Annotated in this window: 107 protein-coding genes, 3 tRNA genes and 2 pseudogenes (2 of these 112 cut by a window edge); 11 read left to right on the forward strand and 101 right to left on the reverse strand. The window is 47.5% G+C overall.

The window, feature by feature from the left end:
• Both CZ379_RS19885 and CZ379_RS19890 read right to left on the reverse strand, forming a co-directional pair.
• Positions 1 to 310: the beginning of a response regulator transcription factor gene (locus CZ379_RS19885; RefSeq protein ID WP_110933212.1), read on the reverse strand. It extends 395 nt beyond the left edge of the window; only the first 310 of its 705 coding nucleotides appear in the window; the start codon lies at positions 308 to 310; its stop codon lies off the left edge, out of view.
• A 156-nt stretch (positions 311 to 466) separates the two neighbouring features.
• Positions 467 to 919, reverse strand: coding sequence for a RidA family protein (locus tag CZ379_RS19890; RefSeq protein WP_110933213.1), 453 nt, complete (start codon positions 917 to 919; stop codon positions 467 to 469).
• Positions 920 to 1,059: 140 nt separating this feature from the next.
• On the opposite strand from CZ379_RS19890, the gene CZ379_RS19895 reads away from it, so the two are divergent.
• A complete protein-coding gene (locus CZ379_RS19895) occupies positions 1,060 to 1,710 on the forward strand; it encodes a copper amine oxidase N-terminal domain-containing protein (protein WP_110933214.1) in 651 nt (216 codons plus the stop codon).
• On the opposite strand, the gene CZ379_RS19900 is transcribed toward CZ379_RS19895, so the two are convergent.
• A complete protein-coding gene (locus CZ379_RS19900; RefSeq protein ID WP_110933215.1) occupies positions 1,697 to 2,059 on the reverse strand; it encodes a VOC family protein in 363 nt (120 codons plus the stop codon). The genes CZ379_RS19895 and CZ379_RS19900 overlap by 14 nt on opposite strands.
• 540 nt (positions 2,060 to 2,599) lie before the next feature.
• The gene (locus CZ379_RS19910) at positions 2,600 to 3,286 is read right to left on the reverse strand and encodes a phosphoribosylaminoimidazolesuccinocarboxamide synthase (protein WP_110933217.1); all 687 of its coding nucleotides are present in this window, start codon (positions 3,284 to 3,286) and stop codon (positions 2,600 to 2,602) included.
• Positions 3,287 to 4,632: 1,346 nt separating this feature from the next.
• Here CZ379_RS19910 and CZ379_RS19915 point away from each other — a divergent pair.
• Together CZ379_RS19915 and CZ379_RS19920 are read left to right on the forward strand one after the other, a co-directional pair.
• Positions 4,633 to 6,519: a rhamnogalacturonan lyase gene (locus tag CZ379_RS19915; RefSeq protein ID WP_456093804.1), complete on the forward strand. Its 1,887-nt coding sequence runs from the start codon at positions 4,633 to 4,635 to the stop codon at positions 6,517 to 6,519.
• A gap of 108 nt (positions 6,520 to 6,627) precedes the next feature.
• Entirely contained in the window at positions 6,628 to 8,025 is a 1,398-nt protein-coding gene (locus CZ379_RS19920; protein WP_110933218.1) for a M6 family metalloprotease domain-containing protein, read from the forward strand.
• 56 nt (positions 8,026 to 8,081) lie between these two features.
• Here the strand turns inward: CZ379_RS19920 and CZ379_RS19925 are convergent.
• From CZ379_RS19925 to CZ379_RS20010, 18 genes and pseudogenes are all read right to left on the reverse strand, one after another.
• Positions 8,082 to 8,727: pseudogene (locus CZ379_RS19925) on the reverse strand (MerR family transcriptional regulator).
• A 255-nt stretch (positions 8,728 to 8,982) separates the two neighbouring features.
• Positions 8,983 to 9,855 carry an arylamine N-acetyltransferase family protein gene (locus CZ379_RS19930; protein WP_110933219.1) on the reverse strand — a complete coding sequence of 291 codons (873 nt, stop codon included), beginning with the start codon at positions 9,853 to 9,855 and terminating at the stop codon, positions 8,983 to 8,985.
• Positions 9,856 to 9,885: 30 nt separating this feature from the next.
• Complete coding sequence (locus CZ379_RS19935; RefSeq protein WP_110933220.1) at positions 9,886 to 10,413, reverse strand: hypothetical protein; 528 nt, start codon at positions 10,411 to 10,413, stop codon at positions 9,886 to 9,888.
• A 334-nt stretch (positions 10,414 to 10,747) separates the two neighbouring features.
• A complete protein-coding gene (locus CZ379_RS19940; protein ID WP_110933221.1) occupies positions 10,748 to 10,966 on the reverse strand; it encodes an MbtH family protein in 219 nt (72 codons plus the stop codon).
• Between the two features lie 12 nt (positions 10,967 to 10,978).
• On the reverse strand, positions 10,979 to 18,196 hold the full coding sequence (locus tag CZ379_RS19945; RefSeq protein ID WP_110933222.1) for an amino acid adenylation domain-containing protein: 7,218 nt from the start codon (positions 18,194 to 18,196) through the stop codon (positions 10,979 to 10,981).
• 2 nt (positions 18,197 to 18,198) lie between these two features.
• Positions 18,199 to 19,182 (reverse strand): isochorismatase family protein, encoded by a 984-nt coding sequence (locus CZ379_RS19950; RefSeq protein ID WP_110933223.1) that lies wholly within the window; start codon positions 19,180 to 19,182, stop codon positions 18,199 to 18,201.
• A gap of 85 nt (positions 19,183 to 19,267) precedes the next feature.
• Positions 19,268 to 20,998, reverse strand: a complete 1,731-nt coding sequence (locus CZ379_RS19955) for a (2,3-dihydroxybenzoyl)adenylate synthase (protein ID WP_110933224.1) — start codon at positions 20,996 to 20,998, stop codon at positions 19,268 to 19,270.
• Positions 20,998 to 22,341: an isochorismate synthase DhbC gene (gene dhbC / locus CZ379_RS19960; RefSeq protein ID WP_110934474.1), complete on the reverse strand. Its 1,344-nt coding sequence runs from the start codon at positions 22,339 to 22,341 to the stop codon at positions 20,998 to 21,000. The genes CZ379_RS19955 and dhbC overlap by 1 nt, the downstream gene beginning before the upstream one ends.
• A 26-nt stretch (positions 22,342 to 22,367) precedes the next feature.
• Positions 22,368 to 23,153, reverse strand: a complete 786-nt coding sequence (locus tag CZ379_RS19965) for a 2,3-dihydro-2,3-dihydroxybenzoate dehydrogenase (RefSeq protein WP_110933225.1) — start codon at positions 23,151 to 23,153, stop codon at positions 22,368 to 22,370.
• A gap of 175 nt (positions 23,154 to 23,328) precedes the next feature.
• Positions 23,329 to 24,141 (reverse strand): alpha/beta hydrolase, encoded by an 813-nt coding sequence (locus CZ379_RS19970; protein ID WP_110933226.1) that lies wholly within the window; start codon positions 24,139 to 24,141, stop codon positions 23,329 to 23,331.
• A 25-nt stretch (positions 24,142 to 24,166) separates the two neighbouring features.
• Positions 24,167 to 25,189 (reverse strand): ABC transporter substrate-binding protein, encoded by a 1,023-nt coding sequence (locus CZ379_RS19975; protein WP_110933227.1) that lies wholly within the window; start codon positions 25,187 to 25,189, stop codon positions 24,167 to 24,169.
• Positions 25,190 to 25,238: 49 nt separating this feature from the next.
• A complete protein-coding gene (locus CZ379_RS19980) occupies positions 25,239 to 26,465 on the reverse strand; it encodes an ABC transporter substrate-binding protein (protein ID WP_110933228.1) in 1,227 nt (408 codons plus the stop codon).
• Positions 26,466 to 26,705: 240 nt separating this feature from the next.
• Positions 26,706 to 27,683 (reverse strand): GNAT family N-acetyltransferase, encoded by a 978-nt coding sequence (locus tag CZ379_RS19985; protein WP_110933229.1) that lies wholly within the window; start codon positions 27,681 to 27,683, stop codon positions 26,706 to 26,708.
• Positions 27,684 to 27,800: 117 nt separating this feature from the next.
• Positions 27,801 to 28,799, reverse strand: a complete 999-nt coding sequence (locus CZ379_RS19990; protein ID WP_110933230.1) for a serine hydrolase domain-containing protein — start codon at positions 28,797 to 28,799, stop codon at positions 27,801 to 27,803.
• A gap of 34 nt (positions 28,800 to 28,833) precedes the next feature.
• Positions 28,834 to 29,592, reverse strand: coding sequence for a class I SAM-dependent methyltransferase (locus tag CZ379_RS19995; RefSeq protein ID WP_110933231.1), 759 nt, complete (start codon positions 29,590 to 29,592; stop codon positions 28,834 to 28,836).
• 184 nt (positions 29,593 to 29,776) lie between these two features.
• A complete protein-coding gene (ftsW, locus tag CZ379_RS20000) occupies positions 29,777 to 30,940 on the reverse strand; it encodes a putative lipid II flippase FtsW (RefSeq protein WP_199925694.1) in 1,164 nt (387 codons plus the stop codon).
• A gap of 30 nt (positions 30,941 to 30,970) precedes the next feature.
• Entirely contained in the window at positions 30,971 to 31,960 is a 990-nt protein-coding gene (locus CZ379_RS20005; protein WP_110933232.1) for an LCP family protein, read from the reverse strand.
• Positions 31,961 to 32,258: 298 nt separating this feature from the next.
• Positions 32,259 to 32,723 carry a GNAT family N-acetyltransferase gene (locus CZ379_RS20010; protein WP_110933233.1) on the reverse strand — a complete coding sequence of 155 codons (465 nt, stop codon included), beginning with the start codon at positions 32,721 to 32,723 and terminating at the stop codon, positions 32,259 to 32,261.
• Positions 32,724 to 33,087: 364 nt separating this feature from the next.
• On the opposite strand from CZ379_RS20010, the gene CZ379_RS27080 reads away from it, so the two are divergent.
• Positions 33,088 to 38,106 (forward strand): rhamnogalacturonan lyase family protein, encoded by a 5,019-nt coding sequence (locus CZ379_RS27080; protein WP_324616516.1) that lies wholly within the window; start codon positions 33,088 to 33,090, stop codon positions 38,104 to 38,106.
• A 122-nt stretch (positions 38,107 to 38,228) separates the two neighbouring features.
• Here CZ379_RS27080 and CZ379_RS20020 read toward each other — a convergent pair whose 3' ends face one another.
• From CZ379_RS20020 to CZ379_RS20315, 63 genes are all read right to left on the reverse strand, one after another.
• The gene (locus CZ379_RS20020; RefSeq protein WP_110933234.1) at positions 38,229 to 38,909 is read right to left on the reverse strand and encodes a class I SAM-dependent methyltransferase; all 681 of its coding nucleotides are present in this window, start codon (positions 38,907 to 38,909) and stop codon (positions 38,229 to 38,231) included.
• A gap of 228 nt (positions 38,910 to 39,137) precedes the next feature.
• On the reverse strand, positions 39,138 to 40,151 hold the full coding sequence (locus CZ379_RS20025; RefSeq protein WP_199925695.1) for an anti sigma factor C-terminal domain-containing protein: 1,014 nt from the start codon (positions 40,149 to 40,151) through the stop codon (positions 39,138 to 39,140).
• A 1-nt stretch (position 40,152) separates the two neighbouring features.
• The gene (locus CZ379_RS20030; protein ID WP_110933236.1) at positions 40,153 to 40,638 is read right to left on the reverse strand and encodes an RNA polymerase sigma factor; all 486 of its coding nucleotides are present in this window, start codon (positions 40,636 to 40,638) and stop codon (positions 40,153 to 40,155) included.
• Between the two features lie 180 nt (positions 40,639 to 40,818).
• Positions 40,819 to 41,502 (reverse strand): HAD family hydrolase, encoded by a 684-nt coding sequence (locus CZ379_RS20035; RefSeq protein ID WP_110933237.1) that lies wholly within the window; start codon positions 41,500 to 41,502, stop codon positions 40,819 to 40,821.
• Positions 41,503 to 41,661: 159 nt separating this feature from the next.
• Positions 41,662 to 42,192, reverse strand: coding sequence for a DNA topology modulation protein (locus tag CZ379_RS20040; RefSeq protein WP_110933238.1), 531 nt, complete (start codon positions 42,190 to 42,192; stop codon positions 41,662 to 41,664).
• A 267-nt stretch (positions 42,193 to 42,459) separates the two neighbouring features.
• The gene (locus tag CZ379_RS20045; RefSeq protein WP_110933239.1) at positions 42,460 to 43,107 is read right to left on the reverse strand and encodes a pentapeptide repeat-containing protein; all 648 of its coding nucleotides are present in this window, start codon (positions 43,105 to 43,107) and stop codon (positions 42,460 to 42,462) included.
• Positions 43,091 to 45,319: a DEAD/DEAH box helicase gene (locus tag CZ379_RS20050; protein ID WP_110933240.1), complete on the reverse strand. Its 2,229-nt coding sequence runs from the start codon at positions 45,317 to 45,319 to the stop codon at positions 43,091 to 43,093. Before CZ379_RS20050 ends, CZ379_RS20045 begins: the two co-directional genes overlap by 17 nt.
• Positions 45,316 to 46,653 (reverse strand): ATP-binding protein, encoded by a 1,338-nt coding sequence (locus CZ379_RS20055; RefSeq protein WP_110933241.1) that lies wholly within the window; start codon positions 46,651 to 46,653, stop codon positions 45,316 to 45,318. Before CZ379_RS20055 ends, CZ379_RS20050 begins: the two co-directional genes overlap by 4 nt.
• 36 nt (positions 46,654 to 46,689) lie before the next feature.
• Complete coding sequence (locus tag CZ379_RS20060; protein WP_110933242.1) at positions 46,690 to 48,369, reverse strand: TerB N-terminal domain-containing protein; 1,680 nt, start codon at positions 48,367 to 48,369, stop codon at positions 46,690 to 46,692.
• A gap of 89 nt (positions 48,370 to 48,458) precedes the next feature.
• Positions 48,459 to 48,707 carry a hypothetical protein gene (locus CZ379_RS20065; protein ID WP_110933243.1) on the reverse strand — a complete coding sequence of 83 codons (249 nt, stop codon included), beginning with the start codon at positions 48,705 to 48,707 and terminating at the stop codon, positions 48,459 to 48,461.
• Positions 48,708 to 48,822: 115 nt separating this feature from the next.
• Entirely contained in the window at positions 48,823 to 50,541 is a 1,719-nt protein-coding gene (locus CZ379_RS20070) for an ABC transporter ATP-binding protein (protein WP_110933244.1), read from the reverse strand.
• 49 nt (positions 50,542 to 50,590) lie between these two features.
• A complete protein-coding gene (locus CZ379_RS20075) occupies positions 50,591 to 50,962 on the reverse strand; it encodes a DUF5316 family protein (protein WP_199925696.1) in 372 nt (123 codons plus the stop codon).
• 121 nt (positions 50,963 to 51,083) lie between these two features.
• Positions 51,084 to 51,212: a class III lanthipeptide gene (locus CZ379_RS26325; protein WP_199925697.1), complete on the reverse strand. Its 129-nt coding sequence runs from the start codon at positions 51,210 to 51,212 to the stop codon at positions 51,084 to 51,086.
• Positions 51,213 to 51,246: 34 nt separating this feature from the next.
• Positions 51,247 to 53,859 (reverse strand): class III lanthionine synthetase LanKC, encoded by a 2,613-nt coding sequence (gene lanKC / locus CZ379_RS20080; RefSeq protein WP_110933246.1) that lies wholly within the window; start codon positions 53,857 to 53,859, stop codon positions 51,247 to 51,249.
• A 16-nt stretch (positions 53,860 to 53,875) separates the two neighbouring features.
• The gene (locus CZ379_RS20085; protein ID WP_110933247.1) at positions 53,876 to 55,633 is read right to left on the reverse strand and encodes an ABC transporter ATP-binding protein; all 1,758 of its coding nucleotides are present in this window, start codon (positions 55,631 to 55,633) and stop codon (positions 53,876 to 53,878) included.
• A gap of 571 nt (positions 55,634 to 56,204) precedes the next feature.
• Entirely contained in the window at positions 56,205 to 56,912 is a 708-nt protein-coding gene (locus tag CZ379_RS20090) for an N-acetylmuramoyl-L-alanine amidase family protein (RefSeq protein WP_110933248.1), read from the reverse strand.
• Positions 56,909 to 57,367, reverse strand: coding sequence for a phage holin family protein (locus tag CZ379_RS20095; protein WP_110934477.1), 459 nt, complete (start codon positions 57,365 to 57,367; stop codon positions 56,909 to 56,911). Before CZ379_RS20095 ends, CZ379_RS20090 begins: the two co-directional genes overlap by 4 nt.
• Before the next feature lie 55 nt (positions 57,368 to 57,422).
• Complete coding sequence (locus tag CZ379_RS20100) at positions 57,423 to 61,841, reverse strand: LPD38 domain-containing protein (RefSeq protein WP_110933249.1); 4,419 nt, start codon at positions 61,839 to 61,841, stop codon at positions 57,423 to 57,425.
• A gap of 14 nt (positions 61,842 to 61,855) precedes the next feature.
• Entirely contained in the window at positions 61,856 to 62,437 is a 582-nt protein-coding gene (locus tag CZ379_RS20105; RefSeq protein WP_199925698.1) for a VgrG-related protein, read from the reverse strand.
• Between the two features lie 35 nt (positions 62,438 to 62,472).
• On the reverse strand, positions 62,473 to 63,960 hold the full coding sequence (locus tag CZ379_RS20110; RefSeq protein WP_110933251.1) for a hypothetical protein: 1,488 nt from the start codon (positions 63,958 to 63,960) through the stop codon (positions 62,473 to 62,475).
• A 283-nt stretch (positions 63,961 to 64,243) separates the two neighbouring features.
• Positions 64,244 to 64,858: a hypothetical protein gene (locus CZ379_RS20115; protein WP_199925699.1), complete on the reverse strand. Its 615-nt coding sequence runs from the start codon at positions 64,856 to 64,858 to the stop codon at positions 64,244 to 64,246.
• Between the two features lie 51 nt (positions 64,859 to 64,909).
• Positions 64,910 to 65,617, reverse strand: coding sequence for a hypothetical protein (locus tag CZ379_RS20120; protein WP_110933253.1), 708 nt, complete (start codon positions 65,615 to 65,617; stop codon positions 64,910 to 64,912).
• Between the two features lie 12 nt (positions 65,618 to 65,629).
• The gene (locus CZ379_RS20125) at positions 65,630 to 67,027 is read right to left on the reverse strand and encodes a hypothetical protein (RefSeq protein WP_110933254.1); all 1,398 of its coding nucleotides are present in this window, start codon (positions 67,025 to 67,027) and stop codon (positions 65,630 to 65,632) included.
• The gene (locus tag CZ379_RS20130; RefSeq protein WP_110933255.1) at positions 67,027 to 67,581 is read right to left on the reverse strand and encodes a phage adaptor protein; all 555 of its coding nucleotides are present in this window, start codon (positions 67,579 to 67,581) and stop codon (positions 67,027 to 67,029) included. The genes CZ379_RS20125 and CZ379_RS20130 overlap by 1 nt, the downstream gene beginning before the upstream one ends.
• 73 nt (positions 67,582 to 67,654) lie before the next feature.
• Entirely contained in the window at positions 67,655 to 67,879 is a 225-nt protein-coding gene (locus tag CZ379_RS20135) for a hypothetical protein (protein WP_110933256.1), read from the reverse strand.
• 4 nt (positions 67,880 to 67,883) lie between these two features.
• Entirely contained in the window at positions 67,884 to 68,924 is a 1,041-nt protein-coding gene (locus CZ379_RS20140; protein ID WP_110933257.1) for a hypothetical protein, read from the reverse strand.
• 1 nt (position 68,925) lies between these two features.
• Positions 68,926 to 69,492, reverse strand: coding sequence for a phage adaptor protein (locus tag CZ379_RS20145; RefSeq protein WP_110933258.1), 567 nt, complete (start codon positions 69,490 to 69,492; stop codon positions 68,926 to 68,928).
• A 105-nt stretch (positions 69,493 to 69,597) separates the two neighbouring features.
• Entirely contained in the window at positions 69,598 to 69,870 is a 273-nt protein-coding gene (locus CZ379_RS20150; RefSeq protein WP_110933259.1) for a DUF2829 domain-containing protein, read from the reverse strand.
• Positions 69,871 to 69,934: 64 nt separating this feature from the next.
• Positions 69,935 to 70,894, reverse strand: a complete 960-nt coding sequence (locus CZ379_RS20155) for a Mu-like prophage major head subunit gpT family protein (RefSeq protein WP_199925700.1) — start codon at positions 70,892 to 70,894, stop codon at positions 69,935 to 69,937.
• Positions 70,895 to 70,919: 25 nt separating this feature from the next.
• A complete protein-coding gene (locus CZ379_RS20160; protein WP_110933260.1) occupies positions 70,920 to 71,339 on the reverse strand; it encodes a hypothetical protein in 420 nt (139 codons plus the stop codon).
• A 13-nt stretch (positions 71,340 to 71,352) separates the two neighbouring features.
• Positions 71,353 to 72,318, reverse strand: a complete 966-nt coding sequence (locus tag CZ379_RS20165; RefSeq protein WP_110933261.1) for a hypothetical protein — start codon at positions 72,316 to 72,318, stop codon at positions 71,353 to 71,355.
• A gap of 74 nt (positions 72,319 to 72,392) precedes the next feature.
• Positions 72,393 to 72,728 (reverse strand): RyR domain-containing protein, encoded by a 336-nt coding sequence (locus CZ379_RS20170; RefSeq protein WP_110933262.1) that lies wholly within the window; start codon positions 72,726 to 72,728, stop codon positions 72,393 to 72,395.
• Positions 72,725 to 74,818, reverse strand: coding sequence for a portal protein (locus CZ379_RS20175; protein ID WP_234404962.1), 2,094 nt, complete (start codon positions 74,816 to 74,818; stop codon positions 72,725 to 72,727). Before CZ379_RS20175 ends, CZ379_RS20170 begins: the two co-directional genes overlap by 4 nt.
• On the reverse strand, positions 74,815 to 75,057 hold the full coding sequence (locus CZ379_RS20180) for a hypothetical protein (RefSeq protein WP_110933263.1): 243 nt from the start codon (positions 75,055 to 75,057) through the stop codon (positions 74,815 to 74,817). Before CZ379_RS20180 ends, CZ379_RS20175 begins: the two co-directional genes overlap by 4 nt.
• Positions 75,058 to 75,276: 219 nt before the next feature.
• On the reverse strand, positions 75,277 to 77,115 hold the full coding sequence (locus tag CZ379_RS20185) for a terminase large subunit (protein ID WP_110933264.1): 1,839 nt from the start codon (positions 77,113 to 77,115) through the stop codon (positions 75,277 to 75,279).
• A complete protein-coding gene (locus CZ379_RS20190) occupies positions 77,112 to 77,792 on the reverse strand; it encodes a terminase small subunit (protein ID WP_110933265.1) in 681 nt (226 codons plus the stop codon). The genes CZ379_RS20185 and CZ379_RS20190 overlap by 4 nt, the downstream gene beginning before the upstream one ends.
• A gap of 249 nt (positions 77,793 to 78,041) precedes the next feature.
• Positions 78,042 to 78,157, reverse strand: a tRNA-OTHER gene (locus CZ379_RS26330).
• 27 nt (positions 78,158 to 78,184) lie between these two features.
• Positions 78,185 to 78,388: an Acb2/Tad1 domain-containing protein gene (locus tag CZ379_RS20195; RefSeq protein WP_110933266.1), complete on the reverse strand. Its 204-nt coding sequence runs from the start codon at positions 78,386 to 78,388 to the stop codon at positions 78,185 to 78,187.
• Complete coding sequence (locus CZ379_RS20200; RefSeq protein ID WP_110933267.1) at positions 78,385 to 78,630, reverse strand: DUF2829 domain-containing protein; 246 nt, start codon at positions 78,628 to 78,630, stop codon at positions 78,385 to 78,387. The genes CZ379_RS20195 and CZ379_RS20200 overlap by 4 nt, the downstream gene beginning before the upstream one ends.
• Before the next feature lie 22 nt (positions 78,631 to 78,652).
• Complete coding sequence (locus CZ379_RS20205; RefSeq protein ID WP_234404963.1) at positions 78,653 to 78,850, reverse strand: sigma factor-like helix-turn-helix DNA-binding protein; 198 nt, start codon at positions 78,848 to 78,850, stop codon at positions 78,653 to 78,655.
• A gap of 153 nt (positions 78,851 to 79,003) precedes the next feature.
• Positions 79,004 to 79,077 (reverse strand) — tRNA-Pro (locus CZ379_RS20210).
• A 3-nt stretch (positions 79,078 to 79,080) separates the two neighbouring features.
• Positions 79,081 to 79,163, reverse strand: a tRNA-Phe gene (locus CZ379_RS20215).
• Between the two features lie 157 nt (positions 79,164 to 79,320).
• Positions 79,321 to 79,731, reverse strand: coding sequence for a sigma-70 RNA polymerase sigma factor region 4 domain-containing protein (locus CZ379_RS20220; RefSeq protein WP_110933269.1), 411 nt, complete (start codon positions 79,729 to 79,731; stop codon positions 79,321 to 79,323).
• A gap of 136 nt (positions 79,732 to 79,867) precedes the next feature.
• Positions 79,868 to 80,233 (reverse strand): hypothetical protein, encoded by a 366-nt coding sequence (locus tag CZ379_RS20225; RefSeq protein WP_110933270.1) that lies wholly within the window; start codon positions 80,231 to 80,233, stop codon positions 79,868 to 79,870.
• 142 nt (positions 80,234 to 80,375) lie between these two features.
• Complete coding sequence (locus CZ379_RS20230) at positions 80,376 to 81,482, reverse strand: sigma-70 family RNA polymerase sigma factor (protein WP_110933271.1); 1,107 nt, start codon at positions 81,480 to 81,482, stop codon at positions 80,376 to 80,378.
• A 165-nt stretch (positions 81,483 to 81,647) separates the two neighbouring features.
• Positions 81,648 to 81,872 (reverse strand): hypothetical protein, encoded by a 225-nt coding sequence (locus tag CZ379_RS20235; protein ID WP_110933272.1) that lies wholly within the window; start codon positions 81,870 to 81,872, stop codon positions 81,648 to 81,650.
• A gap of 3 nt (positions 81,873 to 81,875) precedes the next feature.
• Positions 81,876 to 82,274, reverse strand: a complete 399-nt coding sequence (locus CZ379_RS20240) for a RusA family crossover junction endodeoxyribonuclease (protein WP_110933273.1) — start codon at positions 82,272 to 82,274, stop codon at positions 81,876 to 81,878.
• 142 nt (positions 82,275 to 82,416) lie between these two features.
• Complete coding sequence (locus CZ379_RS20245) at positions 82,417 to 82,686, reverse strand: hypothetical protein (protein WP_110933274.1); 270 nt, start codon at positions 82,684 to 82,686, stop codon at positions 82,417 to 82,419.
• 321 nt (positions 82,687 to 83,007) lie between these two features.
• Positions 83,008 to 85,266, reverse strand: coding sequence for an AAA family ATPase (locus CZ379_RS20250; protein WP_110933275.1), 2,259 nt, complete (start codon positions 85,264 to 85,266; stop codon positions 83,008 to 83,010).
• Positions 85,267 to 85,890, reverse strand: coding sequence for a hypothetical protein (locus CZ379_RS20255; RefSeq protein ID WP_110933276.1), 624 nt, complete (start codon positions 85,888 to 85,890; stop codon positions 85,267 to 85,269). It abuts the gene before it with no gap.
• An 81-nt stretch (positions 85,891 to 85,971) separates the two neighbouring features.
• Positions 85,972 to 87,486 (reverse strand): DNA cytosine methyltransferase, encoded by a 1,515-nt coding sequence (locus CZ379_RS20260; RefSeq protein WP_110933277.1) that lies wholly within the window; start codon positions 87,484 to 87,486, stop codon positions 85,972 to 85,974.
• A gap of 6 nt (positions 87,487 to 87,492) precedes the next feature.
• Positions 87,493 to 89,073 carry a DEAD/DEAH box helicase gene (locus CZ379_RS20265; protein WP_110933278.1) on the reverse strand — a complete coding sequence of 527 codons (1,581 nt, stop codon included), beginning with the start codon at positions 89,071 to 89,073 and terminating at the stop codon, positions 87,493 to 87,495.
• A gap of 9 nt (positions 89,074 to 89,082) precedes the next feature.
• The gene (locus tag CZ379_RS20270; RefSeq protein WP_110933279.1) at positions 89,083 to 89,658 is read right to left on the reverse strand and encodes a hypothetical protein; all 576 of its coding nucleotides are present in this window, start codon (positions 89,656 to 89,658) and stop codon (positions 89,083 to 89,085) included.
• A 23-nt stretch (positions 89,659 to 89,681) separates the two neighbouring features.
• Entirely contained in the window at positions 89,682 to 90,788 is a 1,107-nt protein-coding gene (locus CZ379_RS20275; RefSeq protein WP_199925704.1) for an ATP-binding protein, read from the reverse strand.
• Positions 90,788 to 92,125 (reverse strand): AAA family ATPase, encoded by a 1,338-nt coding sequence (locus CZ379_RS20280; protein ID WP_110933281.1) that lies wholly within the window; start codon positions 92,123 to 92,125, stop codon positions 90,788 to 90,790. The genes CZ379_RS20275 and CZ379_RS20280 overlap by 1 nt, the downstream gene beginning before the upstream one ends.
• On the reverse strand, positions 92,122 to 92,358 hold the full coding sequence (locus tag CZ379_RS20285) for a hypothetical protein (RefSeq protein ID WP_110933282.1): 237 nt from the start codon (positions 92,356 to 92,358) through the stop codon (positions 92,122 to 92,124). The genes CZ379_RS20280 and CZ379_RS20285 overlap by 4 nt, the downstream gene beginning before the upstream one ends.
• A gap of 1 nt (position 92,359) precedes the next feature.
• Positions 92,360 to 92,551, reverse strand: coding sequence for a hypothetical protein (locus tag CZ379_RS20290; protein WP_110933283.1), 192 nt, complete (start codon positions 92,549 to 92,551; stop codon positions 92,360 to 92,362).
• 61 nt (positions 92,552 to 92,612) lie between these two features.
• Positions 92,613 to 92,768: a hypothetical protein gene (locus tag CZ379_RS26340; RefSeq protein WP_199925705.1), complete on the reverse strand. Its 156-nt coding sequence runs from the start codon at positions 92,766 to 92,768 to the stop codon at positions 92,613 to 92,615.
• Between the two features lie 15 nt (positions 92,769 to 92,783).
• Complete coding sequence (locus tag CZ379_RS27010) at positions 92,784 to 92,915, reverse strand: hypothetical protein (RefSeq protein ID WP_267890502.1); 132 nt, start codon at positions 92,913 to 92,915, stop codon at positions 92,784 to 92,786.
• A complete protein-coding gene (locus CZ379_RS27215) occupies positions 92,905 to 93,111 on the reverse strand; it encodes a zinc-finger domain-containing protein (RefSeq protein ID WP_110933284.1) in 207 nt (68 codons plus the stop codon). The genes CZ379_RS27010 and CZ379_RS27215 overlap by 11 nt, the downstream gene beginning before the upstream one ends.
• A 218-nt stretch (positions 93,112 to 93,329) precedes the next feature.
• Positions 93,330 to 93,548 (reverse strand): hypothetical protein, encoded by a 219-nt coding sequence (locus CZ379_RS20305; protein WP_110933286.1) that lies wholly within the window; start codon positions 93,546 to 93,548, stop codon positions 93,330 to 93,332.
• Between the two features lie 152 nt (positions 93,549 to 93,700).
• Complete coding sequence (locus CZ379_RS20310) at positions 93,701 to 93,889, reverse strand: hypothetical protein (protein WP_110933287.1); 189 nt, start codon at positions 93,887 to 93,889, stop codon at positions 93,701 to 93,703.
• On the reverse strand, positions 93,886 to 94,239 hold the full coding sequence (locus tag CZ379_RS20315; protein WP_110933288.1) for a helix-turn-helix domain-containing protein: 354 nt from the start codon (positions 94,237 to 94,239) through the stop codon (positions 93,886 to 93,888). The genes CZ379_RS20310 and CZ379_RS20315 overlap by 4 nt, the downstream gene beginning before the upstream one ends.
• Positions 94,240 to 94,342: 103 nt before the next feature.
• On the opposite strand from CZ379_RS20315, the gene CZ379_RS20320 reads away from it, so the two are divergent.
• On the forward strand, positions 94,343 to 94,615 hold the full coding sequence (locus CZ379_RS20320; RefSeq protein ID WP_110933289.1) for a hypothetical protein: 273 nt from the start codon (positions 94,343 to 94,345) through the stop codon (positions 94,613 to 94,615).
• 15 nt (positions 94,616 to 94,630) lie between these two features.
• Here the strand turns inward: CZ379_RS20320 and CZ379_RS20325 are convergent, their stop codons facing one another.
• From CZ379_RS20325 to CZ379_RS20335, 3 genes are all read right to left on the reverse strand, one after another.
• Positions 94,631 to 95,053 (reverse strand): helix-turn-helix domain-containing protein, encoded by a 423-nt coding sequence (locus CZ379_RS20325; protein ID WP_110933290.1) that lies wholly within the window; start codon positions 95,051 to 95,053, stop codon positions 94,631 to 94,633.
• Complete coding sequence (locus CZ379_RS20330; RefSeq protein ID WP_110933291.1) at positions 95,041 to 95,244, reverse strand: helix-turn-helix domain-containing protein; 204 nt, start codon at positions 95,242 to 95,244, stop codon at positions 95,041 to 95,043. Before CZ379_RS20330 ends, CZ379_RS20325 begins: the two co-directional genes overlap by 13 nt.
• A 121-nt stretch (positions 95,245 to 95,365) precedes the next feature.
• On the reverse strand, positions 95,366 to 95,566 hold the full coding sequence (locus CZ379_RS20335) for a helix-turn-helix transcriptional regulator (RefSeq protein ID WP_199925707.1): 201 nt from the start codon (positions 95,564 to 95,566) through the stop codon (positions 95,366 to 95,368).
• A gap of 98 nt (positions 95,567 to 95,664) precedes the next feature.
• Here CZ379_RS20335 and CZ379_RS20340 point away from each other — a divergent pair, with 98 nt between their 5' ends.
• From CZ379_RS20340 to CZ379_RS20350, 3 genes are all read left to right on the forward strand, one after another.
• A complete protein-coding gene (locus CZ379_RS20340; protein WP_110933293.1) occupies positions 95,665 to 96,096 on the forward strand; it encodes a helix-turn-helix domain-containing protein in 432 nt (143 codons plus the stop codon).
• Between the two features lie 18 nt (positions 96,097 to 96,114).
• On the forward strand, positions 96,115 to 96,525 hold the full coding sequence (locus tag CZ379_RS20345; protein ID WP_110933294.1) for an ImmA/IrrE family metallo-endopeptidase: 411 nt from the start codon (positions 96,115 to 96,117) through the stop codon (positions 96,523 to 96,525).
• A gap of 74 nt (positions 96,526 to 96,599) precedes the next feature.
• Positions 96,600 to 97,871, forward strand: a complete 1,272-nt coding sequence (locus CZ379_RS20350; protein WP_110933295.1) for a tyrosine-type recombinase/integrase — start codon at positions 96,600 to 96,602, stop codon at positions 97,869 to 97,871.
• A gap of 481 nt (positions 97,872 to 98,352) precedes the next feature.
• On the opposite strand, the gene CZ379_RS20360 is transcribed toward CZ379_RS20350, so the two are convergent.
• From CZ379_RS20360 to CZ379_RS20395, 8 genes are all read right to left on the reverse strand, one after another.
• Positions 98,353 to 99,213, reverse strand: a complete 861-nt coding sequence (locus tag CZ379_RS20360; protein WP_407668688.1) for a copper amine oxidase N-terminal domain-containing protein — start codon at positions 99,211 to 99,213, stop codon at positions 98,353 to 98,355.
• Positions 99,214 to 99,252: 39 nt separating this feature from the next.
• Complete coding sequence (locus tag CZ379_RS20365) at positions 99,253 to 100,059, reverse strand: GNAT family N-acetyltransferase (RefSeq protein WP_110933296.1); 807 nt, start codon at positions 100,057 to 100,059, stop codon at positions 99,253 to 99,255.
• An 84-nt stretch (positions 100,060 to 100,143) separates the two neighbouring features.
• The gene (locus CZ379_RS20370; RefSeq protein WP_110933297.1) at positions 100,144 to 100,833 is read right to left on the reverse strand and encodes a DinB family protein; all 690 of its coding nucleotides are present in this window, start codon (positions 100,831 to 100,833) and stop codon (positions 100,144 to 100,146) included.
• Between the two features lie 277 nt (positions 100,834 to 101,110).
• Positions 101,111 to 101,650: a hypothetical protein gene (locus tag CZ379_RS20375; protein ID WP_110933298.1), complete on the reverse strand. Its 540-nt coding sequence runs from the start codon at positions 101,648 to 101,650 to the stop codon at positions 101,111 to 101,113.
• Complete coding sequence (locus tag CZ379_RS20380; RefSeq protein WP_110933299.1) at positions 101,647 to 102,204, reverse strand: hypothetical protein; 558 nt, start codon at positions 102,202 to 102,204, stop codon at positions 101,647 to 101,649. Before CZ379_RS20380 ends, CZ379_RS20375 begins: the two co-directional genes overlap by 4 nt.
• A gap of 20 nt (positions 102,205 to 102,224) precedes the next feature.
• Complete coding sequence (locus CZ379_RS20385) at positions 102,225 to 102,734, reverse strand: GNAT family N-acetyltransferase (RefSeq protein ID WP_110933300.1); 510 nt, start codon at positions 102,732 to 102,734, stop codon at positions 102,225 to 102,227.
• Positions 102,735 to 102,767: 33 nt separating this feature from the next.
• Positions 102,768 to 103,601: an aminoglycoside phosphotransferase family protein gene (locus tag CZ379_RS20390; RefSeq protein WP_110933301.1), complete on the reverse strand. Its 834-nt coding sequence runs from the start codon at positions 103,599 to 103,601 to the stop codon at positions 102,768 to 102,770.
• Between the two features lie 345 nt (positions 103,602 to 103,946).
• Positions 103,947 to 105,011, reverse strand: coding sequence for a glycoside hydrolase family 11 protein (locus CZ379_RS20395; protein WP_110933302.1), 1,065 nt, complete (start codon positions 105,009 to 105,011; stop codon positions 103,947 to 103,949).
• A 526-nt stretch (positions 105,012 to 105,537) separates the two neighbouring features.
• Here CZ379_RS20395 and asnA point away from each other — a divergent pair.
• The gene (gene asnA / locus CZ379_RS20400) at positions 105,538 to 106,554 is read left to right on the forward strand and encodes an aspartate--ammonia ligase (RefSeq protein ID WP_110934481.1); all 1,017 of its coding nucleotides are present in this window, start codon (positions 105,538 to 105,540) and stop codon (positions 106,552 to 106,554) included.
• Positions 106,555 to 106,843: 289 nt separating this feature from the next.
• Here asnA and CZ379_RS20405 read toward each other — a convergent pair whose 3' ends face one another.
• The 3 genes from CZ379_RS20405 to CZ379_RS20415 all read right to left on the reverse strand — a co-directional run bounded on the left by CZ379_RS20405 (position 106,844) and on the right by CZ379_RS20415 (position 109,040).
• Positions 106,844 to 107,116 carry a DUF695 domain-containing protein gene (locus CZ379_RS20405; protein ID WP_110933303.1) on the reverse strand — a complete coding sequence of 91 codons (273 nt, stop codon included), beginning with the start codon at positions 107,114 to 107,116 and terminating at the stop codon, positions 106,844 to 106,846.
• Positions 107,117 to 107,229: 113 nt separating this feature from the next.
• Positions 107,230 to 108,330 (reverse strand): sensor histidine kinase, encoded by a 1,101-nt coding sequence (locus CZ379_RS20410; protein WP_110933304.1) that lies wholly within the window; start codon positions 108,328 to 108,330, stop codon positions 107,230 to 107,232.
• A complete protein-coding gene (locus tag CZ379_RS20415; protein ID WP_110933305.1) occupies positions 108,321 to 109,040 on the reverse strand; it encodes a response regulator transcription factor in 720 nt (239 codons plus the stop codon). Before CZ379_RS20415 ends, CZ379_RS20410 begins: the two co-directional genes overlap by 10 nt.
• 183 nt (positions 109,041 to 109,223) lie before the next feature.
• On the opposite strand from CZ379_RS20415, the gene CZ379_RS20420 reads away from it, so the two are divergent.
• A complete protein-coding gene (locus tag CZ379_RS20420) occupies positions 109,224 to 109,955 on the forward strand; it encodes an ABC transporter ATP-binding protein (protein ID WP_110933306.1) in 732 nt (243 codons plus the stop codon).
• Entirely contained in the window at positions 109,948 to 110,652 is a 705-nt protein-coding gene (locus CZ379_RS20425; RefSeq protein WP_110933307.1) for an ABC transporter permease, read from the forward strand. Before CZ379_RS20420 ends, CZ379_RS20425 begins: the two co-directional genes overlap by 8 nt.
• Positions 110,653 to 110,734: 82 nt before the next feature.
• Here CZ379_RS20425 and CZ379_RS20430 read toward each other — a convergent pair.
• Together CZ379_RS20430 and CZ379_RS20435 are read right to left on the reverse strand one after the other, a co-directional pair.
• A pseudogene (locus CZ379_RS20430) lies at positions 110,735 to 111,525 on the reverse strand (polysaccharide deacetylase family protein); the annotation flags it as partial.
• 250 nt (positions 111,526 to 111,775) lie between these two features.
• On the reverse strand, positions 111,776 to 115,343 hold the 3' portion of the coding sequence (locus tag CZ379_RS20435) for a polysaccharide lyase family 8 super-sandwich domain-containing protein (RefSeq protein WP_110933308.1). 1,295 nt of this gene lie beyond the right edge of the window; 3,568 of the gene's 4,863 nt are visible here — the last part of the coding sequence; its start codon lies off the right edge, out of view; the stop codon is at positions 111,776 to 111,778.

Here is a 115,343-nt window from a genome sequence, read left to right on the forward strand (position 1 = left end):
AATCGTCCGCCCCCAGCTCCAGTCCTTTGATTTTATCCAAATCCTGCCCCCGTGCCGTTAGAAAGACGATCACGACCTCTGAATCAATCTCTCTTAACCGTCCGCAAATTTCAAAGCCATCAAAATCCGGTAGCATTATGTCGAGAACGACCACATCTGGCCGATTTGCCGTAAAGTTTCTGAGCGCCGCCTCTCCCTCCGCTGCTTCAGAAACTTGAAACCCGCTGTCCTCCAAATTAATCGCGATAAATCGCCGTATATGATCATCGTCCTCCACGATAAGCACGTGGTTACGGTTGTTCAAATCCATCATATCCTCCCAGAAGCGTGTTCGTTCAATGAATCATTCCTATTAAAACACTAAACCAACCATCATGCAAAAAGCTCCCGAACAGCAACTTAAGCATTTTCAATCAAAAATAACCCAATCAGTCCGCTAGAACTGAATGGGTTATGTCTTCATCCTCTATTCCTCCACTTCAAAAATGGAGTCCACAATAATCGGTAAATTATCTCTCACTGAGACGGCGCCAAATACCGATCTCGCATGGCTCCCTCTATCCTCAAACACTTCCATTAACAAATCAGAGAAGCCGTTCAAAACCTTATGGTGCTCCTCAAACTCAGCGCTTGCATTGACGAACCCCTGTACCTTAACCGCCCTTTTCACCCGATCCAAAGATCCTAGAGCTGATTTCAGAACAGCCAGCACCTCGATTCCGGCTTGTCTAGCGAATTCATACCCTTCAGCCGTGGTAAAGTCGAGCCCTAGCTTCCCTTTTGGGTTGCCGCGCGGGCCTTTCCCGGACACGAACATCAGCCCGTTGACGATGACGTAATTTGCATACTTCGCCGCTGGATCGCTGGCGGCAGGCAGCGTAATATTCAGAGCCTTCAATCTTTCCTCGGTAGTGCTCATAAGCATAAATCCTCCAGTTCACTCTCTATTCGATCAAGCCTAATACTCCCTGCATTCTTGATCATTTAATCACTTGACGCGATATTCCGATATAATTTAGTAATACATGTAAATATGATGACTCATAAGGAGGCTGTACGATGAAAAAGATTGTAGTTCTTGTTGTCTGTCTGACTTTGCTGCTCTCCGCTCAAACGGCGGCTCTGGCCCATTCGGGGAGAACCGATGCCAACGGCGGACATAACTGCTCCGAGAAATCGAAGCAAAAAGGTCTTTGCAGCGGCTATCACTACCATAATTCCGGCACGACCAATTCGAGTTCAAAATCAAAATCCACGACGACCACGACGACAAAATCAAGCACTTCCACCAAGAATAACTCCTCGACCAAAACCAACACAAACCATAAAAATACCGCACCTAAAAAAGCTTATACCACGGTAGACATTACATTAATCGTGAATGGCCATGTCGTACCCTTGGATCAAAAAGCAGTTAGCGTCAATGGCACGGTACTCATTCCGTTGAAAAACATGTTCGATGCTCTTGGCGCGACGATAGAGTGGGATCAGGCCACTAAGAAAATCACCGCCGCTAAAGACGACACAATCATTGAACTGACCGTAGACAGCACAATAGCGAGGAAGCAAGACAAGCAGCTTACATTACAGGCCAAGCCAATTGTAATCAATGGATATACGATGGTGCCTGCCCGCTTTGCTGCTGAATCCTTCGATGCCGACGTCGATTGGGATCCGCAATCGAGTACGATTACGATTACAACGCCTTAATGCATTCGACCCGATTGCCGAACGGGTCCCTGAACTCGAATCTTTCATACCCTGGGATCGGAATGGATTCCAGGGTTCTTATGCCGTTGTCCTCTAATTGCTGCCAAATGATTTTCAAATCCTCCACCTCGTACGCCAAGTGAGCTTTGGTAGAATCTCGGTTCACATCATCTTCAGTCCCGACATGCAGTTCCTGATTACCTACTTGAAGCCAGAAGCCGCCTCTTCCCTGCAAGCTTTCCGGCTTCGGTATTTCCTTCAGAAGCAGCACCCCGCAGTAAAACTTCCTCGCTTCTTCCTCCATCCCCTTTGGTATTGTGATTTGTGCATGATGAAAGCCTTTGATCATATTCATCTCCTCCTTCATCTTGTTCCTTCCAAACCATACCCACATATCGGTCAACTGAATAGTGCATTGCTCGGCTTCCGCCCAAAAGCTTACTTCCCAGCTATCTATAGTTCAACTCATAGCCTTGCTAAAGCGACTTTTAAATGTTCTTGTCATGCAGCCGCTGTCATCTCCATTCTCGCTTGCCAATTTTACGGGAGCAGCCGACATTTTCATTACCGGAAGCTTGTAATAATATACCTTCATTTCACTTCTCCATATAAAAATAACCCAGCCCAAGATCGTCATTCTCTTTGGCTGAGTCTCTGCGCTGCGCAAACTTCTTCCATGATTATACATCAAGAACACTTCATTCTGAAATGCTTATATCATGCGGCTTTCTTCATGTTCTAATTCAGAATTCATCATCTATCTGCCTCCTTTCGGATGAACTTCGGAATTTGGATTGCTCAGATAACCATCCTCAAATAATAGAACAAAGACCCGGCCTGAGAAGCCGGATCCTTGCGATATCTAATCGTATTCTTTATATCAGCACAATTAACCTTCGACGATTAACTTTTCCAACTGCAGCGGCTCCACATATTGGCCATTCTTATAGGCTCGCATATTTCCGCCGGAAATTTCATCGATCAACACGATTTGCGCGCCGTCGTCGACTCGACCAAATTCAAACTTGATGTCATACAGTTCAATATCTTTCTTCGCGAGCTCAGCTTTAACCACGTCACCAACCGTTTGAGTCAGCTCTTTTAACACCTTATACTCGGCGGAGGATAGTAATCCCAGCATATCAAGCGCATCCTCAGAAATCGGCGGATCTTGGCGCTCATCGTCTTTAATCGTAACCTCCACGAAAGCGTCCAACACCTGCCCTTCCTGGGCATACATGCCATAACGGCGCAAGAAGCTCCCCACCGCTCGGTAGCGGCAGATGACTTCAAGTCCTTTGCCAAATACGGTAGCCGGTTTTACAGTCATCGTGGCATTGTCAATATCAGCATCTATATAGTGTGTAGGAATTCCTTTTTCCTTCAGTATTTCAAAGAAATATTTTGTCAATCGGAGACCTGCTTTTCCCGCGCCTTCCAACGTGAGTCCAACTGTGTTGGCACCCGGATCGAATACGCCGTTCTCGCCTGTCACATCATCCTTGAATTTCAGCAAATAGTTCCCGTCTTCTAAAGCATATACATCTTTTGTTTTACCTGTGTAGACCAATTTCATTCCTGTTGATCCTTTCTCGTTAAAATATTTTACAATATAGCTCTGGTAGTAACGCTGGCGATCGTTAGTGTACGTTTAGGTTGTAAAAGTCGGCTTTTCTGAGCAATCTATCCTTTCTTATACACCTATATTCGCCTACGCTCGCCGATAATGTGATTTTTCGTGATTTTTTAAGTGGTTTATTCAGCACTTTATGTTTACTTGATAATTGATTATAACATTTTTTCAGCATACCGCTAGTAAGGATTAGGAGGATTAAGGCTTATCACTTCGTCGTGTAATTCTTCATAATGTCCTGACATAGAGCTTCTTAATTTCCACCCTAAGACCTTTTGGCCTGACTGAACTGGCGCGACCGATCAGTCCAGCCAAGTATGGCGCCGCTGATCGCCACTAAGCCCTACAGTTGCCGCAAATCCATTCCTCTCCCCCAATCCAAAATAGCCCCCGGATCGGCTCCGAGGACATGAAAAAAGCACCCGATTGGGTGCCAAGTAACTTGTATTTTAATAAGTGATATTCTTAGTGAGTGTATATGATTTTATATCTCCAAAATCATAGATTGTGTGTCCGACTACTTTAATATAAACGGTAGTTCCGGGACGAACAACTACGGCAGCAAAATCCTCATTTGGCCCAATCTCGTAAGGATTCAAAACAACTTCACTACCGTTAGATTCTGTGTAATAAACATACATATCAAAATTTGCAGGCTGTCCTAGAGAATAAGAATATAAATGTAAATTAAGAACTTCCCTTAATCCTGATGTATTCGAATATTTAAACCAATCGACATCATTATAGTCTAATGAGGAACTATATGGAACTATATGCACCTATGTCATTAATGCTAATTGCTGTTTCCCTTGTATCTGCTATACCCGAGTAAGCAAAAGAGTTTTGGGAGATAGCCAGTATTAATATAACAGCAAAGAGGACTGAAAATAATTTCTTCAAATTCATGTTCATCCACCCTTCTTAGCAATATAGAATCGGCCCGATTCAAATCCTATTATATCGCTAACTAACTTTAAAGGAATCCAACGAAACTACCATATAATGAGACTTTTTGTTTCATTTGGAATTTATACGTAAAAATACGACGTGCTGATCAATTGCCTGAAGAATCCAAGCAGTTGACTAATTCAATAGATTACCTATATAGCTAATACAAGTCTATGAATTACTTTAGACTTTTTATAAATGATATTTGTTTTGCAATATTTTATATTATTTTAATTAAAAACTATTGTAAATAATTACATTTATGTTTATTATTTCATTATGTAAGCCCTTTCCTTTTAAGTAACAAAAATCATTTTAATTAAAATTAAGGAGGTTTGCACATGAACTATTCTACGAGAATCACGGGAAGAAAATCAATGCAATGCTTTTTGGTACTTCTATTAGCGCTGCCTTTATTCCTCTTCGGAGGAAACTCTGCCTCTCATGCAGCATCTGCCAGGCAAATGGAGTCGCTGAAGCGCGGCGTGGTTGCGGTAAAAGTTAATAGTGGAGTTTTTGTAAGCTGGCGTTTGTTCGGCATCGAACCGGATAATATCGCCTTCAATCTTTACCGGGGAAGCACCAAAGTCAATGCCAGTCCCATTACAAACAGCACCAACTATATTGATCCGCAAGGGACTAGCAGCTCCACCTATACGGTAAGAGCAGTTCTGAACGGGCAAGAGCAAGCGGCTTCCGAGACGGCGAGCGTCTGGGGACAAAATTATTTAACCGTCCCGATTCAGCAGCCGCCCGGCGGAACTACACCGGATGGGGTTGCCTATACGTACAGTGCAAATGATGCAAGTGTAGGCGATCTGGATGGGGATGGAATCTATGAAATCGTGCTCAAATGGGATCCTTCCAATTCCAAGGACAATTCCCAATCCGGCTACACGGGTCCGGTAATCATCGATGCCTATCGCCTCGATGGTACTCGCCTATGGCGGATCAATCTTGGCAAGAACATTCGCGCAGGCGCCCATTATACACAATTTCTCGTCTATGACTTCGACGGGGACGGGAAAGCGGAAGTCGTATTCAAGACGGCTGACGGAACGGTGGACGGTGTTGGCAAAACGATCGGCAATGCAAGTGCGGACTACCGCAACTCCAGCGGGTATATCTTGTCTGGGCCCGAATTTTTGACGGTGTTTAAAGGAAGCAACGGCGAAGCTTTAACGACCGTCAACTATGAGCCGCCTAGAGGTACAGTTTCCGACTGGGGAGACAGCTACGGCAACCGGGTGGATCGTTTTCTCGCCGGAGTCGCTTATCTTGACGGGCAGCGTCCAAGCTTCGTGATGGCTCGCGGATACTATACACGAACTGTGCTCGTTGCTTACAATTGGCGGGATGGAAAGCTCACCAAGCTTTGGACGTTCGATTCGAACGCGTCCGGCAACAGTGCTTATGCCGGCCAAGGCAATCACAGCCTTAGCGTCGCCGATGTCGATAACGATGGCAAAGATGAGATCATTTATGGCTCTGCGGTTATTGATGACAACGGCAAGGGGATCTACACGACAGGGCTCGGACATGGCGACGCGCTTCATGTGAGCGACCTGGATCCTGACCGTGCCGGGCTTGAAGTATTCGGCGTTCACGAATCGACCAGCGCAGCATACGGGGCAGAAATTCATAATGCCGCTACAGGTCAGATCTATTGGGGCATTCGTACCGGAGCGGATATCGGCCGAGGTCTTGCAGCGGACATCGATCCGCGGACAAAGGGGACGGAGCTATGGGCTTCCGGCATCGGCCTCCACTCCGTAAAAGGTGTAAAAATCAGCGATGCAACGCCGAACTCCACCAATTTCGCCATTTGGTGGGATGGTGACTTATTGCGAGAGCTGCTGGATCATACTGGCGGAACGGGCAAAATCGACAAATGGAACTACAGTCAAAGCACCACGCAGCGATTGCTGACAGCTACCGGAACGGCGTCTAACAACTCCACTAAAGGCAACCCGAGCCTTCAGGCCGACATCTTCGGCGACTGGCGGGAGGAAGCCATCTGGAGAACTGCTGACAATACTGCACTGCGGATCTACACGACGACTGACGTGACTCCCCACCGCATCTATACTTTAATGCATGATCCCGTTTACCGCTTGAGTGTGGCCTGGCAGAACGTTGCCTACAACCAGCCTCCGCATACGGGATTCTATCTCGGCGACGGGATGAGTTCACCGCCCAAGCCAAATATTTATCTGCCAGGTAATTAATACTCTGCAGTCATGCCGTCAACGCTTAAGAGAGGGAGGGTAGAATCCTCTCTTTTGCATATTCAAATGCTGATTAATCCATTCTAAATCATAGAAAGGAGAATCATCATGAACCAATTACGCCAAGTCCCACCCTCGCCGGAGGTTACTGCTTATTTAGTTAATGAGTTTCAAAGAAACTGGAAACCAGCCGGCTTTACCTATAACCAGTTTCTGATCGCCAGGGGTTACCAGAACCCTGCCCATAACCATCCGGGGATGGATGACCATGTAACAGGCATGCCTCCTGCGGGGGCCGAGCTGATCCATACGCCGCGCAAACCGGTTACCGGGGAGCTGAACGTCAAGGTGCTTCTCGTTGATTTTTCCGACATGCCGGGTACGCTTTCCAAAGAGCATTATGAAGACTTGCTCTTCTCCCGCAGTACCCACACAACCGGCAGTATGGCGGATTATTATGACGAGGTCAGCCGTGGGCTGGTACAAATCCACGGCGAAGTGCATGGCTGGCTCAGAATGCCTCAGGCCTACAGCTACTACACGAACGGCAACTCAGGTCTCACCGATAAGCTCAACCGGGAATACTATCCGCGGGATGCCAGAAAACTCGCTGAGGATGCTGTCGATGCCGCTCTGGCCCACGGTGTTTCTTTTTCTTCCAATCTGGATGCCCTGGACAATGGTACGATTACGGCGTTATTTATCGTCCATGCCGGACGCGGAGCTGAAAAAATCCTTCCGCCGCTGAGTGGAAATCACATTTGGTCCCATAAATGGCAAATGGTCAATCCCAAAGAAGTTGCCTCGGGGCTTACCGCCGTTACTTACTTAATGGTGCCTCAGGAAGCTCTGCTCGGGGTGTGCGCGCATGAGCTTGGGCATCTGGCTTTCCAATGGGATGACTTCTATGATCCGAACTATGGTTCGGACGGTGATCATTGGGACGGCAACGGGATGTGGGATGTGATGGCCAGCGGCTCCTACGCCGGCAGGGAGATGCGTCCGGTTCATCCGGCAGGGCTCCATAAACTGCAGCATGGATGGATTGAAGACGAGAAGATTCATCAAAGCCGGAGCGGGCTGACGCTGCTCCCGGTGACATCGGCCGATGGCAAAGTGGTCAAAATTAAAGGGCCGGGTTACGCGAGCAATCAATATCTTCTGCTGGAGAACAGAATCCGAGAGAAATTCGACGGTGAACTGCCGGGCGAAGGCCTGTTAGTATGGCGAATCGATGAGGATCGTGATCAAACGAGAAGCTCTGCACCCGGCATGTATCTGATTCAGGCGGACGGAAATGAGGACTTGAATGATCCGAATGACCGAAATAGCGGTGATCGGGGCGACCCTTTCCCGGGAAGCAGCAACAAGACGGAGGTTTTGGATCATGGAAATATATCCACATCCTTTCCAGGACAGCCATCGGGTATATCGCTGAAGAATATTGCCTATGACCCGGAAACGAAGGAAATTAAGCTTGATATCGAAATTGAAGAGAGGACATGATAACTAGATAATAAGATCCGGCTTTCAGCGGTTTGCTTGCTAAAGCCGGACTTTTTTTATTTTTCAACCGCAAAAGACTCGGCCGCTGCCGCAAGATAGTACGCCAGCCCTGTCTGCTGCCCTTCAAGCATCTGCAAATGAAACGAATCGCTGAGGAAAAAACGCGTCTGCGCCGCAAAGTCTTGAGCCGATACGGCATGGCCGTGACGGTTCATAAAGTCCAAATGGCTGCGGATCAGCTGCCCAACTTCCGGGCTGCTATGCATGACGCCCGTTTGTAAATTCCGGGTGTGCATTGTGCTCTTCCAGAGCTTCCCGCCATTCTTCCTCGTTGGCAAAGCCTTTAAACAACTCCGAATTATCCATAGGTTCTCCCTTCTCCATACAATGAATGGACTGCCTCAATGTGTCAATGACTGTCCGCAGCCTGTTCTGTTTAGCCAGAAGCAGGTTCTCCTGCTGTTTAAGAACGGATAAGCGTTCAAGCTCTCGTTCGAGAAGCTGCTTGATCTGTTCCAGCGGAAATTCCAATTCGCGGTAGAACAAAATTTGCTGCAATCGTTCCAGCTCCTCTTGTCCATACAAACGGTACCCTGCTTCACTAATCTCTCGCGGCAAGAGCAGGCCGATTTTATGATAATGATGCAGCGTCTTGAGCGTTACGCTGGACAGCGAAGAGACCTCTTTTACCGTGTAGAGCATTCAGCTTCCTCCTTTCAATTCCACTTTACAGCCTCCCCTAACAGGAGAGTCAAGGCCGTATTTACTAGCATGCGTATATCGGCCGTGTTACTGGCATGCGTACCCCATTCATGACCGGTTCATGAGTTTATCCGGCTTGCTGAAGGAGGCGATCTCAATAGGCGTCGTCTACGGACTGGCGGGATTATATTTTATTGCGGGATTAATGATCTTGCTTCTTCCATCCCGCTTAAACAAAAATAAAGGAGCGTCGGCTTACTGATCTTTTTTCCACTCCTCATGGGCTTTTAGGGCTTTCGACCATAATTCGTCCTTCTCAAGCTGGCTGAAGTGATTCAGCGATTCGCCGAATACATCGCTCAATAGTTCAAACCATTCGGAACGGTGGGTAATTTCACTTTTGGCCAGTCCATGCTCATCACGCCTGCTGTATACGCATCCTCTGAGTTCGTTGCTGGCAGCCTTCTCCCTATTGCGAAGCAGCAGCATATCGATCCATGTAGAATCGGGAGACGAGCTTAAATAGAGATGCTTTGGAAGGAATTCATCTAAATTACACACCGGCATAGCATCAATATCGACGCCAAGAAAAGAACCCTCGGGGTCATGATCCAACCGCCAGCCTGAGGTATTGACAGAGGACCGAGCAAGCTGATAGGTATGAAAACCCTGTTTATGCACACCCAATCTAAGCGGAATAGGCTCATACGGCATGTCGCCTAATCCCACATCGACCAGCCATTTTGCTATTCCGGCATGCTCGTTATCGGGTTGCTCTTTAGTCGGAGTACTTACGGATAAAGATAAGTGATAGGAATCGATTCTCGGTTCTTGGCCATGGGACTGCACACCGGCGCGGTGCAAGGACACCTCGTATCCAAGTGCACGCAGCAGAAGACTAAATGCCCCGTTGAGATGGAAACAGTATCCGCCTCCGTGATGGGCAATATGCCGGATCAGCCCTTCAGAACCTATCGGGACTGGCTTGCCGGCAAAGATATCAATCGTTTGCCAAGCAATTCTCTCAACGTGGGCACTATGCAGCGCAAATAAGAATTCTATCGTCGGCTGCTGACGCTTCATGCCTAAACGCCGCAAATACTCATCAGTTTGCTGTAATGTTAACATGCTCTCACTCCGCGTTTCCTAAATGTCAGCCTATTCATCGGCTCTAATATTAATCTCTTTATCTATTTCAAGCGAAATGGTCTCCGTGTGACGCCGTCCTTCGTTGTCCTCCCATGTGATCTCTAACGCTGTATTCTCATAGTTCGTCCTGTCCTTTTCTAGCTCGCTATAAGAATATGGCCCCGTTAGGGACCCAATATCCTTGACATTATCCAAAATCGAAAGCGCTCCGTTATTGGAGTGAAATTCATTGGCATAGACGACTTCCTTCTCGCCCTGACTACTTTTTTCATAAAACTTATATTCGAAAAAAGTACTCTGACTAAGCCCCGATGGATCACCCTTATAACTTAAAGAGGCATGGCCTCTTAAAATCTTGTCCGCAGTTATTATAATTTTATAATCGTGCACATCCCAAGCTTCGCCCGTTCCATGAAGGGAATACAAGCTTACATCTGAATTGACTGCCACCTCGGCATCTCGATCCAGAAACAAGTACAGCCAAAGGAGATTGGAAATAACAATAATGCCAGCTAAGAGAAAAACGGTTTTCTTCATAATCCTTCTCCATCCAATATGAATTCTGTATCAACAACGTATTCTTCACGCATTTAGTTCGTACTCATTAAAGATCAACGTATTTCAGCTTTCGATGTCGAACACACTTAAATCATACCAGGTATATGAGTAAGTGCAATGAATGACGACAAAACCAGTCCGATCTCTGTATATCATTTATCCATTCCCGGATATCGTCAGAAGTCCAATAAATAAGCCCCCAAGCATCATATTAATGAGCCTGGAGGCGTGATATGAAATTATACAATGCTTTGCAGTTGCATCGCGCTCGGAATGCCTCTGAGCCTCTTTCTAAGCTGGCCGAACTGCATCGTTATACAGTATCTACCGCTGCTGCGTTTTGCAAGGAAAGAGGGCGCATATCCTTCCACATCGATTCAATATAATCTACACAGGCTTCGCGCGTACTTTCTCCGAAGACCACCTTCCAGCCCTCCGGCGCTTGAATGAAGGCGGGCCAGAGAGAATGCTGCCCCTCGTCATTTACGAGCACCAAATAATCGCTGTCCGTCTGTTCAAATGGATTTGCCATGTTCCCATCCCCCTAATCCTGTTTTACTTGCGAGTCCCATCCAGCCTGCAGCTTCGCCAGCAGCACCCGGCCAATCTCCTCTAACGGGCCCGGCTGGCAAAGATCCTTATGCCGACAAGCGATGTCATGCCTTTCGATCTGCCCTCCGATATAAGGAGCCCACATCTCCGGCTCGATCGGATCAAACCAGTCCGGAATAATCGTCGAATGAAAAAACAGAAGGTTTCCCTCAAATTTTTCAGGGACGAAGACGCTGAGCAGACGCACCGAGTTTTCATACGTATTTTTTAGATTTAAAATAATTTCTTCATCCAGGCTTGCCAGGGCGCTGCCATCACTGCGCAAAATCTCGATCGCCCGGGCAATATTCAGCGGACCGTCCTTGATTGAATCGGGATCATAGCCGCCTAAGGCGAGCAGCGCGATCAAAGCCTCATCCTCACTGGCTTCGCCGCGCAGCGGCAAATAGTGGCTTGGAAATGCATCCAGCATCGCTAAAAATGCCACTTCCTCACCCTCGCGCTGCAGCTGCACTGCCATGGCTTGGGCGACGTTCCCCCCGAATGACCAGCCTAGCAGCCGGTAAGGGCCCTTCGGCTGAACCGAGCGAATTTGGGCTAAATAATCCGCCGTCATTTCCTCCAGCGTTCTTGGATACTGCTCTGCCTCCGCTATGCCTCGTGCCTGCAGGCCATAGATCGGGTAGTCCATGCCGAGATGCTTCATGAGACCTGCATAGCACCAGCTCAGCCCCCCTGCAGGATGAACGCAAAACAGCGGAATTTCCCCGCCCTCGGCGCGGAGCGGAAGCAGCACCTGCAGTGCGCTTCCTCCCTGATCCGAGTATAGCTTCTCGGCAAGCCCCGCTACAGTCGGAGCCTCGAAGAGCAAGCCGATACCCAGTTCTCTCCCCATCGTTTCGCGAACCCGGCTCATTAAACGTACAGCCAGCAGCGAATGGCCGCCAAGCTCGAAAAATCCATCATCGATGCCGACGCGCGGCAGGCCAAGCACCTCAGCGAACAAATCGCACAGCACCTCCTCCTGAGGGGTTCGCGGGCCCCGGCCGTCCGCCAGCAGGCTGAACTCAGGCGCTGGCAGCGCCTTGCGATCCAGCTTGCCGTTCGGTGTAAGCGGAAGCAAATCGAGTTGAATGAATGCCGACGGCACCATATACTCCGGCAGAAGAGAAGCTGCGTGACGGCGCAATTCGGCCGGGATGATATCGGCCGAGCAGCCTGCCGCCACAATATAGGCTGCAAGGCGACTGTCCCCCGGCTGATCCTCCCGGGCGATGACAGCAACCTGCTCCACACCAGGATAGCTGGACAACACCGCCTCGATCTCTCCCAGCTCGATGCGAAAGCCTCGAATTTTGACCTGCTGATCGCTCCGTCCCAAATAATCGAGCATACCGTCTGGCAGCCGTCTCGCAAGATCCCCGGTGCGATACATCCGGGAACCTGGAGGGCCGTACGGATCTGCGACAAAACGATCCGCCGTTAAATCAGGCCGTCCCCAGTAGCCTTGTGCCAACCCCTCGCCCGCCACGTACATCTCTCCGATAACGCCGGGAGGCACTGGCTGCAAGGAGGAATCCAGCACGTAGACTCGTAGATCGGGGATCGGGCAGCCAATCAGACTGCTTCCACCCTGGGAAATACGATCGTTGTTCAATTCAAGATAACTGACATGAACAGTCGTCTCCGTGATTCCGTACATATTGATCAGCTTCGGTGCTTGATCGGAATGACGCTCATACCAATCCTTCAGACGGCCAAGCTCAAGCGCCTCGCCTCCGAAAATCACATAACGCAGAGCCAAAGCCTGCCCTAACTCGACATTGTCCCGATCCGCCTGCATGAGGCCATAAAATGCTGACGGCGTCTGATTAAGCACCGTAACATGCTCCTGCACCAGCAATTGTAGAAATTGCGCAGGCGATCTGCTGATTTCATGCGGCACGACAACAAGCCGCCCGCCATGAAGCAGCGCTCCCCAGATTTCCCATACAGAGAAATCAAAGGCATAAGAATGGAACAGCGTCCATACATCTTCCGCCCCGAATTGGAACCGGCCATCCGTAGCGCTAAATAACCGGAGAACATTACCGTGCGGTATAACCACGCCCTTTGGCTTGCCTGTCGAACCGGAAGTATATATCATATATGCCGGGCTTAACGGGGTTAAGATGCCTTTCCTTTCCTCCTTGCGCGGATTTAGCGCAGAGCTGGCACGCACGCGTTCCTCCAAATCTGGATCGTCAAGCACAATCTTCGGAACCCGCAGCGTACCCGGCATTCGATCGGCCGCCTGCGTGTTAGTAATCATATAAACCGGATTCGCATCCTCGACCATCCACTCCAGCCTGTCAGCCGGATAATCCGGATCAAGCGGAAGATAGGCCGCCCCAGCCTTCAATACCGCCAGCAGCCCTACGACGAGCTCCAGGGAGCGCGGCAGCGCAAGGGCCACCATCTGCCCTGTGCTTACTCCGCCATCGATAAGCAAATGTGCTAGTCGGTTCGCTTCGGCGTTCAATTGCTCATAGCTTAGCGCCCGGCCTTCGCATACGGCTGCCACCGCCTCCGCATATGTTGCCGCCTTGGTTTCAAATAGCGCAATTAGGCTTGTATCAGCCGCTTCTGGATCTATGCCTTGGCTTGCTTCACTGATCGTTTGCCGCGATCCTGCTGCCTCCATCAAGAAGGCTTGGCGCTCAGCCGGCGTCAAAATATCCACACTGCCCATAGCCTGTTCCGGCTCCTGCGCCAGCGCCTCAAGCATCTGCGCATAGCGATAGGCAAAAGCTTCTACGGTTTGCGGTTCATATAAATCCTTGCTGTACTCCAGCAAACCGCTCAGCCCATGAGGTGCCCCATTTGAGCCTCGCCGTTCAGTAAGCTCAACCGTAAGATCAAACTTCGCCGTTCCTGAACTTACCAGCTCCAGCGACGCAGCCGCATTCGGGAGCCTAAGCGGCGCTTCCGGCGCATTCTGCAAAACGAGCATAATTTGAAACAATGGATGCCTAGCTCGTGAGCGTACCGGATTCAACACCTCCACCAGTCGTTCGAAGGGCAGATCCTGATGCTCATACGCAGCAAGATCCGTATCCCTGGTTCGGGCAATCAATTCGGTAAAGCTGGGATTTCCCGATGTGTCGGTTCGCAGCACTAGTGTATTGATGAACATGCCGACAATTCCGCTAAGCGCATCATCATTACGCCCAGCAATCGGGCTGCCTATCGGTATGTCATTCCCTGCACCAAGTCGGGTAAGCAATGCTGCCAATGCGGCATGGAGCACCATAAACAGGCTCGCTTTGTTGTCCCTCGCCACCTTCAGCAGCCGAGCATGCAGCTCTTCGCCGATTTCAAATGAAACGGCCCCCCCTGCGTAGCTGGAGGAGGACGGTCTAGGGTGATCGGTCGGCAGCTCCAATTGATCCGGCAGTTGATTCAGTGCGGTCTTCCAGAATTCAAGCTGACGCGCATAGAGACTGCCGGAATCGTTCTCAGCGCCAAGCAGCTGCACTTGCCAAAGCACATAGTCCGCATACTGCACGGGCAGCGGAGACCATGATGGATGCTCACCTAAGCACCGGGCATGATAAGCAGCAGACAGATCACGGCTGAGTGGCGTCAGCGACCAGCCGTCGCCCGCAATATGATGAATCAACATGAGCAGCGCGTACTTTTGCGGCCCAAGAACAAACAGCTCCGCCCGGAATGAAGGCTCCTTCGATAGTTCAAAGCTATAGCTAACGCTCTCGGCGATTCTCTCCTGCAGCTCATCCTCGCTCGTCTCCGTCACAAGAAGCCGCGGCCTAGCATGCTCCGCATCCAAAATCAATTGCTGCGGCAGGCCCATTACATCGGGAAAAACGGTTCGCAAGGATTCATGCCTCTCCACCACATCGGCAAGCGCGTTCTCCAAGGCCTCAATGTTCAGCTCGCCGGCAATCCGGGCCACCCAAGGCATGTTATAGGTCGGATTCGGCCCTTCCATCCGGTAGAGGAACCACAAGCGCTGCTGGGCAAATGAGAGCGGCAGTTGTGCCGGGCGCCCGTCCCTGCGAATCGGTGGTCTGGCATGCTGGGCATGATCCAGATGCTTGATCAATCCGGCTACGGTTGGCGTCTCGAATAAATGGCGAATACCGATTTCCGCGCCAAACACGTCACGAATCCGGGACGTCAAGCGGCCGGCAAGCAGCGAATGGCCCCCCAGTTCAAAAAAGTCTTCATCAATGCCAATCCGGGCAAGGCCGAGCACCTCCGCAAACAATTGGCACAACAGCTCTTCCTGAGGTGATCGCGCCTCGCGTCCGTCTGCTGGAGTAAGACCTGCCGGCTCCGGCAGTACCTTGTGATCGATCTTCCGATTCGGCGTCAGGGGCATTTCGCCGAGCTCGACGAATGCCGATGGAATCATGTAATCAGGCAAATGCTCAGCAGCATAGCGGCGAAGCTCGGCTGAGTCCAAAGAACCAGGGAGATCAAGCACCATATAGGCGACCAGCCGCTTCTCTCCCGGCCGATCCTCCCGAGCCATTACCGTGACCTGCTCAACAGCAGGATGCCGGGAGAACACGGAAATAATTTCACCGAGCTCGATGCGGAAGCCCCTGATTTTGATCTGATGATCCGCCCGCCCGATGTAATCCAACGAACCGTCGGCCAGCCAGCGTACAAGATCACCAGTGCGGTACATCCGTGAGCCAGGCGCTCCATACGGATTGGCCACGAAACGCTCCGCTGTCATCCCCGGCCGACCCAAATATCCGCGAGCCAGACCGGCCCCGGCGATATAAAGCTCGCCCGGGACGCCAGGCGGAACAGGCGCCAGCGCGTTATCCAGCACATAGAGCTGCGTATTTTGCACCGGCCTGCCGATCGTTGGCTTAGCTCCTTCTTCCCCCAGCCTTCCAGCAGTGGAATAAATCGTCGTCTCTGTTGGGCCGTATTGATTGTTCACCTGACAGCCCAGCGCGTGCAAACCGAGCTTTAGCCCCTCAGGAAGCGCCTCGCCTCCCGAAATAACCGATAAGCCCTCAAATGGCTCCGGCCTGCTGGACACGAGCTCCTGAAATAAAGTCGGCGTAGCCTGCAGCAGCGTAATCCTCCACTCCCTGAGCCGTTGGGCGAGTGCAGAGGGATCGAGAATCGTCTCCTTCAAGGCGATATCCATGCAAGCCCCCGTCGTCAGCGGCAAATAGACCTCGAGCACCGATATATCAAAAGCGATCGTTGTGACGGACAGCATTCGATCTTGTTCGCTTAACGGGAACCGCACTCGCATATCCTCAATCAGGTTTGACAGGCTTCCATTGGTGACCATGACCCCTTTCGGCTGGCCCGTCGACCCCGACGTATATAAAATATAAGCGGGATGAAGCGACGATAGCCGCTCTGTGCGTCCATCATTATTCGGATTATGAACCGGGTATTCCCGCAGCTTGACCCCATTCCCTGGTGCATCGACAATAAGCCCGGGCTCTGCGAAGAAATCGCCCAACTGCAAGCGGCTCGCCTGGTCAGTAAGAATGAGGCTCGGCTGAGCATCAGCCAGCATATAAGCGATCCGCTCTTTCGGATAATCCGGATCTAACGGCAAATATGCCGCTCCCGCCTTGTGCACCGCTAAAATCGCTGCCACCATCCAAGCTGAGCGTGATAAAGCCAAAGCCACGATGTGGTCGGGGCCGATCCCCTGCGCTATAAGAAAATGGGCCAACTGATTCGCCTGTGCATTCAAGGCCGCATAGCTAAGCGAAGCATCCTCGCAAACAACAGCGACAGCATTTGGTGTCGCTGCCGCCTGCTGCTCGAATAGCTCAGCGGGGCTAATGCTGCACACTTCTTGCGCCGTTTGATTCCAGTCCGCCAATACTTGCTGTCGCTCCGCTGCCAGCAGCCAATCGATTTCCATAATCGGACGCTGGAGATCTGACACCGCAAATTGCTCCAACAGCTGAAGAAAGCGCCGCTGATGGTTCGCGAGTTCGCCCGGAACGTAAATGCCCGGGTTGCCGTCGAAATCAATCCGCAAGCCGCCATCCCCAGATCGATGGCGCACATGAATCAGCAGATCATCGACTGGGCCTGCGGATAAATTGTGGACGGTGCCGCGGGCTCCAGCGAAATTTAGGTCATCGTCAAAAGGCATAATGTTTAAGATCGGGCCAAACAGCCTTTGCTGCTCGCCAAGTAGCTTGAGCTCGCGCCGCAAATCCTGATGCCGATATTTCTGGTGCCGCCTAGCCGCTCTCAGTTCCTGCGACACCTGCGATATTAGCTCCAGCGCGCTCATTTGCTGGTGTACCGTCAAGCGGAGCGGTACTAAATTCATAACCATCCCTGGCACCCGCATCGATGCAGACCCCAGGCGGCACATCATGGGCATACCGAGGATAATATCCGTAGCGCCTGTAGCCCGGTGCATATATATAGCCATCGCAGCGGTAACCAGCTCCGGCCAGCCCGCTCCCGCAGACTCCGCTGCCGTACGCAATGCATTCATATCGCTTGGAGCAAGCTGCGCTGATTGACGCAGGAAGCTGCTTGCTGTTCGCTGCACCCTGTCGCCAAGACCGGCGACATCGGGCTGATCAGCAAAGCGCGAGAGCCAAAATTTGCGATCCTGCTCCGCTTGGCGGGAATCGCGGTACTCCTCCTCCTCGGTGAGCACTTCCTGCCAGGTGCCGAAGCTTCGGCCCACTGCCTCATCCCGCGCCAAGGCGGAGTAAATTTGAGATACCCTTCGGGCCAGCAGCGAGAAACCAAATCCATCAATAGCAATGTGGTGGATCTTCTGATACCAGAAGAAGCGCTCTGGTGAGATTTGCAGCACAGCCTGCCGGAACAGCGGCCCCTGCCTCAAATCCATCGGTACATTCATATCCTCCTTCATCCAAGCTTCTGCAGCGGCCCGCGGCTGCTCCTCCCTGCTCACGTCCAAGACGAACAGACTCCAATCATCCGCTGGAGCTTCCGCCGTCCTCTGCCACGGCCCATCCTGATCCTCTCCAAAGCGAAGCTGCAGTGCCTCTGCCTCCATAACTGTTTGTCTCAAGGCCTGCTCAAAAAGCTCCAGCCGGAGCTCCCCGTGGATTTCAATATATTCACCCGTATTATATATAGGATTGCCTGGGTCTAGCTGCTGGGCGAACCATATTCCCGATTGCGCCCCCGTTAACGGAAAGCGAACCTCTGTATGGACAAGCATCCCTACACCCCTTTCCTCACCAAAAAATAGTCCACATTAGGAATCGATGGGCCCATGCGTGCGGATAGAAGCAGCCACCACGCCTCCAGCGTCGGCCGCTCCGCCAGCTCCGCGAAAGTGATCTCAAGTCCGCAGCGGCTAAACTTTTCAGCCAGACTCATTATACGGATTGAATCCAATCCCCAAAGGGCGACTAAGTCATCCTGCGCACCGATTGCTTCGGCCTCTTCTTGCAATATGCGGGCTACCTGCTTCCGCAGCTGTTCTATTGATAATGGCCCTGACGCCTCCGCAGAGAACTGAACGCTCTCTTCATTCGCCGAAAGGATTGGCTGCTCCGAGGAGGATGCCTCGTTCAGCTCAGTTATAAGGCGGTGCGTAGTGAGCGTCACCGCACAGCGTTCTGCGGCATAGGTCAATGCCATCCTATGCTTTTCAAGCGAGAAGTCTGCGACCGCATCGGCAACGAAGAAGGGCTGGATGTCCTGCATGAATGCTTCGCAGGAGGTCAGCAGACAGCCAATATGGGCATAAATACCGCATACAATAAGCTGATCTCGTCCATGCCCTTGGATAAACTGCAGCAGATCCGTTTTTTGAAACGCGCTGTATCGCCATTTGGTCATGAGTAAATCCTGCTTGCCCGGAGCGACTTCAAATGCAATTTGCGATTGGAACGGCTCCGCTCCAATTCCCGGCCCCCAAAAATCCTGCAAAAGCCCCCGTTCCTCAGGGCTCTGTCCCCCGAGCTGTGCCGAATAGACGACTGGAATGCCCAGCATCTCGCATTCGCTCCGCAGCCGGGAAATATTAGAGAAGAGCTCCACAACAGGTGATTCCTCGGTATTGTAAGCCTTCAGGAAATAGTTCTGCATATCATGAATAAGCAGCACGGCCCGCTGCGGGTCAGGCCGCCAAGCGACCTTATTAGCAGGCAACTCTGCCTCGACAGGCATGGAATAAGGTGATATTGAAGGAATACCCATGTTAATCATCCTTTCGACGGTTATTTATGAAACACCGAAATTATACTGATCCAGAAGCGCTTCTGTCCGATGGAATATCCGTATATTAGCGCTGCTTTACGGCGATAAGCCCGCGCAGCGCTTTTTTGCTGACTTTGCCAACCTTGGTCTTTGGAAAGGAATCTATGAATTCAACACGATCAGGAATTTTGAAAGAAGCTAAGCCCCTTCCTCGCAAGAAGGACTTGACCTGTGCTCCGGACAACATTAAGTTTGAGGTTGGCTTCGGGATGACAAAAGCGCAGGTGCGTTCTCCCAAATAATCGTCTGCCATCGCCACGACAGCGGCATCATGTATCCCTGGATGGGCGAGAAGGTGGTTTTCCACCTCTTCGGCAGCAACCTTTTCTCCCCCACGGTTGATTTGATCCTTATCGCGCCCCTCCACAATGAGATTGCCGACTGAATCGATCCGTACAAGATCACCCGTACGATAAAATCCATCGCTAGTGAAAGCTTTAGCATTGTGCTCTTCCGCCTTGTAGTAGCCGCGAATCGTATACGGCCCGCGTGTAAGCAGATGGCCGACTTCCCCGGGCTGCACCTCGACATCCTCATCATCGACAACGCGAATTTCATCCCACGGCGACATCGGCCGCCCCTGAGTAGACACGATAATCTCATCCGGATCATCCAGCCTCGTATAATTGACAAGTCCCTCTGCCATTCCGAATACTTGTTGCAACTGACAGCCCAGCGTCGATCTCACGCGCGCGGCCGCCTCGGCACTGAACTTAGCGCCCCCGACCTGCAATAACTGGAGATGTGGAAACTCCGGCTGCAGCCTTTCTGCCGCATCCAGCCATATTAGTGCCAATGGCGGTACTAAAGCGGTAATCGTTACCCGTTCGCGAACCATGAGAGGGAAGGCCTCATCTGGACTCGCCCCCCGCGCAAGCACGACGCGGCCGCCAGCATATAACGTCCCCAGCACCCCCGGGGAGCTAAGCGGGTAATTGTGCGCTGCAGGCAGCGCGGTAAAATAGACGCTGTTTTCATCAAGTCTGCAAATTTCCGCACTGAGGCGCAGCGAGTAAATATAATCGTCATGCGTGCGTGGAATTAGCTTCGGCAGTCCTGTCGTTCCTCCTGACAATTGGAGAAAAGCAACATCTTCCGAACTCGGCCCCTCAAGCCTGCTCCCATCTTCCTTGTCGTCCGCTTGACGCTTGACTTGTCGAGCCTTAGATCCGTCCGGCTCATTTAAAGCAACTCCTTCTCCCCTCTCGCGCACGGCATTCGCTTCATTGCCTTCCTGGGGCATCAAGTACAGTTCCCCTAAAGCAGTGAACTCCCCCGGTTCACCGGTGACGAGAACATAGCGCAGGGAAGGAACCTCCCGGATCACTTCTCTTGCCAACTCACGATAGTCGAAGCCTGCATCTTGATCTGCTATAATATAAGCTTTCGCCTCCGAAAACTCGGATATATAGGAGATTTCATTCCTTCGATGCAAGGGTAAAGCGAATACTGGCAATGCGCCAATCCGAAACAATGCAAAAATCACTTCAAAAAATTCCGCAATGTTAGGCAGTTGGACAACTACTCGATCCCGCTGCTGAATTCCAATGCTTAGCAGCCCTTCTGCTAAACGATCAGCCCGGGCATCCAGCTCAGCATAACTGATACGGCGTTCTCCGCTGACAATGGCTATCCGCTCGCCATGCGCCTTCGCGCGTTTACGCAGAAGCTCTCCAAAGGTCTCACCGCTCCAGCAGCCCTCCTTGCGATACTTCTCGGCAAACGCTTCAGGCCATGCAGAACATCCTGCAAGCATCAGTATCCCTCCTTCACACCGTCGGCTACATGCCGGTCATTTATTCCCATCGCTAGAAGCAAGGTACGGAACTTCGCCGCTGTCTCGGCCAGCTCAGCTTCAGGCGTGGAATCTGCGACAACACCTGCGCCTGCGTATAAACGAAGACTCTTTCCTGCCACTTCAGCACAGCGTATCGTAACAATCCACTCCCCATCCCCTTTCGCATCGCACCAGCCAACCATGCCCGTGAAATAGCCGCGCTCAAACGGCTCTAGCTCATGAATGAGCTTCTGTGCCAGCCTCGTGGGCGTACCGCAAATGGCAGGCGTCGGATGCAGTGCTAGCGCCAGATCAAGCACCGTAGCCGTCGAATCGGCTAGCTCTCCATAAATGTCCGTAGACAGATGCCACATCGTCTCGGTTTGCACCAGCGACGGCTCTCCTGGAACAGCCAAGCTTTTGCAATAAGGCCGCAGTGCAGCTTCAACCGCGTCCACAACAAGCTTATGTTCAAAGATATCCTTGGCCGAGGCAAGCAGTGCGGCTGCCCTCCTCTCATCCTCAATGGGATCGTCGCTGCGTGGAGCTGAGCCTGCGAGCGGATTGGCCCGGATGCTGCGGCCCGTCCTGGTGATAAGCAGCTCCGGACTGGCTCCAATCAACGTCCGGACTTCTGCTCCCCCAGTGTCCGGCAAAGCATCGTCGGCCTTCTTTCGACCTGCTGCTTCTGCTATCGCATGGCCCAAATTTACAGCAAACGTATAGCCTTGCTCATTGTGCTCAGCCAGATTCCGGAGCAGTTGATGAATGTCTACCGGCTCGGCAGAGGTTAACCCCAGTGTTCGGGACAGCACGATTTTCTGCAGCGTACCCCCATCCATTCGATTTAATGCCTCTTGCACAGTCTTCTTATAATGCTCAGGTTCCGGATGCATGCTGAGTTTATACTGAGGCTCAAGATAACCGGAAGATGGAGTGCTTCCGCGCTTCGCTTCTACTAATTGTGGCTGTCCTTTACTCTCCTTCACGGCTTGGCTTCGTTCATCACGCTTGAAGCTTAGAGGCCCTGCCCATTGGGTAGACAAAGGAACAACGAGCTCGGCAGGCCTCGTCAAATCAAAAGGAATTGCTCCGACGACAATTGGTTCGCCGCTGAAGCGGCTGGCAGCTTTAAGAAGCTCTTTAACGCGTCCGGACAGAACTTCCGGAGACCCCTCCCCCGCCTCCGTCCACACTCTCGCCCACTCGCCTTTGGCGAGCAGGGTACGTCTTGGTGAGGATAAAAAGAAACACAATTCCGATTCATATTCATCGAGAAGTTGTGCCGCCGTTTCTGCATATACAGCTCCATGGTTTACCATTTCTTTCAACATCCCCTTTCAAGTGGTTAGCCCCCTAAGGTCGCCCCTCCATCTATGCATAGATCAAGCATCGTGATATGCCGTGCCTTATCGGACGCAAGGAACATAACTGCATCGGCAATATCCGACGGCTCGGCGATCCTCCCGAGCGGTATTCCAAGGCGGAACGCCTCCGAGGTGCCGGCGATGACCGATTGCGGCCCGTCGGGATCGTTCCACAGCTTCCGCTGCATCGCCGTATCGGTTGATCCCGGCGACACGATATTGCAGCGGATATGGTTCGATGCCTGCTCCAGTCCCAGGCATTTAGTGAACATGGCCGCCGCTGCCTTGGAGGCACAGTAGGCGGACATATGCATGCGCGGCACCGCCCCCGCATTGGAGCCGACGGTCACAATCGAGCCGGATTGGCGCAGTGCCATGCGCTTCACGACAGAGCGGGACACATGAAACACCCCATTTGCATTTACCGCAAATACAGCTGCCCAATCCTCGTCGCGAAGCTCTTCAACGCTTGCGATTCTCAGTATTCCGGCCACATTAACGAGGATTTCAATAGGGCCAAGCATCTGCTCTATCCGCCCCACCACAGCCTCAACTGCCCGGCTGTCTGCAACATCGACTGCGAACGCCGCAGCTTGGCTGCCCCGGGTAAGCAGCTCGTTGGTCAGGCTAGCGACAGCTTCCCCGTTCAAATCTACGGCGGCTACGATAGCTCCGGCTTCTGCCAACGCTCTGACTACAGCTTCGCCGATCCCTTGGGCAGCTCCGGTCACCAATGCAACCTTGCCTTTGATCCCTGCGTGTTCCACTCTGCGATTCCTCCCTTCTTCTCTATACAAACAAAGCTCAGCGCCGAAAGGAGAGAGAGTGAGCGACTACTGCTTCGCCGTACTTGTTTGCTTCGTTTCCTGCTATCACACCGTCGCCCACTCCAATTTTCAGTTTTCAACTCTCTTCCCCCACACTTGCTGCCGGCTGCCATTCTCACGAATGAAAAGCAAACTGAAGGGCTCGGCTGACTAAGGCCGGCAGCACCGTCACATGCCCCTCGCCTTCAAATTCCTTAAAGCTGGCTGAGATTCCGGAGCTTGAAAACATCGCCAGACGTTCGGCTAGCCTTCTCGCATTTTTACTGTTCTGAGAAATATGATTTTGCTCCAATTCGCCTGCGCCTAGCAATATTTTCGCATTTAAAACTTCCTGCTGCAGGCGGTTTACGAACATCTCTTCGGCTTCAGCGATAATCGATTTATTCCAATGGAACGAAGGGCTGCCGGCGATATAGCAGGTGAAGGCCTCCGACCTTGTAAACAGCGTATACAAGGTAAAAAGCCCTCCTAGCGAATGACCAAACAGGGTCTGTTTCCCCCGGTCGATGTTGTATTTCCCTTCGATCTCCGGCTTCAGCTCTTCCTCGATAAAATGCAAAAAGGCTGCCGCTCCCCCCTGCTTCGGCAGGGGAGTTCCGTCGGGCCTGAAGCGGTAGTCGAGGCTTGTTGCCGGCGTGTAGTCGTAATAACGCTCCGCCGGAAATAAGTCCAATGTATCGTAACCAATGCCCACAATCACTGCGGGAAATACCCCCGTATTATGGGGGCAGCTCCCTTGCAATCGCGCGGTTTCCGCCATTGTGCCAAACACGGAATTTGCATCCAGCACATAAAATACCGGATACCCTGAAAGCGGAGGCGGCACGGATGGCGTGCTTACCATAATCCGGTACTTGCGGCTTTCCACGCGAGAATGCATAAGCCATTCTGCTGCATGGGGAATGACCATTTGCTTTCCGTCAGCCATTTCCTATTGATCCACCTTTGTTCCGTTATTCAGTCATTAGCTTGACTGTATCATCGATGATTTTCTCATAAGCGATCAAGCCGCTCCCAAGCCAGTATTCATCGCTTACTTCGTGCACATTCCCTTGCTGTACGGCAGGGATGCTCTTCCAAATGGTGCTTTCCGTCATTTCCTTCATGCGTTCTGTACCTTGTCCATAAGCATTGATGACGAAAATATAATCCGCATCCAGCTCCGGCAATATTTCCAGTGATAAATTCAAGCTGTTCTCATTCTCCGTCAGCTTGGTCATTTCGATGCCTAGATGCTGGTTCACGACTAAGCCACAAAAATAATTGCCCCCCATCAAGCTCACGCCCTTGGCGGCGAAACGGACAATGGCTACTTTTTTGCCAGGTGCGTTTTTCTCAATGGCTGCTTTGGCTTCATCAACCTTCTGATGATAGGACTCTATTGCTTGCTTGGCCTCCTCGGTCTTCCCTAAGAGCTTCCCCAATGTCTCGATAGACTTCTCAACATCACCCGCTGCGTTGTTGAACACATAGGTCGGTGCGATCTTAGAATAGTTCTCATATACCCCATCGCCGGCATAGTTGGCCGTATGCAGAATAATCAGGTCAGGTTCGTACGAGAAAAGCACCTCGGAAGACGGCGCCCCGCCCGAGAAATCAAGCTTCGGCACATCCTGCAGCTCCCCTTGCAAATAATCATGGCCGAGATTTCCGTTCGACCACTGCGCTACCGGCTTGACCCCCAGCTTGAGCAGAGAATCTTCCAAATAGGGCGCAAATATGCGCTGCGGCTGATCCGGAACCTGAATCTCATGGCCGAGTTCATCCTTGAATGTCCGCTCGCTCTTTGCGGTTTCCTGAGCATTCTCCCCGGATGCGGCTGGCTCCGTCGATGCCAGATTTGTTGCTGGCGGCTCGGATGGATTGTTCGCGGAGTCCGTACCACACGCAGTAAGCACACCTCCCGTAAGCGCGATGCACAGCAATAAATAATGTGGTTTAAATCTTTCTCCTATCCTCTTAATAACTTCCAACATGGTTGCCCCTCTCTTTTTGATAATGATTATCATTGAGAACGATTATAGATCATGTTCCCTGGGTAGCACCATGGACAGTATCCTGCAAACCTTTTGGACATTTTCCTGTGAACATAAGTACCGCTTCATCCAGCATCCGGTTTATAGCCACTGCTGAATATTCAAACCAGGGGTCGGACGGGATCGGGTGCACTTGACCGTTCTTTACGGCCTGCAATTGCCTCCATTCCTTGGAGTGCTGCAGAGATAGCCAGTAAGTTCGGGATGCCGTCTCAGCACATACGACCACCAGCAGCCGATCTGGATTGATTTCCGCAAGTTGTTCGAGGGTAAGCTCCATATGGTCGAATAAGCGGATGGGGCAGGCAGGCTGCACTTGCAAATCTTCATATAGAACATCCCCAATCCCGCGATTCCAGTAAGTATGAATGCGGTCTCCATAAATCCGCAGCACCATAATTTTGTCGTTGCCAAGCGCCCTTTCAAGCTCTGTTCTCGCTGCTCTGACTTTCTGTTCATGCTGCTTGATCCACTGCTCTGCTCTCTCCTCTAGCTCTAAAAAACGGGCAAGCGCGCGCAACTGCTCTCTCCATCCACAGTGCTCTGTCGCAACGAAGAAGGTTGCCGCTATACTGGCCAGTCTGCCCTGCTCGCTTCTCCCGAGTTGCTCTGATCCAATAATCGCATCCGGGCGAAGTCCAGCCAGCTTCTCCAGATTTGCCTCGAATGCATGGGGATTATAAGGATCCATCAGTTGCAGATGAGATGTGATCTTCATTCGATAATCGTTATAATAGTAAGCCGTCCATTTTGGATCTAACGGGGCTGCCGTCGGAATAATATCCAGGGCAAGCAATAAACCGGCAATCTCTGGGGAACATGCAGCAATCCGCCGCTTCGCTTGCCTGATATAATCGGTAGGCGACATGCCCACCTCTTTTTTAAATTTGCGGCTAAAATAAAATTCATCGCTATACCCCACCATTAAGGCAATATCCCGCAGCCGCAGCTGCTCCCCCGCTGATAATAAATAGCGCTTGGCCTGGTTGATGCGAAGCTCGGATAAATACTTCATAGCACTCTTTCCGAAATTTTTCTTGAATAGATCACCAAAATACTTTGGACTGATATTCGCCATTTCAGCCAACTGTGCAATTGAAAGCGGCTCATGAAAGTGCTCCTCCATGTAATGCTTTATTTCCGACAACTCTTTCTTCGCATTCTGCTCATCCCCGGTGGAGAATGAATCCGTTGTATATAAATGATCTGGAAGCATGAAATTTCCCTCCTAAATATAAAAGGAATCATCCATATTTTTAATTGAAAATGATTCTCAATATCATATATTCTACCCAAACTCTGCCAATAGAAGCAATAGCTACTACTGCTCCTATGATGATTCTTAAACGAATACAAAGAAAAATCCATTCACCTTAGTTTTGCAAGAAGCATCGAGACCATATTATGGTCTGCAGCTCAGCAACAACTTTTAGGTAAATGGATAGATGATCTGACGTTATAGAATCGATATTTTCTTCACCATTTTATAATCTCCTGGCACGGCGGTGAACCCTAAATCATCTCGATTGATTTTCAACATCGGAATATTGAGAGAATCATTATTTGTACGTAAATATGCAATATTCAACTGTAAAGCGAGCTCTATGCTTTTGAGTTTCAATGCCATCCCTAGGCCTTGTCCTCTATACGCTCTTCTTACTCCGGTGTATTCGTGATACATGCTCTGTGTTGTTTCGCGGAACAGCAAGTGGGCTACTCCCACATACTTATCCTGATCCAACGCAATAAATACATACTCCGGTTTGGAGCCGGGCAAATCAAGCGTCCACTTCTTCCATTCATGAAAATCAAAGTAATCTCCCGTGAAGCCCGGGATGTCGAACGAGGTTTCTTTATATAATTCGTACAGCTTGTTCTCTTTGTCTGGATCCCCGAGTTCCGAAAACGGAACAATGGACAAAGGAACAGGGCTAGTATGGAGTAATGCTCTGTCAAAGCTTGTCAGTTTCAAGACGGATTCGAAGGTATGTCTTTCAATCTCATACCCCTGTTTTTTCGCGAATGCAAGGGAATGCTCCTCGTCATCGCTTACTTCATAATTCAACTTGCTGGCTCCATGGGCTTGTGCCCATTTCTCCAGGGTGCTGTAAAGCTGCCGGCCTATCCCCTGATTGCGGCTATTCGGATCCACGACCAAGCTGTGATTGAGTTCGCCCTCTGCTGTCCAGGGCGCTCTCCACGAAATTCCATATCCTAGGATGCTACCTTGAACATCAACAGCTACTATCCGGTACCGATCAAAGCCCGCCAACCATCCGCGCTCATTCTTATGGAGCATGCCTTTGGCTGGTATTTTTGCATCCTCATCTGCTAATATTTCCGCGCTGGTCTCTTCGGATAACATGCTGTTTAATAGTTTTGCAATTTGAGCGTAGTCATCGGGAGTTCGAATTTCGCGAATGGAAAATTTCATGGATACACTCCTTAAGATTTAACAATTCGTATTTAAATTCTAACTTCATATTAACGGAGCTCATCATACTGGAAAAGGGATTGATCATATATATTCATTTTTTCCAAATTTATAATTTCAACTTCCTTGCAAAGCTTCGATTACTTGGTTTCCGAATTGTTTAATATCCTGTAAATAATCATATCCATCCGGATTGCTTAATGCATTATACATTCGTACGGCAACGGCTCTATATTCAGGTATTACGAGGCAGGCACAACCGGTAATCCCAAGAACCTGGAATGCTCCTGACGGTGCATAATGACCTATTTGATTTAAGGATGTTTCGCTTTGCAGCCACCAAATAAACCCATGCCTAGGCAAATGCGACGGTAATGCTGCAGGCGTCTGCTGGCTGGTTATTCGATTAAAAACAGATTTCGGAAAAACTTGCTTGCCGCGTATTTTACCTTGATTAAGATGCATGTTTCCCCATGCTGCTAATTCTCGGGCGCTGACAAAGAGATTGCTCTGATCCCCTGCCGGACTATTATTGGGCCCAACCCAGTTATCCTCGACCTCGTAGTAATTGTAAATCAAAGGCTCCTGATACTTCGTTCGCCATCCAGTCTCTTTCAGTCCCATCGGCTCAAACACTTCGTCTATCATAAGCTCAGCCAGCGATTTTCCCGTCACATTCTCCACCATTTCCGTAAGAAGCGCTACGCCCACATTATTATAAGCCCAGTCCCTGCCGGGTAAAAAGGCTCGGATCAGCTTCCCTTCATCGCTCTCTAATCCGTGCGTATGCGTTAAGCAATGGCGGATGGACACTCCAGTCAAGCCTTCGGGAGGCGTATGTAAATAATCGCTGATTTCATCGTCGATTCGCTGTAGCAGCCCCTTCTCGACAAGCAAGCTTATCGCAAAAGCAAGGTATGTTTTCCTTACAGAAGCAACGTTAAATTGGGACGCAGCACCCACTTTTCGAGAAAAGCCGGATTCACTATGTCTCCCCGAATACCACTCGTTGACTACGCGGTCATCCTGGATTACGTAGGCTGCAGCAGCCGTGCATTGAATCTGCTTCTGAATGCCCAGTACATAAGAATTCAATGGATTAAAAGATGAGTTCATTATTCTACCCCTAACTAAAAGATGCTGCTTTCAGCTAAACTCCTTTTCGAGCCTCGAAGGTGATCATGTGCTCTGCGTGCTCAGGTGCCGCGCCGTATTCATAATTTCCCGATATAACGATTTCGCTGAAACCCGCCTTTTCGAGCATCATTCTGAACTCATGTACGCCATACCATCTCAAAGGAAAACGTTGGAGCTCTGATTGGATCAGATGGCCATCCTTCCACTTTTCGTACTTCAAGAGAGATACGGTTCTCTGCTCGATTAAGTTAACCTCAATTCGTTTCTCTTCCAGTGTAATAGTTTCTTCATTCTCGGTTTCCCATAGGCGCGTCTTCACGGTGTTTATTTCAAAATCCGTCTCCAAAAAAATATCGGCTATAAACATGCCTCCAGCCCCTAAATGGTCATAGTAGCATTTCAGCGCATTTTCAATATCGGCTCTTGACTCGATTAATTGTAAAGATCCCCCTGGTATAATAAGCGCTTCATATTCATCTTCTAAATTAAACTGACGCATATCGCCTTCGAACAATCGAGGCCGGAGCCCTCGCTCTCCACATTTCCTCCGGCATGCTTCCAGCATAAAAAGCGAGTTGTCGATCCCTTCGACTTTAAGCCCTGACGACAGCAGCGGAATCAAGACTCGTCCCGAGCCGCAGGCTATTTCTAGTATTTTCCCCTGAATTTCTTGCAATCTCTCTGCATAGTATTCAATATCGCCAAATGAATATCCAACAGGCTTACTTAGCTCGTATACCTCTGTGCATAGTTCTCCATAAGAGTTAAGCATATCCTCGCTCCCATCTATTATTTGCTTTAAACATTCTCTGCTTCGTTCTCCCGCCAAAAAAACATTACATAGCCACCCGGGTCTTTTTCAGCGTTTCCTCGCAGGGCATGCCCCAACCCGCAGATTGGTCTTATCTCAGGCTAAGGCATGTTCTAGTTTGAGCTTCTTCTATTATATAGAAAAGTTACTTAATAAGCGTTAGCTGAGTGCGTTTTTTAAGGCTTTTCCGGTTTTTTCGTTCTGCACGAAGCCGATTGTTTTCACGAGATATGCTCAGCAGTAATCCCACAGCAGCCATATTCGTAAGCAGCGCGGACCCGCCGTAACTAATAAATGGAAGCGGGACGCCCGTAACTGGCAATATACCGACTGCCGCCCCGACATTGAGGGCAAATTGAACAAAAATCATAGTGACTATTCCCATGCCCGTAATCAATCCGAACAAATCTTGGCTCTTTATGGCGATGAGAAATCCCCGCGACAGCAACCCAAAGAACAGATTGATAAACAAGAAGGAGCCGATAAAACCAAATTCCTCGCCGATAATGGCAAAAATAAAATCAGTATGCGCTTCGGGCAAATAAAGCAGCTTTTGTACGCTCCCACCTAACCCAGTGCCCGTAAATCCGCCATGGCCAAGGGCTGTTAGCGACTGTACAACTTGATAACCTGAATCCGTTGGATCAACCAACGGATTTAAAAACGACGTAAGCCGCTGAATACGATAACTTTTACTGATGGCCATATATGCAAGAATAGGGAGAACCCCTAAACCAATCCATAAAACATGGCGGAGATTAGCTCCTCCAACGATTATACAAGCCAGCGTAATGATGCAGAGAATAGACATCGTGCCGAAGTCCGGCTGCAGCATAACCAAAACGAGGATTAAACCGGATACGACCAGGATCGGCAGCAGTCCCTTTTTAAAGTCCCTGATTCGCTCCCCCTTATTGCTAATGAGCGCCGCTAAATAGAGGATTAAGGACAGCTTCGTCCACTCGGATGGCTGCAAGCTCACCCCGCCTAGCATGATCCATCTTTTGGCGCCATTGATAGAAACGCCGACAATCAGCACCAGAATCAGCAATATGAGTGAAAGAAGCAGCAGGATTGGCGCGATATTTTTCCACCGTTTAAAAGGAACTCCCATCATAAACAGCATCAGGAATAGACCGGCCGCGGCAAACCATCCTTGCTTGAATATGTAAAACAATGCATTCTGATGCTTATAAGTTGCCATTGTGAAACTAGAACTAAACACCATAACGAGCCCGATCCCTACAAGTAAAATCGTTAGAATAAGCAGAATAAAATCCGGCCTGCCTCTTGGACTGATATTCGTCAAAGATAATCCCCTCGTCCTTTAATAATCGTGTTATTCAGCCGCTGCCGAATTTGAGGATAAGAGCACCTCCATATAATCCTGCAAATGACTTTGGTCGACGGTAATGACGGATGCGCCTTTGATCTTCTCCTCACGCAGCATGTCCAGCGGCGGAAGCTGGTAGGAATGTATGGAATCCTGTTTGATTTGGTAACACAACCCGGCTAGCTTAAGCATCGTTCTTGAATCCATATTCGTCTCCACATAAGGAGCAATTTGATTTAATATCTGGGGCAAATTCATTAAAGTTGCGACATTTTTCATTTTCTTGGCAACAGCCTTCAAGAACTCGCGTTGGCGTTCTGTTCGCGCATAGTCCGAAAGAGCGTCATTGCGGAATCTGACGTATTGCAGCGCCTTGTTTCCGTCGAGATGCTGCATCCCTTCCTTCAAATCAATCTGGTAGTGCGGATTATCCGCCGTATCGGTATACTTCATATCCTTCTCAACATAGAAGTCTACCCCGCCAATGGCGTCAATCAGCTTAATGAAGCTTTCGAAGTCTATGAAAACATAATTATGAATAGGGATTCCAAGTAAATCTCCTACGACTTTGCTCGCCAGTTCCGGCCCTTCCTTTCCGCCAAAAGCAAGCGCGGTATTAATGCGGTTCATTCCGCGCCCTGGGATCTCGACATAGGTGTCCCGCAGGATCGAGAACAAGTGAACCGTCTTCCTTACAGGATCGATCGAAGCGACCATGATCGTATCTGAACGTCCAGGATCCTCGTCCAGCCTCCCGTCACCGCCAAGCAGCAGGATATTTAATTGCTCTTCCCCTTCCCATTCCGGAAGGCTATATGCTTCTGGCTGCTGTTCCTCCCCGGCCGTTTGTTCATGCTTCTTCTGAATTTGTTGTCCAAAATGAATGAAAGAATAAGCGTAATAGCTTATGCCTATCAATAATAGAATTGCCAGGGGGAAGCCCAGCTTCCATCCCCAACCCCTTCTTCTTTTCCGAGACTTGTCTGCTCTAATCATGACTATGAATCCTCCAAACTTAAAAATACCGCGAACGCACCATCATTTTATCCTGCAAAGGAGCAGAAAGGGTTATGAATAAGTTAAGAACTGGAGTTGAATTACCACTTTACAAGAAGGAGCGATAAATCATGTTGAAACGCGGAAAAATATTGTATCTCTTTACGAAAGTGAATTAGCCGACGGCTGAATGCTGAGCAGTTGTATTGGCTGGCTTTCCAAAATGAAGAGAAGCCCTTCGCCATATGGCGAAGGGCTTCTCTGTGCTAGTTAAACTATAACGCAACTACGATTTTCATTATTTAGAGTTGTCAAGACTTAACCTGATCATGTCCCTGCATTGAATTCCGTTCTCAAATATGGCTTGATCGTAATGTCTAATGAAATAATCGCGATCCACCCCAGTAATCCTGAATCCGCATTTCTGATATAACCCCAACTGGCTCAAACTCGAGTTTCCGGTGCCGATTTCAACGGTGACTGCTTGCTGTTTTTTGGCTTTGTCGATCGCGCTTAGTACTAGCCTCTTGCCGATTCCTTTGCCCTGATATTCTTCACGTACAGCAATATTCACGATCTCCATCGTCCCTGGACGTGTTCGCATTAGTACAAACACACCGACGGCTTCACGTTCGCTCACGGCAACATAACATTGTCCCCTGCGCAAATACTCATTTACATTCTCCTTGGAAGGATCGGCCAGAAATAATAAGTCGTATGGGGCATCCTGCATATTTTCAAGTAAATCAATCGAAATCATCATGCATAAAAATCTCCCTTTATTCACTTCTAGCTTCTTTCGCTGATTTTATTGTACTTGATCCGAATATCTAAATCCTCCCTTTATCAAAATCCGTATCTTTTCTTTCGAAACGTCGATTTCAAAATAGAACTTTCCAAAAAGTCTGATTTTTAAGGAAAGATAACGGTTTTGTGAACCTTTATTACCGATTAAAAATGCTATTATCTTAATTGTAATTAACAGATATTTCAAATATTTTCAGGAGAGGGGGAAAATTATAAATCAAATAAAAGCAAAGGGGGGGCGATTTATTAATCACACTTGTAACCGCTTACAGATGCATGAATCTTACTAGACTATATTTAGAAAGAGGGTATGGCAATTGATGAAAAGCAGCGTGTGTAAGTATCCATTCCTTATTTTCTTAATCTTGGTTATGCTCTTTACCTCTGTACTTCCCTTCGGATCAAATGCCCGTGCAAATGTGTCGGAGTCATTGGATAATCCTACTTCATATACCGTCACAAGCGCAGTCTACGACTTTCCTGGTTCATTGCTGGCTGGCGATGAGGTCCGCTTCGACTTCGGCCCAGGAAGTGCGGATGAAGGTTATAGGCAAGTGACAGCGGCTACTCCTTACTCCGAGGATCTTGGGTACGGTTTCGCCGATCCGGCTATGGTCTCCGAGCATGATCGCGGGACAGCCCATCCGCTGAAATCCGATTTCGTTGTGCCTAAAGATACTTCGTTCATCGTGGATCTTCCGAGCGGCGACTATACGATTTCTCTTATTGCAGGCGATGAAGACGGGCCGACCGATATTGCCATTTCCGTGGAAACCATTCAGAAAGTGCAGCAAGCCGCCAAGCAGACTGGACAATATTTAGAGATGGACTTTCAAATAGCACTTATAGACGGCCAATTGAATTTGGACTTTACGGGGACGGCACCGAATATGAATGCGCTTGTCATTCGTAAGCAAGAGGAACGACTGCCTGGGGAAATACCTGTTGCTTATCTGGCGAGCGATTCTACGGTTCAAACCTATGATCCTTATTGGCAGCCGCAGGCAGGCTGGGGCCAAATGATCGACCGCTACTTTACCGACGATGTTCACATCGATAACCGCGCCATCGGCGGCCGCAGCTCAAGATCATTTGTCTTTGAAGGCCGGCTGGATGAAATTCTGCGGGATATTCGGCCCGGCGATTATTTGCTCGTGCAATTCGGCCATAACGATGCGACAATCAGCAGGCCGGAGCGATATACCTCGCCAGAGGATTTCAAAAACTATCTAAAATTCTACGTTCTCGGTGCTAGGCAGCGCGGAGCTACCCCGATACTTGTTACTCCCGTCGGCCGGAGAGATTTTAATGAGACGACAGGCAAATTCAATGTCAGCTTTCCCGAGTACGTTGCATCCATGAAGGAAGTTGCGAATGAGCTCGATGTAAGCCTGGTTGATTTAAGTACGCTAAGCGTCGCTTACTATGATTCCATCGGCCCGGAAGCGACACGTTCCGTTTTCCTGCATGTCGATCCCGAAGTATACCAAGCCTTCCCTAACGGCGCTGTAGACAACACTCACTTTCAAGAGTACGGCGCGATCCAGATCGCCAAGCTCGTTGCCAGCGGCATACAGCAGTTGGGATTATCGCCGCTCTCAAACGCTGTGAAAGAAACCGAGCAGCCGGAGAATGTTCCCTCCAAGCCGCAGGGCTTAACAGCAGGCAGTATTAGCAATGCCGGTGCTATTCTGAAATGGAGTGCGGTTGAAACCGCGGAAATTTACAGGGTGTACCGCAAGCTGGCAGCGGAACCCGAATCCGCCTATAAGATGGTCGGAACTTCAACTCTTCCGTCCATTACGGTCAGCGGCATGACAGAAGGCACGGCCTATACCGTCCGCGTTACAGCCATTAACGGACGAGGGGAATCCGAGCCTTCGGATGAAATCAATATCGGAACTAAATCCGCGCAGTACAAATACGATTTCGGCCCTGTCGGCGCTCCGGTCGCCGAAGGCTACACGGAGGTAACACGCCAGACGCTGTATACGCCGGAGCTCGGTTACGGCCTAACCTCCAGCGTAGGCATGGATGATCGGGATCGGGGAAGCGCAACGGATGAACTGCGCCGGGATTTCGTCATCTATTTTGGCGGAAGCTATGAGTTCAAGGTCGATCTGCCGAACGGCTCCTACTCTGTCAAGACGTACACCGGAGATTGGATCGGCTCGACGAGAACCAATGTCCATATCGAAGGAAAAGATTACGGCACAGTCTCCTCCGGCAAAGAGAGTATTGCCGAGAGGGTGTTCAACCAAATCGCCGTCACCGATGGACAAATGAACCTGGTCTTCAGCGGACAGACTGCACACCTCAACGGGCTGGAAATCACGCCGATCCTGCTTGCGCCGGATGCGCTACAGTTGGATAAGCTGGAGCTTGTCAGTGATCCTGTCACCGCGAAATTATCCTGGTCAGCAAGTACAACGGATACGGCCAAATATCGAGTTTATCGCCAAACAGAAGGAGCAGCCCATCCTGAGTTGATCGGAGAGACGCCCGACACCTCCTTCACCGATACCACGGCGGATGTAGGTCTGGGCTATGTATACAGCGTAACCTCGATCGACAATGGCGGATTTGAATCCGTTCCTTCAAACGGACTTGCCGTAACGACGATCGATCCGAACCATCCCCTGGCACCGGTGCCAACCGCGCTAAGCGTTCAAGCGATTCATAAGAACGATGTTGCGATCGCCTGGGATGACGTTGAAGAAGCGCGGTTTTACAACGTATATCGTGCTGACCAAAAGGATGGCGAATATACGCTGATAGGCAAGACAAAGACGGCGTCCTATACGGACACCACCGTGCTTACGACCATCCCTTATTACTTTAAAGTCGCTTCGGTCAATCCCGGCGGAATTTCCACGATGTCGGATGCGCTGAAGACCGAAGCAGTGACGACATTATACCGCGAGATGGAGTATTTAGACCGGGCTCCTGTGGCGGTAAAAACGAATGGCGGCAACTATATCGGCTGGCGAATGCTCGGCCTGGATCCAGACGATATCGCTTTCAATATATATCGCGACGGAGTCAAGTTGAATAAGAAACCGATTGTAGACAGCACCAATTTCACGGATAAGGACGGCAAGGATCATTCCGTATATAAAATAACGCCGGTCGTGGACGGCAAGGAAAAGGACGCCAGCAGCGAGTTTGGCGCATGGCAGCAGCAGTATCTTTCGATCCCGCTCGAGAAACCGGCTGATGCTTATACGAAAGACGGCCAGCCTTACACATATATAGCGGGCGATGCCAGCATCGGCGACCTGGACGGGGATGGCGAGTACGAAATCGTACTGATGTGGTCGCCCTCCAATGCCAAGGACAACTCACAAAGCGGTTATACCGGAATGGTCTACTTGGATGCTTACAAGTTGGACGGAACACGGCTGTGGCGCATTCATTTAGGACATAACATTCGGGCCGGAGCTCACTACTCCCCCTTCCTGGTCTATGATCTGGACGGAGACGGCAAAGCTGAAGTTGTCCTGAAGACAGCCGACGGAACAGTTGACGGCCAAGGCAAGGTCATTGGCGATGCTTCCAAAGATCACCGCAACAGCTCGGGTTATGTGCTGCTTGGCGACGAGTTCCTCACCGTTTTTGACGGCAGGACGGGCTCAGAATTGTCTACCGTTAATTACGACCCGCCACGCGGGGATGTAGGGGCATGGGGCGACACCTATGGCAACCGGGTAGACCGCTTCCTGGCCGCTGTCGCTTATCTAGACGGCGAGCATCCTAGCGTTATTTTCAGCCGCGGTTATTACACCCGAACGGTTCTTGCCGCATACAGCTTCAAGGATGGCAAATTGACGAAGCAATGGCGCTTTGATACGAATGATGCAGGCAATGGAAGCTATGTCGGCCAAGGCAACCACAACCTGTCGGTCGGCGATGTGGACAATGACGGCAAGGATGAGATCATTTTTGGCGCAATCACGATAGATGATAATGGCAAAATTCTGTACAGCACGGAGCTTGGCCATGGCGATGCCCTGCACTTTGGGGATCTCGACCCGACTCGTCCCGGACTTGAGGTGTTCGGGGTTCATGAGAGCACAAGTGCCAAGTACGGGCTGGAAATGCATGATGCGGCCACCGGCGAAATCCTCTGGGGCGTATTTACGGGCAAGGATACCGGTCGCGGCATGACCGCCGATATTGATCCGAACTATCCGGGCGAAGAAGCTTGGGCATCGACGATTACGAACGAGGAGCATATTCCGATTACAGGTCTATACAGCGCGCGAGGCGAGTTGATCAGCGAGAGTATCCCATCCTCCGCCAACTTCGGAGTCTGGTGGGACGGCGACCTGCTGCGCGAGCTGCTCGACCATAAATGGAATACCGAAACCAAGACAGGTACGGGCACGATCGATAAATGGGATTACAAGAACAAGACGACCTTCAACCTGCTAACGGCCGAAGGCACCTTATCGAACAACTACACCAAAGGGAATCCGTCCCTGCAGGCTGACATCTTCGGCGATTGGCGGGAAGAAGTCATCTGGCGATCCGCAGACAGCACGGAGCTTCGCGTCTACACCACTGTAAATCCAACAGAGCATAAACTGCGCACCTTGATGCATGATCCGATCTATCGCCTCGGGGTCGCCTGGCAAAACGTTGCCTATAACCAGCCGCCGCATCCAGGCTTCTTCCTCGGAGAAGGCATGGAGCAGCCTAAAGCCCCGTTGATCAGCTATGTAGGAGCGCCAAGCGAACCCGAGGAGCCCGTTCAGGCAACCGGCGTTCCAGGCAAACCGGTATTAAGCGATAATAATGGTTACGATACAGGGCTGCTGGACGGCGACTTTACGATTACCATGAATATGTGGTGGGGCAATAACGGCAGCGAATACAAGCTTTATGAGAACGGAAAATTGATCGATACGCAGAAGCTCATTGACGATTCTCCTTCCACACAGATTGCTTCCACGGAAATCACGGGTCGGTCGAACGGCATCTATACCTACACCTGCGAACTTACGAATAAATTCGGTACGACCGCTTGCGAAGCTAGAACGGTTACCGTGAAGCATGCGATACCAGCCAAACCGGTACTGTCGGACGACAATTGGGACGGCGATGGCAGCTACCAGTTGACCATGGATTTATGGTGGGGCACAAACGCCGCCGTCTACCGACTTTACGAAAACGATGTTCTGGTCGATACCCAGATTCTAACCGCTTCTACTCCACATGCCCAATCGGCTGTTACTAAGATCGAAGGCAAAGCCGCAGGCGTGTATCAGTACCAAGTCGAGCTGGAAAACGGCAGCGGAATGACGAAAAGCGATATTTTAACGGTTACTGTAAAATAAAACGGGCGAAGTACTTTCCTGAGAGCTAGACGCCTAATGGTATTGCACTATGACAAGGGCCGATCCGAATCGATTCGATTCAGGTCGACCCCTTTTTTTAGCAATATTGAATCTCAATTGGTTCATGGTTTGACTGCTTTCCATATGTATCTATATTCGCGTACGGCTATTCTTCCGTTTATAGTATTATTCTCAATTTGAATATCTAGCTCTCGCCTTAATTTAGAAGCCGTATAATCAGGATTCCCTGGGATTTCAGACAAAAATTTAGCAAACTCGATTTCGTTTGGAAATGCAAGAACAGCACTATTGAATTCTTCAATCTCAATGCCAATAAACCCGTTGCTGCTTAATCGCTGTTTAACTGTGTCGAGTGCGCCCGAGTGAATTCCAAAGATCGTTCCTCCTGTGCCTAAAATTCTACTATGGTTGATAATGGAGGTAGGTCCTCTTCTATTATAGATCAAATCAAATTGCTGATCTTTGAATGGAAGCTCTGTCTTTGTTGAGGCGTATTCGAATAACACGTTATTTACTTTGCTATCCTCATGAATAGCTTTAGCAATCTTAATCATTTCAATCGAATTATCCAACCCTACGAGGGAGGGGGTATAGCTCGACATTTTCAATGTAAACTCCCCGTGCCCGCATCCCGCATCTAAAACCGACTTAAAATTAGGCAGCATCGCTATTAAGCGTTGTTCAAACCTATCCTCGGCCGAAACTCCCTCAACCGTAAAGACTGCTGTATTTTTGTACCCGCCATTTTTTCTAGCGATCATATCGTACCATTCGATTCCCATAAATCCCCCTCGCTCATTGGATAGATATTCTTGAATTAAACCAGTAGAGCTAAATCCGCTGAATTATTATGCATATCAAATAAGAAGCCGGATGCATCATTTCAAGCTGTTGCGCATTAAAAAAAGACCCCGCCAGAGCTAGCTCTAATCTTGGGCAGGGTCATGTGTTAGCTGAGCTTCTTCCATGATTATACATCTGACAATCAAGTAGCGATAGCTCCAAACGATTTAATATTTTTCCACCACAGAGCCTAAAGTGACTCCTCTTACAAAAGCTTGATCTCTTAACCCATGAAACTCTTGTACTGAGCCTGTAACAACCACGCCCAAAATACGCACGTCCGTTGCATCCGGCTTGGCTTTATCCTTTTTGAGATAGTCGTATATTTGGCTGAGCTCGTAATGATACCTCCCTTTTGCTTTCACTCCCCATTCCAAAGCATCAAGAAATTTCTGTTCGCTCACTTCGTTGGGGTCAGCATGAAAGATACCGAATCCCCTGACGGTGTCCTCACTATGAGGAGTCGCATAACTTTGATTGCCATTGCCGTCTATATACGGTTTATAAAAATCTTTGTTGCTATACGTATCCACCCAATACCAGGTCTGAGTGAGTCCGGCAGGAATCATCTGTTTCACTTCGCTAAGCGTATAATCTTGGTCAAATGATATGGCCATTTCCAGCAGCTTGTTCTGATCCATTTCCTGTAGCAAGGACAGATCGTTAAGAATTTTTTCATTGTAATCCACTTGAGGAATGTAAAACAACATTTTTCGTTGTCCATTTGTACTGTTATAGGCCCGAGTATATTCGTAGCCTTCTTTTTTCATTTCAGCATCAGGAAGTGTTATGCCTGGTTCTGTGCTGCTTCCCCCCAAAGCGGTGAATGCAAAGAAAGGAATGGCTTGATAATCAACTTTTTTACTGGCCCAAGTTATGGGTACGCCTTCGATCACTTTAACTTTATGAAACTCCAGTATGCCGGATAGAAAGCCCTGCTCGTCGGTATATCCCGCTCCTGTCAGATTCGGCCCGCTAATCTCCTCCATCATAAATTCTTCGTTCATGGCACGGCTAGAGCTCCAGTTGACTAACTGAACATTGCCGATCATTACTCCGAAGAGCACAATGACGGTGACCATCAGCGAAATAATAACCGAGCGGAACGTCGATTTTCGCTTGGCTTTTCGGATTATTCTTGTCATTTCCAACGTGTCTTTCTCTTTTCCGATGTGGTTCATTTCATTCACTCCCATACTTTGATTTGAATTGCTGCCTAGCCTGATAAAGCGCTGCCTTAACATGTTCGATCCGCATGCCCAGCAGCTTCCCAATTTCTTTGTAGGAGAGCTCCATCTCATATTTCATTAATAGGAGCTGTTTATGCAGAGGAGTGAGCTGACAAAGAACAGCTTCGACTTCTTCTTTCTTTTCTTGCTGCAACAACGCATCCTCAGGCAGCTCATGATCCGGTATTTCCGTATCAGCGATCTGAACGGCAATCCATTTTTTGCGGCGGCAAAGATCGTAATAATGGTTGATAGCGACCTTATACAGCCATGCGCTGAACTTTCCATTTTCAATAGAATCTATGTATAGAAATGCTTTATACACGGTCTCCTGCACGATATCCTCCGCATCCGATGAAGAAGCGCCCAGACGAATTAAATAATTTCGGATTTCCCTAAGCTTGGGCTGCATTTGTTCATAAAGCCGTCCGGTGTCCATACTTCACCACCTTTCATGGGTATAACGAGCGAAGCTCTAAAATGTTAAAGAAGAAATTAAAAAAAGTACTTGATCAAATCGATCAAATACTTTGTTCTGTCGATCGTTCTACCTAGGTAACGACATCGCCGTATTCATCCTTCTCTGGGATCACATTGAAGCCATTGAAGCGTTCCCTGATCAGTTCCCCTGCTTCAGCAATGATTTGCGCAGACAGTTCTTTAGCTGTTCGCAGCACGTTTGTATCCATATTTTTGCCGACCATTCGAATAATATTTTTACTTTAATCCATATGGTTTCCATTCCAATCCTTGCTGCTCCTTCTATATCGTTAATAGGATGATCTCCAATGTAGACGCATTCCTCTGGTTTTAATTGAAGTTCTTCTATTGCCATTTCGAATATTCGCGGATTCGGTTTTTTTACCCCTGCTTCCTCCGAAACGATGATTAAATCAAAATCATCTCTAATCCCCAATTGGTTTATTTTTCCATGTTGTATTAAAGTCTGCCCATTCGTTATTAATGCCATCGTATATTTCTTTCTGAAATGGGTTATAACTTCTCTTGCACGATCCATTAAGATTGCACATTTAACATATTCGGTGGTATAAAAATTTAGCAAATCCAGCTTTTGAGGGATTACGCCGCTCCAGGGTAATTCGTCAATAAGCTGTGAAAACAATTCACTTTTATCTTTATAGCCATCTTGATCGAGATAGATAATTCTCTCGCAAATTTCTTGTGTCATCTCTAAATGGTTAAAATACGTTTCTATAAAAACATTCGTGAAACTTCTAAAAGTACTAGTTCGATCAAGCAATGTATTATCCAAGTCAAAAATAATGGCTTTTATTGCTTTCATGATTCTCTCCAATCTAGTCATTCTTATGAATTAAACATCCCCGGTCTCCATTGATATATTCCATTAGAGTTGAGCCATCTTGCTTAATTCTGCCATAATCCTAAAATTACGAATGCTTCTTCGAATAGAGCAGGTCTAATTAATCACTGCGTCTCTAGATCATTCATTCATACTCCCCTTCTCAAGTCTTATTTTAGCTAAATAATCTGTTGCTTCCTTGGATTTTTTAAATATATAAATCTGTTTTTGTTCTTTCGCTTTGCTCAGCTTTTCTAATATGACACCTCTATTTCTTTTCCTGAAATTCCAAATCCATTTTAAAAATTCTAAATCTATTTTCTCCCGGCAGCCCTCTGCCATATCCTCTCTCACTTTCCCATGATTGATAATCCTTCGCTTAATTACTCGATAGATGCATAATGAGCGCGGCATATCGAAATAAAATACCGCATCCGCATCCCTAAGCCGCTTGTTCAGCGTCCTTGAATAGTTTCCGTCCATAATGTAAGACTCGCGTTTCACCAGTTCATCCATCGTATCGTCCCATTCTGCTTCAGTTGCAGCGATCCAATTCGGCCTCCAATATAAAGAATCAAGATGAATTACGGGCAGTCCAGTCACTTCTCCTAACTGTGATGAAAAGGTAGATTTCCCTGAGCCAGCACAGCCTAATACCAGCACTTTCTTCATAAATTCTCCCCTGCCTTAATATCGTTTGGTGTTTTTCACATTTGATCAGCCCTTTTAAATTCATGGCTCGGCGCGCCGCAATCAAACCTAGTTATTTATAAAAAAGACCCAGCCCTAGATAGCTTTATCTCAGAGCAGGTCGGTTGTCGTTTAAGCTACTTCCACGATTATACATCTGGAAACTAAGGTATGAAAGCCCTTAACAGAAAAAAGACAGCCCTCAATAAGAGTTCTGTCTTCTCATTACGATAGTATATGTCAAGAAGGTTAGTATTTGACCTTTAGCCCGAACAGCTTAGCGAAACCGATCGCTTGCTCTGGCGACACGGTACAGCCCACCAAAGCCGTTATAGGGATATTAATCCGCTCATAAGTGCAGGTGCTGATATCCATTCCTTTTAGCGAGGTTTCCGTAAAGTCAGTATCGCTCAGGTTGCAAGCATCCAGCAGTACCTCTTTGAACTTGCAGCCATAGAAATTGGCGCTTTGCAAAGAGCAGTCGATTATCCTTACCTGTTTCAACGAAGCCTCCACCAGATCCACCAAATTCATGACGCAATTTTCGAACGTCACATGGCCGAGATTGGCCTTGGACAAATTAACGCCCGTCAATTTGCAGTCCTTGAAATGAACGCGGTGAATCACGCCCTTTTCTAGCACGGCGTTGGACAGGTCGCAGTTTTCCAATACAACGTCCGTCATATCCATCCGCTCAAATCGGGTATTGGCAAAAGAGCATCCACGAAACAGCATTTTGGCTAGGATGCATTTCTCCAAAACCTCATATTCCATTTGCCCTCCGCTAACTAATCCATCAACCATCTCGTGATCCTCACTGTCGAGCAAATCACTGAATTCGAATTGTTCCAAACCCGACGGTAGCTGAGGAACCATTACTTTAACTTTCGCCGCCATTTTCGTTCTCCTCATCCTCTTTTTTATCTGAAGCAAGAACCTCTGCCAGCCCTGTTACATCTAATCCATCCACTGCAAAAGCACGGCGCACCAACTCAGGGGGTACGAATTCATCATATTTGCCAAGGTACGGCGCTTCAGCTGCATCCAGCAGCGCTTCGGGATCAGCGATCCCAGACAGCTCAGCTTGAATTGCCGCCAACAGCTCCGCAGCGTTTGCGCCACCTGAAACAACCATATAGTACGGCTCCATGGGGACAATCTGGCGCAATTTCAGTGGTTTCGTCAGATTATGCTTCAATAGACGCTCTAAGGTACGGAACTGCTTGCTTCCCGCCCACGGTAAAATAAACAGCGAATCGCCTCCTGCCGGAATGACGGGGCTGCGCAGCAGTCCGCTTTCAAGAGCCAGCCGGCGCGCCCTTTCCAGTCGGTTCACCGCGCCGGGCGCCAAATACGGATACAGTGTCCGCTCCTGTAGGATCTGCCGCATTTTTTGCAGCACCCTCGTGTGAACATCGCCGCCGGCGCCGAGCCATAGCGTATCTACCTTGCCTCGAGAAGATTTTACATATACCGCCTTATGCTTGCTGTCCACTTCCTCGACCTTCCACAATCTGCCGGCCAATGTGAAGCAATATCCTGGCGGCGGTACGGTCGTAATGCTTCCAATCTCCTCCGAGCCGTTATACACCGCATGTTCCTCATCATCCTTGAACACCGCATAGAAACGGAAGTTATTCACGATCTTCTCGCCGCCAAGCCCGATAATCATCGTGCCTTCCTCCGTCTGCTGAATATGGTCGGTCTGCAGTAGATAGCGCAGCAACTGCTTGAACTCCTCCGGCTCAATCCCGCGAAACGCCGGCAAGGTCAGCACGGCCTGCGCCAGCTCGGCAGGCTCTGCTTCGCCGATGCTTTTAAGCGTGCTCATCGTCTGATGGTAGAGGACGCCTACTGGCTTACGGCGCAAATCCACCGGCTCTACCCAACGTTCGCGGACGTATAGTTCAATGACGGCGATCGCCCGCAGCAGCGTCCACGGCATCCGCGCAGGCAGCTGAGCCTCCTCGTCCTCTTCTTCCGCACAGAGGAACATCATTTCGGACGCCTGCTCCCCCCGGCGGCCAGAGCGGCCCAGCCGCTGCACAAAGCTGGAGCAGCTATATGGTGCGCCGAGCTGAATGACCCGCTGGAGCTCACCGAGATCAATGCCAAGCTCCAGCGTCACGGTCGCTGCAGCCACCGCCGGCCCTGAGCCGGAACGAAGCGCAGCCTCCGTCTCCTCACGCAGCATCGCCGATATGCTCCCGTGATGCACATGAAACACGTCACGCTCCTCCCGCTTCGCGGCAATCCGGCGCAGCTCCAGCGTCGTCAGTTCCGCGTCGGAGCGGCTGTTCGTGAAGACGAGCGCTTTTTTTCGGTGCGTGTGATCATATATAAAGCTGTAATATTGCTGCTTCGCCAGCCCCAAATGCTCGGCCTCACGCTCATCCCGGGCATCCGGGAACGAGAAATGCTCCACTGACAGCTTTAATTTTCGCCCGCCCTGTGGAGATACCACCTCGACAGGCTGAGAGGTTCCCGCTCCCAGCCAGCGTGCTGCGGCCTCATAATCACTTAGGGTAGCGGACAGGCCAATTCGCCTAGGCGAACAGGAAGCCATCCGCTCTAGGCGGGTTAACTGGCTCAGCACCTGAATGCCCCGATCCGCCCCCATGAACGCATGAATCTCATCAATCATGATGTACCTCAGATCATGGAACAAGGCCGGAATTGCATTCGGCCGATTCATGAGCAGCCCCTCCAGCGATTCGGGCGTAATTTGCAGGACGCCGGAGGGGCGCTGCATGAGCTTGGTCTTCTCCGATTGGGAGACATCACCGTGCCAATGCCAGACCGGCACCTCTCCTTCCCGCAGCAGCTCGGTAATCCGCTCAAACTGATCGTTGATCAGCGCCTTCAGCGGCCCGATATATAAAATGCCGACAGATTCGGAAGGCCGTTCGTACAACTCCGTAAGTGCAGGGAAGAATGCCGCCTCCGTCTTGCCTGAAGCCGTGCCGGAAGCGATCAGCAGATGATGGCGAGTATCCAGCAATACGCGGCAGGCCTCAATCTGTGCTTCACGGAGGCTGTCCCACTTTTTGCGGTAGATATATTCCTGGATAAACGGCGCCAACCGGGAAAAAGGAGCCAAGCCGCTCATAACTCGAACTCCGCAAGAAAATCATCCAGTTCGTCATTGGCCCCGGCTTTTCGGCTGCCGTTGTTTGCAACATGCTCCCGTTCCCGCTCGCCCAGCAGCTCTTCAAACGAAAGTCCTTCATGCTGGTGCAGTATATGCAGCACATCTATGAAATCCCGTACTACCTCGCGGGTCGTCAATAACTGTTCGGCACCCAGCCGATTCACCGCCGCCTGCATGAAGGCAATCAGTTGCGCATCTGCAAGCTGCGCCCCATAGCCGAAATGCATAGCATGGATGTCTCGCAGCTTCTGCAGCAGAATGAGGATTTCCTCATGGGACAGCATATCCAGCTTCAAAATCGGCGAGGTGTACGTCCTGCGTTCGTGGCTGCTGTAACGACCGTCCATCAGCCGCGAACGCAGGGCATCATAACTGAATAGCCCCCTCCGCTCGTCCTCCACGAACTGCGGCGTCCCGCCCAAATAGATGCCGAGGTATTGGGCTTTGCCCTGCATCGTATCGTTGAACATGGTCAGCAGTTTCTCGTAGTTGCTCTGCCGGGAAATGCTATTCGTGATTTTATACAAGTTCACGCCTTCATCGATAAAAAGCAGCAGCCCCTTGTATCCGATCCGTACCGCAAACTCTGCCCACAGCTTCATATATTCATACCAGTTGTCATCGTCAATGATGACGCCAACGCCAAGCTCTTTGCGCGCTTCCGTCCGGGTTGGAAACTCCCCGCGCAGCCAGCGAAGCGCAGCCGCTTTCCGGTCATCATCCTCCAGCTTGCAGCCATTCCAGTAAGCAGCGAGCACCTTGGCAAAGTCAAATCCGTGCACCAGATTCTGCATCTCATTACACACCGCATAAATACGCAGCTCTACCGCTTCATGCAGCGCCGCGTCACCAAGGCGCATGCCGGATTGCATTTGTTCCTGCTGGAGCGAAGCGATCCATTTTTGCAGCATCATCTCCAAGGCACCGCCGTCCGGTCTCGTTCGGGTAGACATATTCATCATAAGCTCCCGGTACGTAGCCAGCCCCTGTCCTTTTGTTCCAACGAGCCGCCGCTCCGGCGACAGATCTCCGTCCGCCACCACGAACTCCCGATCCATCGCATAGTTTCGCATCATTTGCAGCAAAAAGCTTTTGCCGCTTCCATACCTTCCCGTAATCAGGCGAAAAGCCGCGCCGCCCTCCGCGATATTGTCCATATCCTGCAGAATCGAAGCCACCTCGGCCTTGCGTCCAACGGCAATATGCTCCAGTCCGACCCTTGGCACCACCCCTGCCGTCAGAGAATTCACCAGCGCTGTGGTAAGCCGTTTCGGAATCCTTATCTGATTCACTTCCATCACCTCATTCATTACGCATGTTGTGAACGATTAAAAACCGCTGCCCCGCAGCATGCCCTGAAGCTCTGCACTATACTCCTCCACAATCTCACCGTCTTCAATCAACAGGTCGCCAATCCACTCCATGGAGATTTCATTGATTTCATCGAGAAGCAGCTCAGGCATGGAGCCGGCCTGCTCGGCAATCCGAAATCGTGCCGCGGTGTTCTCTCCGTTAAGCAGTGCGGAGAGCATTTGACGATGAGCGCCGGAAAGCTGAGCAAAGAGCTCACGCCACTCCTCGGAAAGCCCCGTCGCATCAGCCTCTGCCACGATTTCAATACGCTTACCGCTTCCGCGGCTAGCTTCCTCACCCAAGCTTTCACTGTGAACGCTCATAGAACCACCGTAGAATAGAGGAGGCTCAACCTGATTACAAAGCATCTTGGACTCCTCCTTAGAAGCTTGGCTGGATTCCCTAAGCTTGTCCAGCGACCATTCCGCTTCCTCTGGCTCGATCCAGCCCAGCTCGAAATCGATCTCGACCTGCTCCTCCGTCATCAGCATATCCCGCACCTCGTCCGATTCCCGCTGCAGCCTGTGCAGCTTCGCCTTATTTATCTTAACTTTGGGCAGACGGACTTTGACCTCTTCCGCTTTGCGCTGCTCAAATTCTTTATATAGGAAACGGGAAACCAGTTCTTCCGCCTCTGGCTCTATCGTAATTCCCCGCAGCTTTCCTCTGAAGCCCGCAAGCTCGCGAAGCTTGTTCTCGGTCAGCCTGACCAGTTGGGTTAAATACGAGCGCAGCGGAAGGTGTCCACTGATCGGCAGCATGCTTACCGTAACGTTGCGCCCATACAGCTCGTGGTCATATACAGCGGTGCGGAACAACGGCCTGCACGCTTTTTTCTCGTGGGGCATAAACCGCTCCAGCAGCCTAGCTCCCTCAGATTTGGACAAATACCCGTCCACCAAGGCCACGACTTTCGGGGCATAGAGCTGTAGATCCTTGCGCCCTTGCCCGGTATAATAGCGGCTCTTCTCCACGTCATAGTCGATCAGCGTCCGCAGCATGTCCCAGGTGAGCTCGAGCGGCTGTGCAGTAAACCTGCGTTTCCATTCCTGCTCCTTGAGCTCGGCAGATAAATTCCGAGGGAGCTTCAGAAGCGGCTCGAAAGGCGGCACCTCTAAACCAAACACCAGGCTGTAATCATACAGCCATTCCCGCGCGTAAGCATCCAGCTTCGGATAGCGCTCGCGGTAGGCCAGCCATACCCGGCGCATCAGCTCATAGCCCTCGGCTGGTACACTCGAGCCGATTCCGTGAATAAGCTCATATAGGTACACAAAAAGATAAGACAAATCCGTATCCGGATACCATCCGGAGCGAACCTCTCCCCGCCAATACAAATACCAGCACAGTTGTCTCGGCTGCATTTGCTCGTAAGTGGGCCAGTATGCGTGAAAAGGGACGAACTCCGCCGCTGCTTCGTTCTTCCACTCCAACTCGCGGGCTTGCTCGACAAACTGCCTCTCACGGGAGACATAACGGAAATTGTGCTGCCAGTCCATTTCCCGCTCGCGATGATCCGAAATGACCACAATGGACTCGTCATGCTTCCGTTCCGGCTGCACCAGCTCGATCTCTGCAAACGTAAGCTGATGCTCCTGTATTCGCCTCTGGTTATTATTCATATGATCGCCGTGCCTGTCCGTCTTATCGTTCATCGTCCATAGACCTCCATCACGACACCATTATACCATCAAAGCGAAAGTTTGTTCGTGTTTTTTTCGAACTATTGAAGAGTTATATTTCCTTACTGCTCCATATCCTTCAGCAACTCATTTTCAATTTCTTCATCGCTCATATTAAAATCTTCTTTATCTTCGATTCCTAACTTTTCTTTGATTCGCTCCATATCGTGATGCATTTCCTGGTTCCTGATATACATGCTAAGAACCAATCCAAAAATAACGGATACCAAAACCAACAAACCGACAGGGCCAAGAAATATGGAAACCAATAAGGCAACAATTATTGCGCCAATCGTCCAGATGGCAGTCATAAATTATTACCCTCCTATACTTGCTATTTGTTTTTTTGGACTTATCATCATCTAAAAAAAGAGCGAGTCTCTGTAGGAATTCTTACCACGAGCTCGCTCTAACCTTTATGGTAGCTTATGCATGTTGATATTGCGCTTGATGCAGTCTGCTGTAAATTCCCCCAGCAGCAATCAGCTCAGCGTGTCCGCCTTGCTCGGCGATGCCGCTCTCGTCGATGACAATGATCCGGTCGGCATTCTTGATTGTTGCTAGGCGATGAGCGATGACCAGCGTCGTCCGTCCGATCGCCAGCTCGGACAGCGATTGTTGAATCGCCGCTTCCGTCTCCGTATCAAGCGCCGATGTCGCCTCGTCAAGAATCAGGATCGGCGGATTTTTCAGGAACATTCTGGCGATGGCAAGCCGCTGCTTCTGCCCTCCAGACAGTTTGACGCCCCGTTCGCCAATGACCGTATCCATCCCATCAGGCAATTGGCTTATCATCTCTTCCAGAGATGCCCGTCTCGCCGCTTCCCAGATTTGCTCTTCGGCGGCCTTCAGATTTCCGTACATGATGTTCTCCCGAATCGTTCCCGCGAAGAGGAACACGTCTTGTTGAACGATGCCGATATTTCTACGCAGCGACTGCAGCGTCATGTCTCGGATATCCATGCCATCCACCGTAATCCGTCCTTCATTCACATCGTAAAATCTCGGTAAGAGGCTGCAAATTGTCGTTTTTCCAGCACCTGAGGGACCCACGAACGCCACCGTTTCTCCCGCGCAAATCGACAGGTTGATTCCGTCCAAAATGTTGCGATCTGACTCATAACCGAACGTTACATTTTCGAAGTGAATATCGCCCCGCAGCGTGTCGACCGCGACTGCATCTTTCCTATCCGCAATATCCGGTTCGGTATCTAGAATCTCTATGTACCTTTTGAAACCGGCGATGCCCTTCGGATAACTCTCGATTACGGCGTTGATTTTCTCAATCGGACGGAAGAAGATATTCGATAACAATATAAAGGCCATAAATTCACCCAGCTCGATCTTGCCTTGGATATAAAACCAGGCCCCGCACACCATGACAAAAATAGTGATCAATCTCATCAGCATATAGCTGACCGAGATGCTCTTGGCCATCGTCTTGTAAGCCGTCAGCATCGTATCGCGGTAATTCCGGTTGTCAACCGCAAACAGCTTTTTCTCATGCTCCTCGTTCGCGAACGATTGCACAACGCGAATGCCGCCGACATTTTCCTCAATCCGAGCGTTGAAATTACCGACATTGGCGAACAACCGGCGGTAAGTCTTGGTCATCTTACCTCCAAACACGATAATTAACCAAGCCATAATCGGGATGATGATGAAGGTGAGGAGTGCAAGCTCGAGATTAATATAAGCCATCAGCGAGAAAGAACCCGCAAGGGTCATGACAGCAATAAATACATCTTCCGGGCCGTGATGCGCGAGCTCTCCGATTTCGTTCAGATCATTCGTCACCCTGCCGACCAGATGCCCCGTTTTGTGATTGTCGAAAAACCGAAACGACAGCTTCTGAATGTGCTCAAACATTTTCCGCCGCATTTCCGTCTCGATATTGACGCCCAGCATATGTCCCCAATAGGTGACGATATAGTTCAATACAGTATTCAGCGCGTAAACGCATAACAACCCAACACTTGCAAACACAATCATGCTCCAGTTTCCTCCCGGCAGCAGATCGTCAATAAACTTGCTGACGGCTAGCGGGAACCCAAGTTCCAGAACACCCGCAATGACCGCACAACTGAAATCCAGAATGAATAAGCCTTTATAAGGCCGGTAATATGAAAAAAAACGACGCCACATTGCTATTATGTCTCCTCGTTGCCATAGTATTGAATCACCGATTTTACATCTACTTTACGATAATAAAAAGGGCCATTGCCGTCAGGAAAAAAGGGAAGCCCAGGAGAAAAAACGTAGAAGAAAACTTGTTTCTAAACTTTTTATCTTCTGCCGTTTCTATCTTTAGATTTGCCCTCATTCGATTCCCGCTAATAAAAGTCCCGTTAAGAATGCCCACTAGCAGCAGCATAATAATCCCTATTCCACCCGTAATGTTTATGGCCTGTTTCCATTCCCAAGAGAAGCCAATGGATAAAGATAATACGACACTCAGAATTATTCCGATCATCAACTTTTTAATTATAACTCCTCCTATCTGCGCCCCTCCTTTGATTGCCCTAATCTCAGGTTTGGGGCATTCGTTGACCCGAGCTTCTTCCATGATTATACATCTGTTAACCAAGGGACGATAGCCCCAGCTAGCTATAAATAAACATAAACAAGGCTGTCGAGAAATCTCGACAGCCTTGTTTATGCAAGTTAATTAATAAAATGTTAAGTTATTAACAATGATTGCTTACCGTCGACCAAGTTGCTGCTGTAGTCGTTACAGTCCATGTAATTGTGATCGGAAAAAGCTCCTGCTCCTCTGGTAGTGCTGCTAATTGCTGTAGCCCTAACACTTCATTCATTGTTTTCACCTCCTTTCATGAATTGGTATACTGTCTATGTAACTAATGGAGTATTCATATACCTTGTTTTTGTTACAAATTGATTGATATTTATAATCGGCAGCCAATACAATGGGTTGGATTCTAAAATTCCTTGTAGCCCTAATATGATCCCTGCACTTCCAGAATATAAATCATCAGATAAGCGATAACAGAAGTTTCCTGGAAATAAACAATGGTTTTCTTTGGGAATAAGGAACAAATTTAATCGATCAACGGCTCGCTTTTTGTGAGTTTCAATCATTTCATAAGTATCCTCCAGCAGAGGTGGTATCAGTAAAAAACCGCCCGCCCCATCAAATAATCCCCCAGAGAAAGTACATCTTATATGATTCAGATTAACTATTAATTTTAATTCGTCCTGATAATGCTTCTGACCACTTACATGATTCAGATACCAAATCGCTATTCCAATTCCTATAGATCCACCTGATAAATAAGGAATCAACAATTTTCGATCATTCATGGTTTGCAGAACATGCAAATCCTCGTCAATGTGGGTGTTTTTTAAATCAAGCTCTACTAACTCTTTTGCCGTCACATAAAAGGTTGTATTCCCTGTAATCGCATACATCGCTGTAAAAAACAACGATACACCTGACCATCCATCGATAAGCCCAATCGGATCCGTAGCCCAGTCGGAAACGGTTAAACTTCTATCATCTCTTAAACAATGGTTAATGTGACTTGCAATCGATTCAGCTTGCTCTAAATATTGATCATTGTCTTCTTCAAAATATAAACTGATTAAAGCAAGTCCTATTCCAGCCAAGCCTGACCTTAATGAAATATCATCGTAATTGTCAGTTAAATCGTTAAATAATTTTAAAGCTTCGTCTTTATAACCTAATTCATACAGTGTTGCAGCAATACCAGCTTTTCCAGTAAACAATCCTTGTCCCCGTAATTCTGATTGTTCAGAATGAATGTTATGAATGAAATGTTGTTCAATCCACTGGATCACTTGTTTATCAACATTTCCTGTTCTAAACAAAGCTAGCGCAGCACCCGTGCCTCCAGTAAGTACATTCGTTGTTCCACCAGCGATTTCATATTGTCTAATATCACCATGAATCAATCCTTGATCTGGCACAAGATTTGCCAACATCCCTGCTCTTAGACCTTCTATCAACGAGCTTATTTCATCTGATAACTTTTTTTGAGCATAATCTATGGGGTTATATGGTTTCTCTTTTGTCGCTGATAAATGTGCATCGCATCTGTCCTCTACATCTTGAACAAATAAGTAGAACTCTTCGCCAAACTCTTGCTTAATCCACTCATTGTGATAAGAGGATATACTATCCTCAATATTGCTTATCGGACCTATAGGCAACACACAATATCTTAGTATTTTTTTAACGGCATACCAGTCTCGTTCCTTGCGGTTTATATTTTGATAATCTGAAAATCCCATCGTATGAATTGCCGCCTGATCTTCAAGATCTTTATCATCGGCAGACTCAAAATCAATGAGGATCACATCCACTTCCTTCGTGATCATAATATTGGCTGGCTGTAAATCTCCCATGCCAACATTTTTACGATGCATCTCGGTAACAATATCTATTAAACGGAGGGTTATTTTTTTCACTTCATTTATATATATTTCTTTATCTTTATTGCGATGAAAGGGATATTTCCCAGCTATCCACGTTTTCATATCAACCCCTTCAACATATTCTTCTACTAGAAATAAATGCTTCCACGATTTAAAATAATCAACTACCTTCACTACACCTTTCACATTAACAAGCTTTGATAATGCTTCGTATTCCTTTTGCAGCCTGTCGATCGCATCTTTATTTTGTCCGTCTAGCCCCACCTTTGGCCTTGCTTCTTTAATAACTACCCTTCGTTTATCCTCATTTCTTTCAGCGATATAAATCCCGCCTCCATTTGTAAATCGCAGCGCATTTTGGAATTTATATTGTTTAAACTTAGGATTATTTTCATCAGTATCAGAAAAAATGTTGTTCAACTCTAAAAATTGATCAAAATCTTTAACAAATTCAGGAACCTGATAATAAGGGGTACGATTATCTGGAATCAGCTGTCCTGTGGGATCCTTAATGCAAAATTCGCCTTTTTCGTTGGAAATTTTCACAAATCCCCCATATCTATAGTAAATATTGCTATTCCTCCAGCATTTATCACTTAGAATATAAGGCCCATTTTCATGATCCTTAACTTTGTCATATAAAATATGAAGTAATTCATAAAATTCGTCATCGGTGGGAGGGTATATCGTTATGAATTTTCCGGAGCTTATTCTATTCCCATTTTTGGAATTAATGCTATATAGGTGTGCTTCATTAATAATATGCTTGAAGGCAATTTTACGGTCGATTAAAACCTGGCTTATAGCTGCTAAAATCTGCCGCGCATTCTCCATCGTTGCACTAACATGAATCTTCCAGCCCTGATCCTTAATTTTCTTATTTGCAAAACCATAAAATATCCAAGGAGAATTTTGCTCTGTTCTAATAAAACAATCTTCTGACAAATGGTTTACCGTGTATGCAGCTATTTTGTTGCCAGCTTGCAGCTTCTCATAATATTTCGAATCATTATTTACGTACTTAAAATAAAGATGGTTTTTGTCCATTATGGCCACTCCTCTCTCATTGTAATTGTGTGGTAAATTGTAATTCACAGAATTGCTGATACAATTTATGAGTTCTTTGTAGTTCATAGTGAGTTCCTTGGCCTGTTACCTTACCATCTTCCACAAAAATAATATATTCGGAGTCCATAATCGTAGATAATCTATGAGCTATTACAATCGCGGTTCTACCCTCAATAATTTTCTTCATCGCAGATTGCACTTTTTCCTCAGACTGGCTGTCCAAATTTGATGTTGCTTCATCTAACAAAATGATTTTAGGATCTTTCAGAAACATTCTTGCTATAGCAATTCTTTGTCTTTGTCCGCCGGATAAATGGAGTCCTCGCTCTCCAATATGCGTGTCCAACCCATTAGGCAACTGACCTATGAATTCCCATGCATACGCCATTTCGCAAGCTTCAATAATTTTCTCTTCATCTTGCGGTTCTAGTCCAAAGATTAGATTCTCTCTTATAGTCCCGGTAATTAGACTGTGCTCCTGAGATACATAACCGATTTGGGAACGCCAGGAATGCAAAGAATAATTTTCTATACTTTCACCATCTATAACAATACTCCCGCTGGTTGGTTTGTAAAATCGCTCTAATAAGGAAACAAACGTCGTTTTTCCGCTGCCGCTTGGGCCAACTAATGCATAAGTATTACCGCTTCTGATATTCAAAGTAATGTCCTCTAAAGAAAACGATAAATTTTCCTGAGTGTTATACTTAAAGCTCAAATTGCTAATTTCAATGTCTTTGTAGCTTAGATCTAAACTCTTGCCTTCATTTATATTTTCTTCTTCCTCGGATAACAGTTGTAAAATTCGTTCAGTTGCACCCTTTGTTTTTTGCAACTGAGAGAAGAAAAAACCAAAGTTAGAAATAGGATTGATAATATAAAAAATCAAGGTTAAAAATGCGATAAAAGTTCCTACTGTTAAACGATCATTCGCTAGCTGCACGCCACCATAACCAATAATGATCATAATAATAACTAACATGATCATATTCAGAAATGGATTTATCGTAGCTGACCATTTGGCTTGCTTCAAACCTAGTTGCATTAAATCGTTAATATTTTTTAACCCTTTATCTATTTGATATTTTTCAGCCGTAAAAGACTTAACCAACTTATTTTCGGAGATCATTTCAATTGCACTTACATTCAATCTTCCTGTTGATCTTTGCGTTTTTTTAGAAAGATCGGATAACGCCCTGCCTAAAGGAATAAAAAATAATAGGAATATTGGAATCGCAGCTACAATAACTAAGGATAATTCCCAACTATAATAAAACAGCCAAAATCCACAAAATAATATGGTTAATACAGCATTGATAAAGGTAGAAAATGAATGAGTGACCAAGTTGTATATCACGGTAGTGTCACTAACTAACCTACTAGCTATATCGCCTGATTGGTTTTTATCAAAGAACGCTGTTGGTAATTTCACGATTTTTGTCCAAGTCATTCCCCTCAGATTAGCTACAACCGTTAAACCAACCTTGCTTAATAAATAGCTTGATAGAACACCTGTAATCGTTACACAAATAAAAATGGCAACTAAACCAATTAAAATGCCCCGATTTAGACTACCTGAGTGGGAATAGGAATCGATGATGATTTTTAAGACATTGGGGATAAATGTTGAAAGTATAGCGCTTGCAGAGCTTATGGTACAAGCCACAATAAAGAGTCCAACATGGGGTTTCGATTTACGAATTAGCTTGAAAAAATTACCCCACGAATATTGACTTCTTTCTTCTTTAGCCATCTCTTCACCTTTTCTATTTTTTATTGGCTGTAAGTTCCATGGAGATGGTATAACTCTGATGAATTGGAAGTTGGTCAAGATACAATTTTGACGTGTTTTGACGTGTTTATGAGGTAAGTTATGGAGGTGTATAATCTAAGTACGAAGAATACCGTGATATTACTATCAAATGAGTTGCTTAAAAGCATAAGATCATTTAAAACACTAGCATCATAAAATTTAACAATTATTCTCCATTACTTTAACATGCATATTTGTAAATTTCAATATTTAACATCTAATATTAGTAATAAATACCCATTAATTATCATATTTACAACTTCTGTATTCTTGAACCCCAGAGGCTTTTCTTACAACTATCAGACAACAAAAAGACCCAGACCTGGATAGCTCTTAAGTTAATACGTATATTTAATTCGTTTAAGAAACATGAAATCCTTTATCTATGCGGGTTTCACGCTTTCACAAGGTTTGTGAGGTGTTCAAAAGTAGGTATGTTTTGTGGGCAAGATGTGGGCAAGAAGGAACAAAAAAAGGAGCCCCGCCAGCTAAGTGCCAGCGGAGCTCCACTCTATTTAAACAGCCTGCTCAAGATCGTTCCTAGTGTCCCGACATCCACTGGATCGGTCGCCTTCCAATCTTCGCTAATCCCTGCATTCTTGATCAACCATTGCCGGCCCTTCTCTTTCCAGTCAGGCGCTTTTTTATCTGCCACAGCTGCCCCCTCCTTTCGCTTCAGCCCAAGATATTTAGCGATTCCGGACACGTGCCCCTGGATGATCGCCTCGATCACCTCTGGCCGCTTAAGCCTAGCTGCATCGCTGGCCACATCAATAAATAGATTCTCGGTCAACACCGCTGGCATTTTACTCTCTCGTACCATGTGCAGATTCTTCGACTTCTTGCCCCGATCGTTTACGCCGAACGGCTTAAGCGCGGCCATAATCTCAGCGTGCAGCACGTTTTGAAAAGCTGTACTCTTAGAAGATGCATTAGTATAGCGGAACGTCTCGAAGCCGCCAGCACCGCCACCAGCATTGCAGTGGATACTAACCAAGAGGTCAGCGCCAGCTGCGTTTGCTTTGTCGGTGCGCTCCTTCAGCGTTAAATAAGCGTCCGTGCTACGAGAGAGCAGCACCTGAACGCCCACATACTGCGATTCTAATTGCTGCTTGATGGCGAGGGACACAGCAAGAGCTATGTCCTTTTCCTGCAGTCCGTTTGCTACTGCACCGGGGTCTTGGCCGCCGTGCCCTGCGTCGATGAATACAATCTTCATTTAGTCGCCCCTCCTTTTTCGTTTAGCTGCTCCAAAAACTCTTTAACTTTCGGTGGCAGGTACACGCCCAGGATGCCTAGATTTTCCACTACGGAAAGACCCTCTCGACCAGCATAAAAGTAAACGGCCAAGATACGAAATACAGATGCATCTCCTCCAACCCAACCGTCAATTAGCACGGCGAGTCCCACAACAAAAAGCACCGTAATCTTACGGATACCACCCCAAAACATTACTTCGCTATTAAGCGTTTTGGTCTTGATTGCCCCCAAAATGCCCGTAATATAATCAGCTGCCATAAGTACGACGAGGAGCTGCAGCGGCTTATCCCAGCCGCCTAGCAATGTAGCGATTAAACCGACAGCAGCAAAGACTCCACCAGTAGCAGCCTCTTTACCCGAAGCACCAGCTGCAGCAGCCAGTACAGTACTACCAAACACCTTGATTTGATTCACCAACACAATCACCCTTTCAATATAAATAGCCCCCGGGATCCCGAGGGCAGAACTATTAATATGGGACAATCTCACGAGCTAACGAGTTGCCTGCTTCGGCCATTTCGTTTATACGCTCCTGGAGCGCTCGCAGCCGTTCCCGTTTATCCTTGTTACTTAACGATTTATCGTTTTGCACGTCCCTCATTTGCTTGCGGACGCTGGACATGTTCTGGCTAATTTTGTTCAGCCTCTTCCGAAGTGGATCATTGTACCATTCAGGCAGCTGCTTAAGTTCTCGGTCGTTATACGCTTGGTCGAGCTTCTCTTTGTAGTGGTAAAACTCAGTCGACAAGTCATTACTGAATACCGGGTCAGCCGTCATCTGCTGAGACAAAGCATACCCGGCGTCCCCGCCAGAAGATAGCAACGGCTGACCAAACTGGCCGATCCACCCCGTATACTGTTTAGCTAAGTAATCCAGTTCCTTAGGACTAACCTCAAACGGCGTGCCGTAGGTCAGCTCCCCAAGCTTTCGAGCCGGCCAGGTTGTGTTGGCATCGGCTTGCAGCCCCGGGGATAGTTGCTGTAAATGACCAGGAACAACCGGAGCGCCAGACCATGATTCATTAGCCAACACATCTACAAAAGGCCCCAGGATGGTATCGCCGACCACACCACCGATAACCCCCCTGTCCCCCGTTACCCCTGAAATTCCCGGCGGGATCAGAGTGGTTCGGATCCGGTCGGCAAAGTCCCTGAACGCCCCAGGATCCTCTTCGGCAAACATACGTAATAATCGTTCTGGAATATCGCTGAATATCGTACCTTGCTCCTGCGGCTTGGCAATCTTGATAAACTTGCCGTCCCCCCGGGGGATTAGCATAAATGCGTCCTTTGTTCGGTTACTCAGCTTTTGATAGTTGGGATCATCGCGGTTAATTGCGTACAATGCCAGCGTAGGAATCGTGATGGCCAGAATCGATTTTACTAAAGCTTTGGCGGGGTCATCCCGGTAGGTGCGAAGCGTTTTATCAATCCCCTGAATCGCTGCATTGAAATAAGGGAATACCTTATCGACTTCACCAGATAGCGCTCCCCGGCGCTTGAAATTTACAGTTAGATCCTGAGCGGCCATTAGAGCTGCTTGCAGATCTCCGCCTTGTGCTTGTACTCGTTTAAACTCTGACAATCGAGGAGCTACCTCCACAGCATTCAGCAAGTTCTCAAACCCATCACGCAGCCCTCTATGCAGGCGGGTTCCACCAGAAAGCGGGAGTACTGCATTTTTACTTTGCTGCAAAAGATTTCGATCCGCAGCAATGGCTGAAGCATGACCTCCGCCAATATTCAAGAAGTCCTTATAAGCCCCTCGCTTCATGCCGATATCAACCGCCGCACTGGCTAAATCAGCCATAAAGGTAAATGGGTTATTTGTCGTCTTGCTGGCTATATAAGCCTGAGGAATGTCTCGGAAAAGGTTACGGGTTAACGAAAATACCGGGTTGCTCCCCGTCGTCAAAAGCTTCATGGTGTTGGTCAACTTGCCAATGGTTTGAAGCAAGAAACCAGATTGTTCGGGCCCAAGAGCAGTAAGCGCACTAAGAAGCTGCTTATCCTTTATCTGTACATGGACAGGATTGCCGTCTACAAGCGCACGTACAATGTTATCCTTGTCGAGCTGCGTCCGTTGCATCGCCTTGTCAAAATCAGCCGAGAAGCGGAATAGTAGTTCTTCTAACCCGCCTTCATCCAGAACGATTTTCGCAATGTCCTCCGGCCTCTCTGGCTGCTTAACAATCTCTGCCCATGGTTCAAATTCATCCGGAGCACGCTCAATGTTTTTTACGTACTGCTGCATGACCTTATTCCGCTTCGCCGATTTCACGAAAGCATCCACGTTCTCGATCATGGCCTCGATCGGGCTAATGATCAGTCGCTGCGATCCGCCTTTTTGATAAGCTTTAACTGGATTGGATTGATTCCCATATCCGCGCTTCTTCCCACCGAAACCTTTGCCCGTCTTCTCCAAGTCACTGAAATAACGTTTATTGGGCACGTACCAGGGATTTTTCTCAATCCAAGAATCCAGCATATCCTGGGGGATCATGCCGGTATCAACAAGCCATTTTTGAGCTACTTGGTTTTGAAACTCATACAGCCCCTCGGACATTTCCTTGAATTCCGGGAACATCCGTTCATACTCCGAAACCTTCCGTGCCCCGTAATCCGGCGTCCAGTTAAGCCCATCCCTGAACACCTTCTCACCACGTTCATAGCGGGTTATCGCATGCTTGTTTAGCAAGTAGTCCTCAAAGTCAACATAGATATGTTTGTTCCGTTTCATCAAAGGTTTTAGCGGAGCAAGAATACTCTTCAGCGATTTACCCACCACTTGCCCCTTAGCATCTACAAGACCCTCTGTAATGATCTGTTTAGCCACCACATCGGCGCCGCGTGAAGCAAGACCAGTGTCATGTATACGGTGACTAGAGGGAAGTTTTTCCCCCATCACGTTTTCAAGTATTTTATCCTGTTGGTTAAGCGGATGAAGGTCATCAATTAGCGCTGTATAGAGTTTATCCGCATTTGCTGTTAAACCTTTAAACTCCCGTTTCTGCCGGCTAACCAGTTGTGAACGGGTATCCGTCCGGAGCGAGTCATAGGGGTTCGTCTTAGAAAAAGGCGAGATACCTACCCCTGAATGTTCCTCAAACTGGCTAGGGTTTAGTATAGGCTCGGCATTAGGATCAACCTCCGGAAATTTCGGAGTTTCGATTTTTGGTTCAATATTTTCACCTTTGACGGGATTCGGCCTTGGCTCACTCGCAAGAATATAGTCAATGTCCTCAGGGGATAGGTTCCCCCCGCTTGCTAACCTATCGCTGATTTCCTGTCGACGTGGATCCATCTTCGACGTTCCGGGTTGCTCAGGCTGATAGGGAGTAGTTGATGGCCTTCGCTCGCCTCTGGGCTCAATCCGAGTGTCCTTTAACTCCTTTGATACAATTGGCCGATCTGTGATATGGAGAGCCGGATCAATTTCTCTCAAGCTGTTTTGTAATGTCTCACGAGCACTTACAAGTCCCGCAAGTTGCTCATCGAATCCATTTTCTGCTTTCCACGATGGAACGGCACCTACCTCATCCATAAAACCATTATCCACTCGCTCCCGCGCCAGTTGGTACAAATCTTTATTTGAGGGAACCCTTCCGTTCACCCTATAGAACTCCTGGTACCAAAGCGGATTTTCAGAAATACGCCCCGCCCGTCCTATCACTTCTCCCGCCGCATCCCTCTGCAGGCTTCCTTGTTGTACCCCTTGTCGGCTATCACGGGACTCCTTCAGATACTTATACTCATCGATCACGCGCTGTTCATATTTCATATTCAGATCATTAATTGCGTTATCGATCTCACCCAACCCTAATCTACCCTCGCTAGCGTTCGCCGCTGCCGCCCTGGTTGCAGGGGTAGCCTCTGGAAGATCAAAGGTATATGGGTTAACCACCGGCTCTGTGCCTGCCGGAAGCGTTGACCGTTCAGCAGCGGACGCCATGCGAGTATCCTTTCTACCCTCAGGCAATGCGAGGATCTCTGCAATCTCACTCTCAGGGATGCCGTTTTTCTTGAATAGTTTAGATAGTCCCAAGCCCGCTGCTCTAAAGCCCACTCCTAAGGCGCCCCCAATGCCGCCGCCTAGTGCAGTTTCCGCGAGTGTTCCCGCATCATCCTGTCCCGTCATGCGGGCAAACGCTGCTCCCTGCATTGCTCCTGCGCCCGCTTCCCTCAAACCTTCCCTCGTCAGCGCCTGAGCTGTTTGAGGTTTAATCAGTTTGCTCAGTTGGTTTGCTGCGGCTTGTTCGGCCTTCATTCCGAGTGGCGACATCAAAACTTTATCCGCTACCCCATAAGTGCCGGCAATCGGTCCCGTATTAAACGGCGCTCCTGTCGGAGTAAATACGCTTGCCACGGATCCGGTGATGTCTGCCGTTATATCCGCCACCTTGCTTCCAGTTTCCGGCTGGATCGTTACGGGATTTCCACCAGACATGACTGAGTCCGCCTGGTGGCCAATCCGAGAAGCAAAGTTCCCCACAGGATTCCCCCGAGTTATCCAGTTCATCGCACTAGCAAAGTACTTGGCTGGGTTATAAGGGCTTAGTGTGTCGTAATACTCCTTGTTCTTTTCGTACTCAGTTAATGGCTTCGCTTCTGACTGGGTCTTAGCAGCCTGTTGGTTTTTCATCGCAGCATCATACATAGCTGCATTAACTAGATTCATTGGCGTAACAGAACCGTACTTTGCTTGTAACTCAGGCATTGGCGTTCCGCTATCGGGTCTTGTATCAATGGTTCTATTTCTGACGCTATCAAACATACTCGACTGCATCTCAGGCGTGGCAGTCGGCGAAGACAGCCGTTGATATACCCGCTCCCTTGCTTCTTCACCTTGTTTTATTCTGTTCCTGACACCATCGAACTGACTTGCCATCTAAAATCACCACCTTATCCCAACATTCTCAAAGCGTCGTTGAGCTCGTTACCGAATCGCTTTACTACGCCGTTTCTAACTGCGCTTGAAGATGAACTGAAGTACTTCATGCCGTTCTTAGCACCGCGCTCAGCATACAGTTTTTTAAGGATGTACTCGTCTGAGTCCATCGGTGTAATGCCGGCAGCCTTAACAATCTTACTTACGCTTCCTGATCCGTGCTGCACCGCAGTTGACCAAATCGCATTTTGAACGGCAAGTGTGCGTTTGGACACGTCCAGGCCGTTGTTCTTAATCAAGGATTTCGCAGCCGGGTCATAGTACTTTTGTTGAATAAAATTGTGCTGATACTGGCCAAAGTTTTTATTGTTCACCGCGACCTTCTTCCAAGCTGTATCGAAAGCGAGTGTGCCCGGAGTCTTTCCGGACAGTTCTTTATAAGCAGCCTTATCAATGTTCTTGAGATAATTGACGAATTCTTTTGCCGATCCTGACTTTTCCGTTAGTTGATATGTCCCGTAGCTAGCGCCGCCGATGTCTCCAGGCGTACGGGCTATCGTGGCCGCGTTTCCGCTTGACTCGTACTTAGCTGACAAAGAACCTAAAGCCCCACTGGCGGCCGTGGGGCGTTTCAGTTTCCCGGGTGTTTTTTTTTGTAGTTCTCAATTTCGGTTTTGGTCATGCCGAGTGAAGAAAGTATTTGCAACGTCTCTGCATCGGACAAACCTGCATCTACTACATTCAAGAACATCTGCTCACGCTTAGTAGGGTCTTGGGTGATTCGATCGCCTACTTTCTCTTGGATACCTTTGTTATCTTGGAAAACTGGCTCCGTGTAGAGAGACTGCATGCTCTGCAGGATTTGGTTCGCCGTTAACCCCCCTCGGGAAGATCCAGACGGATTCATCATTTCCCAATCTAATGCCGCCCACTGGCGGGCGTTATCGTCAGCAGAAAGCGCGAGACGAGCCTGGTCAATGCTTAAGCCGCCGAGCTGCACTTGTCTACTAAGAGCATGCTGTAAGCCGAATTGATTAACGTCCTGATCAAATTGCATTTTCCACTGCTCGTCTCTGATCTGATCACGAACTTTCTGATATGCAAATTGATCTTGAGCGAATTGCTGGTCGAACTGTTGTCCTTGACGTTGCATATCGAGTTGCTGTCCGGCTAATGTCCTAACACCCGGGTTAGCCCTTGCGGCATCAGCATAGCTCACGTTAGCCCCATACAAGCTAGAATCTATACCCATGCGCTCTAGCTGATTGCGTAACGTCTCTGCCTGCCTTGCAAACTCTGCCCGATCTTGTGCGTTGCTCGATGCACCCCATTGCTGCTTAAGATTCAGAATCTGATCTATGGCCTGTCTGGCTTCGGTAGGCAAATAGTTCCCAGTAAGCTGCGCTTCCGTAATCGGCTTCTGGAAATACTCGTTATCCTGCAGGCCATACAGATTAGTTAAGTTCCCAAGCGCATCTTGACCAACCCCGTAATTGAGTTGCTGGACTTGTAGGCTTCGATTAGCATCGTCATTGTATCGCTGGTAAGCCTGCTGCATAAGTGCCGGTACCAAGTTATTCGCGATACTCGCCATAGCATTGGTTCCAATCTGATTAGCTACAGACTCGCTCCAGGAAGACATACCTTGTCCACTGGCGCGAAGCATAGCGTTCGTGTCTCTTTGCTGGCTCTCGACATTTCGCTTTGCCTCGGCGAGCTGTGACTGGTAAGCCGGATCACTATTTTGGTCATAGACGAACGGATCCGGTGCAGTGAATTGGAACTCGGCTTGCCTATTAATAAAATCATTCATCCTATTGAGCGTATCCTGTGTCGGGCTCGATGGCGGCGTATAGGTGGCCTGTGGTGAGCTGGTGACATTCGAAGCAGCTTGCACCATAGGGGCTTGGTACCCCAGGTTAACATTCAAGTATTTCTGCTGTGCGGATGTATCCAAGCCCTGCGCCTTCCTACTCTCGATTACTCCTAAGGTACGATCTATTTCACTTTGTTTGTACGCCGGACTGTTAGCAACATTCTGCTGATTTTGTATAATGCCTTGTTTGCCCTTTTTGTCTGCGGTACCGTAGTTAATACCGCCGTATCCTAAGTTAGCCATGTGACACCTCCTTATAGGCATAAAAAAGAGCCCTGCTGAGAGGACTCCTACCATCTTACTTTTTTATAAATAGCATGACCGATTATTATAAATGAAATCACTATACCGGGTTCACCTAGAAGGAAGTACGGACTTCCCAAAACTGATACTGTGAATACATAACAAAAGAACTTATAGAATTTTGATTCTGAAAACTCATATTCAGAGAAAACATATTCTATAAGAAAATAAATACACAAATGCACGACAAGAACGAGGATATATTCTCCTACATAAGGGAACGTCATTTCTGCAAATCGGCTAATTCAACCTTCAAGGATTCAAGTTGTTGTTTGTATGTTGGGAGGTTTGTTTCAGCATCTTTTAATACCTTTCTTAGGTTATCGGCTTTTTCAACATACATATCGTATGTCTGTTTATCATATAGCTCTGAACCAAGATCCCAAGACTTCTCTATAATTTCTTTCATGGACTCCATGTCTTCAATAGCGCCCTCTGATCTTTCTTTATTTACTAATATCTCTTCTGCGTTTCTGATCTTCTTGTTGAGTTCGCTAATCTGAGCATTTAAATTTTGGATTTGAGCGGATTTGTCATTCGGCTTCGGGATATCGTTACCAGCAGATTCTGATCCACTGGATAGAACAACCTCTTTGTTGTCCACCTTTACCACTTCCATTCCCAATTCATTTGCAGCTGCCCGCAACGGGACATAAGTCGTACCGTCGATTACTGCCCCTTGTCCTATTGATTTGTCATCAAGTTTAACAGACAAGACATTACCTACCTTGCTTCCAAGTAGTTTTGAAGCCGCGGCTTCTAGTTTTGGAGCATATGATATGGACAACCCAAGTACGAGACCTAGCAATATAAGTGAGATACTTTTAAACTTTCTCATATTGGCACCCCTTGTGTAATAATTTGGCACCATTATATCACACTAATTGCCCTATGGCTTATCCATTTTAGAATCAAGCTTTTGAAGTAAAGACTTCCCGTCGTCCAAGTCAAACAGTTGGCTAAACGAAACATACACCCCACCCAAATACCCCGGTTGTAGATTTATTCTATCCTGAACATTTATAGTAAGTCTCCCAGAAGATGAGATTAAAGAATGGGAGCTTTGCTGGTATAGGTATAGCCTTTGCCCCTGATCATTGACAGATATTTCAGGAGATCCGACAGGGCCGTTTGAGTCAACTGCAGCATACTTGTTGGCCGACGAAGAAGCTTTGAACATATTACTCGTATTACTCATTTCAGCTCGCGGGTAATATCTGCTCGTAGCGATATACGATCCAAAGATATCAACTGCCTCGATTAACCCTGCAATAATATGCCCTAAATTTGCGCTAATCGCAGATAGCTCATTTACTGTAATCTTCTCCGCGGTCACAGCGCCTGCCTGAAGCTTGCTTGTTGAAACTGAGTTAGCTTGAAGCTTGTCTGTAGTAATAGCCTCGGCTTTAATATTCTTTGCTTCGATCCCTTCCGCACGGATGTTGTCAAAGGCCACGTTCCCATTAAGGATAAACTCTAGATCCTTAGCCATCTTCGCTGCGGTATTTGCGAGCTGCTTCACGTAATCTAAAATTACCGCAACATCTTCTGTCTGTGGTGGCCCTGACATCCGTGGAGAGTCGGTCCATAGAGACATTAAATCTACCTCCTAGTAAAGCGGCAATTGTCTTGTTTGCCGCGTAAATTCATGTATTCGTACCCGTCCGCTTCCGCTGAACTTAACCCTGATCCAGTTCTCCCTGGCGAAGCTGGCCACTGGAATAATGACTCTCCGCACCTGAGTTCCCCCGCCAGTTAGAGACTGAACCAGCTTCCAATCCTCGCCAGTGATCGACGATGATAGGTGAATCTGCATTGTGCCTGTCAGCTCAACGACGACCCACAGCTTATACCAACGCATCTTCTGAGCGGCAGAACCGCCGTTAAACGGTTTGGATTCAACTGACCAAGGAATAGCATTTCCGGCATCTGTTGTGCCCTCCAGCCGAAGCACGCGCCCCCTGGCGTCGCCGATATAAAACTTGTCGCCTATAGTTACAAAACAGGTAGCCTGAATACCGCTCCACTTGCTCCACGCTTGCACACCAGGACGCGGATCGTAAACAAGCATCTTGTCAGAAGGGATATTGAAATAAAGTTTCCGGCCGTCACTGCCGGCTGCTGATTGAGCATTGATCCCACTCAGGAACTTCCCCACGATATCCGAAAAACTTTTCTCCGGAGGCATACCGCCGCCGTACTCATATATCCCGGTTCCGTGCATGAAACGCATGAATCCCTCTTGCGTGATGGCAGCCTTATGGTTTACCAGACCTGTATCCTCGGTGATCTGCTTCGTGTTAAAGTCAGACGGCAAGGATCCATATAACTCATGCAGGCTCCCCGGCATGCCGATCGTCAGTTTGGATAGGCTGCCCGATAGCATATTGATATCCTCACCCCGCTGAGACTCTATCTTTTTACGATAGCTGTCGTCCAGGTTTCCCGTAAACTTATCCCAGGATGTGGGGTTATCCAATGTACAAGCCCACAACTCTTTCCCCACCGCGCACCATAACCTATTTTGGTACGTGGTCATATACTTACCCTTCTGCGGCGCACCACTCAAATTTGAAACGGAAGAACCGTCATACCGCTTTACCGGATCTACGCCATTGCAGGCAATCAGATTAACATCAGATAGATTCCCTTGAAAATTCGTAAATGACCATTCTACCGATGTGTTGAACCCGCTTGCTAATGTACTCCATGAAGATCCATTCCATCTGCGCCAAGTCCCATCGTTAAAGACGGCATGCAGTTCACGATCTTTCCATACACCCATCCCGAGTACCTTAGTACCATATGAGCCGATAACAGAATAACCCGGCCTCGTCGAAATGGCCGGGTAGTCATCCGTGGTCATATTATTCATGTCGGTGAAAAAGCTGTCTCCGATCGTCAAGGGGTCAAATGTATTCAGCCCCTTAAACTCTCTAATCGGTATAGGCTGCATCAGCCCCGGTAAGGGTTGATAGTTAACCGGCCCATACTGTACTGGCTTCATTAACTACCGCCTCCCTGATAGTTCTGCGCTGCGACATTCCAAGCCGCTTTATATTCGTTTTCGTAGTTCGCCGCCTTCACGTTGTCATCCTGTGTCTTGGCCAAATAAGCCGCAAGGGCAGGAATGTAAGTCCAGTGATACTCTTCTGGCGCGTCAGGCGGCTGCAGTAGGTTAGACGATGCGTAATTAGTTGTCGCTATTCTCCTATAACGCAGAACTCCCTGCAGATCGGAATAGGGTGCAGGGTAGACCGATAGGGTATGGGTTGAATCATCAAAGCTGTAGGCATTCTGTGCAGGTGTTACGCCATCACGATCTAAGCTTTGGTAACGAAACATCCCAATCATAAGGAGGTCGATATTCTTAGCTCGTACATCTACAGGCAAAACATAATCCTGCTGCGCAGCCGCGCATGAAAATTTTGCAATCTTCGGAATCTTAACCACGTTGAAAAAATCCTGATTGATCGCATTTAGAGAGATAAGCTTATCAGCAGCCGGCACTTCATTTGGCACGAGCAGATCAGCTTCGCCGATGATCTCACCGATATTCACACTTCAACAACTCCTTTCGCGGAGAATAATAAGCACGCCCTGTCAAGAATGTGCTTATTTGCGTAGTTTCGTCCTAGACCGCACTAATTAATTTAAGATTTCTACCTACCTCTTTTTGCGGAACGTGGCTACTTACTACTTTCTCGGCTATGTCGTACTCACTCTCGTCAACACTAACCACAGTAAGGCTCGCTGTCCCATCAGTAAGTTTGTCAAAGGTAACTTGGGGCCTTATGCCGACTTGTACAAATTCATCCATTAACTGATTAGGATTTACATTTGATAACTTGAACTCCACCCTTTTACCCCCTCGCTTTATGGACATGTAACCCAAAGCTGCCATCGGCCACATTTAAACTGGATGTAGATGTTTGAGCAGCATAAATGCTTATAAAGTCGCCTGCATTAAGCAGGACGTTCCCTGTTACTGATACTACGGTGTTATATTCGCTAGAGGCTCCGACTTGCACGGCAGCAATTTGTTGATGTGTGGCATCATTGATTCTGATAGCTATTTTTCGTAAACCGACAGCGCTTGGCTCAAAAGTAATTGTTGCAGTTATTACGTAAACTCCCGCCTCTTCTACAGTGAGATCCCCATTTGATAGTGCGTATATTGGGTCTGTGACGATTGGGGCTGTGTTAAAGTTAATTTTCGTTTCTGTGCCATCCCCCGGTACGACTGTAAAAACGCTGGTGGCTACTCTGATGTACTTTTTCTTCGCATAATCGGCCAACTGCGCAGTAACATCAGTGATCGCATCGGCATTACCTTTCACCGTTTCCGTTGTTCTGCCGGCTCCGGCCAGATCTTCTACGTCCTCGACAACCGCAGCAAGAGCCACTTTATCGGCAGCGCCCATCAGGCCGCTGACCGTCTCGGTTGCCTCCGGGATCGGATCGGCTCCGTCCCCTACATGCTCCACTCCGTGCAGTCCAGGGGTAGCCGTACCGGTGCTAGTGATTCTAATTTCTTTATTCACTGGATCCGGAGTAACCGTAATGCCGACCCCTGCGGTAAAGGTCACCTGATCCTCTTTCTGGCCTGCTGGGATGTTATTAATGCGCGAAAATGCATTCTGGTTTGGTTCTGCGCCGTTAGATATTCCGTCAAGCTTCGCTTGATCTTGTCCGGAAATGAATCCAGCTGCTCCGTTAGGTACAGCCAAAGCATGCGCACCTCCGCCAGTACCAATGTGGGCATTTAATTTTTCGTCTGAATACTGCTTCGCTTCCTGTAAGGCTTTGTCCGCTTTCTCCTGTGCCCCGCCGGGGGTTTCCCATTGTGAAGTACTTTGATCGGCTATATCTTCACTCGTATCTCGCCATGGATAACGACTCATTTTACCACCTCTCATTCACGCTGTATTTTTCATAACCGTTATTTACAGCTCTATAGTCATTGAGCAGCATTTCGTACGTTCCCTCATATCCGCTTGTAATCTCTCTCAACACACCGTAAACCAACAGCATGTCATAGTCTGGGTCAAAGCCCGTCATGCCGTCCATATCAGTAACTGTCAATGGTGGCAATACCGGAATGTGAAATATCTTAAGCCCTACTGCGACGTCTTCAGTCGGTGTAGGAACAAGGCCTATCATACTCCCCTGAACGTAATAGTAGGGTTTGATCGAAGCATTATGAAATTGCCTGTACGGCAGGCGCCGCCAGTTCCCTTGCCAGATAATATCAACGTCAGTAATATTACCGACCGGGCAAGGGAGTACATAAAGAGCCTGCCCACCCTTCAAGTCAATTCCCGTGCAAACTGTATCAGTCTGCTGCTGGGCTGATCCAGGCTGCCTAAGTAGCCGATCCCTTACCTGTGTCACTTTTCTTACTATCGACTGCGGCGACAGGTAGTTCGGCGCCTTTTCCTGTATTTCTTCGACCACGTCCTTTAACAGCATTTTGCCCCTCCTCCCCTGTCTTTGCTATAAGCTTTTCAAGTAGATCATTTGTCCGGCATTGTTCTCGGTATATTGCATTCAATGCGTCAAGTTCATCACGGTACATTATTGCGAGCCTCCGCCAACAACTACCCAATCCTCGGCCAACATGTCCGTCTGAGATGCAAGCCAGCCGATAACGATTGTATTCTGTGCCGTCTTCATTGCGATTGAATCTGTAATTACTGGTTCGCCAACGTATTCGCCGAATCCGTACTTCAAGCCACTCTGAAGGTCACTTCCTTTAAACAAGAATAGAAACATTCCCTTACCGTTCCAGCCAGAACGAGCAACTTGCTTTCCCTCTTTTAAAGACTCAATTGCTTTCCCGAAATTCATCTATATCACTCTTCCTCTTGAATTTTTAAAACAAGGAAAGGGAGCCGCAGCCCCCTGTACCTGTTTACTGAACGTTATGACCGTATATAAACGAGTAGTTAGTAAAGCCATAACCCCACCGACCGATTGCCTTGTGCTTGGTTGCTTCCGTGTCGAAGTCAGTCATCGTTCCATTCTCTACCTTCCGTCTCCATTGCCAGATGTTGGACTGCTGCATCCGAGCTGAGTCAGCTGCGAACCAGTTTTTGCGCTTCTTAGGGTTGATGAACGGATTAACGATTACCTTGATATTTCCCATGTACATGTTCGCATCAAAGTTTCCGCTACCTGGCTCATACTTCGGAAGTTCGGAGTCAGGCAATCCGGCAATCTTAAACGCTGCGCGAGCATTGTACGGAGCCACGATTAACGTATCCGGAATGACGGCCATCGTATTACCCTTGTCGTCAACCCACTCCTGCATGGCTACGGCGGTTTCATCCCAGGAGTCGATCGTCAATGGCTTGTCTCCCAGGTTCGACTGAACGTCTGTGCTGTTCGTAGGACTGTAAGGGTGATCAGCCGCACAAAGCGGTTTGCCGTCTGGACCCACATAACCCTCAATTCGTCCGCGCCAGTTCGGCCCTGAAGCAGAAAATGCATTCACCAAAAACTCAACGGCTTGCAGCTGCTGGGTCTTGTAAACCGAATCCGCCAAGGAAGCAATGCGCCGTTTAATCTCGGTCAATTTGAGATCGTCGATAAAATCGCGCTCGATGATTCGGCCATCAGAGAACTTACGGTTCTTGATGATTTTCTGCCAGAGCTCGTCTACATCCTCATAATAGACCTGGTTGTTCGAACGGCTCCATTCTTCCATCAAGCCTTCTCCACCAACCCCATCATAGGATTCCATTGATTTACCGGAAGTTGTCACGTTATAAAGTAGCGGGATAAAATCCTTTTTATCTTTCATTGCAAGCGAGTATAGTTCCTTAAAAATAGGTTCCAGTACTCGCGGATCCCAACGAAGTGCTGTTTGCATAGATTAGTTCCTCCTTATGAATGAATTAAGAAAACTGCCGGTTCTTGACTTTGACTCGCACCGTTTTCTTATTTTCGTTGATTTCAAAAACAGACAATTGTCCGCCCGTCACCGTAGCGGAATCAGCGGAGAGTCCGTCAACTGCGAGGGCAACCTCAGATGCACCGGGCAAAAACTCTGCGTCAGGCGTTCCTGTATACGCCGCGTCATACCAGTCGCCTTCACGAGCCAGGATATACTCCGCCGGCTTATCTGTTCCTGATTCAATATTTGCAGTCAGAAAGCCCGCGATCGGATCCGTGGCACCCGCTTTGGTAATCCGTCCATTTTCGATCTTAATAGCCTCTCCGGCACGCCCTGCCTCCCCATCTGTCATGAGGTTTTCTGTAATACGAGTAGGGTCTTTGCCGTAGTCGTTAAACACATATCTAAATCCTTGAGCCATGTTAAGTTACCTCCTATTTTTCAAAGTTCTTTGCATACTTGTTAGCGTTTTTCGGGTCGAGTTCAAACAAAGCGAATGCGCTTAACAACTCTTCCGGCGCTGAAGGCTCCAGTTCAGCGCCACCAGCCTTCTCCACGTGAGCCCGCTTGTTAAGCCGCTGTTGTTTAAGGGTCGACTGCTCAGCGCGCTTCCGCTCGTCTGCAAGCAGCGTGTCACGATGTACTAGCTCGTAGGCATCAATGGGATCATAGCCTCGCTGGATGCGGGCTTGCATCTCAGGCGTCATCCACGGTGCCGCTCCCGTCTCGGCTTCAACCTGCTCAGCCAACTGAGGGTATTTGCGAAACAAGTCCTCCCAGCCCTGGACAGCTCGCTGCTTGCTCTGTTCCTGTTGCCTCAGCTGCTGCTCCTGCTCACTTCGTTGAATAACCTCCTGGGCTTGTTTCAATAGCGGGTGGCTATCCAAGTACTGATCCATTACCGTTGGATCGATGCCTGCATTCTCGGCTTCGTCCCGGAGCTGCTGGCGAAGCTGGGCAAATTGATCTTGCTGCTGTTGAACCCGTTGCTGTTCGATTGTGTCCAAGTTAGCGATTAAGTCGGAGTAATCTTTATACCCCTGTTGCTTGGCTATCCGGTCAAGGGCGGCCTCGTATTGTTGAGCTTGCCCTTTTACCTTCTTGTAATTGAGTCCCATCTGTAAGTACTCAGGGACTTGTTCATCCTCGACCGTTACCTCCTGGCCGTTGTGTTTGACCGTAATCCCTTTCGGCTCCTGCTCCTGTTCGGATTCGCTGTCTATGGCTGGATCAGCTTCATCCTCAACGGAATCAGTTTCGCCTGGATCTTCGTCCTCGGGATATGGGAGATTAAAAGCCTCGTAATGTCTCTTGATTTCTTCCTTCTCGCTGCTATGGCTGGCAGCATCCTGCGTATTCTCCACGCTATGGCTGGCGTTTTGAATCACTTCGTTTTCCATTGTTATCCTCCTAATCCGCTATGGCTGGCGGCAGTAATATAAAAAGGCTCACGCAGTCTCAGCGTAAGCCCGGTTTACTTGAAGCAGTCCACAATCGCTTTGAATAAATAATCTTTTGTTCGCTGCTCGAGTGGAAGTTGATCATACGGAACCATGCAAGGGTGCTCCTTTTTCTCAGGATCCTTAACAGAGCCGTAAACCCATCCCGAATCAACCTTCTCTTTCATCCAATTTTCGTGGGATTGCTCGGGAGTCGTGTCGTTGTTTAGGTGAAATTCTACACCATTCACCGCACTATCTCTCTGCCATTCGGGGGCATCTTCCCAGCTGGGCTGCGAAGCATCACCGATACTGCTGCAGTAAGCTCGATTCACCTCGTGGCATATTCTTGCAATTTGCTCATTTTTCAAAACATTGGCCCTCCCCTATTCGATTTCATAATCTCATTAGCCGTCTTCGCTGCGTCGAGCTCTAACCGCTGTTGTTTAAGAGACTGTTCAAATTGCTGACTCTGCTGCTCCTGCTGAACTCGCTGATCCGTGAGCTGTTGTATAGCCATCTGCATTTGTTGGTTCTCCTGCTGCAGCTGCTGGACTTGCTGCTGAGCCTGCGCGAACTGTTGTTGCAGCCCCGCTTGTTCCTCGATTCGTTGCTTGATGACGTCCATCGGTTCCATACGCCCAGTCTGAATAACATAACGCACAGCCTCAGCATCGATCATAGGCAGCCCCGTAATTGGATCCTGAACATTGAGCAAATTGAAAGCTAGTTGCAGCCAGTATTCGCGGTCTTGTGGCTTGTCTACACCGATATGGACATTCAGATCAAACTCGGGCACGAATTCCTCTTGCACTGGCTGCGGTTCGCCTGGAAGTAGCTCCCCTGTCTCGTCCGTCGATGCTGAGGCATCAAATTCCGCATCGACTCGGGATATGATAGCGTCGCGGCTAATACTGACATTTCTGCGGCCTGTTACCCGTGCAATCCGCTGAGTCGTGTAAAACTGTGCGATCAGTTCCACGTATTGAGTAAATACCTCGATTAGTGCTTCGCTGATCAAATCGGAAACGGTATTCAGGCGCGTTCCAGAAGCTGCAATAAGCGTCTTCGCCTGCTCCCCTGATGTGACCTTGCTGTTGGCTTGGCCATTCGCTGAATCGAATACACCGGGGATCTTCTGAAGCATTTCGTCATAGTAAGCCAAGCTGTTAAATACGGTACTCGGAACATTGACGCCTTCGAGCTCTTTAACGCCACTCATACGCCCCATAGCGACCGGAAGCATTGCGCCAGGCAAGCCCCGCTGCTCTTGCCATGTCCGCGGCTTAGTGATTGCCCCTTCCTCGTACATGATCGCGGATCCACCCTGCTTCGCCATCGTCTCAATTGCGATTTCAGCATACTTGTTTTTAAATATCTGCGGCTTGATCATGTCGCGCATGAAGCCCTTGCCCCAAGGGTTACCCTCTTCTGGATATAACGTTCGAGCGGTGAATGGGTACTGGCCGTGGTCATATACATACGCTTTATGCTCCAGGAACACGCCGGAAGTCGATACGTAAATACAGTGAACACCTTCCATGCTGCCGTCAGCCTTGGCCAAGTACTCTGACGGGTCAATTCCCTGCATCAGCTTCTCGTCGGCCTGTTCTGTGAAAAGCTCCTTATCCTCTTTGCTGACCAACTTCGGCAGCCCTCGATACCAGTACTCGATTAAGCCGGAAGTCTTCTCGCTAACCGTTGTGTTAAACGAAGACTCCCCGCCTCGGCTATCGTATACGTCTGTGCTGAATATCTCGACTTCGGAGGACACATTATCAGGCATAACCTTCTTTCCCTGCTCTGGCCAGCGCTTTTTGAAGTATTCGAGCGGCTTACGCATATGGATAATGATTGCTGACATATCTTGCAGATAGATAAAATCGTTAATCCGTGGATCCGGGAAGAAGGTACCCAGGTCAACCGGCAGAATGTCGTTTCGTCCTTGGTATCGATTCAGACCCCGGCCGCCTTCGACCGTTGGGTCATAGATCGTCTTATAAATAAGAGGCCCATGAATCACACAGCGCCGGACAGCCCGGGTATGCTTGTGTCGGAATTTAATCTGCCGCAGCTCGTATGGCATGAAGTCGTTCAAGTCCCGCGCCTTTTGCTCGTCTCCAGGCTCCATAGCGCTGTAATCAGGCGTAGGCATCCAGCCGGTAAGCTTACCGACGATAGATTCCACTTGGCTAAATACAACGTTCTCCACCGCATCTGGCCGAAATTTCGAGACGGCGTCCGTTCGAAGGCCGCGCCAGTGATCACCCATATAAAAGCGTTGCTCCTGCTGCCAGATCGCTTCCATCGGCTGCCTTGCTGCCTTGAACACTTGATAGTCCTGGCTGACGGTATCCCATATTTTCTGCTGCTCCGGCGTATTCGGGTTAGTGCTATCTTGCCGATCGGTAGATGTATCGGTAAAAATACCTTTGAATTTTTCAATCACACTCACACTCATGAGCTGTCACCGTCCACGTCCGGAATATTCGGGTCATCGTACCAGCTCAAAGGCTTACGGCTGGGGATCTCAGGAGGCGGGTCTTCCATTGCCTTGGTCATTGATACGTACTCCGTGTAATTCCTGGACATCAGCTTGTCGGTCAGCTCCCGGATTGTCTTGTCCTTATCGCGAATCATCAAACACAAAAAAGTGATGGTCACCATTGCCATCACCAGTACCATCAAAGCGTAGATCATTCCGCTTCATCCTTCCTCAACTTGCATATTTATTCGTTTTACCGCCATTCGCTCAAAATCAAAAAGCCCATAACCATGCGGCTTATGAGCGATTGTATATTCTATGCATAATAGTCTTGCCGTTAAAAAAGTGAAAACCCTTATGCATCAAGGGTTTTAGCGTTCGGACATATTCACAAAAGCTTGTGTTTTGAACACATGTCTTGCATACCGTATGCATTACCAGAACCCCTGAACCTTGGGCATGTCGTCGTCATCGTCATCATCAAAGTCTGACCGGCGACCAGGCAACGCCTCAGGAATTGCAGACCAGGCTTCCTCAGTTGCAAGGCTCATACTTTGTTGGTCTCTCGCTTTATGGGCTATCGCTAGTGCCATGATCGTGTCATCGTGCTTCCCTGTAATCGCCTCAGGCTTACCCTTATCATTACGGACAAATGTAAGCATTTCCTGTAGTGTGAGTATATCGTTTATAGTCTCTATGCTCTCTCGGACAACCGTAACGAGGTTAGATATGATTACTGGTCGAGTAATGCTTGTTGTTCGGAATCCGAACTTGTCATCCTGCTTATCTCCGTGATTACTATCAACGTTCTCACGCCGATACTGCTTATAGTAATTCAGCCGCGTCAGCTCTTTTACAGGATGGAGATCAAAGTTCATCTCAATCGCTATCAGAGCGTCATTGTAATATTTGCCTAAGCAGTACATGTACTTGGCAAATAAATCAGTATCTATATGTCCGTGCCAAACAGCGACCTGATCGCCGGTTATATTATCTAAGACTTGGCCAGACGAGAAGTCTGCCCCTCCTTCGGCGATGTCGCCCCCGATCACATACGGCCTTCCCTTTGAAGGTTGCTTATATAGCGTTATGAATCCGGACTCGTCAGGTACGAACCGAATTGAGTTATCCCAAATCTGTTCCCCATGTACATCCCAAATGAAATCCCCTCTAAGCGGCTCGTTTGTCTTATATCTTTTCCGCAACTCCTCGATTCGAGCGATGACTTTTTCCTTGTCGAATATAGGTTTCCCCGTGGCTAGGAAAGCCTCTTCTGGGTAGCACGGGTACTCCTGGTCAAGTTCATCTTTCAAGTCTTTCCACTTGTTGTAGTACCAGTTAAGCTGCTCCCAGTCTAGGCCTTCTTCCTTCCTTAAGCGCTTGATTTTCTCAAAAATCTTCCTCAATTCGCTCGATGGTTGCGACCCGAAGTTATTTACTGCTTGAATAAACTCTTCCTTTCCCTTGACTGTAAAGGGAAGTCTATATTCTGCTGTTCTCCACCAGACGTAAAATTTATTCTCCCAGTTGTTTTCCCCGTCCCAGAGATCCTTGTATTCATTAAAACCGTCTGCGGTGGTCTCCAGGATCTGAATACTGTCTTTGGTAAGTGCTTGCCCAAGCCCTGCAATAATCGACTGCATCTCAGACCAAAACGCAGCTTCTGAGCCGTGAAAGAAGTTAATCGTCTTAGACCGTCCGACATCTTTATTACCGGCTGTATTTACGCGCCAGCGGCTATTCAGGACGTCGAAATGAAACTCTCGTCGGTTGTTATACTTTATAGACGGTTGCAGCACTTCGGGAAGTTGGTTGTAAATGTACTTCGCTTTATCCTCGAATATAGTATTCGTATTATCTCCGCTGTCGGCTAGGGTGAACCCTGAAAAGTTTTTGTTTATGAGCGCATTAGCTAACTGATATGCAGTGATAAACGAGGTAAAGCCCTGCTGCCTCCCTTTCAACACTAGGAATTTTAAATGCAGCCGTTCCCCTTTTTGATATTCTTCCTTTGCTTTATTAATATCGTTCAGGAAGCTCCGTTGTACTTCATTGAGGAAGAAGGGAACTGTATTCATATCCTTGTCAACAATGACAAAGAACATTTCAATCAAGTATTCCGGATATCTGTTTATTTCCTCTCGGATCGCCGCATTCTCCGGCTCGATGAAATGTTCGGCTGCCGCCTGAATGAATTGACTATCGCGCTCTATATCATGATGTGTCTCCCACAACTCGCGACGACGGGTAATGATCTCCTGACATGTCCTCATTTGAAAAAGTCCTCAAGTTTATTGCGGATAGTGAGATCGATCTTGGATTCATCCTTGAACATGCCTAAGTGACGAGCGATGTTATCCAGTGCTTTGTCCTGGTCATGCATTTTGATCTCCAGCCCCGCAGCGGTTGCCTTGGCCCCGGCATACAGCGCCTTTGCCTTTGGACTCAGATCCCGAGTATCGTTAATGTGCAGCTGCCCATGGCCTTCCCCGTGGCAATTTGGGCACTTCGGATGCGGCCGAATCAACGGATCAAATCCATAGCCGCCAGCATCTGACGGCAATTTGACTGGCTCATTACCCTGTTCCGCCTCGATCCTCGCAATCTCACCCGCAGCCTCGTACTCCACCTCATCGATCCATTGGTATTGATGCCCGATGCCGAAGCAATAACGGCAGCAAACTCGCCGGAAATGGATGATCTCGTTCGGATCCGCAAAGGCGATATCGATCCAGCGCTGAAGCACCTGCTCCGCTTTGATCTCTACCTTTTCAGCTCGTTTGTTCATTGCCTCTTCAATGGCCTTCTGAACCTTAACATTACTTAACAGACGGCTTGCCTGCTGTTCTGCTGTCTTAGCACTGTATTTTGCCCTGATCGCCGCTTGCTTGGCATTGAGATCGACCAGGTACTCTTTAACGAATAATTTCTGCTTGGCCGTCAATGCCATCGCACTCAGCTCCTTTCAGGAATATTTAAGCGGGATCTCGTTGTATGTTTTGCATCGTGGGCACCTTGTCACTGGATTCGGAAACTCTTCAAGATCGAACCGTCGAGAAAACCAGTGCCCGCATTTCCCGCATTTAATATCGATTTTAGGGCTTTTCCCGAAAAGCATACTGACGGACAAGTTCCAACCTTGAAAATCTCTTGCTCTAACAACCTTCACGCGTCCTCAGCTCCTTTCGTGAATTGTAAATGCAGCCAGAAGGATTCGAACCTTCACATATGTGTTCTTCTGGGTCTTAGGCGGATCACATCCTACCAGAACCGTCACATACACCCTCTTGCGTCTACCTATTCCGCCATGGCTGCAAAATAAAAAAGCACCCGTTAAGGTGCTCAGTTCCTCGCTACTGCCGCATTAGCCCACATAACGGCTTCCTCCAGCTTCGTCATAGCTAATGACTTCTCGCGGCTATTCGGTGCCTTCTCGTCGATCAAGTAGGCCAGTTCCTTCGCCTTCTCACGGATCGCCGTATAAATTTCAGGTTGCCCTGGCTTCGGTGCGTGATAGCTAAAGTTATTCTCGATTTGCGGATTCATTTGACAACCTCCCAGTCCTCTGCAAGCATATCAGTTTGAGATGCAAGCCAAGGAACACGACTTTTAGGTGCTTTCAGATTATCTGTTTGGAGCCCGGTAGTGTCAATAAAAATATAAGGACTCGTCATCTTGCTGTGCTCATCAGGACGCTGCAATTCGATAAAGATCCCCTTGCCGTTCCAACCACTGCGCGCAACTCTTTCACCGGCCTTTAAGCTTTCAATCGCTTGGCCAAAATTCATTTTATTTATCATCCTCTCAGATTTAATAAAAAATGTCGCCAGATAAGGCTAAGACCAACTTGCTCAAGGCGTTTGCTCTCATCCTTCTTGCGGTTCTGTCACTCACACCCAGTTCAGCAGCTATTTCCCACTCATACCAGTGTTTTTTACTCATAAAAGCAAGTTTGATCACCTGTTCCTCTTCATCGGTCAGGACGGTTTCAATCGCTTGATCTATCAATCTCGCCACTGGGTTATTAGCGAACTTATATGCTTGATAAAGCCTCAACTCTTCGCAAAGCTGCTTCTTATCGATTTCATCCACCTCCGAAGATATAAATTACCGGCACCCGAAGGCACCGGCTAATCAAGGGGAGATGTTAACATGAATAAATCCGAACGGCAGGATTTGAACCTGCGACTACTTGCTCCCAAGGCAAGTGTGCTACCTGGCCACACTACATCCGGTTATGGCACCGGCATCAGGATTCGAACCTGAATCTCTGCTACTGTTTTATAGGGCCCTGCCCGCTCTACCGTTGAGCTATACCGGTGATGTAAGACGCAGCCGCCGAACAGTCTGAAACCATTGCCAGCTGCGCCTACTTCGTACAAACGAGATCTCCGACCTAGTAGAAATCCCGTCTATACAATTTGCTATGCTATTACTATATCAGGATTTTTCAAGGTCATGGGTATACAAAAAGTATACTATTCATCCTGAAGCTTTTTATTAATTCGCTGGCTTAACTTTTTAATCCACACATGACTATAGCCTAATTCTTCTGCAATACTTTTCAAATCCTTTTCTTCAACGTCTCGCATATAAGCCACTTTTGCCTCAACACCTGACAGCTGTCGAAGTATATTCTGTACCTGTTTCCGTGCATCAATCTTTTGGCCGAGCCGCTCGAAAGTTTTGTCAATTTTCGAATTTGTCTCGTCGTAGGACATCAAAGCCTTGTCAAATGGGATGTGTACCGGTAGAGGGCTCGACGGTAAAACCCCCTTAAAAACCTGCTGGTTTGAATACTTTATGTCCCCTTCAAGATCCTGCAGTCTCAATTCTAGTATTTCAACTTCTCTGCATAAGTCATAATAAATGTTAACTAGTCCACTCATGTCCTCTCACCTGCCTTAATGCATTTATGTCTAGGAAACCAATTCACCGTATATCTCTTCCGGCAAACCTTGCAGATCTTATAACGCATCCAGTAAGGTCGGCGGTATTTAGTCATTCAACTCAACCTCCTCTCGTCTATGCATCACGCATCATCGCTACAGAAGTAAATATAAACTTGCCATAACCCCTGTCCTCCACATCTTCGCTCTGGCAGATCGGACAAACGGTAACGGAATGATCTACTTCGTCATCGTCCTCCACATTGAACATTACTGCGCACTCCGCGCATTCGTAGCTATGCATCATCAACGGGGGAATTTCCGGCTTGCCCGAATAACTGACCCGTTGTGGCCAATCTATTGGATTTCGCAACCGCTCATGATAGATCATCGTCCGAATGGATCCGGGAGTACTACCTAGCTCGAGCGCAATTTCTTTAAGCGGCTTGCCAGCTAGGAACAACTTATTCAATTGCTTTCTGTCTACTTTTTCAGGATTCATTTGATCCACCTACCCCATTCGTTTATTCGGCGGAGGATCAGAGAGGAATATATAAACCTCCCCGATTAGCTCGCCGTTTTCGTCGTATATCAAATCCCAAGGGATGTCCTGGAAATACGGATCGACATCATATTTTTCTTTATCAAGCTGCATGGCGATCAAAGAGAATATAGTAAATTCCAGCGCCTTGATCATAGTGAAGGGTATAGCGCTTAAGGGGCACCTTCTTTTGTTTTAACCAGGCAGCTAAACGCTTGTTGACCAGACGGAGAGCCCCGTTCACATCCCCGCTCAATTTTCGGAGTTGGAGGCCGTTATTATCCACTCTAATCAAAAGCCTGTTCCCAGTGGCATCATAACCGACCTGTAAACACTGACCAGCTTTACAGCCTATTTCATGCACTGCCCGGCGATTAAAATGAATACCGTGAGCATTTAGCCCGATTGTTGGATTAGTGGGTACACCTTCATCGATAAACCATTCAACGTTATTTTTAAATACGGCTTTATCTGTTTTCTCACGAACTTTACTCATTCGAACTGCTCCCTTCTTCAACTCACCTGATTGGAATTTAAAATATTGATCTCCGATCCTCGCTAAAATTCGGCTGACTTGAACTTGTGTTACTCCAATTTCTTTAGCTATATTGCTTTGTGAAGCTCCCACCATCCGCAATTGAATGATGGTTTGCTCCGTCGATGTGAGGCATGAAATAAACTCCTGGACATAAACACTTGTAAAATCCTCCGCACTCGGCAGCAAGTCCAGTAGCGTACCTCCATCTTCGCCGTTGTCGTGTGTTACCGTCTGATCCAGAGAAGCTACTGACCATCCTTCTAGCACCTGCTTTGCCATCCGGGATATCGCTATACTCCATCCGCTCAATTCCGCTATGCTCTCAGCCGTTTCCTGCTCCCAACCTTGTTTACGGATCATCGCCAATTTATCTTGAATGGAACGGGGTATTCGAACCAGATGTCTTTTATCTCTCAAATATCGTTGAATGCTCCACTGGATCATGGGAAAGGCATAGGTCGCAAATGAAGTGACTTTTCCGTCAAAGCGATCAGGATCATAATTCCGGAATGCTTCAATGAGTCCAATTGTTCCTACGGACACTAGATCCTCATAATCAAAGCCGGAATTAAGGCTGCCATAAAATTTATTTGCTACAGATCGCACCATTTTCTCATAGTCGCGAAGCACATCGTCCTCGTAACCAAGATGGGGGTTATATCCGACATTCAAAAGACTTCCCTCCCCTCAAATCAGATCATACGTTCGGTTTCAAGGCCAAGTCAGTCCCTTCCTGATCCATGTCCCAGGACATTTGCTCGGCCAGAAACCCGCAACAATCGCATTGATATAAATCCGGTTTGATTTCGTCCAGCTCACTGCAACACTCTGGACAGGTCATTCCCTGCTATTCTGCCTTTCGTAGACTTCCTCCAGCCATTCAACCAGCATCATCATTTGCTTAATGGCTAGCCGGTTCCCCTGATATTTATCACAAATAGCAGAGGAAGAGTCAGCCACCCATGTCCAGAACTGTTCGCTTTGCATCCCATATTGTGCCGCAGCCTGATTTGCCTGGCCGATCCACGTCTGCACATCTGCGAAGAACGCTCCATAGTCCATAGGCTATACCTCTTCGATTTTGATATAGATGCCTGGTAGTGCAGCCCAAAACTTTTCAACGATCTCCGAAACGACTAATGCGTCGTCTTTCCAAAAACCACAATCTGTCATACAGTCCTTAAGCAGTTTCTGCAGATTGTCCGTATCAGGCTTGGTATGTTTATACTGGCCGTCTTGCCTATTGCCAGTGATCGGGAAACACCATTTCACAATCAAGCGCACTGGACCGCTATATTTCGCCCTTGGAACATGTTTGCCTAGGTGAGCCATCAGCTTCGCTCGGGTTGACTTTAACTCGTCCGGTTCATAAAAGACGGGCTTGTCATTTATGATTGAAACCTGCTTCTGCTGAGCTGTGACGGTCGGCACCTTTTTCATCGGCATAAAAAATTCAGTAGTCATCCTCCGTCCTCCTAGTGTCCGCAAACCGGGCAGTCATTCCAATCTTCATGACCATGTGGACATAAGTTCGGTTCATCTTTCGATCTAGTAAACCAACGCCGAAACGCAAGAATAATCCTTTTCACTGTCTTCATCCTCCAATTCAGTCGTCATCACGTTGTTTCTCCATCAGTTCTTCCCAGTCATCGATGGTTCCCCGTAAATAGCTTGCTGCTTCGTCATCGGAAAACAAGGCACCCCGATCCAGAACGAACTTCACTTGGAACACTTCCTCGCCGGCCTTGTTCTTGAATTTGATACCGAACTGCAGCTTACCGGCAATGTCATAACACCGCATAAAATTTCCGTTTCCGAATTCTACTGTTTCAGGAGTTTCCGTCTCCCAATATTTGTTATCGTATTTTTTCGTCATCTTTTTTTCTCCTCTCACGCGGAAGACTTTAAGGGGGAAGGAATGTTACAGGGGAGGAGGGAGCGGAAGCGAACCACTCCCTCCCCCATTACGTACATTCCCTCCCCAGTCTTATAGACTTACATAATCATGATTTAAGTCTTAAACATACTACTACGGGCGCGCGATATATACGCAATATATATATATATTAATAGGAACCACATTCCGCAGTTTATTGCGGGGTTGCGGCGACCATGATACTTGTAACTTGCGGCGACCATAAATTAATGATTACTGCATCATTTTGCAATCACCATAAAATTATGATTGCCGCCGCAATTATTCATCTACTTCATCTTCGTTTTTGACTATGCGGAAGCCGATTGAACGATCGATTTTATAGCCGTATTTCTTCACCCAATCTCTCACAGTTCGTTCAGCAACCGCTTTGCCAGTCGATTCATACCATGCCATGACATCGTTTAAAGTAGGAGGTTCGCCAAAATTACAATTATTAACTACGTCCTCAAACTCCTCGGCCTTGCTCCGGCGCTCCTTCTTTGCTTTGTCCTTCCTCTTATTCGTCGCTTTCTGCCATGGAGGAGCTTCTCCTTCTGGCTCGATGTCCTTCAGGCTGCCGACATCATCAACTCGATGAATCGGATACTGAAACCACATATTCACCGGATCAAACTTGGCATACTCCCGAAGCGTACCCTCCACGCGCCACGCTGAGCGTCCTTTCACTGCCTTTAGGACTTGCTCTATAGTCGGCATGATGTTTTCCATGACATGCGGCATTGCCCGTTTAGCGTGGTCTTCCATTGCCTTAGCGCTAAGCTCGTCATCCTGTGAAACATGCTCCTGCAGGTAGGCCGGGTTATGCTGCTCAAACAGCCGCTTGTACATGGCGCAGATCGCCTTGTTCTCCTCTTGTTTAAGCAGCGCCTCCGTCACTTCCAATTCCACTAAGTCGATTAGCGCGTCCGGATCCCGGGCGAATACGCCGCTGCCGCTGGCTCTGTCCATGGACTTCTTACCGCCTTGCGAACCTTTTGAATGATGGTGGCAGTAAATAACACTTGCGCCCAGCTCCGTTGCAACCTTATCGAACTGATTCGTGAAGTGTGCCATTTGATCAGCCGAGTTTTCATCGCCAGTTAAAACTTTATAAATCGGGTCAATGATTACGGCGATATAGCCTTTCTTGGCCGCCCGCCGGATCAGCTTCGGCGCCAGCTTGTCCATCGGCACGGATTTGCCGCGAAGGTTCCAAATGTCGATATTGCCGATGTTATGAGGTTGTAGCCCTAGCGCCTGATAAACATCCCTAAAGCGATGCAAACAACTGGCTCTGTCTAACTCCAAGTTAACGTACAACACCCTGCCTTTAGTACATTGCCAGCCTAGCCATTTGTCGCCTTCGCCAATAGCTATGCACAGTTCGATTAGTGCGAATGACTTACCGGCTTTCGATGGCCCGGCCATGAGCATTTTATGGCCCTGCCGCAACACACCGTGAATAAGAGGCGGCGCCAGATCCGGCATGTTGTTCCAGAAATCGGTCAGGCTCTCTGGATCTGGCAGGTCATCGTTAACACCCTCAATCCATTCATGCCATTCAGCCCAGTTTGCTTTACCGATGTTGGTGTCCACGATGAATTGCTTCTTCCCGTTCCGCTCAACGCCGGGCATGCGGGATAGCCTCGACGGGTTCCGATTCTGATTGTCGATGTTTAGCCCGTTCCTCTTACAGACGTTGTATAGGTAATCAACCCGTTTTCGATATTCGTCGTAATTGGCCGCTTCGACTCTAACAATAGCGTGGAGACTCTTGCCGCCGCTGTACACCATGACAGCGATCGGCAGCTCCAGCTCCCGCATAATCGCGTTCTGCTTCTCAATGTCCATCGTGTCGGATTCGACCAGCGCATACCGGAATTCGGTCACGTTCTCATTCTTAACGCCCTTACCGTCAAGCGGGTTGAAGCGAATCCAGGCCCCTGCTTCTGGCTTGTAATCGCCCAGTACCGATCCAATGTCACCCTCACACTGGTTCAGCCGCTGAATCAATTCGCCGGCCGTACGATCCCAGGCTCCCTTTGTGGGCAAATACTTGCCTTCATCGTTTTTCCATGTATCTACGACATAGCCAACGTTCTCAGAAGCTTCGAATAAACTTTCAAGATACGTGGTGAGCTGCTGCACCGGGTTCCAGTCGGCGGGCTCGTGGATTTCCTTGCCTTCGATCCAATTCCTATCGACTACCACATAATCGCCGCCGGAAATCTCGTCATCCCAGCTGAGCTCCCTGTCCTCCCGATCTGCAGACGACCGCGGCACCCATCCGTTATCCTTTGCCATTTGGGTAATCGTAGCCCCGGTAACCGGATTGGCCGTTCCCTCGAAGCTCGTCCACTTTTTGAAGCATTCCCCGGGATGATAGCGACCGCCGTCTCGCTTACTCCAGTCGTCCCAATCGCTGGCCGTGTAGCCCTCATACTTGAGGGCCATGCCGACCGAAATCCAGGTCGTGTAATCAAGTGATGTAGGGTCTATATATTGAAGCAAAGATATAAGATCGACTTTGTGTTCCATTCAACCCTCACACCTTTCTGGAGTATTAACGATTTTATCGACAGTCCATCCGAGTTTTAAGCGATTGAACACCGTGTGAGGGGCCAAGCCATGTGCTTCAGCTAACTCTGTAGCCGTGTATCGCTTGCCGCGGTATCGAAGAATGCGATTATTACTCCGGTTATTAGCCTGTGTCTTCATATCTACCCATTGGCAGTTTCCGGGGCTGTAGTTACCGTCAACATCGATGCGGTCAATCGTCAGTTCATCCGTATAACCGTTCGCTAAGGCCCAATTTCTAAATGTCATGAAGACGTGCCATTCATCACAAATAGAAATCCCTTTGCCTCCATACCATTCATATCGATCATGATCTGGATTGTAACAGCGGTTATGCATGCCCAACCAGGTACGGTACAATCGGTCTTTTGAATGACCCATAGACCGTTGGCTAATACGATTACATCCGCAACTGGAAGTCTTCCCTGAACGCAAATGACTTCCAATTACAGTTGACCTATTTCCGCAATCACACTCGCAAATCCACATTGCATTTCCGCTTTTTGAATTTTTCTCAGCTCTTCTGATAACAGTCAACTTTCCGAATCGTTGTCCAGCTAATTGATTGAGAACATTATTTGCCATGATGCTGACCTCCTTCCTGGTAACTGAGGAATGAAGGATCGATGTATTCTAGTAAAGCAATGAGGTCTAGTTTATGTTCCATTATCCCCCGCACTTCCCTTCACACTTACTCAAAAAACTGTCAATCACTTTAATCGCCGCCATAACGGGGAAAAACTGGAGTGGATCTACCGCATTCCCAAGAGCTTTCAGCCGGGCAATCCGATTTTTTATTCCATTGGCTATCCGTGGCGGCTCCCACTCATACTGTGGTTGCCCCATAAGTGCTGGCTGCGGATAGTTCGCAACAAATTCGGAAAGAGAGTCCAGCGGATTTATTCCACGTCCGTCCAACCAGGCGGAAAGTTCATCAAGCATTCCACCCACTCTGGATTGAGTTGTCCCGAACTCCCGCTCTTCATTATTGCGCCAGGAATCGAATCTCGATCGATCTGTGACCGCGGAAGGGTTGCATTCTTGCTGTCTTGGGCTGCAGGTGTGGGCCACATTTTTACCAAAGCATGTAAATCCGGTGTCCTGCGTTCTCTCTCTGAAGGACAGTCCCCCCTGATACTCCCTTTCGGCGTCGGCCACATTCGCACCGCTCCCGGCAGTCCGTTCCTGGGGTCTTTTGCATTGATATCCCCTCGTTTCTCCGAATCGTTCGCTCGAGGCGTCGGCCACATCTTTACCTGATCGTTTAGGTTCTGACTCCAACCTTGCCCCTTTTTCCGTTCCTGTCGAAAGGATTCCGGGTTGTCCCCGCTGCGGAAATCCCGCGCTTGAGGCGTTGCCCATAACCTCTGATCCATATTGTAAATATCCGTCCGAAGACTCTTGCTCTGCCCCCCGCCATGGTTCCCTATTGCATCTGCTGCATTTGGAGTAGCCCACATTCTCAAAACTTCCGGATCTACTTGCTCCCTTAGGTTGGCTGGCTTCGTCCTTCCCTTTCTCGTTGTCGTAGCCTGCCGGATCAACGCCTCTTCCGATCTTTGTCCCATATGATCCATCGTGTTCGGTGTAGCCCAAAATGATGATGCGGTCTCTGGGATGCGAGGCACCGACGGCCGCAGCCGGAATAGAAAAAACGATGACCTCGTAATCGATGTCTTTAAGGTCTTGACAGATACGTCCGAGAAGCATAGTTTCCTGTTGTGTAAATATCGCCTCGTAAAAGTCTTCTTCCTCCGTACGGGCAATTGTTCGGCTTTCCACTTCAATATCCCCGTCTGGCTCTGCCATACTGAGGAGCCCAGCAACATTTTCGCCAAGGAACCAACGGGGCCGGATATCTGCAACGACTCTGACAACCTCTGGCCAGAGATAACGCTCGTCATCTGCTCCTCCGCGTTTCCCGGCGTGACTGAATGGTTGGCAGGGGAATCCAGCGGAAATAATGTCAATTGCTCTATCGGTTCCAATGATTCCATCACGCTCCAATACCTCCCTCGTCAAAGTACAAACATCGTCGTATATGGGGCGGCCTGGGAAGTGTTTGGTTATTACCTTGCGCGGGAATGGCTCTCGCTCACAAAAGGCGACCGACTCCATTCCTGCCCAGGATCCGGCAAGATCAATGCCCAGGATGCCGCTGAATAAGCTAAGGTGTCTCATTAGTAGTTACTCCCCACGATACTCTCTCGGATTAATGCCCTCCGGCACACGCCAGCCGTTGCCCGCGATCCGGTCAATCAGGCGCTTAGCTGTATCAAACGACCAGGTTCCGACATGCTGGAAGCCTCGTTGCTCCAAGAATCGGATCTGCTTCGGCGTAGTGAGTCCTTCGGATCGCCGCTTGTCCAGGCGTTCCAGTAGCTTCGTCGCCTTGCCCGCATTGTCAATCTCGTCCGGCATGATGCCAAGCTTTTCAAGCGTCTTAATCTGTTTGTCGCTCGGCGGCGCCATTTCCCAACCAAATGAAGGAACATAGCTGGAAAGGTCTTCTGCCTGAATACTCATTTCAAATTGCAGCGGATCCACCAAAGCACGCTTACGACGTTTCATCTCTGCAAGCTGCTTGGCTAACGCTTCCTCTCGCTGAGCTATGACATCTTCAGCAGCCTGCTTCTCAACGGCTTCCAAGTCCAGTGGTACGCCTGCTTCTTCGATCTGCTTGGTCATGGCCTGGGCAATTTCCTCATTCTCGGCAATCAAGTGCGCCGGATGACAGAGCTCGTGCCGCTCAGTGTGCCAAAGGAAATCGAGAAGCAATAATTCAGTTTTTCCAGGGTATAGCCGGGTACCGCGCCCGACCATCTGGCTATATAAGCTGCGAACTTTCGTTGGCCGTAAGACTACAACGCAATCCACGCTGGGACAATCCCAACCCTCAGTTAGCAGCATTGAATTACAAAGGACGTTGTACTTGCCTGCATCAAAATCGTCTAATATTTCTTTGCGATCCTGCGACTCGCCATTGACCTCTGCCGCCCGGAAGCCAACCGCATTTAATATAGAAGTAAATTTTTGACTAGTCTTAACAAGTGGAAGGAAAACAACAATCTTCCTATCCTTGGCAACCTTCCACATCTCAGCGGCTATTGATTCTAAATATGGATCAAGCGCTGTACCCAAGTCGCTAGTTTTAAAGTCTCCAGCCTGCTGACCGACAGTGGACAAGTCAAGCTTTAGAGGAATCGTTAGCGCCTTGATCGGGCTAAGATAGCCCTCCTTGATCGCCTTCGGAAGCGTGTATTCATAGGCTAAGGATTCGAAGTAGCTACCTAAGTTCCTCATGTCGCCCCTATCTGGTGTTGCAGTGACTCCCAAGACATTCGCATCTGCGAAGTGCTGGAGCACACGTTGGTAACTATCTGATATACAATGATGGGCCTCGTCGATGATAATGGTATCAAAGTGGTTAGGCTTAAACTGCTTAAGACGTTTGTCACGCATCATGGTCTGTACGCTGCCCACAACTACCCGATACCAACTGCCGATGGATGTCTGTTCTGCCTTCTCCGTCGCACATCCCAATCCCGTTGACTTCGCCAGTTTTTGGGCGGCCTGGTCTAATAATTCTCCCCGGTGAGCCAGGACGAGCACTCGCTCGCCCAGCCTTACCCGGTCTTCGATGACCTTAGAGAACACAATCGTCTTGCCGCAGCCAGTCGGAAGGACAAGCAATGTACGCTGTACGCCCTTTTCCCACTCCGACTGAATGCTTTCGCGTGACTCCTGTTGATATGGTCTGAGTTCCATAGTTATCTCCTAAAACTGTCCCGGAGTAAATCCGCCGCCCTGTTGCTGCGCCCCTGGGAATGGGGGCTGCTGTTGTTGTTGATTGTATTGATGATATTGAGGAGCCTGGTTATATTGCGGCGGCTGTGGCTGTTGTTGTTGTTGCTGCTGACCACTATTTAGTTCTTCGTAGGAATAAAAAGATTTGACTTGGTTGTTGGTTCGTTCTGCACCATCCCTGCCTCTGAACGTGTTGATCTCCAACTTCAGACGACCACGGGCACCAATAACCGTGTTCCAATTCATCCGCAACGGCTCGCCCTTCTTCTTCTGTCCGATTCCGGCGAAGAAGTTAGACAGGAGTCCTTCTGTTTTTGTATGAAGAAAAAGGTTATGGAAAACCACCACATCACCATGTTCGGGCGAGTGTACAGTGATTTCTAGCTTCGCTTGATTACATGCCGGCATTTTCTCGCTTCCGGCGAATCTCCCGCGTTCAAACTTGGTGACTGTGAAATCGTAGTCACCGGCAGGGAGGACGACAAACTCCCCTCCGTCCTTTTGAATTTCGTCGTCCCAGCCTAATTCTCGTTCTTGATTACTCATGAATGATTCCTCCCGTTGTTATGTTATGAAAATGGAATTCGTTTTCTTGCTGCCTGAATCATTTCAAATACTTGCGGCCATGCCCCTACAAGCACACCATCGACAAATCCCGGATCGTAGTTTGTAATTGGCGTATCTACCGGATAGTAGCCTTTTTTGCTTACGACAATCTGGATTTCATATTCTTGCACTTGATGCTGTACCATCAAATCCCGTAGTGGCCGAGGAATGTTTGGATTTAGTTCCGGTTGTTGCGGTGAGCTTGTTGACTGTGCCGCTTGTTGATTTTGCGGTGTTGCTGCAGGCGGTTGTTGTGTTGTCTGCTGTGCCGTATCCGCTGAAGGTGCAGGCGGTGTTTGTGTAGCTGGCGGTTGTTGCGGATCCGCTACTGAATTTTGTTGGCTAAAGATATGGGCAATTCGGCTATAATCCAGTGGCAATTCATCCGGCAGGCCGTGGCGATTTTTCGCATCCCACGCGGGGTGATGTGTGGTGTACATGGTGCGAGCTCCACCCTGCGCTTTATTCTTTTTGCCCTTATCGTCAACAGCCACCGAGAAAGTTTTGTAATTAATGAAGAGAACAATGTCAGCCCACTCTTTGACCAGGGGAGCAGTTCGGCTTCCAGTTTTTGCTCCCAGCTTGAGCTGATAACGGTCATAGGCTCCCATTTCGTCAGGCTGCTCGAATTTAACGATTTGAGAATGAGCAGTCAATATAACGTGAATCCCTGCCTCGACTATATCGCTGAGTAAATTGAGAAATCGTCCAATTTCCTCCGCAACATAGATGTATCCCTTGCCGTATCCGAAATCTTCAACACCGTTTTTGTTATGAGTGGCACACACGCTATCAACGCAAAGCATCTCTGCCCAATCGACTGTATCAATAACGAGTGAACCGAAACGAGATTTGCCTTGCTGCTTTACCCACGCTACCTGTTGCTTGAGCATTTCCCAACTGGACGGCTTTGGCAGCCGCTGAACATCCAGCTGCTTGGTCGATCCCTCTGTATCGATGAACACCGGGTTAGGAAATTGTGCAGCGAGTGAAGATTTACCGATACCCTCAGGGCCATAAAGTACAACTTTTTGGGCAGTTTCAACAATTCCGCTGGTGACTTCAAACATTAAAATTCACCTGCTTTCCACGACGGCACCGATGAAGGAGCGTTCCAGCCTTCCCCTGGATTAATTTCTCCTGGTGGCTGTTGCAATTGAATGTCCTCCTGTCCTGCAACATAACCGTCCTCGATGATAATAGAGCATTCTTCGCCCGTGCTGACTCGGGTTGCAATCGCCTGCAGGCCCTCCTGCTCCAGCCACGTTCCAAACTCCCGGAGGCTATCTATATCCATCTGCTCAAGCTTGTCCAGCAGGATAAAGCCGCAATCCGGCTTAAGCTTGCGTACAATGGCCGTGGAAACTTTAAGCTGATCAGCGCCGCTCATGTTATCCCACTTCTGGCCGTTGTAGATCAGTTCGCCATCGTCAACAGACAGGCCAGGTAGTGGCAAGTTCGCATTCGTCAGGAGATCCGTCTTTTGCTGGCGAATCCCATTGATTTCAGCAGTCAATTGGTCATACTGTACTCGATGGTCACTGGCGTCCGTTTCGGCCTTATCTTTGTCCAGATTCGCCCGTACCTTCCGGTTAATCTCTTCGATCTGCCGGATATTGGCTTCCAACTCGGCCGTTGATTCATCGTGTAGATCAATGGCGTCTTTCTGTGCGATCTCCAGATCAGCTGCAAGTTGAGCATATTTAGCCTGAGCTTCGTTAAGCATGGCCGTTAAACGTTCGACTTCTTGCCCCTGATTCGCATATGCAGTCTGAATTTGCAATAGCTGCTGGCGTTTACGCGCGTTCTCGCCGTTCCGTGCCAGAATCTCCTGCTGCTGCCGGATCAGCTCCGATGCGGAGATAGGCTCCTTTGGCGCATCAGGATAGTAAGGCTGTTCCTTGGCAAACTTGTCTTTCTGATCCGCGATTTGGCCGATAGCATGCCGACGGTTGTAAACCTCCTGCTCCTTGACTTCCAGTTCATGGAGTTGCTGACCAACGCCGACGATCTGCAGAAGGATGTTCGCCTTCTCCTTGCTAGAGGCATTCATAAACTTAGGAAGATTGATCGCCAACTCCTCGACGAAGCTATCAAGAAGCTGCTGTCCTGCCTTTTGCCCGCTAGGATCGATGACCTTAAGATCGCTGTTCTTCCCTTTCCGCTCGACCACCAGGCCGTTAGATAGAGTCAGCCGCAAGAACGGCGTAACTGCTGATCCCTCACGCTCTGCCTGGGAAGGGCGATATTTATTACCGCCCAATGCCCACGCAATAGCATCTAGCACGCTTGTCTTACCTTGACGGTTATTACCGCCTACAATGGTCAAGCCCGACGCTGTAGGCTCTATTTTTACTGCCTTGACCCGCTTGACGTTCTCGATTTCAAGCTTATTGATTTTAATCATGCTTCAACCTCCGATTTAATGGGATGGAATAAATGAGGTACAATGTATGGCTCATTTTCTTCGCCATCTGGCTCGCTATTTTCTACCAACATAAACATCCCTTTAATTCGATGGTGCTTTGGGATTTCTTTAAAAAGAGCTTCATAGCCGTCCAGATCTGCAGGAATATTTATAGTCTCACTAGTGTAGTACTTGCCAGATTGCTTAAAATACGTCACTTTGACAGTCTTCACCTTACTCCCCTGCCCTTCTTTTATCGAAATATCGCCTTTCTAGCGATTCAATATGTTCGGCCTCTTCCTCCAGCAGAACAATACAAGGCCGGCATACGTCCTTACTGTTCCAGGGCTGCAGAAACTGCTTGTCCATAGATAGACCGCAAATTTCGCAGCTGGCCATACAATGAATAATTCCGGTAGTTTCCATATTGCTTTATCCTCCCGACCAGTGGTAAACTGGCCTTAGAATGGTATTGTTATGCAGCTTATTACGGGGTAGGAGCCGTTGTAAGCTGTTTTTCATTCAAGCGCGAAATTGTATTAAGATATTGAACCCCAAAACATCTACGCAGCTGCTCTGATTCTGCAGTATTAGCAAGCTGCAGCAAGTTACAGCAAACTCTCAATCGTTGCTTACGTTTCAATCTCCTCACCTCCTTTCAAGCCAGATAAGGCGTCCAAGTTCCCGCCAAGTATTTATCTAAGAAAACACCGAAAGTAATACCGTAGCGCTCTAATACTGAATAATGAATAAAATAAGTTCCCAACCGATCTAGCAATTCATCTGGCATCGTGCTTTTTTCTCCTTCCCAGCTGATCTCCGAATGATTGGAGCTGCTTCCCGATGGGGCACTCGTTATTGCAGTACCTATCGATTTTGGAAAAGACGCTGCCATACTTTCTACTAAGTTCAGCTCGTTTGGTACATCCCGCACATTGCGTATCTAAAAGATCACCGATAGCGTACACGGCCTGTATTCGATTCACGACTCAGGCTCCTTTCAAGGCGACGTATATTTTCGAAATGTACTATATGGCAGCTCTGTTCCAGCACTGAAACAGACAGGTTCGCCATCCATGTAGGTGCTAAACGTTCCGTGTTTAACCTCTGTTTTGCACCAAGCGATAAAATCTGAATATATGTTTGAAAACAGTTCTGCATCTCTGATGCCATGTTTTGAAAACTTGAACACCAATAGCACCTCCTAGAACATTGTTTGTGTCTGCTCGGCAGGAACGCCGTATTGATCGTGTAGCTGGCAAAACTGTTTCAAGCTCATTTGAAGCGTCTTCCCATTTTCGACTTGGTGCAAATAAATTTGATCTTCCTTCTCATTGATCGCATCGACCATCCAGGTGACCGGTGGTGTTGCCCCGCGGTAGCTGAAGGTATACAGCTTATTGGCTTGGATCATTTGTCCCATAGAACAATCACCGGCTTACCATTGTCCTCTTCAGGCGTGATGTCATTTATGATGTATCCATTGAGATTAGCGCCATCATAGGAGCTATATTCAGCAAATAGCACTTCACGATCACCATAAGCTGCCATAAAATTTGTAATTCTAAAATCAATTCAGATGCTTTCATGGGTTTCCTCCCTCCCCGCAATCACCGTTTTGGCCCCCAGCTGCCGCAGCAGACAAGGCGTTGAGCAAATCAGATCATGACCTTTCTTCCAAACAGGCTGGCCGAAGTAGATTTCAGCGTTGCAATCGGGATCCGCGCAAATGTCGATTACTTCGTTTTCTAAATCCTTACTCATGGGTTGTCACCTCCCAGTCGGTAGTTACTCGCTCTAGGACGGATCGCTTTGATCCTCGGCTCTCTTGACTTGGCATTTTCAAATTCTCGTACCCAGTCAGACCGTGAATACCATTTACGCGCTTCTTTAAACCCTTTCAGCTCACCAGATAACAGCCAATCTTGTACTGTTCGCACAGTGACTTCAAATCGATCTGCAACTTCTTGATCAAGCATAATTTTGTACTCTTCTTTGTCAGGCCAGCCGAAACGACTGAATAGATCGCTTAGAATCTTGCGCTGATTGTCTGCCGACTGCATCGTAATGATTTGATTGATAATCGATGTGGCCATTTGAATCGGATCAGACATTAATAGTCACCTCGCTTCCTTTCTGTCGAATATTTCTTATCCCTCTGCTAAAATGGAAGTTGTCTAGACTTACCAATTCACATAAAAGGGAGGAATTGCATTAATGAACAAAATTAAAGTAACTTTTTCTGATGGCACAACCAAAACATTTCAAGAAGAACAAACCTTTACGGCAATCGACTTTTTCCCGGATAAAGAAAATCCAAAGAAGATCTACCCGTCTCAATCTGAGATTTATGGCTTATGGAATCATGTTCATGATGGTTTAGCGCCAAGCTTCCTAGAACTTCTTGCTAACTCGAAATTCTTTTTTGATGTGGAAAATCCCGAGGTTATTTACAACACTCAATCGGTTGTAAAACTTGAAATAATTTAATTAATCTCGATGTAGTCACCCAAGGGTGGTTACATCGATTTCTTTTTTTAGTTGTTGTTTTGCTTCGGCAATCACCAGTAAGTAGGGATTTTTTGGGTTTGACCATTTTGCTGATTCTTCGCACTTTAGAAGATTTTCTATAACCTCTCCGTAAGTCAATGCATTGCTTTTAACTTCATTTAGCAAGCCCTTCGCTTGATACCTAACATAGTTATTAAAATTTAATTCTCTTTCTTCCACCCCCTGAGCCGATCCCGATATGAGGTTATCCATGGTCGTATAGAAGTAGTTAGCCACTTTCTGAACCTTGTCGATCGAAGGCGAGTTTACATCCCAGTTATACATAGACCCGTGTCCGAAACCTAATTCCTTTTCAAGTTTCGGAATAGAAGTCCCCGCCTGCTTACACAAATGCTTGATGCTCTCTACAAGAGACATTTTGTTTCCTCCCCCATCCCCAGCATTTTAGCGATCATCGGCTTTTGCTTCTCGCCATAACGGGCACCCTTGAAAATATCAGATACATAAGAAACCGATACGCCGATCTCTTGGGCCACATCTTTCATCTTGATATTGCGCTCAAGCATAATCTTCCGAGCTTCAACTCCGAATTTCGTGTAATGAGCCATTTTATTACACCCTCCCCTTACAAACCGTATTTAAAATACGATTTGATTTCAAAAAAATTCCTCCAAAATAATTGACACCCTAATTAAAATACGGTATTATACAATTGTCGTATTGATAATACTATTTATTTAAATCAGGGAATAATATCTCGGGGGATTCTTTGTAAAGTTGGCATATCTTGAACATTAGCTTCAGACTTGGGTTTACACGGCCATATTCGAGACTACGTACATGTTCAACGTGCACTCCTAAAGACTCGGCGGCTTCGATTTGAGTAAGGCCTAGCGTTTGCCTGGCCTGTTTAAGTGCCGCTCGTTTCATCTGCATCACCTCCGATATGACCCTAGTATAAATCGTATTTTAAATACAGTCAATACCTTTTTGTATTTTGAATACAGTTTTTTAGGGGGACGTCTTTAATGTCAATGGGATTAAGGATCAAAACATTACGTAAGAAAGCAAAGCTTACACAAAAGCAAATCGCTGACCGGTTGGGGATGGGAAGCTCAAACTTCGGACATATAGAAAACGACAGAGTGACGCCTTCGAGCTCTGATCTTCAAAAAATTGCAGATATATTACACACATCTACCGACTACCTACTCGGACGCACGGAAGAGGAAGGAACGCCGCAGCCCTACTTCGCCCTTACTGACAAAGACGAGCGCGACATAGCCAAAGACCTGGAGCGCATGATGGAAGAACTCGACAGCGATTCGTCATTGGCATTCATGGGCGAGCCTATGGATGACGAAGATCGCGAACTACTTCGGATCTCTTTAGAAAACACCTTGCGGATGTCCAAGGAAATGGCAAAGAAGAAGTTCACGCCTAAGAAATTCAGAAAATAGCCTTCCGGGGGTTATCAAATGGAAATCCTACTCTCTAAGAGACTTATAAAAGCCCACGGAACCAACAATCCAGCACGAATTGCATCTGAGTTAAAATTAGTGGTTCTGTACGAAGATTTGGGAGATAACATTTGGGGATACTACACATGTATAAAGCGAATCCCGGTTATTCACGTAAATAACCGCCTGAAGGGGTTCGCTGCTATATTTGCCCTTGCGCATGAGCTCGCACACCATTTTCTCCACCAAGGGATAAACACGCCCTTTTTAAGAAGGAATACTTTATTTTCAGTGGATAGAATAGAGCGGGAGGCTAATCGTTTTGCCCTGCACCTGCTAACCGGAGATACCGAGCCCGAGCAGGAAGAGACAAAGTGCCATTTCCTTAAACGTTGCGGCATCCCTGAAGAATTTCATGTTTTCTATTGACCTTCGCGCTTACCAGCCGCAGGGCTGTTCATTATACATAAAAATAGAACATATGTTTGGAGTGATGTGTCAAAATGGCAAGAAGGAAGAAAGATGCACTGCCACCTAATGTGCGAAGGCGCGGCAAAGGGTATACGTATCGGTATTCCATCCCGATCATTACCGAGGATGGTAAAAAAGATAGGAAACAGACGGATACGCCCTCTTACCCAACACCAGAAGAAGCGTATAAAGCTGGGATTTTAATTGAGGCACAGTTAGTACAAGGGAATTTTATTGATGAGGATAAAACAGTATTTAACCTTTGGGCTCCGCAAATGCTAGTTTATCATTCTAGAATTAAAAAACTCCATTTGAATACGATACACACTTATAAGTACAGCTTGGTTCACCCATGCACTTTTTTTAATGGGGTCAAGGTTAAAGACATTACACCTAATCAATACCAAGACTTTTTATTATGGTTGCAAGATGAACGTAAGCTTGCCACAAAATCAATCGAAAGCCTACACGGCCTGCTTAACGCATTGTTCCGGCACGCTGTACAACGCGGCCAGATCGCAACATCCCCTTCTATTGGAGCTACGATCCCAAGGGAAGAGGATCAAGAAGATTTTGACATGGATTTTGATGAAGAGGCGGACGTACCAAATTTTCTTGAGAAGGAGCAACTTGCTAAGGTAATTTCCGCAGCTAAGCAAAAGGCCGAACAAGCGGCCACCTCATTAGAATCGTTCGACTGGCGGCAGTTTGTAAGAGCGATTTATATTATGGCGCACACAGGCATTCGTATTGGGGAGCTCTGTGTATTGGAGCCTAAAAAAATTAACTTTAAAAAATTAAAGATCAGGATTAGCGCCACGCTGTATGACAAAGAGGGGCTAAGCAATTATCAAATTGGCCCGCCCAAAACGAAAAGTTCACGTCGCTTAGTCGATATTAGCGATAGGGTCGCAGCAGTTATCGAAGCACAAATTAGAGATGTAAAGGCTTTTCGGCTAATGGTTGGCCCCAAATATCATAAAAACAAGGAAGGTAGAGAATTCATTTTTGTGAACCCTACCGAGCAGTTACCGGGATACCCAATGAGGCCGACTAGATTAAACGAGATGTTAGATAAAGCGCTTGTAGCCGCAGAATTTCCAAGTAAATTTATTACGGCACACGGTTTGCGACACACCTATACAAGCCTCAGCGCAGAAGTCGGTGTACCACTCGATGACATCCGAAAGCAACTAGGCCACACGAAAGATGATTTAACCACGCGAGTATACCTCCACGTAACAGAAGCCCGCAGACGCGCGAACGTAGATAAGCTGGATAGTTATATAGGGGATTTGCTCTAGCATTGTGGGCAAGTTGTGGGCAATCCCCCCTATAAACCCTGTAGTATCAAGGGGTCAAACTTAGATAGCTCCTATCTTAGGCCGGGTTATAATGTCCCATAGATTGAGACACGGGAGGGTAAAAAAGGTTAGGATAGTCCTTTTTATGCTTGCTGCGAAGCTGGAGGAAGGTATAATCATCATTCTTCTCCCTGTTAACAAACCAGCAATGGATGGATCATGCCAATAACCCCAGTGATGTACTTCTCCACGAGTGGCCACACCAATATGAACTCTATTTTCATCAAAAATGTTTAACCGCTCTGTATCCATATTTTTCTCCTTCCTGCGGCTTGTACGATCTTATGTCTTCACTCGTTATTACATCACAGACACTGATGTCATGATACTTCATTGCCTCTACTATATCCGCAGTATCAATGTTTGACAGTATGTACACAGGAGAATATCATCATCTTCGTGTACAATCGTTCCATAAAAGTCAAGGGATATCGCTTTTATTCAACTCCCCTCCTTCCTTTAATTCACTATAATAAAACTTCCCAAGCTCCTTATCGTTTCCTTGAGCATCCACCATTCCATAAGTAAATAAGCTGGCCATAAATTCGTCTAAGAAATAAACATAGCTTTTAAAAGCTGGTTTCTTCCCCCACTCCCGGTTAGCTACGTGATCCATCTGCCACTTGTGTATCGCGAGCCCTTCGTCATTTATTTCATAATAATGTTCGCTATAACCAGCAGCACTAAATGTAAAGCGCAATGCTTCACCTTCCGGAAAGGTATAATAGAAGTGGTTATAGCTTTCTCCGAATTGGAGCTGGGGTGCTTCTCCATCTACTCTTGTTAGTTTGAGCGCAATCTTGCGGGCTTCTGTAAGATCTCCACGTATTAAAATTTCATATTGGGCCTGCCCCATAGGGGTACGAACGATGACCTGGTCATCTTTACCATTAAATTCAAGATGCGCCCCAAACGTCTCCGCGATAAAGCGAAGCGGCACATAGGTTAGGCCGTTCTTATTAACAACTTCAGCCTCTAATTGCACTTTTTTACCGTTAACCGTAGCTGTCTTTTCTCCCACTCGAAGCTCAACTGTTGTGGTGTTATCTTTGTCATGAACCGAAGCGATTCTCGTCTTGGGATCATAAGCATAAACAAGCCATTCCTGGTCGGTCAATGCTCTTATAGGCACCCATATTCGTCCTTCTATCGTTATAGCATTATGCTGATATTCTCCATTTACGAAAACAGCAGGGGCTGCATATGCGGAAGAGCTTACAAAGAAGATGCTTCCGAAAATTACGGAACCAATCAGGCATTTGATCCATCTGTTCAAGAACATCACAACTCCTTCTCAAATTTAGCTCCCTTATCAATAAGTTCAAAGCTCTGTCCAAGTTGTCCTCACATACCCGATCTTCATACCGATATTCTCCATATTTCTATGGCTTTGGGTTAAAAAACCGGCCTGGCCAATTACGATACTGCAATTGGTTATTGTCGCCTCATATATTCTTCTTCGTATTAGCGCTTGTTGAAGACCTTGATTCCGATATTCAGGCAAGGTTCCAGCAAAAGTTAGAGAAGCGACGGAATCATTCATATACATGACACCTACGGCCGCCGGAATATCACTCTTCATAGCTAAGAAAAATTTCCAGCCTGGTCTATCGCATAAAATGAGATTATTTTGAGCCACATGAGGAATGCCTTCATCGGGAAGTCCAGTACTCCGGCAATGAATAGTTGCATAGATTTGAAACTCCTCGGCAGTAATCTCCCTAATACTTATATCACTCAACTCAATAATAGAATCATCTACTATTGGATAGTATAACGATGTGTGGAATCCTGATTGATAATAACCGCGTTGGGCAAGTTTTTGTAACAGTGCCTGATTCACCTGCGATGGGACAATTTCAAATTGAACCTTTCGCTTTCTAGATTTATAGAATCCAACAATCTCGTCTAGTAATTCAATCTCATTAGCGCTTATGCCCTTTACCGTATTAAAAGCTGGCCAAGGCATTGTTTCACTATAAAGCGCTATTCCGTTGCCAAACGATTTTATCTCAACACCCTCAGGATTGCCTGGTCTTTCTTGAATAGCTTTCATTCTGTCCAGCATATAATCCAGCTCGGACTTTTCTATTAAATTTACTGTCTCTTGAGTTAATGTTTGAGACATAAGCGGATCACCTCACACTCTTTTCTGCCATCTGAAATTCAATACTGGAGATGAAAATATGAACATGCAATTGTTTCTCCTTACTCAATCTTTTAATATTTTTGTTTTTATCCGTATGGATTTATTTAGATGTACATAAATATGTCTGGTCGCCGGCATAAGTATCAATCCAGCTATACGCTTATTTCCCCAATATTCCAGCAGCCAGGATGCTTCTTTCTTTACAGCTTCTTGCTTTTCAAGTTTTTTAATTCTTTCTGCCTCCACCTTTTTCTTAAAGTCACCTGCCAGTAGGGAAGATACGATTTCGCGAGTTTTACGTCCCACCTCTAATCGATATGCAAATAATTCCGCAACATCAATATTTCTGCTTAAATTCAAAATCTCATCTTCTGTCATTTCATTTCCTGAATGCGAGTATTCGACCTTTAGTTTCTTATGCCAACCCTCAGAACAAAACACCTGATCAGTGTTATTTACCAATACATTCATCGTCATATCTTCAATTCGACTAATATGCCATATATGCCAAACAATTGAGTTTTTTGTATCCGGAGCATTAACTGGGTATTTACGTAAAGTTTCCTCTGTAATATCTCTAACTAATTCATCTTCAAGCGTAGCTATAATTGAATTACTCATTCCAGATGAATGTAATAAGCTATGGTTTTTCAAAAACAAATCAATAGTATTGCGATGTTCATGAGGCTTTAAAATGATGCTTGTTAATCTTTTATGATTTTCATTCCACAGTTTCCTTTGGGTTAAATTCACAAGATAAGCCTCCTTGCGCCAAATCTAAAATAGGCAATCTCCCCTGTTACTCGGATTAATTAGAGTGGGTACGGCCGGATTATTCTCCTACGGGATAGCTTTTCCCATTTTTGCCACTTTCCATTTCTTATTTGTTATATGTTTTATATTTGCGTCTAACGCTGTAATATCTCATTGCTGCAGAAACGCCCTTTTTTGACAGAAGGGCAAATTAAGTCGTACAGTCCATTAATACTCTAATCCTCCAGTCGACGCTAGTTGCAAATCGGCCGTTTGCTTAAATAGCCCGTAACTTTTCGATTACTTCATCGTCCCAAATTTGTGCTTCAATATATCTTTCTGGCCCTTTATCCCCATCTTTATTCCATTCCTGCGGAAGGCCATATCGACCAACCAGTTCGAGTATTTCCGCTTTTGTATATACTTGTCTCCGATATTCCTTTCCATCCTGGTACCTCATCGTCGGAAATAAGTCTCCGTATGTAAAACTAATGAGTTCTTCATTAAAATCATCTAGTCTTAGTACGATTTGTTTTCCATCTTTATACCAGTCCTTTATCCAATCACACGGCCCTAATGTCATATAGTGCGGATATTTTTTTGTGGGTTTTCCTCCTTTTTTCATGAATAACATTCTTGCTTTAGCTTCCAGCTCACTCCTGATCCTTAAATAATCCATGGAGCGTTTGCTTGCGAAGGTGTTCCCTTCGTTTCTCAATCCCTGTAGAATTTCTTCCGCCTCATTAAGTTCTAGTGATGATAGATTTTTAAACGGCCCAATATTCTCCTCATAATAATGATACAGGGCTAAGTTCATAACAGAGATTGTCCGGCGGAGCCATTAATAATTTCTTGGATTACGTTCATCTCATTCGTGACCCGATTTCTCCCCTTATCGGTAAGCGCCCAATTATTACGATGAATATCTCTATGATCAACTAAAGGATAAACATCGAACACGCAATCTTTTCGTCCATGAAGTGCTGCTAATATTAAAAATCTTCTGCAAAAGAATGCCTTCCCGGATAGTAAAATATTCTGAGCATTCGTAGGAAGATTAGTTACTGCTGATTTAACAACATCGCTTCCATTTTGATATTGGCCCTCTATTGGGAAAATTACTTCTGAGGGTATCCCTAGTTCTGTTAATTTAGGTAGATGATACTCATATTCAAAGGCTTCGAGGAATTTGTTATATACGTTTGGTAAATAGATCCTCCCAAATCCCTCATTTAAATATAGCTCTGCAATTTGTTGATTCAATTCAGGAAAATGACCAGGGTGATAAATAACCGCATCCGCTTTAAAAAAAAGATAACTTCTTTGAGCAAAAATCATCTCTGCTATCTGCTGATGATATTGTGCGTTCATCCTTGAGTCCCCCTAGATATTTATTGTACGTCTAACTCGATCCAGTAGCGACAGACTCCATTTGTTATAGAATCAAGCTGCCCACGATTCTTTTCTATTACTTTCCTGGAGCGTTCATTGGTTTCATCACAAGTGATTAATAGCTTATCAACGCTTCGTTTGTTTGCTTCCTCAATCATTTTGCTGAGAAAAAGCTTTCCAAATCCTTTCCCTCTCTCAGTTGGTCTGACAATATATCCAATATGGCCTCCATACATGAGCAAACTCTCATTGAGTTGGTGCCTGAGCTTCCCATATGCAACGGGTCTGTCATCGACATACAACCAGTAAATTGTCTGCGGCACATAACCTTCGGGGAGATCTATCCCCCTCGAAATCTGAACGAATCGCGGCAAACTTCTTTTAAATTCTTCAAAATCCTGATCTGGAAAATGGGCTGTAAAGCCATTCTCCGAGAAACCTATTTCTTGTATCATCTGAAAAATATCCTGACCATCCGTTTCTCTCAGTTCTTTCAATTGAACCTTCATTAAAATCAACCCTATCTTTTGGTTAAACTAATATCAGAGAAGCTCATCATTTAAATATCTGTTGTTTTGAATGATTTTTTTAACTCGTTTAAAGGCGCTTGGACTCTTTGGCAAATCAGCTATCCGACTTAACAAAATCCAACGCAAACAAGCGATAGCTTCAAAAATGTTTAATTCATCTAATGAATAATCCGTTAACTCTTGAAATATGGAGAAATAAATCCCTCCATACCTTTCTCCAGCATATATTTTCATTAACACTACCGACCAGGCAATATCGTATCTTGGATCACCCCGTTGTCCATTCGTCCAATCGATTATTGTATAATTCCCCTGCTTCTCAAGGATATTTCCTAAGTTATAATCTCCGTGTATTAGATAGTCCTGGGAAAGCTCTGTCATATTAATAATGCCTATCAATAAGTTATTTATATCATTGTGCATTTCTATTGAAGGAAAAAAATAACGAATAAAGTCATACTTAGGAATTTGTATGGCGTCTGTACTACCCAGGCGATAGTTATGGACTTCCTTTAACATCCGTGCCAGATTCATGAGTATGCTCCTGTTTAATTTAGAAATTGGCTCACCATCATAACTGGTAAGCAAAACTTGATTATGATCTGCGTCAATCCCCCAGCCATATGGCTTTGGAACACGTAAGCCTTTTTTGTAAAGATCAGCAAGAAGCTCATACTGTTTACCAATATCTGGCCTCGAGTCTTTATTCCATATCTTAAGAACATAAGAACTATTTCTTAATTCCAACTTTACAACATCTGCTTCAAGACCAGGTGATAGCGGTATCAAATGATGTGGCTGCGTTAAATGATTTAATATATCCCGTTCTATTTCATTCCAATTCATATTGTAAGTTTTTATTATGTATTCCTCCTTTGAAGTAAGTGGGGCGATAGCTATCTTCGATTTACTTATATCTTTACCTAGTAACTTAAGCTTTTCTAGTGCTTCTCCCTGTTCACAGCATACTGGAGATTACAAAACAACCCAGCCTTAGATAGCTCCCCGCTTAATCTAGGCTGGGCTGTATGTTGACTTATCATCTTCCATGATTATACATCTGGCATCCAAGATATGGTAGACTTGTATCACAATTTTATAGGATATTCCCGGTTCTTGTTCATTTGCAAAAGCAAAAAAATCCCGGCGGAGCCCCCCCGCCAGGAAGAATTACTTACTGCTTATGCCTCATTAATGAATCTCCAAATAATCAATGTAAGCATCCCATGTACCGTTATCAGCGGTTACAACGAGTTCAATTTGTTGATTTCCGGTTCCGTGGCTGACATTGTTTAGGGTATAAACTGCAGGACTGCTCCCGCCAAAGTAGAAGGTTCCCTTCGTTTGCCCGCCGATCTTCAAATCGACTCTGGCGGTATTGGAATTATTCGATGCCCCACGGAGAGAAAAGTTATGAGTGCCGGTCGTGAAATTCTGCGTGAATTTTACCGAATCATTGTTGGCGTATAAGGCAACTCCGTTGAAAGGTGAGCTGATATTCCCGGTGTACTGACCGCTTTTGGTCATACTCTCGGCTTCTACTTTAGTACCTGTGCTTGGATTGGTACCGCTGCCGCCGATCGTAAGTGTATTACTATACACATTTGCACTTCCACTACTTTGGTAACCCTCTACCGTTAGTGCGACTTCATACATTTTACCCATGCTCATCCCTAATTTTTCCCACGCCTTAAAATGTTCGCTAACGGATATGGTTCCACTTGTCCGTTTAGATGTCCGGACACTCCAATATTGCTGGAAAGTTGCAGTACCTTTGATGGAAGGCTGGTTGACTCTGGTAGTTTCATAGATGTCATAAGTCCCACCGTCTACATTAATGGTGCCCTTTGGCGACGCTCCAGGCGGACGCCAGCTGCCCCAGCTGTCAACAATGTAAAACTCTACAAGTGGATCTACTGTCCAACCATAAACAGTTAAATACGAATTGCCGTTAGGCTGATAAGTTGCACCGTAGGTAATCGACATGTTTCCAATTTGCTGATGGGTCTGGGTTTCGTTAAACTTCTTTCCTTTGCGGAATAAAATATTGTTGATATTGCTCCACTCGGCGCTAAACGTCCCACCGCTACCAAGAACCATAGTTCCGTTTCCGCTATCCTTCCAGTATTCATAATCGTAACCATCATGGGTGCCGACAGAATTGCTGGTAAGCGTTTGGGCATTTACTATACCAGGCAATGTAAGCGTAAAACAAAGTAGAAATGCAACAAATAACTTCATTCTTTTTTTCTTCATTTAATACTCCTCCTTTTGAGTTATACTGCAGTTAGTGCAACTATGATGCTAAGATAGGCATAGTAGACGGCTGCCTAACTATCACTTCCTTCCATTACTGTAATTGGAAGCGCTTGCAATAATTATTTTATCAAAAGGTTCATACCTATTTCTTGTAATAAAATATAGTTCATACCGTCAAAAGTTTAGGTTTTTGTTCAGGAATTCCGATTTTGTTGCAAATAATTCACCGAGTCATTGCTGCAGATCAGGCGACTCCGTTCCAAAGTCCGTCTAGGTTCCTTCCATATTACCTACCTAAGAGCAAATAGTAATACAAGCGTCTACGCATACAAAGTTGCTAAAATATGGTTGAAACCAGATAATTACTTTGTTATAATTCATTTATCATTTTATTCAATAATTGGTATAATAATATATTTTTATTAATTACTCTAAGGAAGTAATAAACCGATTGACCTAGACAACAAACACTGTACTTTCTAATCAATAATCAACCTATCGAGGGGAAGTTCTCATGAATATTATGGAAACGCCATTTAAAACCTTTAAACAATACGAATCGAAATTAGACATCAAGGAGACTCATAGGGCAATCTATGGCCTCAAACGCTTCTTTGAGCAAGAGCTGGCAACTGCTCTGAATTTGACCAATGTGAGTGCACCACTGTTTGTTATTACCGGAAACGGGATTAACGACAACCTAAATGGAACAGAGAGACCCGTCCAGTTCAATGCGCTAGGTATTCAAGATCAGACCCTAGAAATTGTACAGTCTCTGGCCAAGTGGAAAAGAATGGCGCTGGCAAATTACGGGTTCGAGCACGGTGAAGGCCTGTATACGCAAATGAATGCCATAAGAAGTGATGAAGTACTTGATCATCTGCATTCCATTTATGTAGACCAGTGGGATTGGGAAAAAGTGATTTCCCGCGAGGAACGGCATGTAGGGACACTGATGACAACAGTAGAACAAATTTATGAAGCTCTTAAGGCAACCGAATCCTTCATCACAGAGCAATATCCCCGCATTGGCCTCAAATTGCCGGAAACCATCACCTTCATCACTTCACATGAGCTTGAAGACCTGTATCCGCATTTGACGCCTAAGCAGCGCGAGGACACAGCGGCAAGGGATTTTGGAGCAGTGTTCGTGATGCAGATTGGAGGCTTGCTTCCAAAATCCGGCTTACGACATGATACTCGTTCACCAGATTATGACGATTGGCAACTTAATGGAGATATCATTGTATGGAACCCGCTTCTAGAGTGTGCTTATGAGCTTTCATCAATGGGAATTCGGGTGGATCCCGACGCACTAACGCGTCAGCTAACAGAAGCGGGATGTCCAGAGAGGGCCTCCTTGGAATTTCACCAACAGCTTCTTGCTAATCAGCTTCCGTTCACCATCGGTGGGGGAATCGGGCAATCCCGTTTGTGCATGTTTATCTTGGAGAAGGCTCACATCGGCGAGGTTCAATCCTCCGTATGGCCTGCAGACATAAGAACACTGTGTGAAACTTCCGGCATTAATTTACTCTAGGGAATGGGCCTGCGCCCCTCCCATTAAGGCTCCTAGGTCATGATCTGGATAATCACGCAATTCCGCTTATATATATTCAGAGGATTGAGGAACTGCCCGTGACATAGTTAGGCTAGTGTAAATTTGTCGAGATCATTCCCTTAAGTATTCGATATAATCTTATTGATAAGCTGTCTATTAGTCATCCGATGCCCATCGGATTTACCGGGATATAAGAACTCATAATAGAAAGATTTTGGCTGCTGTTCTTCAATACGATCGATGCTGTACTTATAATTCACAAGAAATTCTACTGCAAGACTCTCCAAAGCGCTTCCATCCTTCCGACAAACATAAAATGACTGCCTAAAGAATCATGGATTGAATCCTCAAGATCATACAAAACTGCTGCTTCCTGCTCGCAGGTGAGTCCATCTTCATTCGGTTCATTTAAAGTTACTCTCAGCCGGTACAAATAAACAAACCTTTCATTTTCACCATTTTTCCAAGGCTCCAAGACCCGTAAGAATGAAGCTGGTTGATTATCAATATAAGATAAGTATGTATTCCAATTTTCTGACATTTTAGCACCGCCTTAATATTCGCTTGATATTTGAGTCAACTATCCGAATTGTTCCATCCTTATACTGCTCTGTCCAATGCAAGAATACGGTGCCCCAATACAACACATCATTTTCAAATTCCCCTTTTTGGCAATAGGATCGTGAACGTAGTACCTTGCGAAGGCTCGCTCTCGACGGTGATTGTGCCGTCATGAGCCTGAACAAGCTTATAGACAATCGCCATTCCGAGCCCCGTGCCATCAGAGGAAGATTCCGTAGTGGTGCCGCGGTAATATTGCTGGAATAGATTTTTAACCGTATGAGCCGGCATGCCCATGCCATTGTCCATGACGCGGATCGCTGCATGCTCCCCATCATCCGCAATCTGTACATAGATATCTACATGCTCTGGATTATGGATAATGGAGTTCATCATTATATTTTGCAGTATACGCTGGATGTATTTTGCATCAAAATCAATGTGAATGGCAAGCGGTTCCGCTTCAAAATGCAAATGGTAGCTAGTTGCTTGCGGATTATTGCTGATGTCGGCAACCACCCTTTTGGTGAATTCGACGATATCCTGGTTCGTCTTCTGTAATGGCAGCGCGCCGTCAGTGCGATTGAGCTGTGTGACGAGGCTTAAATCATGAATCAATTCCTCTATATGCTTGCCTTTGCCATCCATTTCCCGGATGAAAGAAATCACCTCTTCCTTCGACCACTCGTACTGCTCATTCAATAAAAGGGCTGAGTAGCCTTTGATATAGGTTAGTGGCGTTTTCAAATCATGGGATATCCCCGCAATCCATTCCTGTTTAGCTTGTTCGATTTGAGTTCTCTCGACATCGTTCGCTTGCAATATGCTACCCAAGGATTGAAGATGCTGGAGCACCTCCTGATACAGGCGGTACCGCATGCGTAGCCTTCCTTTTCGGGTGTATATTCTGGACATATTGTCAGGCTGCTTGAAGCTGTCCTGCGAGAGCTGATGAATCCAGGCCATGATGAACCCAATCGGGCCGCCAAAATACCATCCGAACAAGGCTATGCATAGCAATGTGCTGGCCCCAAAGATCCCTCCTACAATAAGACCTTCATGATCCATACTGATAGGGATATCAAGCAAGGGAAGAAAGCCTTCAAGCACAATAACAATGAGTATCCCCGTACCAAGAAGCCACAGAACAAGTCCTAATGCCAGATGAATGGTGAATCGAGTTTTTATTCGCATAGCAGCGCCTCATTCGGGGGGATGAATTTATAACCGATTCCCCGCAAATTCACAATGATTTTAGGTTTGCGAGTATCATCGCCGAGTTTTTTTCGCAGCTTGGCGATATGGATCGTTACCGTTTTTTCCTCCCCAAACACATCATTTCCCCATACCAATTCGTAAAGCTGAGCCGTTGTGAAAATATGATTCGGATGCTGGCAAAAGAAATGCAGCAGCTCCAGCTCCTTCGCCGTGCAATCTACAAGTTGACCCTTCACGGTTAACGTCGCCGATTCCGGATGGAATGAGAAGTATCCATAATCGTACGCCGAGTTTTGTTGCTGGGCATTCTCCATGATCCTTTGCCGGCGAAGGATCGCCTTGATTCGGGCAATGACCTCCAATGGATTAAAAGGCTTTGTAATATAATCGTCTCCGCCGATTCCTAATCCCGTTAATTTGTCGAAGTCGGTAGAGCGCGCGCTAATAAAAATAATCGGTGCATTCGTATGTTTCCGGATCTCCGTACATAGTTCAAAGCCGCTAATATCCGGGAGCATAATATCAAGCAAAATAATATCATATGACTTTTCCTTAATACGCTGCAGCGCGCCTTTGCCTGATGATGCAGTGTCAATACGAGTGAAGTTCTCTTTTCGAAGCGTAATCTCCAGTAACTTCAAAATACCAATTTCATCATCGACAGCTAATAGGTTTGTAGATTCCATGGCTATTCTTCCCTCACTTCAAACTTATCCTGTAAATTCATTTTCTATCTTACTCTATTCAAAAGGTCACGAGTTTACTTTATGTAAAATGTTACGAGCATTTTCCGCAGTATTTACTTTGTTTTTACTTTCATTCCTTAAGCTAAGTGTAGCACGTCAATAAGAAATCGGGAGGAAAACGGAGTGGAAGCCATCATTCAAATTCATCAATTAAGCAAAACATTCAAAGGCACAGAAACCATTACAAAGGTCAATATGAACATCAGCAGAGGAGAAATATACGGGTTTTTAGGGCCGAATGGGGCCGGGAAAACAACCATTATGAAAATGATATTAAATCTAGTAAAGCCGTCTTCCGGTGGAATCCAAGTATTCGATCAACTGGTTCTGCCAACGTCGGTTCAATACTTAAAAAGAATTGGCAGCATTATTGAATACCCCGTGTTTTACGATCGTCTTTCGGCTGAAGCAAATTTGGATTTTCATTGCAGATACGTTGGCTATCACGACAAGACTGCGATCAAGGAGGCGTTGGAGATCGTAGGTCTTCACGGAGTGGGGGATAAAAGGATCCATGAATTCTCGTTAGGCATGAAGCAGCGGTTAGGGATTGCGCGTGCGATTGTTACGAGACCGGAGATCCTCATTCTAGATGAACCTATCAATGGACTTGATCCGATCGGGATTAAGGACATGCGGGAGCTTCTCTTATATCTAAAAGAGAAATACGGAACGACCATTTTAATCTCTAGTCATATCGTGTCCGAAATCGAATCGGTCGCTGATACGATTGGCATTATTCATCAGGGAAAATTATTAAAAGAAGTAAAGATGGAGGACATCCGAAGACAACATGCCGGATCGCTAGAAGAGTATTTCATCAATCTCATTCATGGAGGCAAACGATATGCTTAAACTTATACAACTGGAGTGGCAAAAAAGTAACATGTCCAGTTATTTTAAAGCATTAGCCATTTGCATTGTGGCTATTTTCTCCACCGTTGCGCTGATGGCCTTGGGCTCTCGTGGTGAAAGTGAACCGATGTTTCGAGATTATACTGAGTTCATGTCTTTAACGGATATTTTGATTCGCATCACTTATATCATTTTCTCGAGCGTTGTTCTGTCACGTTTAATTATTGATGAATACAAAAGCAACATGATCCAAGTGTTATTTACCTACCCATTGCAGCGAAAAAAGATCATTCAAGCCAAATTATCTATCGTGTTTGGATTTTGTTTTTTCAGCATCATCATAACGACGTTCATGATCAATCTGTTAACGTACTTCTTGAATCCGATGATAGGTTTATTTGAGGCATCGGTTCACATAGGTGAAATGATGGCTGCCGTTCCGTCAACACTGCTAAACGCATTTATGATCGCCGGAATCAGCCTGATTCCTTTATCTTTTGGCATGAAAAAAAAATCGACGGCTTCCACGATTACTTCGGCTGTCATCATTGGATTTGTGATTAACGCAACAGTGTCTGACGGGGGAAGCTCGACTAGCTTGTTCCAATTCATTGCCATCCCGATTGCACTCTGTCTGCTTGGCCTTATCCTCGGCTATCTTTCTTTCTATAAAGTGGATCGAAATGATGTGGGCTAGGACTTACGCAGAACATGAATGGAGGAACATAGCTTGAAAAAAATTTTAACCGCTCCGGGAATTTTGTTAGACTGCTGGACTGCTCATTGTTGACATGTATAGCAACTCCGTTGAACGACGAGCTGATATTCCCGTTGTACTTTCGGCTTCTACTTTCGTACCTGTGCTTGGAGGTGGAGTTGTACCGTCCTCAGGCGCAACCGCCCGGCCGTTGATCGGTGAAATCATGCCGGAGCAAAGGCCACGGCTCTTAAGATCCTGCGCGATCTGCCGGATCGCTTCGAGCGTAGTCAGGGGATGGTCATGCATCAGGATCACGTCACCGTTTTGCAACATGCCTGCAGCGGCTACGATCTGGGCGGTGGTGGTGGCGCTGTTCCAGTCCTGGGAGTCAACATCCCACAGTACTTCAGTGAGACCGTTTGCGCTCAGAATGGATTTCAAAGTCGCATTGGTCGCACCGTACGGCGGGCGGAACATCATCGGTGCGGTTCCGGTAGCCGACTGGATCGCCTGCTGCGTTTGTGTAATTTCCGACGACATCTGGGAGCTGCTCAATGCAGTCATGTCCGGATGAGTATATGAGTGGTTGCCGACCCACATGCCCGCAGCAACTTGATCCTGTACCAGAGAAGGGATATTCTGCGCGTTTTCCCCAAGGTTGAACATCGTTGCGCGTAAACCGGCCTGCCCCAGCGCATTGAGCAGATTTGTCGTGTTATTTGGATTTGGGCCATCGTCGAACGTCAGGCCTACGTAACCGTTTGGACAATTGGCATCGGCAGTACTGGCTTTAGGCATCATTGAAGCGGTGAATAATGTGCAGAAAAGCCCCAGCACCACCGCCCCTTTTACTAGTGTTGCTTTGAACATCATAGTACCTCCTCGCAATAAAATACTGGTATAGTTGCACTAAATGAAACCGATTTCAATTGTTTAACTTCTGCCACGCCCTTTTTCTTATGTAAGAATAGCTTCCAATAGCTATAAGCTTTCCCGAACCGCCAGTCGAATTGAGGGTTTTTCCTATACAAAAATGCCGGTCAACGTATCTTTACGTTAACCGGCATTTATTACTCATTAGTGAAGCGCAGCGCATCGAGTTGCGTTGCATTGGGTTTCTTTATCTGGACGACTGAGCTTGAAGCACGTTCAGCAAGACTGCTACCGCTTCTGCACGGGTTGCCTGCGCCGTTGGAGCAAAACGATGATCGCCGCGCCCTTGAAGAAGACCTTCCTTCACGGCGGATGCGATCCAGCCTTTTGCCCAGACTGGGATTTCTCCGGTATCAGCGAACGTCAGCCCGCTGTTCGACCCCTCAGCAAGACCCAACGCCTTGGCTGCCATTGTTGCAAGCTCCGTCCGAGTAATTGATTGATCCGCACGGAATGTATTATCAGCATAGCCGGTAATAAATCCTTGATGAACGCCTTTGGCAATATCCGATTTCGCCCACTGTGGAAGAAGGCTGGCATCTTCGAATGTGAGCTCGGTTTCTTCGCGCAAATCGAGTCCTCTTGTCAATAAAGCGGTAAACTCGGCGCGTGTGATCGGCTTATCGGGATCGAACGTTCCGTCCGCATACCCTTGAATCAAGCCTTTTTGTGCCGCATCCTCAATTTTCGCTTGAGACCAGTGACCTTGAATATCGCTGAAGATTACGGTTGTCTGATCCACCGGTTCACCGATCCGCACGGACTTGCCAATGGCTAAGTCTTGCGCGGCAAGCTTGTGATCGACTGCGGTCATAGCCTCTAAGCGGACTTCCGTGGCGCCGATCTTTTTCACCTTAAACGTAAAACCGCTAATTTCAATATCGCCCACTTCTCCGGCAATATTGCCTGTCATCGTATGAATGAACGTAATCTTTCCGTCCTTCACAATCGGTGAAACGGAAAATCCGTCCAATGCCGAAACTGCTTCGGTCAATTCCAAATATTCAGGATCAAAACTCAAGTTCACTCCATAAGCGTACAAATCCCGCACGTTTTTCCCCGTCAAAGTCAGTTTAACGGTATCCCCTTCTCTCCAGCTTCCCGATTTTGCACTGAGATGGAAAGATGTCGGGCCTTGGGGGGAATTACGTTTAGTAGTATCGCTCGAACCAGCCATTTTCCGGGCGATTGATGCCAGATCGATCACGTCGATTTTACCATCGCCGTTGACATCGAGTGCTTTGATTTGCTCCCATTCTTCGCTTGTCTTGTCATGGCCAAGGTGCTTGGCAAGCTGCTCAAGATCGCTAATCTTTGTTTTGTTAGCTTCGTTTGCACTTGTACCGGACGTGCTGCTTGAGCTACTGCTATTCCCTGATCCGTTATCCGGCTGCTGCGGTAGACCGGGTTCACCAGGTTCTCCCGGCTCTCCAGGTTCTTCTGCATCGGCTTTCAACTTATATACGAAGGAAGCCGAAACTGCTTCGATCTCATCACCGCGAGCGTCCCCAATCCGCGCCCCGGCGATATCGATACGGCTCTCCGTCGTTTGCTCGACTTTGTTCGTATCGAAAGTCAGCTTGATCAAGTCTTGATTGCCTTGAATCGGCTGGCCTTCACCGGCGAGAATGAGCCGCAGCTGGCCCGAATTGTTCCGCGTATCGAGAATGGTTATTCCTTCCTGCAACGATTCGGCAGAAACGAACGTCAACAAATTCGCATCGTATCGCAGAGTCAGGTCGTGCGCATACATATCCTGCATGGCCGATTTAATTTGGTAATCGACAGTCAACGATTCGCCGCCCGTCACTTCGTTCGATCCGCCAATTTCAACCGTCGGCTGTGTAATTGAGACGACGATGCGCTGTGCATCTTCGACATTGCCCGCTTTGTCAACCGACCGGTATTCAATCGTATGGACGCCTAGCTCTTGAACGACCAGTTTGCCGTCTTTCAACGTCCTCCATTTGCCTCCGTCAATCCGGTACTCGGTCCGAAGTACGCCCCAGCCGTTAGGGTTATCTTCGGCGGAAAAGTGAAGAACGACTTCTTTATAATGCTCCTCTTCGGTCTCGCCGCTTCCCTCCATCCGAACCGTTGTTGTCGGTGCTACTATGTCTTTAAGGAGAATGTCCAGATAAGCTTGGTACTTGCCGTCTTCATTTTTGCGGCTGCGAATTTCCGCATGCAGATCGCGGCCAACTTGGTGCAATGTCAAGCTTACCGTTTTATTGTCTTGCAGTTTTGTCTGTACAAAAGGCGTTACATTAAATGTCCACCATTGATCCGGCGACGCAAACGTCGTCAGATCGATTCGTTCTCCTGCACTTGGTTTATTTTTGTAGGTAATCGTGTCTTCTTTCCAATTATCGTCATGTACCTCGAACACGCCGATATCGGATTGGGTTCCGTTATTATCTTTGGTTTGACCGTATACGTGAAGCGTAGCCCGTTCAATTTCGTCGGCAATTTGCGCAAGATCGAACTTCAGGAACACGCGGCGATCAAAGTTCCCGGTTCCGTTGCGAATATTCAGAAAGCCTCTCGTACCGAAGTTCGTGTTCTCTTCACTCCCGCCGTTCACGAACGTATCCTCCGTTACGTTAATGCGGATTTTGGCCGCATCGTCAGGCTCAAGCGCGCCTTCTTCGGGAAGCTCCGTCTCCGAGTCGGGATCGACTTTCAGCTTAATGACATGGCTGCGGCCTTTCGTTCCTCCCGTCGCAATCTCCAGTTGAACTGAAGGAGCCGTCTGTAATACGGTCACGGTCGGATCCTTAGCCAATTCCTCAAGGGCAGCTGCGGCGATTTCCACCTTAACCTTGGATTGCGTCTGTGTAGGGTCGGACACGGATACGGTCAATTCATCGCCTTGCTCCTTCACCATCACCGAAGCAGGCTGATAGGCGCGCACGCGTCCTAATTCGCCCGGCTGCCAGAAGTTGATGCCTGTCAGGCCAAGCTTCGTTTCTTCCACCGCCTGCATTTCTGCCGTATTGCTCAAGATGCGAATATCCGGAGTTTCGCTATACGCTTTCGTTGCGTTCGTCGACAACGTCGGCAGCAGCACATAGGAATACGCGGCATCCGTCGGCTTCGTGCCATGCTCCACCGCCAGACTGACATAGTTTCGCGTAATCGGATCGTCCGGACCCGAGACGTTAATTTCCTTCCAGGAACCGGTTCTCGATTCGCGTAAGGCTCGAATATCCGTACTCTCCGGGAAGTAGTAGCCGATATCGGCTCCGTTCGCCGTGCCCGCAAGGTGCGCCCAGCTTACTCCTTTTAGTTCATTTGACCAACCCAGCTCGCTTGGCATCGCCTGACCGTTTACGGTCAGTTGATTGGAGCCAGCCGGATTGATCATCCGATTTTCCACAATCGTTTCAACCTGTTGTCCATCCTTCCGTTCGTCGGGCGTCGTGATGCCCGCTCCCAGCGCGACGATCTCATTGTCGAACATAAACCACGACTTCTTGCCGGTCAATTTGCTTCCGGGCGGAGCCAGATCCATCCCGGCAATGCCGTAAAGGCTGTCCATCGACGAACCGCCGACCCATGTTTTCCCCGTCGTTTTAATCATCGGTCGCTCTATGCCGTCAGTCGTCGTACCTGGCATCCGGTGGGAATCGACCGTTGGCCAGAACCCATTGCGGAATTGCCCCGAATCGTGATTATATAAATACGTCATTCCGTCGCCGGTATACCAGCCTCTAGTATGTTCGCCATTCATTCCTCCCTCGAAGTTGGCAATG

Origin of the sequence: Paenibacillus bouchesdurhonensis, assembly GCF_900155685.1 — a bacterium.
Classification (GTDB): domain Bacteria; phylum Bacillota; class Bacilli; order Paenibacillales; family Paenibacillaceae; genus Fontibacillus; species Fontibacillus bouchesdurhonensis.

Coding starts and splice junctions, on each gene's coding strand:
- CZ379_RS19890 (WP_110933213.1), bottom strand. CDS start 919: ATGAGCACTACCGAGGAAAGATTGAAGGCTCTGAATATTACGCTGCCT.
- CZ379_RS19895 (WP_110933214.1), top strand. CDS start 1,060: ATGAAAAAGATTGTAGTTCTTGTTGTCTGTCTGACTTTGCTGCTCTCC.
- CZ379_RS19900 (WP_110933215.1), bottom strand. CDS start 2,059: ATGATCAAAGGCTTTCATCATGCACAAATCACAATACCAAAGGGGATG.
- CZ379_RS19910 (WP_110933217.1), bottom strand. CDS start 3,286: ATGAAATTGGTCTACACAGGTAAAACAAAAGATGTATATGCTTTAGAA.
- CZ379_RS19915 (WP_456093804.1), top strand. CDS start 4,633: ATGAACTATTCTACGAGAATCACGGGAAGAAAATCAATGCAATGCTTT.
- CZ379_RS19920 (WP_110933218.1), top strand. CDS start 6,628: ATGAACCAATTACGCCAAGTCCCACCCTCGCCGGAGGTTACTGCTTAT.
- CZ379_RS19930 (WP_110933219.1), bottom strand. CDS start 9,855: ATGTTAACATTACAGCAAACTGATGAGTATTTGCGGCGTTTAGGCATG.
- CZ379_RS19935 (WP_110933220.1), bottom strand. CDS start 10,413: ATGAAGAAAACCGTTTTTCTCTTAGCTGGCATTATTGTTATTTCCAAT.
- CZ379_RS19940 (WP_110933221.1), bottom strand. CDS start 10,966: ATGGCAAATCCATTTGAACAGACGGACAGCGATTATTTGGTGCTCGTA.
- CZ379_RS19945 (WP_110933222.1), bottom strand. CDS start 18,196: ATGCTTGTCCATACAGAGGTTCGCTTTCCGTTAACGGGGGCGCAATCG.
- CZ379_RS19950 (WP_110933223.1), bottom strand. CDS start 19,182: ATGGGTATTCCTTCAATATCACCTTATTCCATGCCTGTCGAGGCAGAG.
- CZ379_RS19955 (WP_110933224.1), bottom strand. CDS start 20,998: ATGCTTGCAGGATGTTCTGCATGGCCTGAAGCGTTTGCCGAGAAGTAT.
- dhbC (WP_110934474.1), bottom strand. CDS start 22,341: ATGGTAAACCATGGAGCTGTATATGCAGAAACGGCGGCACAACTTCTC.
- CZ379_RS19970 (WP_110933226.1), bottom strand. CDS start 24,141: ATGGCTGACGGAAAGCAAATGGTCATTCCCCATGCAGCAGAATGGCTT.
- CZ379_RS19975 (WP_110933227.1), bottom strand. CDS start 25,189: ATGTTGGAAGTTATTAAGAGGATAGGAGAAAGATTTAAACCACATTAT.
- CZ379_RS19980 (WP_110933228.1), bottom strand. CDS start 26,465: ATGCTTCCAGATCATTTATATACAACGGATTCATTCTCCACCGGGGAT.
- CZ379_RS19985 (WP_110933229.1), bottom strand. CDS start 27,683: ATGAAATTTTCCATTCGCGAAATTCGAACTCCCGATGACTACGCTCAA.
- CZ379_RS19990 (WP_110933230.1), bottom strand. CDS start 28,799: ATGAACTCATCTTTTAATCCATTGAATTCTTATGTACTGGGCATTCAG.
- CZ379_RS19995 (WP_110933231.1), bottom strand. CDS start 29,592: ATGCTTAACTCTTATGGAGAACTATGCACAGAGGTATACGAGCTAAGT.
- CZ379_RS20005 (WP_110933232.1), bottom strand. CDS start 31,960: ATGATTAGAGCAGACAAGTCTCGGAAAAGAAGAAGGGGTTGGGGATGG.
- CZ379_RS20010 (WP_110933233.1), bottom strand. CDS start 32,723: ATGATGATTTCGATTGATTTACTTGAAAATATGCAGGATGCCCCATAC.
- CZ379_RS27080 (WP_324616516.1), top strand. CDS start 33,088: ATGAAAAGCAGCGTGTGTAAGTATCCATTCCTTATTTTCTTAATCTTG.
- CZ379_RS20020 (WP_110933234.1), bottom strand. CDS start 38,909: ATGGGAATCGAATGGTACGATATGATCGCTAGAAAAAATGGCGGGTAC.
- CZ379_RS20025 (WP_199925695.1), bottom strand. CDS start 40,151: ATGAACCACATCGGAAAAGAGAAAGACACGTTGGAAATGACAAGAATA.
- CZ379_RS20030 (WP_110933236.1), bottom strand. CDS start 40,638: ATGGACACCGGACGGCTTTATGAACAAATGCAGCCCAAGCTTAGGGAA.
- CZ379_RS20035 (WP_110933237.1), bottom strand. CDS start 41,502: ATGAAAGCAATAAAAGCCATTATTTTTGACTTGGATAATACATTGCTT.
- CZ379_RS20040 (WP_110933238.1), bottom strand. CDS start 42,192: ATGAAGAAAGTGCTGGTATTAGGCTGTGCTGGCTCAGGGAAATCTACC.
- CZ379_RS20045 (WP_110933239.1), bottom strand. CDS start 43,107: ATGGCGGCGAAAGTTAAAGTAATGGTTCCTCAGCTACCGTCGGGTTTG.
- CZ379_RS20050 (WP_110933240.1), bottom strand. CDS start 45,319: ATGAGCGGCTTGGCTCCTTTTTCCCGGTTGGCGCCGTTTATCCAGGAA.
- CZ379_RS20060 (WP_110933242.1), bottom strand. CDS start 48,369: ATGAACGATAAGACGGACAGGCACGGCGATCATATGAATAATAACCAG.
- CZ379_RS20065 (WP_110933243.1), bottom strand. CDS start 48,707: ATGACTGCCATCTGGACGATTGGCGCAATAATTGTTGCCTTATTGGTT.
- CZ379_RS20070 (WP_110933244.1), bottom strand. CDS start 50,541: ATGTGGCGTCGTTTTTTTTCATATTACCGGCCTTATAAAGGCTTATTC.
- CZ379_RS20075 (WP_199925696.1), bottom strand. CDS start 50,962: ATGGAAGAAGCTCGGGTCAACGAATGCCCCAAACCTGAGATTAGGGCA.
- CZ379_RS26325 (WP_199925697.1), bottom strand. CDS start 51,212: ATGAATGAAGTGTTAGGGCTACAGCAATTAGCAGCACTACCAGAGGAG.
- lanKC (WP_110933246.1), bottom strand. CDS start 53,859: ATGGACAAAAACCATCTTTATTTTAAGTACGTAAATAATGATTCGAAA.
- CZ379_RS20085 (WP_110933247.1), bottom strand. CDS start 55,633: ATGGCTAAAGAAGAAAGAAGTCAATATTCGTGGGGTAATTTTTTCAAG.
- CZ379_RS20090 (WP_110933248.1), bottom strand. CDS start 56,912: ATGAAGATTGTATTCATCGACGCAGGGCACGGCGGCCAAGACCCCGGT.
- CZ379_RS20100 (WP_110933249.1), bottom strand. CDS start 61,841: ATGGCAAGTCAGTTCGATGGTGTCAGGAACAGAATAAAACAAGGTGAA.
- CZ379_RS20110 (WP_110933251.1), bottom strand. CDS start 63,960: ATGGCTAACTTAGGATACGGCGGTATTAACTACGGTACCGCAGACAAA.
- CZ379_RS20115 (WP_199925699.1), bottom strand. CDS start 64,858: ATGAGAAAGTTTAAAAGTATCTCACTTATATTGCTAGGTCTCGTACTT.
- CZ379_RS20120 (WP_110933253.1), bottom strand. CDS start 65,617: ATGTCTCTATGGACCGACTCTCCACGGATGTCAGGGCCACCACAGACA.
- CZ379_RS20125 (WP_110933254.1), bottom strand. CDS start 67,027: ATGAAGCCAGTACAGTATGGGCCGGTTAACTATCAACCCTTACCGGGG.
- CZ379_RS20140 (WP_110933257.1), bottom strand. CDS start 68,924: ATGAGTCGTTATCCATGGCGAGATACGAGTGAAGATATAGCCGATCAA.
- CZ379_RS20145 (WP_110933258.1), bottom strand. CDS start 69,492: ATGCTGTTAAAGGACGTGGTCGAAGAAATACAGGAAAAGGCGCCGAAC.
- CZ379_RS20150 (WP_110933259.1), bottom strand. CDS start 69,870: ATGAATTTCGGGAAAGCAATTGAGTCTTTAAAAGAGGGAAAGCAAGTT.
- CZ379_RS20155 (WP_199925700.1), bottom strand. CDS start 70,894: ATGCAAACAGCACTTCGTTGGGATCCGCGAGTACTGGAACCTATTTTT.
- CZ379_RS20160 (WP_110933260.1), bottom strand. CDS start 71,339: ATGGCTCAAGGATTTAGATATGTGTTTAACGACTACGGCAAAGACCCT.
- CZ379_RS20165 (WP_110933261.1), bottom strand. CDS start 72,318: ATGGAAAACGAAGTGATTCAAAACGCCAGCCATAGCGTGGAGAATACG.
- CZ379_RS20175 (WP_234404962.1), bottom strand. CDS start 74,818: ATGAGTGTGAGTGTGATTGAAAAATTCAAAGGTATTTTTACCGATACA.
- CZ379_RS20180 (WP_110933263.1), bottom strand. CDS start 75,057: ATGATCTACGCTTTGATGGTACTGGTGATGGCAATGGTGACCATCACT.
- CZ379_RS20185 (WP_110933264.1), bottom strand. CDS start 77,115: ATGAGGACATGTCAGGAGATCATTACCCGTCGTCGCGAGTTGTGGGAG.
- CZ379_RS20190 (WP_110933265.1), bottom strand. CDS start 77,792: ATGGCATTGACGGCCAAGCAGAAATTATTCGTTAAAGAGTACCTGGTC.
- CZ379_RS20195 (WP_110933266.1), bottom strand. CDS start 78,388: ATGAATCCGCAAATCGAGAATAACTTTAGCTATCACGCACCGAAGCCA.
- CZ379_RS20200 (WP_110933267.1), bottom strand. CDS start 78,630: ATGAATTTTGGCCAAGCGATTGAAAGCTTAAAGGCCGGTGAAAGAGTT.
- CZ379_RS20220 (WP_110933269.1), bottom strand. CDS start 79,731: ATGAGTGGACTAGTTAACATTTATTATGACTTATGCAGAGAAGTTGAA.
- CZ379_RS20225 (WP_110933270.1), bottom strand. CDS start 80,233: ATGAATCCTGAAAAAGTAGACAGAAAGCAATTGAATAAGTTGTTCCTA.
- CZ379_RS20235 (WP_110933272.1), bottom strand. CDS start 81,872: ATGGACTATGGAGCGTTCTTCGCAGATGTGCAGACGTGGATCGGCCAG.
- CZ379_RS20240 (WP_110933273.1), bottom strand. CDS start 82,274: ATGACTACTGAATTTTTTATGCCGATGAAAAAGGTGCCGACCGTCACA.
- CZ379_RS20245 (WP_110933274.1), bottom strand. CDS start 82,686: ATGACGAAAAAATACGATAACAAATATTGGGAGACGGAAACTCCTGAA.
- CZ379_RS20250 (WP_110933275.1), bottom strand. CDS start 85,266: ATGGAACACAAAGTCGATCTTATATCTTTGCTTCAATATATAGACCCT.
- CZ379_RS20255 (WP_110933276.1), bottom strand. CDS start 85,890: ATGGCAAATAATGTTCTCAATCAATTAGCTGGACAACGATTCGGAAAG.
- CZ379_RS20260 (WP_110933277.1), bottom strand. CDS start 87,486: ATGAGACACCTTAGCTTATTCAGCGGCATCCTGGGCATTGATCTTGCC.
- CZ379_RS20265 (WP_110933278.1), bottom strand. CDS start 89,073: ATGGAACTCAGACCATATCAACAGGAGTCACGCGAAAGCATTCAGTCG.
- CZ379_RS20270 (WP_110933279.1), bottom strand. CDS start 89,658: ATGAGTAATCAAGAACGAGAATTAGGCTGGGACGACGAAATTCAAAAG.
- CZ379_RS20275 (WP_199925704.1), bottom strand. CDS start 90,788: ATGTTTGAAGTCACCAGCGGAATTGTTGAAACTGCCCAAAAAGTTGTA.
- CZ379_RS20280 (WP_110933281.1), bottom strand. CDS start 92,125: ATGATTAAAATCAATAAGCTTGAAATCGAGAACGTCAAGCGGGTCAAG.
- CZ379_RS20290 (WP_110933283.1), bottom strand. CDS start 92,551: ATGGAAACTACCGGAATTATTCATTGTATGGCCAGCTGCGAAATTTGC.
- CZ379_RS27010 (WP_267890502.1), bottom strand. CDS start 92,915: ATGCCAGATGAATTGCTAGATCGGTTGGGAACTTATTTTATTCATTAT.
- CZ379_RS20305 (WP_110933286.1), bottom strand. CDS start 93,548: ATGGGACAAATGATCCAAGCCAATAAGCTGTATACCTTCAGCTACCGC.
- CZ379_RS20310 (WP_110933287.1), bottom strand. CDS start 93,889: ATGAGTAAGGATTTAGAAAACGAAGTAATCGACATTTGCGCGGATCCC.
- CZ379_RS20315 (WP_110933288.1), bottom strand. CDS start 94,239: ATGTCTGATCCGATTCAAATGGCCACATCGATTATCAATCAAATCATT.
- CZ379_RS20320 (WP_110933289.1), top strand. CDS start 94,343: ATGAACAAAATTAAAGTAACTTTTTCTGATGGCACAACCAAAACATTT.
- CZ379_RS20325 (WP_110933290.1), bottom strand. CDS start 95,053: ATGTCTCTTGTAGAGAGCATCAAGCATTTGTGTAAGCAGGCGGGGACT.
- CZ379_RS20330 (WP_110933291.1), bottom strand. CDS start 95,244: ATGGCTCATTACACGAAATTCGGAGTTGAAGCTCGGAAGATTATGCTT.
- CZ379_RS20335 (WP_199925707.1), bottom strand. CDS start 95,566: ATGAAACGAGCGGCACTTAAACAGGCCAGGCAAACGCTAGGCCTTACT.
- CZ379_RS20340 (WP_110933293.1), top strand. CDS start 95,665: ATGTCAATGGGATTAAGGATCAAAACATTACGTAAGAAAGCAAAGCTT.
- CZ379_RS20345 (WP_110933294.1), top strand. CDS start 96,115: ATGGAAATCCTACTCTCTAAGAGACTTATAAAAGCCCACGGAACCAAC.
- CZ379_RS20350 (WP_110933295.1), top strand. CDS start 96,600: ATGGCAAGAAGGAAGAAAGATGCACTGCCACCTAATGTGCGAAGGCGC.
- CZ379_RS20360 (WP_407668688.1), bottom strand. CDS start 99,213: ATGTTCTTGAACAGATGGATCAAATGCCTGATTGGTTCCGTAATTTTC.
- CZ379_RS20365 (WP_110933296.1), bottom strand. CDS start 100,059: ATGTCTCAAACATTAACTCAAGAGACAGTAAATTTAATAGAAAAGTCC.
- CZ379_RS20375 (WP_110933298.1), bottom strand. CDS start 101,650: ATGAACTTAGCCCTGTATCATTATTATGAGGAGAATATTGGGCCGTTT.
- CZ379_RS20380 (WP_110933299.1), bottom strand. CDS start 102,204: ATGAACGCACAATATCATCAGCAGATAGCAGAGATGATTTTTGCTCAA.
- CZ379_RS20385 (WP_110933300.1), bottom strand. CDS start 102,734: ATGAAGGTTCAATTGAAAGAACTGAGAGAAACGGATGGTCAGGATATT.
- CZ379_RS20390 (WP_110933301.1), bottom strand. CDS start 103,601: ATGAATTGGAATGAAATAGAACGGGATATATTAAATCATTTAACGCAG.
- CZ379_RS20395 (WP_110933302.1), bottom strand. CDS start 105,011: ATGAAGAAAAAAAGAATGAAGTTATTTGTTGCATTTCTACTTTGTTTT.
- asnA (WP_110934481.1), top strand. CDS start 105,538: ATGGAAACGCCATTTAAAACCTTTAAACAATACGAATCGAAATTAGAC.
- CZ379_RS20405 (WP_110933303.1), bottom strand. CDS start 107,116: ATGTCAGAAAATTGGAATACATACTTATCTTATATTGATAATCAACCA.
- CZ379_RS20410 (WP_110933304.1), bottom strand. CDS start 108,330: ATGCGAATAAAAACTCGATTCACCATTCATCTGGCATTAGGACTTGTT.
- CZ379_RS20415 (WP_110933305.1), bottom strand. CDS start 109,040: ATGGAATCTACAAACCTATTAGCTGTCGATGATGAAATTGGTATTTTG.
- CZ379_RS20425 (WP_110933307.1), top strand. CDS start 109,948: ATGCTTAAACTTATACAACTGGAGTGGCAAAAAAGTAACATGTCCAGT.